General features: G+C 38.3%; 89 protein-coding genes, 4 tRNA genes and 1 riboswitch (2 of these 94 cut by a window edge). Of the genes, 35 read left to right on the top strand and 58 right to left on the bottom strand.

The window, feature by feature from the left end:
• The 3 genes in view from WC623_RS19405 to WC623_RS19395 are tightly spaced (at most 34 nt apart) and all read right to left on the bottom strand, a layout consistent with a single transcriptional unit that may run on beyond the window.
• Positions 1 to 518 carry the 5' end (the start) of an OmpA family protein gene (locus WC623_RS19405; RefSeq protein ID WP_372854185.1) on the bottom strand. Its footprint begins 1492 nt before the window's first position, so 518 of the gene's 2010 nt are visible here — the first part of the coding sequence; its start codon is at positions 516 to 518; its stop codon lies beyond the left edge, outside the window.
• Between the two features lie 34 nt (positions 519 to 552).
• The gene (locus tag WC623_RS19400; protein ID WP_372854183.1) at positions 553 to 1548 is read right to left on the bottom strand and encodes a PorP/SprF family type IX secretion system membrane protein; all 996 of its coding nucleotides are present in this window, start codon (positions 1546 to 1548) and stop codon (positions 553 to 555) included.
• 34 nt (positions 1549 to 1582) lie between these two features.
• On the bottom strand, positions 1583 to 12061 hold the full coding sequence (locus tag WC623_RS19395) for a putative Ig domain-containing protein (protein ID WP_372854181.1): 10479 nt from the start codon (positions 12059 to 12061) through the stop codon (positions 1583 to 1585).
• 300 nt (positions 12062 to 12361) lie between these two features.
• On the opposite strand from WC623_RS19395, the gene WC623_RS19390 reads away from it, so the two are divergent.
• On the top strand, positions 12362 to 14896 hold the full coding sequence (locus WC623_RS19390) for an NACHT domain-containing protein (protein WP_372854179.1): 2535 nt from the start codon (positions 12362 to 12364) through the stop codon (positions 14894 to 14896).
• Between the two features lie 43 nt (positions 14897 to 14939).
• Here the strand turns inward: WC623_RS19390 and WC623_RS19385 are convergent, their stop codons facing one another.
• Together WC623_RS19385 and WC623_RS19380 are read right to left on the bottom strand one after the other, a co-directional pair.
• Positions 14940 to 16535: a S8 family peptidase gene (locus WC623_RS19385; protein WP_372854177.1), complete on the bottom strand. Its 1596-nt coding sequence runs from the start codon at positions 16533 to 16535 to the stop codon at positions 14940 to 14942.
• A 179-nt stretch (positions 16536 to 16714) separates the two neighbouring features.
• Positions 16715 to 17152: an Rrf2 family transcriptional regulator gene (locus WC623_RS19380; RefSeq protein WP_372854175.1), complete on the bottom strand. Its 438-nt coding sequence runs from the start codon at positions 17150 to 17152 to the stop codon at positions 16715 to 16717.
• 254 nt (positions 17153 to 17406) lie between these two features.
• Between WC623_RS19380 and WC623_RS19375 the strand changes: the two genes are divergently transcribed.
• Both WC623_RS19375 and WC623_RS19370 read left to right on the top strand, forming a co-directional pair.
• Positions 17407 to 17718: a hypothetical protein gene (locus WC623_RS19375; protein ID WP_372854173.1), complete on the top strand. Its 312-nt coding sequence runs from the start codon at positions 17407 to 17409 to the stop codon at positions 17716 to 17718.
• Positions 17719 to 17811: 93 nt separating this feature from the next.
• A complete protein-coding gene (locus WC623_RS19370; RefSeq protein ID WP_372854171.1) occupies positions 17812 to 19140 on the top strand; it encodes a sigma-54-dependent transcriptional regulator in 1329 nt (442 codons plus the stop codon).
• Positions 19141 to 19151: 11 nt separating this feature from the next.
• On the opposite strand, the gene WC623_RS19365 is transcribed toward WC623_RS19370, so the two are convergent.
• From WC623_RS19365 to WC623_RS19330, 8 genes are all read right to left on the bottom strand, one after another.
• Entirely contained in the window at positions 19152 to 21635 is a 2484-nt protein-coding gene (locus WC623_RS19365) for a hybrid sensor histidine kinase/response regulator (RefSeq protein WP_372854169.1), read from the bottom strand.
• 81 nt (positions 21636 to 21716) lie between these two features.
• Positions 21717 to 22787 (bottom strand): patatin-like phospholipase family protein, encoded by a 1071-nt coding sequence (locus WC623_RS19360; RefSeq protein ID WP_372854167.1) that lies wholly within the window; start codon positions 22785 to 22787, stop codon positions 21717 to 21719.
• 151 nt (positions 22788 to 22938) lie between these two features.
• Positions 22939 to 23403: a hypothetical protein gene (locus WC623_RS19355; RefSeq protein WP_372854165.1), complete on the bottom strand. Its 465-nt coding sequence runs from the start codon at positions 23401 to 23403 to the stop codon at positions 22939 to 22941.
• Positions 23404 to 23478: 75 nt separating this feature from the next.
• On the bottom strand, positions 23479 to 23658 hold the full coding sequence (locus tag WC623_RS19350) for a hypothetical protein (protein WP_372854163.1): 180 nt from the start codon (positions 23656 to 23658) through the stop codon (positions 23479 to 23481).
• A 238-nt stretch (positions 23659 to 23896) separates the two neighbouring features.
• A tRNA-Glu gene (locus WC623_RS19345) sits at positions 23897 to 23968 on the bottom strand.
• A gap of 40 nt (positions 23969 to 24008) precedes the next feature.
• Positions 24009 to 24084 (bottom strand) — tRNA-Met (locus tag WC623_RS19340).
• An 80-nt stretch (positions 24085 to 24164) separates the two neighbouring features.
• Positions 24165 to 24236, bottom strand: a tRNA-Glu gene (locus WC623_RS19335).
• Between the two features lie 40 nt (positions 24237 to 24276).
• Positions 24277 to 24352 (bottom strand) — tRNA-Met (locus WC623_RS19330).
• A gap of 111 nt (positions 24353 to 24463) precedes the next feature.
• On the opposite strand from WC623_RS19330, the gene era reads away from it, so the two are divergent.
• The gene (gene era, locus WC623_RS19325; RefSeq protein ID WP_372854161.1) at positions 24464 to 25339 is read left to right on the top strand and encodes a GTPase Era; all 876 of its coding nucleotides are present in this window, start codon (positions 24464 to 24466) and stop codon (positions 25337 to 25339) included.
• Between the two features lie 89 nt (positions 25340 to 25428).
• Positions 25429 to 26730: a ribosome biogenesis GTPase Der gene (gene der / locus WC623_RS19320; RefSeq protein ID WP_372854159.1), complete on the top strand. Its 1302-nt coding sequence runs from the start codon at positions 25429 to 25431 to the stop codon at positions 26728 to 26730.
• Positions 26731 to 26745: 15 nt separating this feature from the next.
• On the opposite strand, the gene WC623_RS19315 is transcribed toward der, so the two are convergent.
• Positions 26746 to 28320 carry a S41 family peptidase gene (locus tag WC623_RS19315; RefSeq protein WP_372854157.1) on the bottom strand — a complete coding sequence of 525 codons (1575 nt, stop codon included), beginning with the start codon at positions 28318 to 28320 and terminating at the stop codon, positions 26746 to 26748.
• Positions 28321 to 28582: 262 nt separating this feature from the next.
• On the opposite strand from WC623_RS19315, the gene murQ reads away from it, so the two are divergent.
• From murQ to WC623_RS19280, 7 genes are all read left to right on the top strand, one after another.
• Complete coding sequence (gene murQ, locus WC623_RS19310) at positions 28583 to 29386, top strand: N-acetylmuramic acid 6-phosphate etherase (RefSeq protein WP_372854155.1); 804 nt, start codon at positions 28583 to 28585, stop codon at positions 29384 to 29386.
• 8 nt (positions 29387 to 29394) lie between these two features.
• Positions 29395 to 29967, top strand: coding sequence for a hypothetical protein (locus tag WC623_RS19305; RefSeq protein WP_372854153.1), 573 nt, complete (start codon positions 29395 to 29397; stop codon positions 29965 to 29967).
• Positions 29968 to 30017: 50 nt separating this feature from the next.
• A complete protein-coding gene (locus WC623_RS19300) occupies positions 30018 to 30767 on the top strand; it encodes a Bax inhibitor-1 family protein (protein ID WP_372854151.1) in 750 nt (249 codons plus the stop codon).
• 157 nt (positions 30768 to 30924) lie between these two features.
• The gene (locus WC623_RS19295; RefSeq protein ID WP_372854149.1) at positions 30925 to 31578 is read left to right on the top strand and encodes a hypothetical protein; all 654 of its coding nucleotides are present in this window, start codon (positions 30925 to 30927) and stop codon (positions 31576 to 31578) included.
• A 283-nt stretch (positions 31579 to 31861) separates the two neighbouring features.
• Positions 31862 to 31971, top strand: a riboswitch (SAM riboswitch).
• A 116-nt stretch (positions 31972 to 32087) separates the two neighbouring features.
• Complete coding sequence (gene metH, locus WC623_RS19290; protein WP_372854147.1) at positions 32088 to 35747, top strand: methionine synthase; 3660 nt, start codon at positions 32088 to 32090, stop codon at positions 35745 to 35747.
• A gap of 33 nt (positions 35748 to 35780) precedes the next feature.
• The gene (gene metF / locus WC623_RS19285; protein WP_372854145.1) at positions 35781 to 36734 is read left to right on the top strand and encodes a methylenetetrahydrofolate reductase [NAD(P)H]; all 954 of its coding nucleotides are present in this window, start codon (positions 35781 to 35783) and stop codon (positions 36732 to 36734) included.
• Positions 36735 to 36938: 204 nt separating this feature from the next.
• Positions 36939 to 37370 carry an META domain-containing protein gene (locus tag WC623_RS19280; protein WP_372854143.1) on the top strand — a complete coding sequence of 144 codons (432 nt, stop codon included), beginning with the start codon at positions 36939 to 36941 and terminating at the stop codon, positions 37368 to 37370.
• Here WC623_RS19280 and thrC read toward each other — a convergent pair.
• The 3 genes from thrC to thrA are packed head-to-tail and all read right to left on the bottom strand — an operon-like array spanning position 37357 to position 42056.
• Positions 37357 to 38661 carry a threonine synthase gene (thrC, locus tag WC623_RS19275; RefSeq protein ID WP_372854141.1) on the bottom strand — a complete coding sequence of 435 codons (1305 nt, stop codon included), beginning with the start codon at positions 38659 to 38661 and terminating at the stop codon, positions 37357 to 37359. The genes WC623_RS19280 and thrC overlap by 14 nt on opposite strands.
• A 4-nt stretch (positions 38662 to 38665) precedes the next feature.
• A complete protein-coding gene (locus WC623_RS19270; protein WP_372854139.1) occupies positions 38666 to 39601 on the bottom strand; it encodes a homoserine kinase in 936 nt (311 codons plus the stop codon).
• 7 nt (positions 39602 to 39608) lie between these two features.
• The gene (gene thrA, locus WC623_RS19265) at positions 39609 to 42056 is read right to left on the bottom strand and encodes a bifunctional aspartate kinase/homoserine dehydrogenase I (protein WP_372854137.1); all 2448 of its coding nucleotides are present in this window, start codon (positions 42054 to 42056) and stop codon (positions 39609 to 39611) included.
• Between the two features lie 288 nt (positions 42057 to 42344).
• Between thrA and rsgA the strand changes: the two genes are divergently transcribed.
• The 3 genes from rsgA to WC623_RS19250 are packed head-to-tail and all read left to right on the top strand — an operon-like array spanning position 42345 to position 44113.
• Positions 42345 to 43265, top strand: a complete 921-nt coding sequence (rsgA, locus tag WC623_RS19260; protein ID WP_372854135.1) for a ribosome small subunit-dependent GTPase A — start codon at positions 42345 to 42347, stop codon at positions 43263 to 43265.
• A gap of 26 nt (positions 43266 to 43291) precedes the next feature.
• A complete protein-coding gene (gene dtd, locus WC623_RS19255) occupies positions 43292 to 43744 on the top strand; it encodes a D-aminoacyl-tRNA deacylase (protein WP_372854133.1) in 453 nt (150 codons plus the stop codon).
• Positions 43745 to 43786: 42 nt separating this feature from the next.
• Positions 43787 to 44113 carry a nucleotide pyrophosphohydrolase gene (locus WC623_RS19250; RefSeq protein ID WP_372854131.1) on the top strand — a complete coding sequence of 109 codons (327 nt, stop codon included), beginning with the start codon at positions 43787 to 43789 and terminating at the stop codon, positions 44111 to 44113.
• 170 nt (positions 44114 to 44283) lie between these two features.
• On the opposite strand, the gene WC623_RS19245 is transcribed toward WC623_RS19250, so the two are convergent.
• The 4 genes from WC623_RS19245 to rsmA all read right to left on the bottom strand — a co-directional run bounded on the left by WC623_RS19245 (position 44284) and on the right by rsmA (position 47098).
• Positions 44284 to 44685, bottom strand: a complete 402-nt coding sequence (locus WC623_RS19245; RefSeq protein WP_372854129.1) for an HIT family protein — start codon at positions 44683 to 44685, stop codon at positions 44284 to 44286.
• A 9-nt stretch (positions 44686 to 44694) separates the two neighbouring features.
• A complete protein-coding gene (gene greA, locus WC623_RS19240; protein ID WP_349786594.1) occupies positions 44695 to 45168 on the bottom strand; it encodes a transcription elongation factor GreA in 474 nt (157 codons plus the stop codon).
• Between the two features lie 161 nt (positions 45169 to 45329).
• Entirely contained in the window at positions 45330 to 46265 is a 936-nt protein-coding gene (locus WC623_RS19235; protein ID WP_372854126.1) for a 2-hydroxyacid dehydrogenase, read from the bottom strand.
• A gap of 50 nt (positions 46266 to 46315) precedes the next feature.
• Positions 46316 to 47098, bottom strand: coding sequence for a 16S rRNA (adenine(1518)-N(6)/adenine(1519)-N(6))-dimethyltransferase RsmA (gene rsmA, locus WC623_RS19230; RefSeq protein WP_372854124.1), 783 nt, complete (start codon positions 47096 to 47098; stop codon positions 46316 to 46318).
• Between the two features lie 98 nt (positions 47099 to 47196).
• Between rsmA and pdxA the strand changes: the two genes are divergently transcribed.
• From pdxA to WC623_RS19175, 11 genes are all read left to right on the top strand, one after another.
• Positions 47197 to 48276, top strand: a complete 1080-nt coding sequence (gene pdxA, locus WC623_RS19225; RefSeq protein ID WP_372854122.1) for a 4-hydroxythreonine-4-phosphate dehydrogenase PdxA — start codon at positions 47197 to 47199, stop codon at positions 48274 to 48276.
• Positions 48277 to 48335: 59 nt separating this feature from the next.
• Complete coding sequence (locus WC623_RS19220; protein ID WP_372854120.1) at positions 48336 to 48869, top strand: DUF177 domain-containing protein; 534 nt, start codon at positions 48336 to 48338, stop codon at positions 48867 to 48869.
• 18 nt (positions 48870 to 48887) lie between these two features.
• Positions 48888 to 49079: a 50S ribosomal protein L32 gene (gene rpmF, locus WC623_RS19215; protein ID WP_108555155.1), complete on the top strand. Its 192-nt coding sequence runs from the start codon at positions 48888 to 48890 to the stop codon at positions 49077 to 49079.
• A 97-nt stretch (positions 49080 to 49176) separates the two neighbouring features.
• The gene (plsX, locus tag WC623_RS19210; RefSeq protein WP_372854118.1) at positions 49177 to 50115 is read left to right on the top strand and encodes a phosphate acyltransferase PlsX; all 939 of its coding nucleotides are present in this window, start codon (positions 49177 to 49179) and stop codon (positions 50113 to 50115) included.
• 11 nt (positions 50116 to 50126) lie between these two features.
• On the top strand, positions 50127 to 51116 hold the full coding sequence (locus WC623_RS19205) for a beta-ketoacyl-ACP synthase III (RefSeq protein WP_372854116.1): 990 nt from the start codon (positions 50127 to 50129) through the stop codon (positions 51114 to 51116).
• A gap of 73 nt (positions 51117 to 51189) precedes the next feature.
• Positions 51190 to 51663 (top strand): acetyl-CoA carboxylase biotin carboxyl carrier protein, encoded by a 474-nt coding sequence (gene accB, locus WC623_RS19200; RefSeq protein ID WP_372854114.1) that lies wholly within the window; start codon positions 51190 to 51192, stop codon positions 51661 to 51663.
• Positions 51664 to 51684: 21 nt separating this feature from the next.
• A complete protein-coding gene (gene accC / locus WC623_RS19195) occupies positions 51685 to 53025 on the top strand; it encodes an acetyl-CoA carboxylase biotin carboxylase subunit (protein WP_372854112.1) in 1341 nt (446 codons plus the stop codon).
• 102 nt (positions 53026 to 53127) lie between these two features.
• Positions 53128 to 54021: a twin-arginine translocase subunit TatC gene (tatC, locus tag WC623_RS19190; RefSeq protein WP_372854110.1), complete on the top strand. Its 894-nt coding sequence runs from the start codon at positions 53128 to 53130 to the stop codon at positions 54019 to 54021.
• Between the two features lie 23 nt (positions 54022 to 54044).
• Positions 54045 to 54482: a ribose 5-phosphate isomerase B gene (rpiB, locus tag WC623_RS19185; protein WP_372854108.1), complete on the top strand. Its 438-nt coding sequence runs from the start codon at positions 54045 to 54047 to the stop codon at positions 54480 to 54482.
• Between the two features lie 11 nt (positions 54483 to 54493).
• Positions 54494 to 56068, top strand: a complete 1575-nt coding sequence (locus WC623_RS19180) for a M28 family peptidase (protein ID WP_372854106.1) — start codon at positions 54494 to 54496, stop codon at positions 56066 to 56068.
• A gap of 27 nt (positions 56069 to 56095) precedes the next feature.
• On the top strand, positions 56096 to 57487 hold the full coding sequence (locus tag WC623_RS19175; RefSeq protein WP_372854104.1) for a LutB/LldF family L-lactate oxidation iron-sulfur protein: 1392 nt from the start codon (positions 56096 to 56098) through the stop codon (positions 57485 to 57487).
• 19 nt (positions 57488 to 57506) lie between these two features.
• Here WC623_RS19175 and WC623_RS19170 read toward each other — a convergent pair whose 3' ends face one another.
• From WC623_RS19170 to WC623_RS19075, 20 genes are all read right to left on the bottom strand, one after another.
• On the bottom strand, positions 57507 to 58124 hold the full coding sequence (locus WC623_RS19170; RefSeq protein ID WP_372854102.1) for a SprT-like domain-containing protein: 618 nt from the start codon (positions 58122 to 58124) through the stop codon (positions 57507 to 57509).
• An 18-nt stretch (positions 58125 to 58142) separates the two neighbouring features.
• Positions 58143 to 60260, bottom strand: a complete 2118-nt coding sequence (gene feoB / locus WC623_RS19165; protein WP_372854100.1) for a ferrous iron transport protein B — start codon at positions 60258 to 60260, stop codon at positions 58143 to 58145.
• Positions 60261 to 60264: 4 nt separating this feature from the next.
• The gene (locus WC623_RS19160) at positions 60265 to 60480 is read right to left on the bottom strand and encodes a FeoA family protein (RefSeq protein ID WP_349786609.1); all 216 of its coding nucleotides are present in this window, start codon (positions 60478 to 60480) and stop codon (positions 60265 to 60267) included.
• 275 nt (positions 60481 to 60755) lie between these two features.
• Positions 60756 to 61163 (bottom strand): VanZ family protein, encoded by a 408-nt coding sequence (locus WC623_RS19155; protein ID WP_372854097.1) that lies wholly within the window; start codon positions 61161 to 61163, stop codon positions 60756 to 60758.
• A 3-nt stretch (positions 61164 to 61166) separates the two neighbouring features.
• Positions 61167 to 61547: a glycine cleavage system protein GcvH gene (gene gcvH / locus WC623_RS19150; protein WP_372854095.1), complete on the bottom strand. Its 381-nt coding sequence runs from the start codon at positions 61545 to 61547 to the stop codon at positions 61167 to 61169.
• A 100-nt stretch (positions 61548 to 61647) separates the two neighbouring features.
• On the bottom strand, positions 61648 to 68835 hold the full coding sequence (gene sprA / locus WC623_RS19145; RefSeq protein ID WP_372854093.1) for a cell surface protein SprA: 7188 nt from the start codon (positions 68833 to 68835) through the stop codon (positions 61648 to 61650).
• 9 nt (positions 68836 to 68844) lie between these two features.
• Complete coding sequence (gene ruvA, locus WC623_RS19140) at positions 68845 to 69429, bottom strand: Holliday junction branch migration protein RuvA (RefSeq protein WP_372854091.1); 585 nt, start codon at positions 69427 to 69429, stop codon at positions 68845 to 68847.
• A gap of 5 nt (positions 69430 to 69434) precedes the next feature.
• Positions 69435 to 71750: an NADP-dependent malic enzyme gene (locus tag WC623_RS19135; RefSeq protein WP_372854089.1), complete on the bottom strand. Its 2316-nt coding sequence runs from the start codon at positions 71748 to 71750 to the stop codon at positions 69435 to 69437.
• 79 nt (positions 71751 to 71829) lie between these two features.
• Positions 71830 to 73056, bottom strand: a complete 1227-nt coding sequence (locus WC623_RS19130; protein WP_372854087.1) for a transglycosylase SLT domain-containing protein — start codon at positions 73054 to 73056, stop codon at positions 71830 to 71832.
• A gap of 97 nt (positions 73057 to 73153) precedes the next feature.
• Positions 73154 to 74578 (bottom strand): Asp-tRNA(Asn)/Glu-tRNA(Gln) amidotransferase subunit GatA, encoded by a 1425-nt coding sequence (gene gatA, locus WC623_RS19125; RefSeq protein WP_372854085.1) that lies wholly within the window; start codon positions 74576 to 74578, stop codon positions 73154 to 73156.
• Between the two features lie 40 nt (positions 74579 to 74618).
• Complete coding sequence (locus WC623_RS19120; protein WP_349786617.1) at positions 74619 to 74825, bottom strand: twin-arginine translocase TatA/TatE family subunit; 207 nt, start codon at positions 74823 to 74825, stop codon at positions 74619 to 74621.
• Between the two features lie 10 nt (positions 74826 to 74835).
• Positions 74836 to 75354 carry a twin-arginine translocase TatA/TatE family subunit gene (locus WC623_RS19115; RefSeq protein ID WP_372854082.1) on the bottom strand — a complete coding sequence of 173 codons (519 nt, stop codon included), beginning with the start codon at positions 75352 to 75354 and terminating at the stop codon, positions 74836 to 74838.
• 55 nt (positions 75355 to 75409) lie between these two features.
• On the bottom strand, positions 75410 to 76714 hold the full coding sequence (locus WC623_RS19110) for a murein hydrolase activator EnvC (protein WP_372854080.1): 1305 nt from the start codon (positions 76712 to 76714) through the stop codon (positions 75410 to 75412).
• Positions 76715 to 76736: 22 nt separating this feature from the next.
• Complete coding sequence (locus WC623_RS19105; protein WP_372854078.1) at positions 76737 to 77531, bottom strand: DUF4292 domain-containing protein; 795 nt, start codon at positions 77529 to 77531, stop codon at positions 76737 to 76739.
• Complete coding sequence (locus WC623_RS19100; protein ID WP_372854076.1) at positions 77509 to 78543, bottom strand: tetratricopeptide repeat protein; 1035 nt, start codon at positions 78541 to 78543, stop codon at positions 77509 to 77511. The genes WC623_RS19105 and WC623_RS19100 overlap by 23 nt, the downstream gene beginning before the upstream one ends.
• Before the next feature lie 12 nt (positions 78544 to 78555).
• On the bottom strand, positions 78556 to 78987 hold the full coding sequence (gene dut / locus WC623_RS19095) for a dUTP diphosphatase (protein ID WP_372854074.1): 432 nt from the start codon (positions 78985 to 78987) through the stop codon (positions 78556 to 78558).
• A 75-nt stretch (positions 78988 to 79062) separates the two neighbouring features.
• Complete coding sequence (locus WC623_RS19090; RefSeq protein ID WP_372854072.1) at positions 79063 to 80544, bottom strand: lipopolysaccharide biosynthesis protein; 1482 nt, start codon at positions 80542 to 80544, stop codon at positions 79063 to 79065.
• Positions 80545 to 80823, bottom strand: a complete 279-nt coding sequence (locus WC623_RS19085; RefSeq protein ID WP_372854070.1) for an acylphosphatase — start codon at positions 80821 to 80823, stop codon at positions 80545 to 80547.
• A 3-nt stretch (positions 80824 to 80826) separates the two neighbouring features.
• Positions 80827 to 81780: an NAD(P)H-dependent flavin oxidoreductase gene (locus WC623_RS19080; protein ID WP_372854068.1), complete on the bottom strand. Its 954-nt coding sequence runs from the start codon at positions 81778 to 81780 to the stop codon at positions 80827 to 80829.
• Positions 81781 to 81801: 21 nt separating this feature from the next.
• On the bottom strand, positions 81802 to 83064 hold the full coding sequence (locus tag WC623_RS19075) for an amidohydrolase family protein (protein ID WP_372854066.1): 1263 nt from the start codon (positions 83062 to 83064) through the stop codon (positions 81802 to 81804).
• Positions 83065 to 83187: 123 nt separating this feature from the next.
• Here WC623_RS19075 and WC623_RS19070 point away from each other — a divergent pair, with 123 nt between their 5' ends.
• From WC623_RS19070 to WC623_RS19045, 6 genes are all read left to right on the top strand, one after another.
• On the top strand, positions 83188 to 83880 hold the full coding sequence (locus WC623_RS19070; RefSeq protein ID WP_372854064.1) for a helix-turn-helix transcriptional regulator: 693 nt from the start codon (positions 83188 to 83190) through the stop codon (positions 83878 to 83880).
• 84 nt (positions 83881 to 83964) lie between these two features.
• Positions 83965 to 84456, top strand: a complete 492-nt coding sequence (locus WC623_RS19065) for a DinB family protein (protein ID WP_372854062.1) — start codon at positions 83965 to 83967, stop codon at positions 84454 to 84456.
• 97 nt (positions 84457 to 84553) lie between these two features.
• Positions 84554 to 84820 (top strand): zf-TFIIB domain-containing protein, encoded by a 267-nt coding sequence (locus WC623_RS19060; protein WP_372854060.1) that lies wholly within the window; start codon positions 84554 to 84556, stop codon positions 84818 to 84820.
• A 199-nt stretch (positions 84821 to 85019) separates the two neighbouring features.
• Positions 85020 to 86108 (top strand): 23S rRNA pseudouridine(2604) synthase RluF, encoded by a 1089-nt coding sequence (rluF, locus tag WC623_RS19055; RefSeq protein WP_372854058.1) that lies wholly within the window; start codon positions 85020 to 85022, stop codon positions 86106 to 86108.
• A gap of 61 nt (positions 86109 to 86169) precedes the next feature.
• Positions 86170 to 87219 carry a 23S rRNA (adenine(2503)-C(2))-methyltransferase RlmN gene (gene rlmN, locus WC623_RS19050; protein ID WP_372854056.1) on the top strand — a complete coding sequence of 350 codons (1050 nt, stop codon included), beginning with the start codon at positions 86170 to 86172 and terminating at the stop codon, positions 87217 to 87219.
• A 44-nt stretch (positions 87220 to 87263) separates the two neighbouring features.
• Positions 87264 to 87962 carry a ComF family protein gene (locus WC623_RS19045; RefSeq protein WP_372854054.1) on the top strand — a complete coding sequence of 233 codons (699 nt, stop codon included), beginning with the start codon at positions 87264 to 87266 and terminating at the stop codon, positions 87960 to 87962.
• Between the two features lie 338 nt (positions 87963 to 88300).
• Here WC623_RS19045 and glyA read toward each other — a convergent pair whose 3' ends face one another.
• The gene (gene glyA, locus WC623_RS19040; protein WP_372854052.1) at positions 88301 to 89572 is read right to left on the bottom strand and encodes a serine hydroxymethyltransferase; all 1272 of its coding nucleotides are present in this window, start codon (positions 89570 to 89572) and stop codon (positions 88301 to 88303) included.
• A gap of 93 nt (positions 89573 to 89665) precedes the next feature.
• On the opposite strand from glyA, the gene dxs reads away from it, so the two are divergent.
• Positions 89666 to 91594 (top strand): 1-deoxy-D-xylulose-5-phosphate synthase, encoded by a 1929-nt coding sequence (gene dxs / locus WC623_RS19035; RefSeq protein ID WP_372854050.1) that lies wholly within the window; start codon positions 89666 to 89668, stop codon positions 91592 to 91594.
• A gap of 143 nt (positions 91595 to 91737) precedes the next feature.
• Positions 91738 to 92433 carry a hypothetical protein gene (locus WC623_RS19030; RefSeq protein ID WP_372854048.1) on the top strand — a complete coding sequence of 232 codons (696 nt, stop codon included), beginning with the start codon at positions 91738 to 91740 and terminating at the stop codon, positions 92431 to 92433.
• 90 nt (positions 92434 to 92523) lie between these two features.
• On the opposite strand, the gene WC623_RS19025 is transcribed toward WC623_RS19030, so the two are convergent.
• A complete protein-coding gene (locus WC623_RS19025; protein WP_372854046.1) occupies positions 92524 to 93273 on the bottom strand; it encodes a DeoR/GlpR family DNA-binding transcription regulator in 750 nt (249 codons plus the stop codon).
• 152 nt (positions 93274 to 93425) lie between these two features.
• Here WC623_RS19025 and WC623_RS19020 point away from each other — a divergent pair, with 152 nt between their 5' ends.
• Positions 93426 to 93983 carry a 5'(3')-deoxyribonucleotidase gene (locus tag WC623_RS19020; RefSeq protein WP_372854044.1) on the top strand — a complete coding sequence of 186 codons (558 nt, stop codon included), beginning with the start codon at positions 93426 to 93428 and terminating at the stop codon, positions 93981 to 93983.
• Positions 93984 to 94009: 26 nt separating this feature from the next.
• Here WC623_RS19020 and WC623_RS19015 read toward each other — a convergent pair whose 3' ends face one another.
• From WC623_RS19015 to WC623_RS18945, 15 genes are all read right to left on the bottom strand, one after another.
• On the bottom strand, positions 94010 to 95041 hold the full coding sequence (locus tag WC623_RS19015; RefSeq protein WP_372854042.1) for a GntR family transcriptional regulator: 1032 nt from the start codon (positions 95039 to 95041) through the stop codon (positions 94010 to 94012).
• 18 nt (positions 95042 to 95059) lie between these two features.
• On the bottom strand, positions 95060 to 96415 hold the full coding sequence (locus tag WC623_RS19010) for an FGGY-family carbohydrate kinase (protein WP_372854040.1): 1356 nt from the start codon (positions 96413 to 96415) through the stop codon (positions 95060 to 95062).
• Between the two features lie 12 nt (positions 96416 to 96427).
• Positions 96428 to 97702, bottom strand: coding sequence for a TIM barrel protein (locus WC623_RS19005; protein WP_372854038.1), 1275 nt, complete (start codon positions 97700 to 97702; stop codon positions 96428 to 96430).
• Positions 97703 to 97722: 20 nt separating this feature from the next.
• On the bottom strand, positions 97723 to 99843 hold the full coding sequence (locus tag WC623_RS19000) for a bifunctional aldolase/short-chain dehydrogenase (protein WP_372854036.1): 2121 nt from the start codon (positions 99841 to 99843) through the stop codon (positions 97723 to 97725).
• 45 nt (positions 99844 to 99888) lie between these two features.
• The gene (gene rhaT, locus WC623_RS18995; protein ID WP_372854034.1) at positions 99889 to 100968 is read right to left on the bottom strand and encodes an L-rhamnose/proton symporter RhaT; all 1080 of its coding nucleotides are present in this window, start codon (positions 100966 to 100968) and stop codon (positions 99889 to 99891) included.
• Between the two features lie 211 nt (positions 100969 to 101179).
• Complete coding sequence (locus WC623_RS18990) at positions 101180 to 102412, bottom strand: MFS transporter (protein ID WP_372854032.1); 1233 nt, start codon at positions 102410 to 102412, stop codon at positions 101180 to 101182.
• 5 nt (positions 102413 to 102417) lie between these two features.
• Positions 102418 to 103491, bottom strand: a complete 1074-nt coding sequence (locus WC623_RS18985; RefSeq protein WP_372854030.1) for a galactose oxidase — start codon at positions 103489 to 103491, stop codon at positions 102418 to 102420.
• Positions 103491 to 105002, bottom strand: coding sequence for a PKD domain-containing protein (locus WC623_RS18980; protein WP_372854028.1), 1512 nt, complete (start codon positions 105000 to 105002; stop codon positions 103491 to 103493). The genes WC623_RS18985 and WC623_RS18980 overlap by 1 nt, the downstream gene beginning before the upstream one ends.
• A 42-nt stretch (positions 105003 to 105044) precedes the next feature.
• Positions 105045 to 105977 carry a dihydrodipicolinate synthase family protein gene (locus tag WC623_RS18975; protein ID WP_372854026.1) on the bottom strand — a complete coding sequence of 311 codons (933 nt, stop codon included), beginning with the start codon at positions 105975 to 105977 and terminating at the stop codon, positions 105045 to 105047.
• A 19-nt stretch (positions 105978 to 105996) separates the two neighbouring features.
• Positions 105997 to 107649: an exo-alpha-sialidase gene (locus WC623_RS18970; protein WP_372854024.1), complete on the bottom strand. Its 1653-nt coding sequence runs from the start codon at positions 107647 to 107649 to the stop codon at positions 105997 to 105999.
• A 2-nt stretch (positions 107650 to 107651) separates the two neighbouring features.
• Positions 107652 to 108815 carry an exo-alpha-sialidase gene (locus tag WC623_RS18965; RefSeq protein WP_372854022.1) on the bottom strand — a complete coding sequence of 388 codons (1164 nt, stop codon included), beginning with the start codon at positions 108813 to 108815 and terminating at the stop codon, positions 107652 to 107654.
• A 2-nt stretch (positions 108816 to 108817) separates the two neighbouring features.
• Positions 108818 to 110281: a RagB/SusD family nutrient uptake outer membrane protein gene (locus tag WC623_RS18960; RefSeq protein WP_372854020.1), complete on the bottom strand. Its 1464-nt coding sequence runs from the start codon at positions 110279 to 110281 to the stop codon at positions 108818 to 108820.
• 17 nt (positions 110282 to 110298) lie between these two features.
• Positions 110299 to 113529 carry a SusC/RagA family TonB-linked outer membrane protein gene (locus WC623_RS18955; RefSeq protein ID WP_372854018.1) on the bottom strand — a complete coding sequence of 1077 codons (3231 nt, stop codon included), beginning with the start codon at positions 113527 to 113529 and terminating at the stop codon, positions 110299 to 110301.
• 149 nt (positions 113530 to 113678) lie between these two features.
• A complete protein-coding gene (locus WC623_RS18950; protein ID WP_372854016.1) occupies positions 113679 to 114383 on the bottom strand; it encodes a FadR/GntR family transcriptional regulator in 705 nt (234 codons plus the stop codon).
• Positions 114384 to 115028: 645 nt separating this feature from the next.
• A protein-coding gene (locus WC623_RS18945; protein WP_372854014.1) for a beta-galactosidase crosses the window boundary here: on the bottom strand, positions 115029 to 115343 show its 3' end. The gene runs 948 nt beyond the window's last position; the window shows 315 of its 1263 coding nt (coding positions 949-1263); the start codon falls outside the window, past its right edge; its stop codon occupies positions 115029 to 115031.

Below are 115343 nucleotides of genomic sequence, written 5' to 3'. Positions count from 1 at the left end.
CGTAGTTCCTGCAATGCAAACCGACAAGAAGCAATTTCCTCTAGTGCTTTTTCCCTGTAATTATCTTTAACCTTATATTTATTCAGAAACTTATTAAATTCATCAATCGCCTCGCTATATTTTTGAGTGGCACGTAATGATTCTGCATACCAAAAATTACTTAGAATGTACTTAGGATTTGTATAGTCCTTGGTTATAAAGTAAATCTTCACGGCCTCTTCAAAGTTATTATATAGTCTTAGGGATTCTGCGAGCTGGAAGTTTAAATACTCTTGTTCCTCAACCTTTTTAGGACTTTCTTCTTTGGTTTTATTTGCGAAACCATAAGGTACTACAACAAAAGCTCCTGTACTATCCTTTTTAAGATTCAAGGCCTTTTTATAATATTCCGCTGCAGCAAAATATTCCTTATTTTGAAAATACACATCCGCTACTCTTTTGTTATTGGCTACGAATTGTGCCTGCACTGAAGCGGAAAAAAATACACAGAGGATCAGAAGTATCTTTGTTTTCATCATTATATCATTAATGGGACATTTCATATTAGTTCAACTATAATCGTGGACAAAAGAAGTTCGGCCCAAGTATTCCTTTTCTACCGGTAAATGACACAGACAGTTCCAATCCTCCTCTGCTACCAGTAGCACGATTTAAATTAGAAGTATTGAAATCATAACTCAATCCGAACACCATATTTTTGAGGTGTAAGCCAAAGAAAGCAATAGCTGAATCATCTACCCTATAATTTGATCCGAACAAAAGATCCGTTTCTGCATTAAGCATATACTCGGCATAAGCTCCCGCCGAAATCTCACGCGCATTCCCCTGTTTCATATACAAGCCATTTGGCGTAATACTAAGCACTTCAGATGCTTTAATCCGAGCACCACCGTGACCAGCATAACGGATTGGCATGCGAACATCATTACCTAAAAATTTATCTATTGGTCTTGTAATATGTCCGGCCATAGCACCAGCAAACACATTTACTTGCTGATCGGGATTTCCATCAAAATACATGATACCCACATTTACATCAGGAACAAGTGTATTCGAAGAGGCAAATGACTCACTGATTCCAAAGTTTGGATCGTATCCGGTAACTGGATTATACTGGCTACCTAGTGTAATCTTTGATGGATTAAAACTTTTGTTGAGTATTCCGGCCTGTACACCAAAGTTGATCATATTTAAACCTGCACTTCCAAAGTGAATCCTATAAGCTGCAGAAACCATTGCATTTAAATGGTTATAACTGATATCACCGGCATTTTGGTTCAATACCATTGCTCCAAAAGCCAGATTTTTAACTGGGGCCATATCAAATGAGGCTCCACCTGTTAAAAATGAATTGGAGATCGATCCCCATTGCTGCTTAGCATTTAAAGAAACCCTGTACTCACCATCTGTAACACCGGTCAATGCCGGGTTTAACCATAGTGGATGCGCATAATATTGAGAGAAATGGGGATCAATCTGTGCGATCCCCTTAAATGTCCCCAGTGTTAAAAATGCGCCTATGGCTATTGTTTTTATTAGTTTCTTCATGATAGATTTGTTTTTCATTATTACCTGGTACATCTTATCTTAAAAGTGTTATGGTGCCTTTTTTAGTGGCTTTAGTGCCATCGTTAAACTCAACCTCCAGGTAATACACGTATACCCCATTTGGCTGCATCTGCCCTTTAAAAGTTCCGTCCCAACCATTCTCTATTTTTAGGGATTCGTAAATGAACTGACCCCACTGACTATATACACGTAACTGCATTTTTGCGATGGTATTTCCATATACGTACAATACATCGTTTTTACCATCATTATTTGGGGTAAATGTGTTTGGAACAAATATGTTGTTACCTAATGGATTATCACTACTACCTGTAAAGGTCGTTGCATCGCTCAGCTGACAAGCCAGTTGTCCTACTGCTCTTACCCTGATGGTTACCCTCTGATTCGGTTGTAAGCCTGAAACCGTATGTGTAGTTCCCGCAGCGCCAGAACTTGGAGCAGTCCAGTTTAACCCATTGTCAACAGAGACTTCGTATCCAACAGCATTTGTTACAACTGGCCATGCGAAGGTGATACTTGTTGCACTTACTGATGATGTTGAAACTACTGGAGCATCCAGTTTACCCAGCACTGTAATAGTAACTGCAGTCCTTGTAGTACTTGCACAACCACTAGCTATATTGCTGCTACCTACATAATAAACCGTCGTTGTATTTAATGCAGGAACATTAAATGTTGTTCCGTCTATACCTGTTTCACCAGTTGCACTGGTATACCAGGTATATTTAAGTGACGGATTCGGATTGTTTACTGTTAATATGGTTGTACTACCTGGACAAAGTGGACTTTCTGCACCTGATACTGATGGTGGAGGTAATGGTAATGCACCAGCGCTAACAACTACAGGTGTACGTGAAGTACTTTTACAAGTTCCCGATAAAGCTTCTACATAATATGTAGTCATAGCCATCGTGGTTGCAGGTGTTGTGAAATTCGTTCCAGATCCAAGTATTGTGGTACTAACTGCAGTTGCATACCAGTTATAAGTAACACCTGTTACTGGAGCAGACACTGATAAAGTGGCCGTACTACCGAGACAAGTGCTTACAGTACCAGATATAACAGAAGGACTCTGAGGTGTAGTTGTAACTACAACCGTTACTTTAACCCTACCTGCAATGCTACCACAATTAGTCGTATTTGTAGCCTGTACAAAATAATCCACATTCGCATTCAGTGTCCCAGTAGGAAATGATATTCCTGTGTTTACTAAAGTCCCACCAGTAGCGGCAGTATACCATTCATATATAACACCTGTTTGAGGGTTTTGTATGGTCAGCACGGTTGTATTACCAGAACATATTGTGGTTCCTGTCGTATTAATGATCGGTACGTTTGGTAATGGATTAACAGTAACTGTTACCACTTTTGCCGATCCTGGAAGATTGGCACAAACACCATCTCCTTTTACAGTCACATAGAATCTTGTAGTAGCTGTTAACCCTGAAACAGGCATCTTATCACCAACAAAACCTACATCAGTTAATGCCGCATCACGGTACCAGGTAAACACTGGATTTCCAGCCACAGTGGCACTACTTGCAGTAAGCTGCGTATTCGTACCAGAACAGATGTTTTGATCTGCCGCAATAATGTCAGTAACACCTGCATTTCTATTTACAGTAACTGTAACCACTTTTGCAGAGACAACATCATTTGCACAAATATTAGTTCCACTCACCGTTACATAGTATTTAGTAGTAATGGTTAATGCAGGGGTAGTAAATGTAGGCCCCTGGAAAGCAAAGTCTGTTAAAGAAGCATCGCGATACCATCTGAATACCGGATTATCTACAGTTGTGCTACTTGCACTAAGCATTGCAGTGGTTCCTGCACAGATAGTTTGATCTGCAAGATTAATATCAGAAGCTGTAGCATTTCTATTTACTGTTACTGTTATAACTTTAGCTGAAAGTACATCATTAGCACATACATCACTTCCACTTACAGTTACATAATACTTAGTAGTTACAGTTAAGGCAGGCGTTGTAAATGAAGCTGCTCTTACAGCAAGGTCAGTTAAATTAGCGTCGCGGTACCAGCTAAATACTGGATTTGTTACCGTAGTGCTACCCGCAGTTAATGTTACTGCTGTACCAATACACGTGCTTCTATCTGCTGCGTCAATATCTGCTGCTGTTGCATTTCTGTTTACTGTTACAGTTACAACTTTAGCTGAAGCTGCATCGTTTGCACAAGCATCGCTTCCACTTACAGTTACATAATATTTAGTAGTTGCAGTAAGTGCATCTGTCGTAAAGCTTGCTCCTACAAATGGCACATCGGATAAGTCGGCGTTTTTATACCAACTAAATACTGGTGTCGTAACCTTGGTAGTTGAAGCCGTTAGAATCGCTGTACTTCCTGAACAGATTGTTTTATCTGCCGCAACGATATCTGAAGCAACAGCATTTCTATTTACAGTTACTGTTACAACTTTTGCTGATGAAGCATCATTAGCACAGATCTCTGCTCCGGTTATAATCACATAGTATTTAGTAGTTGCTGTTAAAGCTGGAGTAGTAAAGCTAGCCCCTTCAAAAGGAGTATCAGTTAAGCCAGGAGTAGTATACCACTTGAATATTGCAGATGGAAATGCTGTAGCAGTAGCTGTTAAAGTTGCTGTTGTACCCGAGCAGACCGTCTTGTCGGCAGCAGTAATATCAGAAGCAACTGCATTTGTTTTAACAATTAATGTAATTTTTGTTCTTGTTGCGTTTATACAGCTGTTTGCATTTACAGCTTCCACATAATAATCATAAGTACCAGCAGCAAGATTAGCAGAAGTACCATAGCTAATGTTGTTAGCTACCAGTTGGTTTCCACCTACTGCGGCATCATACCAATTAAACACTACACCAGCTACTTGAGTTACTTTTAAAGTTACTGCTGAACCGATACAAGTTGACGCTGGGTTACCTGCATCTGGTACAGGAACCACTGGCACCGGCAATACAGTAACAAGCACTTTTACCCTTACACTTGGACAGCCTTTTCTTTCTGCGAGAACAAAGAAATCATGATCTCCTACTGTCAAATCAGTTGCTGTGTTGAATGTTGTACCATCTGCCTGGAAGGTTGTTCCCTTATACCACTTGTAAGTAACATATGATAATGGGTTATTGATTGATAAAGTTGCTGCTGAACCTGCACAGACAGTTGCTGTTTTTGCGGCTACCGTTGGTGCTACCAATACGCGTTGTGCATAATTAATATCTATAGAAGAAAAAGCTCCAACAAGTCCAGAGTTTAATTTCACCTGAACTGCATCAAATGTACTTGTTGGTACAAAAGTTAATAAAGCTTGTGTACCTCCACTCAATAATTCAAGATTGATCAATGGGTTGTTAATGACAGTTGCGTCGTTATTACTTACTCCATTTTTAAGTGTACTGATTTCTAAAGATGGCAACACCGATAGTGTAAGTATTTTTCCTGGTGAAGTCAGCATTATACGAACTGTATCACCTAGATTAGATATCCCATCAAAACCTAATTGTTGATAAACTGCCCCACCCAATAGACCTACAGGAATAACAAGTGATGATGCAGTTGAAGCATTATTATCAACAGCTAACAATGGGTTATATACATCCGCAAGGACAGCTATGCCTTCCACTCCATGATTCTCTGTAATTGCAGGCTCACAAGGTACATCTGTAGCACCATCATTAGGGATAGTTGTTACCGTAACAGTGGCTCTTGTATTTGTAGTACATCCTCCTGCAACTGAACCTTCAACATAATAGGTAACAACACCTGGAGTTGTTCTGGGAACAGTTATATAAGTCGGACCGGTATGTAATAAAGTACCACCAATAGGTGCATCGTACCAGGTAATGATTACACTGGCGGTGCTCGACGTTGCTGTTAAGACTGCTGGTGAATTAACTTTTACGGTTATGCTTGGTGGTGTAATAATCGGAACATCCAGACTACCAACTTTGATAGTTGCTGTTGCAGCAGCAGAAGTTATACCGCAAGTATTATCAAATGCTTTTACAGTATAAGTCTCGTCAGTTAAGCCTAGAGTAACCTGTAATGTCGACCCATCTTTACCTGCTAAATAAGTATTTGTTCCATCAAACCATTGATAAGTGATTCCTGCAACTGGATTTTTAACACGTAATACCACATCATTGTTAGCACAAGTAGTTACAATGGGCGATTCCAATTCTGGTGTTACTGGAGCTGCACTTACTTTTACTTCAATTAAAGATTTATAGCTAGTACAAACGGCATTACTAGATGCAACATAATATTTAGTATTGGCGCTTAAAGCATCCGTAACAAATGTAGTTCCATCTTTCCCGGCAATATAAGCACCAGTATTGTCATACCATTTATAAATTAAACCCGGTGTAGCATTTGCTACTGATAAAGTAGCTGCTTGTGTAGCACAAATATTAACAACAGTTGCAGTTACTGTCGGCGCTACCATTACACGCTGTGCGTAGTTTAGGTCAACCGTAGTCAGCACTCCTGCAATACCTGCATTTAAACGTACTTCAACCTGATCAAAAGTTTTAGTTGGAACAAATGAAAGTAAAGCTTCAGTATTTCCGCTTAATAATTCAAGATTGATTAATGCGTTGTTTAAGAGTAATTCATCATTGTTACTTGTCGCACCATTATATGTGGTTAATGTAATTCCTCCCAAAACCCCTAATGAAAGTATTTTACCCGGAGCGGTTAGCTTAATCCTTACGGTATCACCAACTGTTGACAAGCCATTAAAGCCTACTTTTTGATAAACTGAACCACCCAATAAACCTACTGGTAATACCAATGAAGATCCTGTTTTAGTATCATCATCAATTGCTAGTCCAGGGTTAAATACATCAGCAAGCAATGCAATTCCGTCAACACCTTTCGTTTGAGTGGATGCAGCTTCACAAGGTACAGGATTAGGAGCGCCATTACCATCAACATTAATGGTGATTTGTACACGACTTGAAGCTGCACAGCCAGTAATAGGTGATACTGCTTCAAGGAAATAGGTAGTAGTAACCATTAAAGGAGTGGTTACATAAGTAGGGCCCGTATATATTGGCGTAGTTGCATTTGCAGTATTATACCAGTTAAATAATACATTACTTTCTGAAGATGTAGCATTCAGGATAGCTGTTTGTCCAGGACTAACAGTATTTGAAGATACCTGAACTTGCGGCAACACTGGAAGCTGATTAACCTTAACTGCAACAGCAGCACGGCTAGCACTCACACAGTTTCCATTAGAGGCCTCTACATAATAAGTAATGTCTGCATTAAGCGCCGGAGTAGTAAATACTGCTCCTTCAAAGATTGCAGTGCTTCCAGTAGATGATGTGTACCATTTATAGCTTGTTCCTGTAACAGGATTGTTTACAGGCAATATTGCAGGTGAACCCGCACATACTTCCGCAGCTGTGACCAATGTCGGAACCCCTGGAGCAGTAGTTACCATTACGGTAACAGGTATACGTTGTGCGTTTGCACAACCATCTTTACTCACTTCAATATAATAAATAGTCGTGTTTGTTAGAGGAGCAGCTACTGTAAATGTTTCGCCGGTTGCCAAAACAGTAGTACTTGTCGCAGTAGCATACCATTTTAAAGTAGTACCACCGTTTGCCGTAGCCGTCAGCGTTGTTCCACTACCAGCACAGATTAACTGGCCGCCAGCTGCAACAGTTGGGTTAGGATAAATAACTTCCGCACCATAAATACTCAGGTTACTTAAAGCAGCGACCACTGCTCCAAAGCGAATTTCAACACGGTCATAAACACCGCCAGCGGGCAAAGTTGCTTTAAAACGATTTCCACCCAATAGCTTAAGATCAATAAGTGAATTATTTAAGGTGTAAGTTATTACAGGTGTATTACCGTTCATTACTGTAATGGTAACTCCACCAAGCACATTTACATCAGCTAAACCAACTGGTGTCGCTAAATCTAAACGTATACTGTCAGTCGCAGCACCAGTACGAGCAAAAATCAAACGCTGATATCCAGTTGAACCAACACCTACTACAAGATTAATTTTAGTAAAATTATTTGGATTATCATCGGTAGAATTCCCTGCATTTTCAACATTACATAATAGACAAATCCCATCAATTCCCGTTTCCTGACGAACGGCTGCATTACAATTAGGATTAGCTGGGCCACTACTTACTGTAACTGTAACAGGTGCTCTTGCTGCACTTACACAACCTGATGCATTTTCTGTTTCAACATAATAAATAGTCGTAGCATTTAATGCAGGTGTAGTATATTTTGACCCTGTAAAGAATGAAGAACCACCAGTTGGTGTAGTGTACCATTTAACGGTATTTCCAGCAGTTGCGCTAACTTCCAGAGTTGCTGTTTGTCCGGCGCTGATGCTTTCATTAGCCGAAATTACAGTAGCCACTTCAGGTGTAGGATTAGTTGTTACGTTAACCTGAGTCCTGGTGCTTAAAGCTGTTCCTGAAACTGCCTGCACATAATATGTAGTATTAGCATTAAGCGTTAAAGTATTATAGGTTGTTCCAGTAAATATAACTGTATTTCCAGTACCAGCATACCAGTTGTAAGTAACTCCTGGCTGAGGATTAGATACAGACAGTGTTGCTGTGCTTCCACTACATATAGTAACTGCAGCTACAGTTGGAGCTCCTACATTTACGATTAGCGTATAATCAGTAGAAGTTGTAATTCCATTTTTGTCAGTCGCCGTCATGGTTAAGGTATAGGTTCCACCTGTTAAAGGAGTACCTTTTATTTCACGGGTTGCTTCATCAAATGTCAATGCAGGTGGCAAACCTTGTAAGTCATAAGTATAAGGTGAAGTACCACCACTTACTGCTGGTAAAATTTGTGTAGGATAAACCGCTCCTACCAGTCCGCTCGGTAAAGTAGCAGAAGGAAGATTTAATTCTCCATTTACTTTAATCACATAAACCTGAGTCACTGTTGCTCCAGCACCATCGGTAACATTTACTGAAACATTGTATGAACCAGATTTTGTCGGCGTCCCTGAAATTTCTCTTGTTGCGGCATCAAAACTTAACCCCAAAGGAAGGTTTGATGCAGTATAAGTGTAATTACTATCTCCACCAGTTGCTGCGGGAATAGTTTCAGTAACATATACTACACCTACTGTCCCATCAGCCAATGGTTTAGTCGCTAACAAAAGAGGGTTTCCCACTACAATTGTGTAATTGGTCGTTACTGTATTTCCTTCCGTATCGGTTACTTTAACAGGAATCACAAAAGTACCAGCTACTGTTGGTGTGCCTGTAATGTCCCTTGTTATCGGGTCAAAATCTAATCCTGCAGGAAGGTTTGATGCTGTATAAGTATAAGATCCACTTCCACCTGTAGCAGCTGGAATGGTTTGTGTTGGATATAGCGTATTCACAGTACCATTAGCCAAAGTTGTCTGCGCTAATACCAGTGGATCTCTCACTACAATAAAATAATCTTTTGTAATGCTATTCCCATTGTTATCAGTAGCGGTTACATGAACTGGGAATAATCCTTTTTCTGTTGGTGTACCAGTAATTTCCCTTGTTATCGGATCAAAACCTAATCCTGGAGGAAGGTTCGTCGCTGTATATGTATAAGGGGTAGTACCACCAATAGCTCCAGGAATTACCTGAGTAGGATACAATGTATTTACGGTTCCGTTAGGCAAAAGCTTATCAGAAAGACTCATTCCTTCCGTAACTTTTAAATTATATATAGCGTCAACCGAACAGCCTTTACTATCTGTTGCAGTAATTGTAAAGCTATAGTCACCTGGTGCAGCAGTTGGGGCACCAGCTATTGTACCATTGGCAGATAATGTTAAACCTGCAGGTAGATTAGATCCTGTTGCCACCTTATAAGTAAAGACTGGTGTTCCACCTGTGGCCAGTGTAATTTGTTTTGAATAAGATGAACCCAGTGTTGCATTCGTTAAAGTACTAGTTGCAAAAACGATTGCAGGGTTTACATTCACCGTAACCGGTAAACGTTCTGTATTTACACAGATGCCATTACTTACTTCTATATAATAGGTTGTTGTTTCTGTTAATCCAGATGGAGAATAGCTATTTCCTGTAGCCAATGCGACACCACCTGTTGAATTAGCAAACCATTTAAGGCTTGTACCGCCAACTGGTGATGCAGTGAAAGTATTTGTGCTACCTGAACAAGCATTGAAACCTCCTTCAGGAATGGTTGGGTTAGGATAAATTACCTGTGCACCATAAACATCAACAGTAGTTAAAGCAGTCGCAACTGCACCCAAACGAATTTCGACAGCATCGTATGCTGCGCCGGCAGGAAGGGTTGCTTTAAAACGATTACCCCTTAATAGACTTAAATTTAAAAGACCTGAATTCAGAGGATAGACTTTAACTACAGCGCCATTGCTCATCACATTTACAATAACACCACCCAGTAAACTAAGATCAGCTAAGCCACCAGGTATTGCTAAATCTAAACGGATACTATCTGTGGCAGCACCAGCACCTGGGAAGAACAAACGTTGATAAACCTGACCACCCACGCCTAAAGTAAGGCGAAGGCTAGAAAATTTAGTAGGATCTGAACTTATTGCATTTGCACCATTTTCAACACCGCATAACACACAAAGTAAACCTTCAACACCACTTCCTTGAGCGTTTGGAACATTACATGCTGATCCCGGATTAATATCAGCTACTGTAACAGTAACCGGTATACGGGCAGCACTAACGCAACCTCCTGCATTTTGTATCTCTGCATAATATATGGTAGTTATATTTAAAGCCGGAGTTTTAAATACAGCTCCAGTAAATACAGCGATACCACCCGCTGAAGCAGTATACCATTTTACAGTATTACCTGTGCTTCCTGCAGCAGGTGAAGCTGTAAGCGTTGCCGTTTGTCCTTTTGTAATTTCAACGTTAGGTAAAGCAACTATTGCATTAGCTGGTATTGGATTGACCGTTACATCAACTTTAGTACGCGTACTTACACAAGATCCAATAACAGCCTCTACATAATATGATTTGCTGGCACCTAAAGCCAGAGTTTCATAGCTATTGCCGGTAAAAAGAACGTCACCATCTACTTCCTGATCAAACCATCTATAGGTTTGTCCAGTAACTGGCGCAGGTATAGTTAAAGTTATTTTACCACCACTACAAATTGGAAGTGGAGTGGTGACCACTGGCGGTATTGGATTGTTTACAATAACCCTTACCAATTTACGTGGGGTTTCATTTGAACATCCTAGTCTTTTTCCAGTTACATAAAAATCATGGATCCCGGCAGATAAACCTGTAGGTGAAAAACTTAGCCCAGCAGTCCCAGTACCTCCATTAGCTTGGCCATACCAGGTATACACAGCGCCTGCTTCAGGGCTTGTAATATTTAAAATGACCCCATCACCCAAACAAGCAGTTCCTGATGGAGAAGCAACATTGTTTATTTTTATAGATGTTGGCAATGCTATAGACCTGGAAACCTCATGTAGATTTATTGAATTTAACACGGTAGCCAAACCACCTAATCGCAACTGAACTCTATCAAACTGTTTACCTGGGGCAAAAGTAATTACTGATCTGTTACCAGGGCCACTCAATAATCTGATATTGATTAATGAAGCAGTACCAGAAATTACATCATTAGATACATTTCCATTAAAAGTCTCAATTTGAAGGGTACTCAATAAATCCAATGAGAGCAGTGCCCCATTATTTGAAACTACCAACCTTACCGAATCCGTTAATGCGGATAACCCTGGGAATATAACGGTTTGTTGTACATGGCCAGCTAGTCCTGCCACGGTACTCAACCTTGAATAAGAAGTAGCTCCCTCATCACCATCTATAGCTAAACCCGCATCTGCGACGCTACCTAAAGCAGCAACACTTCCAGATATCCCATGTAATTCATCTATTGCCTTATCACAATTTATAGTTCCTGCGTCCTTTAAATAATAAGCATGATAAACGTTAATACTACCAAGAAGCACTACTACTCCGCCCCCCATAGTAACCCTTACACGGTCATACTCTTCACCTGGAGCGGGGATAAAAACCTCCGATTGGTTACCAGCAGCGAGTAACTTTAATAGACCAGACCCGGCATCCACCGGGTTCCCTACTGCCTTGTTACCATTATATGCCTGTATTTTAACACTTCCTAAAAGATCAAGAGTAACCACTGAAGTTGCCGAGACCTTAACAACAGCACCGTTGGCTCCACCTACTTTACCAGGAAATATAAGCTCCTGATAAATTGCTCCTCCTAATGCAGCAGTAGTAATATTTATTGTAGAATAGGAATTAACGTTTCCATTAACAGCATTGCCTGCATTGGTGACATCACAAATGGTACAAGTCAAAAAGCTCTTTTCAACATTAGTTGTATTCGCATAAACACGTTCCTTTGCTTGTCCATACAATTTTCCACTAAAAAGCGTTATAGTTGTAAAGCAAGATAGAAGAAGTAACGATTTTTTTAATATTTCGAACAGAGTAGATGTTCTTTTCATAGGAAATTGATTGAGGGTTACTATAATTATCCTACAATTTTAGGTATAGATTGTATCCTATGCTCTGTTCGAATTGTTCATTTCTTGTTCAGTACCCCATGATTCTTGTTCATTCTGTTCATTATTGAATTCGAAGCCAAAAGTTATTCACAAAAATCGCCCTCTAAACACCTGTAGGCGAGGTTTTTGACAAAAACCCATCCTTTTCGTTCATTTTTCAGCCGGAAAACCTCTGTTCATTATTCCTATTAAAGCTATATATTCGTTTTGGTTGTTATTTAACGCTCACTTATAAAGTGTATGGATGAAATATCTATCTTAAATGAACTCAAGGGATTAATCCTAATCAAGACTGGAATTAGGACGGTGACCCCGGCTGATTGTAAACGGATATCTATTGAAATCAGCAGAACATTGAATAAGAATGTTAGTGAAACAACAATTAAGAGATTGTTTGGCTTTGCTGAGGTGAAACACAATTTCTCAAAATTCACTATTACAACACTGTCAGAATATGTAAGTGGGGAAAACATTGAGTCTGGAGGAGCAGGTACCAACATCATTCCTGCATCTTGGATAGATGTCAAGAGAAAGGTATTTAAAATCACAGACCTCGCTTTAAAAGGAATCAAGAACAGATCAGGCATGCCTTATGATATGACAATAGGCAGAAAGTTCGCAGAATATGATTTTGATGAGTTTTTTCAGAGTGACCATAGTTTTACCGCATTCATTGCACAACCAGGTTACGGCAAAACTATTCTATTAAGTCATCTTGCCGAGAGTTTTGCCAGAAATAGTACTTCGACTTATAGAGATTCCGCTATTCTGTTTTTACAGGCTTATAGTTTTTTTAATCTTGAAAATCCAACCTTTAATTTTGAAGATCTGCTAAAAGCAGTACTTAATATCCCAAAAAGGGATAGTCTGATGACCTACATTGAAGACAATTATAAAAAAAGCAAGGGAAAACTTGTTATCATATTAGACAGTTTCTCGGAACTTCCCTTAAAAAAGGAATCCATGAAACAGCTTTTCGAAAGTATAATAAATTTCATTTGTGCAATTGAACATATGAATTCTATTAAGCTAGTTATCAGTATGCGGTCTGCTACATGGTCATGTTTCTATGATTTATTCAGACATTCCGCTTATTTAAAAGCAAAATGGTTTCCAGGCAACTATTTTAACATCAATGAGCCTTCGAATGTGCCTCCTCTTACGGAGAAAGAAATAGATCTGATAATATCTAAAATTGATGGGTTGAACACCAAAGAAATTAACCCGAATCTTAAAGCACAACTTAAGTTTCCTTTTCATATTCAACTATATCATCAATTAAAAGAAGAAGATCCTACTTTTAATTATTCAACAAATATTACTTTCCACGAATTAGCATCCAGGTTTATCCAGGAGAATATCTATAGTTCCAATTATTATACAGAAAAGATCCTCTTTCTAAAAAAAATAATCCAGCTTACAGATTATGGAAAAAATGGCATCTCTATTCAAAAAGACAGCCTGATTGGGGAGCTATCGACATTCAAAAATGCTTATACGGAATTGCTTTCCGATGGCATAATAATGGAAGAGAAACGATATGAAGATTTTCATCCCAGGGAGTTTGTTCTGTTTATACATCCGCATATATTTGAATACTTCTTATTTGTTGAACTCCTGGAAAAATTCAATCTACAAGTAGACGAAAAATTCTTTTCCTACATACAAACTGAATACGAAAACGTTGGTCTTCGTTTTCAATTACTACAGTGGGCTGTGCGATTTGTGATTAGAATTGGAGATTTTAAAGTTCTGGACTGTATTTTTGATTTCCCATTATGTCATTCTGAACATAATTATTTAACGCTCTTCATTGCCGAAAATTTAAAATATAGATCTAAATATAGCGGCGACACCATATCATTGTTAAAGACCCACAAAATTCATGAAAGGATTATTGAGGACATGAAGCACTTTGACTTTGTTAACTCATCCTATAAAGAAACTATTGAAGTTGCCATAGACATTTCTGACTCCAGTGAACATACTTTGCTTTATCAGTCGCTCCTTACTTTAATGGATGTGGTAAGTCTGAACCAGAAGAAAATTCATAAGCGAATGATGATTTTAAATCGAATGAATTGTTCAACCTGGGAATTAAGTCCTCACGAAATCTTGCAATTGATTTATCTGAAAATCACTAATAACCCTTCAGATTTAAATGACCTGCTGGAAGATGTAGAAAGTTTACAATATCCATTTGGGGAACACAAAAAGCCACTTACAACCAAACAAGGAGTTACATATTTCTTGAATATCCTACTTAATATGTTCTATGGGGCTGACGAAAGAAATATTGAGCTTTTAGAGAAAATCATTAATGCACATCCTGAAGAGTTTTCCAGGCGTTCAGTCTTTAGTATCCTGATGATGAATTTTCTCACCTTACAACTTTCAAGGTTCAGACCGGGGCAAAAAACAGATAAACTGGAGAGAATTCTCATTCGTATTCATGAGAATAAAGAAAGATTTAGAATTTCACAGCAATCGGAGGCAATCTTTAAAATGACTCAAGCTTTTCAACTTAGAAATAAAGGTAAAAATGTTTTGGCAGCTGAAAAGTGCCAGGAATGTATAGGTTTTTTCAAAGAAAACAATCTGAATTTAAATTGTATACTCATTTACGACCTGATGATTAACATCTATACAGATCTTGAAAACGTTGCTAAGCTGAATGAGTATAAATATGAACGTCTTTGTTTTATGGAAGAACATAACATTTCAAAAAATATATTTTCTATATCAAAAGAGCCAATCGGCATTAAACATTCATAAAAAAGGACTTTTATTAAGCCCTTTTTTATGAATATGTTTATGGTTACTTCTTGTATTCAGCAGCTAATTTTAATGCATTGTAAGCATTTACAATTCCACCTGTAACACATAAATCAGAAAAAGGAACAGTTTTAACATCCGTTTCAGTTCTTATTTCTACAGACTGATTAACCTTAACAACAGATTTAAGAATGATATCTTTTACTTCTACTGCCTTTAACTTTGGATAGTATGAACGAATAAGAGCAGCTAGTCCAGCTACAACAGGTGCAGCCATACTTGTACCGCTTAATTTCTCGTATTTTGATCCCGGAACTGTCGAGTTAATATCTACTCCAGGGGCAAAAACATCGACTTTAGTTTTCCCATAGTTAGAAAAGTTAGCCTTTATCTGCCCATCATTTGTCCATGCAGAAGCTCCAACAGTTATCCATGAGGCAGCTTTACCACCACCTAAATATTCAGGATCAGGGAAGTTAGATTCAACTTCAAGATTATTATTGTCGTTACCAGCAGCATGTACTAATAATACGTCTTTAGAAACTGCATATTTAACAGCCTCATCTACGATTGCCTTATCCCATGAATATGATTTTCCAAAACTCATATTGATTACTTTAGCACCATTATCAACCGCATAACGAATAGAATTGGCAACATCTTTATCGCGCTCATCACCATTTGGCGTATTTCTTACACCCATAATGATCACGTTATTCGCTACACCTTTAATACCAAGATCATTAGTACGTACAGCACCTATAATTCCGGCAACATGCGAGCCATGTTTTGCATCAGGACCAGTAACATCATTATTACCATAAAAACGCTCTTTACTATTATTTGGATCATCGCCAACAATACCACGAGGATCATAGTCAAGATTCAAATTATATTCAACTTGTTGTTTAAAATGGTCATAGCCAGGTTCAATCTGTTTTTTATAAAAGTCTTCGAAGCTTGTATTTTTTAGCTGATTAACCATAATTCTCTGGATATTGGTCTCCATATCATCAGTAGGCTTAAATGCCTCAAAATCTGCACGAGTCGGTTGCGTTTTTCCAATTTTTTTAACTACTGCATCTATTGCATTTTTGATACCTGAGAACCGCTCCAACCCGATTTTAGCTTCTTCAAGTTTTTTTTCCAGTTCAGCTTTATTCTTTTGATAAGCTTCGAACGCAGGTAACTCACTTGCTTTTACAGATGTAGCATCAGCATTTGCAAATTTTGCATTATCTCTTCTCACCAAACGAGTCAATTCCAATGTTTCATGGTTAATAGAACCTTTCGATGAACCCAAAAAGTTCCAGCCATGTACATCATCTATATAACCATTCTTATCATCGTCTTTACCGTTACCCGCTTTTTCTTTTTTATTTAGCCAGATAACCGCTTTTAAATCTTCATGATCAATCTCAACGCCACCGTCAAGTACTGCCACAATAACAGGTACAGATTTCTTACCCTTCAAAAGTTCATTATATGCTTTTTCTGTACTTATACCAAACGTAGAATCTGCTTGCAAATCCAGGTTCTGCCAGTTAGGCTTCTGGGCAAATGAAGCAAATGGCATAGCTGCTAATAATGCTATGCACCATCCCTTACCGCCTAAAAATGTCATGACATTCTTTTTCATAGTTTTTCAATTTTTTGACAAAGTTAATTAAATTCTAGCCATACGTTACAGGAGAAATAATTCAACCTCACCATAAATACAACTCAAATGCCTTAAAAAAACGATCGCCGCAAGAATTTATTTCTGTGCGGCGATCGTGTATTAAGATTGTTATAAATGTCCTGTCTTTCAGGAGCACATTAACTTACCAGTGTATCATCAGTTTCTCTCGCAATTACATCGGCAATTGAAGTTTGTGCTAAAACTTTTAAAGTCGCATTTCTTACGTCTATAAATGTCTTTCTGATACCACAGGTTACCTCATCGTGGCATTCATCACATTTACGGTAAAACTTTAAACTGGCACAAGGAACCATTGCGATAGGACCATCCGTAATACGAAGTATATCAGCCAGATAAATATCATGTGGATCTTTATTCAGACTATATCCTCCACCTGCACCTTTCTTACTATATAAATAGCCTGCATTACGCATATCCAACAGAATCTGTTCCAGGAATTTCCTGGGTATCATTTCCTGTTCCGCCAACCTCACTATTTGCATTGGAGGGTTTTCCATATTTTTGCCAAGAGCAACCAGTGCCTTTATTGCATATTTCGTTTTCTTAGACAGCATACTAGCAAAGCTAAGAAAAGATTTACGTATTTGTATAAATTTTGAGTCGCCCGCATTCATTTGCAACATTTCAATATATTATAGATTAAATGCTTCATCCTTCAACACATTGTAGAATAATTCCACACTCCACATATTCAAAAAAAACACAAAACAAGCTGACTATCAATAAATTAAAACAAAATAACACTTATGGCATCATTCTGTATTATACCTAATCGTAATTAATTAGATAAGAATTTAAAATTATAAGTATGAAAAAGATCATTTTATCAGCAGCGATTCTTGCATTTGCAGGATTAACCACAGTAAAAGCAAGCGAAATCAAAACTCCAATTGTTATTAGCACATTACAAGACAGCGTAACAAAAACGCCTGTTGAATTGAAAGACTTACCTGATCCTGTTAAAGCTACTCTTTCATCAGAAAAATATAAAGAATGGATTCCAACTGCAGCATTCCTTGTAACAAACGCAGATAAATCTGAACATTATCAGGTTGATGTTAAAAAACAAGAAGAAACTGCATCTTTAAAAATAGGAAAAGATGGAGTAGTTATTGAATAATCCCTATATTCCTTAATAAATAACAATTAAACACCTTATAAAAGCCGGATTTCGTCCGGCTTTTGTATTTTTGCTGTATCTAAGCGAAATCCTATGGCAAAAATACTCATCATTGAAGACGATTCTACTTTCTCTCAGGTACTGGAAGGCTTTCTTACAAAGCATGGTCATGAAGCTCATGTTGTAAATGATGTAAAAAAAGCTTTCAAGATAACCGACGAGCAAAGTTTTGAGTTGTTACTTATAGATTATCGTCTGCCAGATGGCACTGGTTTAGACATTCTATCTCACATCCTTGAAAAAGGTCAGATACAACCTGTAATTATCATGACCAGTTTTAATGATGTCCGAACAGCAGTAAAGTCCATTCAATTAGGAGCATTTGATTACATTACCAAACCAGTTAATCCTGATGAACTGTTAATGATCATAAAAAATGCCTTAGGTAAAAAAGAAAAAGGAAAATCTGACAAATCTGTAGAGCATACGGATGCGATAAAAGGTAAAAGTGCGATTGCTGACAAGCTTTATGAGCACATTAATCTGGTAGCTCCAACCGATATGTCGGTAATCATCCAAGGTGAAAGTGGAACAGGGAAAGAATATGCTGCGCGTGCTTTACACAGTCAAAGTAAGCGAAATGATAAACCTTTTATTGCAATTGATTGTGGAGCACTGTCGAAAGAGCTTGCGGCAAGTGAATTATTTGGCCATGCAAAAGGAGCCTTCACTGGTGCTTTAACTGATAAAAAAGGACAATTTGAAGCTGCAAATGGAGGTACTCTATTTTTAGATGAAGTTGGCAATTTAAGTTATGAAGTTCAGGTAAAAATGCTTCGGGCCCTTCAAGAAAGAATTATACAACCACTTGGCAGCACTAAGTCCATTAAAGTTGATGTAAGAATCATTACGGCTACAAATGATGATCTTAAAAATAGTGTTGCCAATGGATCATTCAGAGAAGATTTATATCACCGCCTCAATGAATTCAAAATACAGTTACCTGCATTGAGGGAACGTGGTAAAGATATTGAGCTATTTATTAACCATTTCATAAAACTATCGAACCAGGAATTAGACAGAAATGTACAACACATCTCGACAGCTGCAAAAGAACTTTTGTTACAATACGACTGGCCTGGCAATCTGCGCGAGCTAAAAAATGTGATAAAGCGAATGGTTTTACTAACTCCAGGTGATACAGCAGATGTTGATTCACTTCCTGATGAGATGATCGTATCGATAAATCAAGCGCCTAGACCAAATACTTCAGACCTTAAAGCTATCAATGAAAGTAATGAAAAAGCAATGATTATTGAAACCCTAGTAAAGGTTAAATACAATAAGTCCAAAGCTGCCAAACTACTCAACATTGACAGAAAAACATTGTATAGTAAGATGGAACGTTACGACATTGAATAATGAATTTCTAATTATTGCTTCAATTGTTTTAGCAGTAAGTCCAGCTGTTGTAAAAGCTGCCTAATTCCATTCTTTTTAGCCTCATCCAGTCCCTCTGCAGCAACATCTATCTCCATCTGCCTAAATGATGCCGCAAGACTTTTCGAGCCAACCTGAGCTATTCTTCCAGCCATTCTATGTACAAGCAACCTTACCTGATCTTGTTTATTACTCATCAATGCTTCCTGAATCTCGCTGGTGTCGTTCATGCTATCTTCTGTAAATCTTAAAAGCACACGCTGCAGTTGTTCTTCATCACCGAAAGTCATCTTTTTCAAATTACTCAAATCAAGATCAATAAACTTCTTATCTTCATCTTGATCTTCTATTAAATCCTGTATTTCTGTAAATACAGACAAGAGTTCTTTTTCTTTAAATGGCTTCATTAAAAGACCATCAAAGCCACTGGTTAGAAGCAATTCTCGTTCATCTGGCAAAACCTGAGCTGTAATAGCAAATATCATTACATCTGCCCCTACCCTTTTTCTCAACAAGCCGCATAATGCGATGCCATTCATTTCCGGCATACGCATATCCATAAGCACATATTTTACCTTATTATTCCATTCTGCTGCCAAGAGTTGTGATGGAGAACTGAACAACCTGCAGTCAATTCCATTCTTTTTAAAAATGATTTCACACAAATCAAGAATTAACTGATCATCATCCACAACCCAAACCTGTCCATTATATGCACGCAATGCCTCTGTAGTATTTTCATCTTGAGGTGCAGCAGCAACCTTAAAAGTCAGATAAACCGTAAAAACACTGCCTTCATCTTTCTTACTCTTAACATAAACCCTCCCCCCTTGCTGTTCAATAAGCGATTTGATAATGGTTAACCCCAATCCTGCTCCAGCCTTATTCAACTCTTCATTTTCCAAGGAATTCACCTGCTCAAACTCATTAAATATCTGTTGGCTTTCAACTTCAGTAAGCCCTATACCAGTATCCTTGACCATAAAAGTAAAGTGAAGAAGTTCACCTTGTCTTTTGTAAAAAGCAGATAACTTAACGCCCCCTTTATTGGTGAATTTTATTGCATTTCCTAAAAGGTTATATAAGATTTGTTTTAGCCTGAATGGATCACCTTCAACATAATTCAAGCTTGGTAGATCAAATTCTGTATTTAGTTCAAGGGACTTTTTTTCAGCCTGTTGCCTCATTACCGAAACTACTTCATTCAGCAGTTTTATAATATCGAAGGCCTTATCTGTAAAAGTAAATTTACCTGAAATAATCCGATTGTAATCCAGCACTTCATTTACAATTTGCAATAAGTGTGTGGATGAATTATAGATTGCATCTATATCTTTTTTTTGAGGAGACACTTCATTTTTAATGATCTCAGAATAGCCAATAATAGACTGCAAAGGTGTCCTGATTTCATGGCTCATATTTGAGAGAAACCTTTGTTTTGCCATACCATGATATTCCGCTTCATCTTTTGCAGCTTCCAGCTCTACCCTGTATTTATTACTTTGGGTAATATCTGTTAAAATGAAATACAATAGCAAAACCGTCAAAAAGAAAAACACCAGCATAATAATACTAATCGTGTTGATACCTGTATTAACAACATTTTTAGCTTGGATTCCATTGAGTTCAATCTGCGCCACCACTTCGCTTTCTACCTTTCTTAAAACATCCAACATCTGACTTACCAGAAGGTTATTTGCATTGGTTAAAATAGCTTCTCTGGTTAGGAAACTTTCATTTTTAAGTCGCTGCTCCTTTTCAATTTCCTTTAATGATTGTTCCAGGTTTCTGGTCATCCGGTCTTCGGCCGACAAAGCAATAGTGTCCCTTTTAACCCTTTCTTCGTTTATAATTTTTAATGAATTATCTTCATTATTTTTCTTCCTGCCAAATAACCTGCTGAAAAAGCCTTTCTGCCGTTCCTGCTCTTCTGTTGGATAAACAGTTGTTGTAGAGGTTTTCAGTTCTGTTGCAACAATAGTGCTATCACCTTGTTCTGAACCTTTAGCCACCATTGCACTCAGGCTCTTAACCTGGGAAGAAAACGACTTATTATTTATCAGGCGCTCTCTTACTTTGAGATAGTTTATAAATTGCTTGTCTCTTTCTCGCAAGAGTTTTTTAATAGTCAGAATACGTTCGAGCTGTAAAGAATCAGTAGCATATAAGCCCGCCAAAGTATCCAGCACCAATCTCAATTGTCCAGACTCTTTAAACAGTTTACTATAATTCCCTGGGTCATTAAAAGCCTGTTTTTTTTGCAATTGATCAAGACTGCTTATTTTCCTTGAAATTGCATTTACCACTCTCAATCTTTCACTTGGAGCATTAATATTCTCCACCGTGGTCAACATTTCTTTAAAAGCGACCTTGCTTACTCCCCAAGCCATAAACAAGGCACAGCAAGCCAATAGCAAAGCAATAATAATCTTTCCTTTTACAGCCTTAAAAAAACTTTTCTGGGGTTCAATACTCATGTTTATTAATTAAAAACGGTAATAATTACAGTTTAATACCGCATTACTATAAAAACAAAAAATATGCTAAAATATAATAGGTTATAAGGAACCTAAAGACCTTACAGCTTTTAAGAAGTCCCATGTTTTTTTAGTTGAACCATGTTTCTTTTCTTCAACCAGCAATCTTGCAAGCTCTGTAATACGCGAATCATTCTCACTAACTGTTCTATCTCCCAACGCCATTAATTTTTCGATGTTCGATGCGCTGGCCGCATCAAGACCTTCCTTAATACTTTCCAGACTATTAGGCTCTACCCGGATATAATTTTCTATCCTTCCAGCAGACCGAAACAGCTGTTGCAGAAAAAAATCACTGGTTTCAGCAACACCACTCATCATAATATCCAGGATTGCAGGTACAATAGCCATAGCGCTACTTTTTTTAAAGTGCTCATAATCATATGATCTTCTAGATCTTCCGGTACCTAAAGACACTAAAAATATATCGTTAATACGGGTTTGGTTAAAAGCCCGGGTAACTTCTATCAAACCACTAAGTGCAGGATTAGTTGCAAAGACACCTCCATCAAGTAAAGGATAACGTACATTGGCAATAGAATGGATTTCTGCAACACTAAAATAGGTAGGTGCAGCAGATGTAGCCCGACAAACATCTCTTAAATAAAAATCCCTTGCATCGCCTCTGGCAATAGCCGATTGTTGTCTAAAAAAATGTGTTTTCCTAAGCTCAATATTATATGCACTGATGATGCAAGGCTTAATAAGCTCACTAAGTTTGGTATCACCGAAATAATTGTTCAGAACGCCTTCAAAAATTGCACTGTTATAACGCTCACCTGCAAGTCCGAATTTTGCCCTGATTCTTTTAAAGAAACTCATTTTAAAAATCTCGTTTCCATGTTGCAGATATAGATCTAAAGCAGCTTTTGCAGAGAAACGTGGTCGGGTCGGATCAGATTCTGAAGGACATAATAATAAACAGGTAAGAATACCTCCCGTACTGGTACCAGCAAAAAAATCAAAATAATCAACAATCGCTGCATCTGGATCTTTACTCACCCGCTTTAACTTCTCTTCAAGAGCAACTAAAATCATTCCGGGAATAATTCCTCTTATTCCACCACCGTCTATTGATAGGATTTTCTTCATAACACCAATGGGCTTGGCGGTAAATATAGGTTTTCTTCAGATATAATAATACCGTTGATCTCCCTGTTTTTTCCCTTTGAGGCAAATCGCCGGCAGTGTGATCAACGGCATTAATGATTAACCGTATATTATTAGATGTTCTGTAGCTTTTTTATTCTTTACAAACAGTTGAGTCAAATGTGAATCTTCCTTTCTCGAAATCAATGGGTTTTCCCTTTACAAAATAGGATTTTCCCATGCTTGTTTCAATTTGTCCGACACCAAGAATGAGCTTACCATCTTTTTTTAAAAAAGCCAATGGGTTTTTATACATAGTCTTATTTTCTGTACCAATTTTAAAAGTAAAGTCTACAAATAGGGTGTCCCCTTTATAGGCTCCCGCAACTACACCTTCATTTTTACCTTTATCTATATAATTGATCAATAAATTGCCAGTAATTTTACCTCCTTCAAATGTTTCGAGCTCTAAATTTGCTGTATCTTTTCCATCAATAGATATAAAGCACTCTTTATGAATTGCGCTATCTTTTAGTTCAGCACTTTTTTGCTCTGTCTGATTGCAACTAAACAATAAAGGTAATGCTAGGAATGATAAATAAAGACCTGGATTTTTCATCTGTTTAAGTAAATTAAAGGGTAAAAATAATGGATTAATAAAGTTCAATATACTAATTTATGAAAACAATCATCTTTATCTATGAACCCCAACAGGAACAATCTGCTTGTGTTGTGCAGGTGCTGCCTTTGTATCTTGATTGCACTTCCCTAATAGCGTATAGATCACAATAAAAATAATGATTGTGGATAAACAACCTCCTCCTAGTTTCTTAGCACCCCAGCCAGCAATGATAGCTCTAAAGAATTTATTCATAACACAATTTTAAGGTTTAACAGCTTATCTCTTAAATTGTTTTACTGGAAAGCTTTTTTGTAAAGACAAGAATTGACCCTAGGAAAACCAGAAAGAATAAAGTTGATATTGGAACAGGTAAAACTGCTTCAATTGGAGCACTTGTAATTTTATATATCCAATCCAACAAATTGGTTAACCGCATCATGATGATTACTTTATAAAAAATCCCGCTCTACTTATCGTAAAGCGGGATTTGTAGCCCGTAGGGGAATCGAACCCCTGTTTCCAGAATGAAAATCTGGCGTCCTCACCCCTAGACGAACGGGCCATTTTGTAAAGCGACTCACATTACTGCTTATGCCTTACTTTGGTAGCGGGGACCAGACTCGAACTGATGACCTTCGGGTTATGAGCCCGACGAGCTACCAACTGCTCCACCCCGCACTATATTGTTTTCGGAAATCCATCCGACAAATGCTTTATCAGCATAAAAAAACCGCTCAACTTTTTATAAAGCGGTTATGTAGCCCGTAGGGGAATCGAACCCCTGTTTCCAGAATGAAAATCTGGCGTCCTCACCCCTAGACGAACGGGCCATTTTGTAAAGCGACTCACATTACTGCTTATGCATTACTTTGGTAGCGGGGACCAGACTCGAACTGATGACCTTCGGGTTATGAGCCCGACGAGCTACCAACTGCTCCACCCCGCACTATATACAATTTCGTTAGTGTTTGTTAAATCCTTAACTCTTCTTCCGAATTGGAATGCAAAGATATAATTCGTTTCTTTGTAGTCCAAATTTATTTCAAAATATATTTTAATGTCACATAAAGCAGGATTTGTAAGTATCATCGGTAAGCCCAATGTGGGCAAATCTACCCTAATGAACGCTCTGGTGGGCGAAAAGCTTTCTATTATAACTCCAAAAGCGCAGACTACACGTCACCGCATTTTAGGAATTGTGAACGAAGAAAGCTATCAAATTGTTTTTTCGGACACGCCCGGCATCATAAAACCTCGTTATGGATTGCAAGATTCAATGATGAGTTCAGTAAAAGGAGCACTTACTGATGCTGACCTGATCTTGTTTGTTACAGACATTAATGAACAACATGATGAGAATGATGTACTCGAAAAAATAATCAACACAACCATTCCGATGATTGTGCTTATTAATAAGATCGATAATGCAACTCAGGAGCAAGTAGACGAAAAAATCGCTTACTGGCAGGAAAAGTTAAACCCTAAACATATCTATGCCATCTCGGCACTTCACCAGTATAACCTGGATGGGATTATGAATACTGTTTTGGATTTTTTACCTGAACACGCCCCATTTTATGATAAAGAAGATCTTACAGATCGTAATCAAAGGTTTTTTGTATCTGAAATCATCCGTGAGAAAATCTTCAATAACTATCAGAAAGAAATCCCATATAGTACTGAGGTGATCATTACTTCTTATAAAGAAGAAGAAACTATCACCCGTATCAGTGCTGAAATTATCGTAGAACGTGACTCTCAAAAAAACATTCTGATCGGTAAAGCCGGTGCAAGTTTGAAAAAAGTAGGTACTGAAGCACGTAAAGACATTGAGAAATTCCTTGATCAAAAAGTCTTCCTGGAAACTTTTGTAAAAGTTATTCCTGACTGGCGTAGTAAAAAGAATTACTTAAAAAGCTTCGGCTACGAGTAACGTTCCTACACAAAAAACAAAGTAAAACCCATCATTTCCACAGGGATTATGTATCTTTGTGGCCTTTAAATTATTCGTATAAAACACCCATGGCAAATATTATTGCAATTGTTGGAAGACCTAACGTAGGCAAGTCTACCCTTTTTAACCGCTTAACCGAGAGTCGTAAAGCTATTGTTGATGATTTCAGCGGGGTAACGCGCGACCGTCATTATGGCTTAGCGGAGTGGACTGACAAACAGTTTACTGTTATTGACACTGGTGGTTATGTAGCAAATTCAGAAGATGTTTTTGAAGCAGCTATCCGTGAGCAAGTTGTTATTGCCATTGAAGAAGCTACAGTTCTTCTTTTTATGGTTGACGTAACTACGGGCATTACCGATCTGGATGATGAAATTGCTCAATTACTTAGACGTAGTAAAAAACCGGTATTCATTGTAGTTAACAAAGTAGATAATACTCAGTTACAAAATGATGCTGCAGTATTTTACAGTTTTGGTCTTGGAGAGATTCACCCGATTTCTTCTATGACAGGCTCTGGAACAGGCGACTTGCTAGATGAGGTAATCAAACATTTTGAAGATGTTCCTGAAGAAGAAAACACTTTACCTAAGTTAACTATAGTAGGTAGACCAAATGTTGGAAAATCTTCACTGATCAATGCCCTAATGGGTAAAGAAAGAAATATCGTAACGCCTATTGCCGGCACCACAAGAGACTCAATACATATACATTACAATCAATTCGGTCACGAATTTATGTTTATTGATACTGCTGGTTTACGTAAAAAAACCAAGGTAAAAGAAAACATTGAATTTTACTCTGTAATGCGTACTATTAAGGCGCTGGAAGAAGCCGATGTTGTGATCTTAATGGTTGATGCGATGGAAGGTTTGGAATCACAAGATGTAAACATCTTCCACCTTGCTGAGAAAAACAAAAAAGGTATTGTTGTATTGGTAAACAAATGGGATTTAGTAGAGAAAAACAGTAAGACTTCAAATGTTTTTGAAGATCAGATCCGTCACAAACTCCAGCCTTTCACAGATATCCCAATCATATTCACTTCTGCATTGAATAAGCAACGTATCTTCCAGGCCGTTGAGACAGCATTAGATGTATATAAAAACAGAGGTAAGAAAATCCCTACATCAAAATTAAATGATGTAATGTTACCGATTATTGAAAAATACCCACCTCCTGCGACAAAAGGAAAGTATATCAAAATCAAATACATCACTCAAATCAATGGCACATCACCAATGTTCGCATTTTTCTGTAACCTCCCTCAATATATAAAAGAACCTTACAAGCGTTTTATTGAGAATAAACTACGTGAGAACTTCGATTTTAGCGGAGTACCAATTCAAATCTATTTCAGACAGAAGTAGTAGTAAGAAAAGCTTTTATTGCAAACTGGCAACAGCCTGCTTCACCACATTATCACTTAGGTTTAATGCCCTATAATAACCGGCATCACCTAGGTGATATTTGTACAAGAGCAGTTTTACATCATTATAAATCAATGCTTTGGAAGCCATAAGCTGTCTTTGATCAATTACTATATTCCTATTCTGAATATACCGCAATAAATCTTTATAGTCATTATCACTGATCGAAAATGTAGCGACATTCTGATCTAGGTCTTCTGCTTCATATCTGCGACCCAGTACATCATAAACAAAATCAAACAAAACCTTTTTAGTGATTAGTTTATTATAAAACCTATTATAACCAATGGTGTCAATCCTAACATAGATATCTGGACGTATTCCGCCTTGGGCTACACTTTTATTTTTCAAACTATCTTTTAAAGTCTTATCAGCAGTTAACTCCCCATCATTAAACCGATCATCAATCTCATTTTTATAAGCTGTATATCCGTTTTTATATGATTTCTGAATACTTCTACCTTTAGGCGTGTAATACCTTGCTATGGTTAAATTCAAAGCGGAACCATCTCCAAAAGGAAACTGTTCCTGTACTAAGCCCTTTCCAAAAGAACGACGGCCAATAATTACCCCTCTGCCCCAATCCTGCACTGCACCTGCCAGAATCTCACTGGCGGAAGCTGAATTTTCATTGATTAAAACGGCGAGTTTCCCCTGCTCAAACTCTCCCCCGCCCGATGACATATAATCTGTTCGAGGTTCGTGCTTACCTTCCGTATATACAATTAGCTTATTTTCCTGCAAAATCTGATTGGCAAGCCCTGTAGCAGCGCTCAGATACCCCCCTCCATTGTCTCTCAAATCCAGTATCATCTTCTTCATACCCTTAGATTTAAGAGCACGTATAGCCTCTATAAAGTCCTTGTCCGTATCTGCACCAAACTTACTAATCCTGATATAGGCAGTTTCCGGATTCAGCAAATAAGCGGCATCTATACTACTTACCTTTACCCGGTTACGATTTACCAGGAAGATAACTTGTTGAGCGTCTTTAGCATGAAGGATAGTTAACTTTACTGCAGTACCCTTTTTACCTCTTATCCGGCCAATCATCTGTTCTCTGGGTAATGATTTACCACTTACTGTAACAGTATCAATCTTTAATATTTTATCGCCTCTACGAATTCCCGCCATAAATGCCGGACCATCCTTTACCACATTTGTAACTAACAAAGTATCATTCAAGATATAATATTCGATGCCAATACCCTCAAAATTCCCTTCAAGATTCTCAGACATTTGATTCGCTTCGGTTGGAGGCAAATACACGCTGTGTGGATCAAGCTTATGTAACAGACTATCTATGGGTAAATGTTGAAGGGAATCTGCATTAACATCGTCAACATACTTTTTATTGATGATATGAATGATTTCATCCACTTTTTCTGTGTGGTTATTCGCTAGCTGAACAGGTTTACTGAGTTGAAAACCCTGATCCTTTAAAAACTTATAGCCAAAAAACATCCCACCTATTAATGTAACCGAATAAGTGAGGGCAATTAAAAGATTGGTACGGGTGTTCTTCTTCATGGCTAAATGCACTGTAAAGTTATGAAATAACCTAGTTAATTAATAAAAGAAACCACATTCATTTTTAAAAGTTTATCATTTTTTATCTTTTATTCCAAAAAGCAGTAAATCGGAAAAGTATTGCAGTGTTTTTTCGCTTATATTTCTTCTTTATCAATAAAATGCCGATTTTTATAGATTCATTTTTCAACCAATATTTTTTATTCGGGTAGTAAATAATACTGAATGCCTCCCGACAGCCTTACACGTAGAAAGAAAGAATATGATTAGAGTAACCGAGCAAGAATCTAAACATCATGACATTGACCAAATGTCGGTGATGGAGATTCTGAAAGGCATAAATCAGGAGGATAAACTTGTTCCTCTTGCAGTAGAAAAAGTACTTCCGCAAATTGAAAAATTGGCCGATGCTGTGGCAGAGCGAATGAAAAAAGGCGGAAGGCTATTTTATATCGGTGCGGGCACAAGCGGCCGGCTTGGTGTTGTAGACGCATCTGAATGTCCTCCAACCTTTGGTGTTCCATTTGATCAGGTAGTGGGTATTATTGCTGGTGGGGATACGGCGATCAGAAAAGCTGTTGAAAATGCAGAAGATGATTCCGAGCAAGCCTGGATTGATTTACAGGAATATGACATCAATGAAAAAGACTGTGTTGTTGGTCTTGCTGCATCAGGCACAACTCCTTATGTAGTTGGGGGATTAAACACAGCTAACAAACATGGTGTGCTTACAGGTTGTATTGTTTGTAATGAAGGCGGTCCGATTGCCGCTGAAAGTACCTACCCAGTAGAAGTGGTTGTTGGCCCTGAGTTTTTAACGGGATCAACTCGTATGAAATCAGGGACAGCACAAAAACTAGTTTTAAATATGCTGAGCACGACTGTAATGATCAGATTGGGCAAAGTAAAAGGCAATAGAATGGTTGACATGCAGCTGACCAATCATAAGCTTGTTGACCGCGGAACTCAAATGGTTATGGCTGAATTAAATATTGACCATGATCAGGCTGCCGACCTGTTGCTTCGTTATGGCAGTGTACGTAAAGCTGTAGAAGCTGGTAAATAATAAAAGATATGCATGAAATAGAACCTTTCTATCTTTGGCGCGATGATTACATTGCAGCTGAAGATGAACGTTCCCCTTTTTACAATACAGAATACTCAGAGTTTTATTTCGATAAACAGATGTACAACTACCTTATTCATCCCCAATGGGATGACTTTGGATCTGGAACCCTGTATTTAAAAGTATTGTATGTTGATTACGATAGAAATTATGCTATAATTGAATTTATGGGTGAATGGAATGATGCCATTGGCAATGACATTATGCTGTTAAAACGCGAAATTCTGGAAATGATGATGGATGAAGGCATCAATAAATTTATATTGATTGGCGAAAACGTATTGAATTTCCACTCATCTGAAGAGGATAGTTATTATGAGGAATGGTTTCAAGAGGTTGAAGACGGCTGGATTACGGGCATTAACTTTCAGGAACATGTAATCAGAGAATTTAAACACAACAACATTGATTACTATATCAATTTTGGTGGACAACTTGACGATTTGGCATGGCGTACCTTAAAACCACTTCAATTCTTTAAAAAAATTGAAGAAATCCTGACAAAACGCCTGGGGGCATAGCTTTTGTATAAATAAAACAATTAGTACATTTAAAATAAAAATTAAAACAAATGGATAACAACAATCAAAACTGGTCGCAGCAGTCTGTTTTTGTAGAAGATATTACAGGTAAAGTAGCCAAAAAATTCTTTGCTAACGTGTTCTTATGGATGTTCGTAGCATTAACATTATCAAGTCTGGCAGCTTACTATATGGCTAGCACTCCCGAAATGATGAGCTATCTGATTAATCAGGAAACAGGTAAAATGGGATTATTAGGCTGGGTAGCGATGCTTGCTCCTCTTGGTTTGGTTTTACTAATGAGTGCAGGCATGAACCGTCTTTCTTTCGGGGCATTGCTTGGAGTATTTATTTTATATTCAGTATTAACCGGAGTTAGTTTAAGCTTTATTCTACTTGCTTATACTTCAAGCTCTATCATGAGCTGTTTTATTGGCGCAGCCGGTATCTTTGGTATCATGGCTGTTATGGGTTATACGACTAACATTGATCTAAGCAAATTTGGCCCAATCCTGATGATTGGCGTAGTAGGTTTAGTTATTGCAAGTGTAGTAAACATGTTCATTCAAAGTGAAAACTTTAGCTTGTTCATGGCTTTTATCGGTATTGCTATTTTTACCGCTTTAACTGCATATGATGTTCAGAAATTAAAAAGAATAGGAGCTGGCTTAGAAGAAAGTGGTGCTACAATGCAAGATACTGATTCTAAAAAATTAGCGATCATGGGTGCTTTGTCACTATATCTTGACTTCTTAAACATCTTCCTTTACTTATTAAGAATATTTGGAGACAGAAGATAATTCTTCAAAACTTATAAAAGATAAGCCCCTTGATTTAAACATCAAGGGGCTTATTTCATTCTATCCAAATCATTACACAAGTATTGTATTCACAAGCTAAAAAACGGTTAAATTAGTCAAGGCAGGAATAGGTCCCTGCCATTAAAACACATACCAAATGAATCATAAAAAACTGCTTGTTGCAACCTTAATGCTTTGCATTGGCTTCTCTACTGTCAAAGCACAGGAATTTGTCAGCGCTAAATTTACTATTGAAGATTATAAAAACGAGATTCAGGAAATTGAACTGACTTTTAACACATTTTATATCGGTATAAGCCCAGAGGGACAAATCTCATTCATTCAGCCGCTAAAGCGAAGCAGGTCAAACCAGTGGGATGACTTCGATGACAATCCTGTTCATGGATCAAAGAATCTGGGCAATTTAAACGTCACTTACTTTGATAATTTCGACAAAGATAAAGCGGGAAAAATAAAATCAATTGATGGGATTGAATTCGACTATTATAGCTCTTTTGACATTCATGACAAAAAAGGCAGATTAAAGTCTATTGGAAAAATGGACGTCAAATACAATAACAGTTTTGACATATATGACGTTAAAGGCACGCTAAAATCTATTGGTAATATTGATATCAAGTACAACAATAGTTTTGATGTTCATGAAACTAAAGGAACATTAAAATCTGTTGGGCCAATAAAGATAAGCTGGTACAACTCTTTTGATAATGCATCTTTACGAGGCAAAATAAAATCCATTAAAGGAAACACCCGGAATTTATATGTAACCAGAGTTTACAATCGGTTCTAGTCTAAATCAACCGAGTAAAATTGACATTCTTACTTGGGTTTTCTTTTGCTATTCTTTTGCTATCCTTTTGCTATTGTTTTGCTATCCTTTTGCTCAGACCAATAAAAAAGCAATATTTGACTAAACTGGAATCAATTAAAAACCACAGTCTTATAAGCCTAGTAAATCATTGACTCACAGAATATAATTCTATTTTTAGATAAAAAAGAAGGGTTTCATACAATTTTATATGCTTTAGCCTCTGTTTTTTTGGAAATGATTGTTCTTTGTTGCACCTTTGTAATGCTTATAGAGAAAGACGGAGGGATTAGACCCTACGAAGTCTTGGCAACCTGTGCTTACAAGGTGCTAAATTCTACTGGAATTGGACAACCAATTCCCGAAAGATAAGTTGAATTCGTCACAACCCAGAATTCCGAATAAGCTTTGTATGTAATGAGTTCGGCACTTGTTTAGGCCTTCGCCTCTATCAAAAATAGCTTATTACCTGCTCATATGATTTTTTTTAAATGAACATTAGAGAAGAATTAGAAAAACGTATCCTAATTATCGACGGTGCAATGGGCACTATGATTCAGCGTTATGTTTTAACTGAAGAAGATTTTAGAGGCGAACGCTTCAAAAATCACCCATGTGATGTAAAAGGGAACAATGACTTATTAAATTTAACACGTCCCGACATCATCAAAGAGATACATACCGAATACTTAAAAGCCGGTACTGATATCATTGAGACCAACACTTTTAGTACCCAACGTATTTCTCTGGCCGATTACCAGATGGAAGAGTTGGACTATGAGATGAGTTTTGAAGGGGCAAAAATTGCCAAAGAAGCTGTAAATGAATTTATGGCGGCAAGCCCAGACCGGAAATGCTTTGTTGCCGGTGCCGTAGGGCCCACCAACAGAACTTTGTCGATCTCTCCAGATGTAAATGACCCTGGCTTCAGAGCCATTACATTTGATGAACTCGTTGATGCCTATGATCAACAGGTCCGCGGACTAGTTGATGGTGGCGCTGATCTACTGTTAATTGAAACTATTTTCGACACATTAAATGCCAAAGCTGCCATATTCTCTATTAAGAAGTATGAAGCAGAAATTGGCAGAAAAATAGAGATTATGATCTCTGGTACGATTACCGATGCTTCGGGAAGAACTTTAAGCGGACAAACTGCTGAAGCTTTCCTTAACTCTGTAATTCATGCCGACCCCATCAGCATAGGTTTTAACTGTGCATTGGGAGCGAAAGACATGAGGCCCCATATTGAGGAACTTTCTGCTAAAGCACCTTGCTATGTTTCGGCTTACCCAAATGCCGGCTTACCAAATGAGTTTGGTGCTTATGATGAAATGCCTCATGAAACCGCCCATCTGGTAGGGGATTTTATTCAGCATGGCTTTGTAAATATCGTTGGTGGTTGCTGTGGCACTACCCCTGAACATATAGGCTGTATTGCTGCAAAAGCAAAAAATGTAACGCCTCGTAAAATACCACAACTTGAGCCATACATGCGCTTAAGTGGTTTAGAACCCGTTACCCTTACACCTGAAAGTATTTTTGTAAATATTGGTGAGCGTACAAACATTACCGGATCACCAAAATTCTCTAAGCTGATTTTAGGTGGGGATTTTGAAGCAGCACTAGCCGTTGCCCGTCAGCAGGTTGAAGGTGGTGCACAAGTCATCGATGTAAACATGGATGAGGGAATGATTGACTCTGAGGCTTCAATGACGAAGTTCCTGAACCTGATTGCTTCTGAACCTGATATTTCTAAGCTGCCTATTATGGTCGATTCTTCAAAATGGACTGTTATTGAGGCTGGATTAAAATGTATGCAGGGAAAAGGGATTGTGAACTCAATCTCTTTAAAAGAGGGTGAAGAAAAGTTTAAAGAAAGTGCCAGTAAAATTATGACTTATGGCGCTGCCGCAGTTGTAATGGCTTTTGATGAAAAAGGACAGGCAGACAATTATGAAAGAAGAATAGAGATCTGTAAAAGATCTTACAACATATTAGTCAATGAAATCGGCTTTCCTCCTCAGGATATTATTTTTGACCCTAATATCCTTACTGTTGCAACCGGTCTAGAGGAACATAATAATTATGCGGTTGATTTTATAAACGCGACCCGTTGGATTAAAGAAAATCTTCCTCATGCTAAAGTGAGTGGTGGTGTATCGAATATTTCTTTCTCTTTTAGAGGGAACAATACAGTTAGAGAAGCCATGCACTCGGCCTTCTTATATCATGCCATCCAGGCCGGACTGGATATGGGAATTGTGAATGCGGGGATGCTTGAAGTTTATCAGGAAATTCCACCTGAGCTGCTGATACTTGTTGAGGATGTTCTGCTTAACCGCAGAGATGATGCAACAGAACGTTTGGTGGAATATGCTGATACCATCAAATCTAAGGGAAAAGAAATTGTAAGAGATGAGGAATGGCGTAAAGGTAGCGTTGAGGAGCGTTTATCACATGCCCTAGTAAAAGGAATTATTGAGTACCTGGACAATGATGTAGAAGAAGCTCGTCAGAAATATCCACGACCAATTCAGGTTATTGAAGGCCCTTTGATGGACGGGATGAATATTGTCGGTGACCTATTTGGTGCCGGAAAGATGTTTCTACCACAGGTAGTAAAGTCGGCCCGTGTAATGAAAAAGGCAGTTGCTTATTTACTTCCTTTTATTGAACAGGAAAAACTAGACAATCCTGATCAAGATCAGAATTCATCTGCAGGCAGAATATTGATGGCTACCGTAAAAGGTGATGTACATGACATTGGAAAAAACATCGTTGGTGTTGTTCTGGCTTGTAATAATTTCGAAATTGTAGATATGGGTGTGATGGTGCCTGCGCAGGATATCATCAAAAAAGCCAAAGAAATTAATGCAGACATTATTGGTTTAAGTGGCCTTATTACTCCTTCACTGGATGAAATGGTACACTTTGCAAAAGAAATGGAACGTGAAGGCTTTACCATTCCTTTAATGATCGGTGGCGCTACAACATCTCGTATTCATGCGGCCGTAAAAGTTGCACCAAATTATTCTGGCCCGGCAATTCATGTATTGGATGCTTCCAGAAGTGTAACCGTAGCCAGTACATTAATGAATAAGGATACCAGAGATGAGTATATTGCCGGTATCAGAGCAGAATATGATAAAGCTCGCGAAGCGCATTTAAATAAACGTTCTGATAAACGTTTTAAGACAATTGAAGAAGCTCGTAAGGATAACTTTAAAATAGACACGACTCAGGTAGCTCCTGCTCCTAAATTTACTGGAACAAAGGTTTTTGAAAATTATCCTTTAGAAGAACTTGTACCCTATATTGACTGGACTCCATTTTTCCAAACCTGGGAACTTCGTGGAAGTTATCCAAGAATTCTGGAAGATAAGGTTGTTGGTGATGAAGCCAAAAAGCTATTTGCAGATGCTAAAGCTTTGTTAAAAAGGATTGTTGATGAGAAACTATTAACTGCTAAAGCTGTAATTGGTTTCTGGCCGGCAAATGCAGTTGGTGATGACATAATATTGAATGTAGAAGACAAAGAAGTTGCGATCCATACTTTACGCCAGCAAGCAGAAAAAACGGCTGACCAACCATATTATGCACTTTCGGATTTTGTAGCACAGAAAGAAACTGGTATTCCTGATTATTTTGGAGGTTTCGCTCTAACTGCTGGTATTGGGTGTGATGAACTGGTGGCGCAATTTGAAGCTGTTTACGATGATTATAACAGCATTATGGCTAAGGCATTGGCTGATAGACTAGCAGAGGCTTTTGCTGAAAAGATGCACGAATTGGTACGTAAAGATTACTGGGGTTATGCAAAAGACGAGGCACTTGATAATGAAGCTTTAATTAAAGAAGAATATTCAGGTATACGCCCTGCACCAGGCTATCCTGCTTGTCCGGAACATACTGAAAAAGGCACTTTATTCGAAATTTTGGATGCTGAGGCTAAGATTGGTTTAAGCCTGACAGAAAGTTATGCCATGTACCCTACCGCAGCGGTAAGTGGATTTTATTTCGCTCACCCTCAATCCAGGTATTTTGGATTGGGTAAAATCACTAAAGATCAGGTTGAAGATTATGCAGTAAGGAAAAATATGCCACTTGAAGAAGTAGAAAGATGGCTGAGTCCTAACCTTGCCTATTAAGCTTCATAACCTTTAAAAATCAAATATAGACTAATGAAAATTATAGATCATATAAATAACGCAAAGGGTAAAACCTTATTCTCATTTGAATTATTACCTCCTGTTAAAGGGAAAAGCATTGATGAAATTTATAAAGCCATTGACCCTTTAATGGAGTTTAATCCTCCTTTTATTGATGTTACTTATCATAGGGAAGATTATATTTATAAGCAGCATGACAATGGCTTATTGGAAAAAGTATCTTATCGTAAAAGACCTGGTACAGTAGCAATTTGTGCTGCAATTATGAATAGGTACAAAGTAGATGCTGTACCTCATTTAATTTGTGGTGGTTTTACGAAAGAAGAAACCGAAAATGCATTGATAGATCTACAGTTTTTGGGAATAGACAATGTGTTGGTACTTAGAGGTGATGCGCGCCATGCAGATTCATCTTTTATCCCTACTCCTGGTGGCCATGCTTATGCTACTGAGCTATTGAAACAGGTTACTGATATGAATAGTGGCAAGTACCTGCATGAGGATCATTCTGCTTTTAAAACTGACTTCTGTATTGGTGTAGCTGGTTATCCTGAAAAGCATTTTGAAGCACCGAACTTAAAAACAGATTTTAAATACTTAAAGCAAAAGGTTGAAATGGGTGCCGAGTTTATTGTAACCCAAATGTTTTTTGACAACAGCAAATATGTGGATTTTGTAGCACAATGCAGGGCTAATGGTATCAATGTACCTATCATCCCGGGATTAAAGCCTATCACTTCATCGAAGCAGTTGATTAGTTTGCCAAAGGTATTTCATATAGATTTGCCTGAAGATCTTACTGAAGCCGTACAGAGCTGCGGTGATGAAAAGCAGGTGAAAGAAGTTGGAATAGAATTGATGATTAAACAATGTAAAGAGCTGATAGAAATTGGCGCTCCGGTATTACATTTTTATACAATGAGTAACCCTGAGCCTACTAAAAGAATCGCACAGGCAGTATTTTAGTCTTTAATAAGACCCGAAATACTCCTTTCGACAATACATTTTACAAAAACGTATCGCCCCCGTGATACGTTTTTTGCTTTATACCGCTTTGCATATGATAAGATTTGAAAGATCAAATTATAAGTGGATCATACAAAACGACAGCTTTGTTACTTTAATTTTGGGTACTCTTTTTGTACCTTCACATGAATTAAGCTTATTATTATGAAAAGGTTGGTGCTATTTACGGTTATTATTAGTTCTTTAACAGCTTGTACTACGATGAAGCCTGGATCTATTGGCAATGGTGGGTTATCTCAATTGGGTGGAACCTGGGAGCTGAATTACATCTCTGGACCAAGAATAGCATTTAATGGTCTGTATCCAGGTAAAAAACCAACCATCAAGTTTGATATCGCTGAAAAAAGATTTAGTGGCAATACCAGCTGTAATTCATTTTCGGGTCAGTTGATCGCTGATGATACTGGTATTAATTTCACAAAACCCTTTATGATGACAAAAATGGCCTGTCCTGGTGAAGGAGAGACCACTTTTGTTGAAATGCTAAAAAAAGCAAGTACTTATTCTATTTCAAATGATAGTACCCTAAATTTTATGATGGGTGATATCGCTATTATGCGCTTTAATAAGAAGTAAGCAGGTAGTTTTTAAATGATTCGAAACTAGTATTCATTGCTGTAGCCTTCTTTTCCTTTACTTCAAGGGCTTTTACCTGTGCTGGAATTTCAATTTTAGCTTTCATATCTTCAGGGAAAATATCTGGAAACTTACAAGCATGTGCAGTTGAAAGGAATACACCTACAGTTCCATTATGATCTTGTTGATATGCTTTTAATGCTAACCATGCAATTGCAGTATGCGGACAAGCGATGTAATTGTATTGTGCGTTAATATCTTTTATAGCTTGTAATGTCTGCTCATCGGTATAACTTGCACTTTGTACCACTTGCTTTAATGCTGCAGTATCATTCTTAAACAAATCCATAATCCTCACCCAGTTGCTCGGCGCACCGACATCCATAGCATTGGCATAGGTTTGCACAGATGGGCGTGTCTCATAAATACCACTTTGCAGGAAGCGCGGAACAGTATCGTTTACATTAGTTGCTGCAATAAATTGTTTTACAGGTAGTCCAAGTTTATACGCTAACAAACCTGCTCCGATATTACCGAAATTACCACTTGGCACAGAGAATACAATATCGGTTTTACCTTGCCTTTTTAACTGTGCATAAGCATTAAAATAATAGAACGTTTGCGGAATCAGTCTGGCAATGTTAATTGAATTAGCTGATGTAAGCCGAAGTTTGTTGTTAAGTTCTTCATCCGCAAAAGCCTGTTTTACCAATGCCTGGCAATCATCAAAAGTACCGTCAACCTCAATAGCATGAATATTTTGACCGTTTGTACAAAGTTGTAATTCCTGAATTTCACTGACTTTTCCTTTTGGATAAAGAATAGTTACACGAGTATTATCTACACCTAAAAAGCCAAGCGCTACTGCACCTCCCGTATCACCTGAAGTGGCAACCAGAACATCAAGCGTTTTTTCATTTTCCTTGAGGAAATAAGCCATGATACGGCTCATAAACCTTGCTCCAAAATCTTTGAAAGCTAGTGAAGGGCCATGGAAAAGTTCAAGCACATAAGTTTCCGAATCAAGCTCAACTACTGGTGCTTCAAAATTGATGGCATCGTCAATAATCTTTCTAAGATCTTCAAGAGGGATGGTATCTTTCATCAATGTAGAGGCTACATTAAATGCAATCTCAGATAAACTGTATTGATCGATATGGTCAATAAAATCCTGATCTAATTGCGGAATATGAACGGGCATATATAAACCTTTATCTAAAGGCATACTGTTAAATACCGCTGTAGGGAAGTCTACACTTAAATTATGATTATTAGTACTGTATAGTTTCATTTGGTTAATCTAAAATAATTGGTCCTTTTTTATTTACTTCAGAGACAAAGGCTAGGCTGTTAATAGCAATACCTTTTAAATGTTGTTGGAGTTTTCCTGTAATCTGTCTGGCGGTTTCAGCATCCTTTGTCAATGCAAATACTGAAGGTCCAGAGCCAGAGATACCGAAACCTATTGCTCCTGATTCCATTGCCAGTTCTCTTAATCTATCAAAATCAGGGATTAAGATAGAACGAGTAGGTTCAACTAACACATCCGTCATACTTCTTCCAATCAATTCATAATCGCCCATAAACAAGCCACTAACAAGCCCCGCAACATTTCCCCATTGTGTTACTGCATCTTTTAATAATACTTTTGAACGGATCATCTGACGTGCATCTTTAGTTGGCACATCAACCTCCGGGTAGACGATGGCAGCATGCAAATCTTGTGGAAAAGGCAAACTAACAATATCCAAAGGGCTATAACTTCTAACCAAAACAAAACCACCTAACAATGCCGGGGCTACGTTATCAGCATGACCATATCCACAAGCCAATTCCTCACCTTTCATAGCAAAGGGTACCAATTCCATATTGGTAAGAGGACTATCAAACAGTGCATTAATTGCAAACAAGCCTGCAACGGTACTTGCTGAGCTAGAACCCAATCCACTACCTATAGGCATCTTTTTATGCAATTCGATTTCAACACCAACCTCTGTCCGGCCGATATGTGCAAGGTATTGTTTAGCGATTGCGCTTACTGTATTTTTATCTGGATTTAAAGGCAATTTGCCTTCATCACCGGTTATTTTTAAAAGAGACACTCCTGGTTTATCGGTTAGTCGCATAATTACTTCATCACCTGGCTCATTTACCGCAAAACCAAGGACATCAAACCCGCATACTACGTTGGCTACTGTAGCCGGGGCAAAAACTTTTACTGACTTCTTCATATTTAAATTATCTCTTACCCACGTTTATGATATCGGCAAATACACCTGCGGCAGTTACCTCTGCTCCTGCACCAGGCCCTTTAACTACCAAAGGACGTTCTTTATACCTGTCAGTTGTGAAAGATATGATGTTATCACTTCCTGATAGCATATAAAAAGGATGACTATCATCAACCATTTCCAGTGTAATGGAAACCTTGCCATCTTCCAGCTTACCTATATACCTCAATACTTTATTATCCTTGGCTGCCTGTTGCTTTAAGTTTTCGAAATGTGCGGCATTGTTTTCCATTTCTTTATAGAAATCTGGCACACTTGCTGCCGCCAGACATGCTGCTGGCAACATACTTTCAATAGAAACGTCCTTTTCTTCCAATGCATAACCTGCATCACGAGCAAGGATTAACATTTTACGCATAAAATCTTTTCCGTTCAGGTCGTCCCTTGGATCTGGCTCAGTATATCCTAGATCCTGGGCTTCTTTCACGACTTCATGGAACAATCTATCACCTTTAAAATTGTTAAAGATGTAAGATATTGTACCCGACAAAATGGCTTCTATGCGATTGATTCTATCTCCACTAAGCATCAGGTCTTTTAATGTGCGGATAATTGGTAGTCCAGCCCCAACATTAGTTTCATAAAAGAAATCAACACCATGTTTCCTTGCTGCATCCTTAAAGGCTGCATATTGCTCGTATTCTGCTGAATTTCCAATTTTGTTACAGGTTACTACGGATATGCTTGATTGCAGCACATCTAAATAATACTGAATAGGATTATGACTGGCAGTGTTATCTACAAATACACAATTAGCCAGGTTCATGTCTTTCATTTTTTTAATGAATCCGGCCAGTTCTGCCTTCTCCCCATTAGCTTCCAGTTCAGGCTCCCAGGTATTTAGGTCAATCCCATTTGGATTCAAGTACATTTTACGTGTATTACAAATACCCATTACTTTTACCTGCAAATCATTATTCTTTGCCAGGAATGGCATTTGATTTTGTAATTGTTGAAACAAAGTTTTACCAATATTCCCTGTACCCAGACAAAATACATTCAATGTTTTCTTTAAATCTGAATAGAAGGCATCATGTACCGCATTTACGGCTTTAGAAAGATCGGCACGTGAGATGATTACAGAAATATTATATTCAGATGAACCTTGAGCAATTGCTCTGATATTTACTCCATTGCGACCAAGGGCATTAAACAACCTTCCTGAAATCCCAGGTGTACGCTTCATGTTTTCTCCTACAATAGCCAATACAGAAAGTCCGCTTTCTACTTCTGGATACTCCAGTTTTCTTGCCTGAAGTTCCAGTTCAAATTCCTTATTGATTAATGACAATGCCTTAAGTGCATCTGCAGGTTTTACAGCGAAAGTAATGCTATGTTCAGAAGATGATTGAGTGATGAGTACTACATTTACCTGCTCTCGGGATAAAAGAGAGAATAGACGGCCGCTGAAACCTGCTTTACCTACCATTCCACTACCAGAAAGGTTTAAGATACTGATTTCATCTATAGAAGAAATCCCTTTTATGGGTAAACTTGAAGCTTGTACTCCATGCTTAATATAAGTACCAGCAAAATCAACATTGAAGGTATTCTTAATAACTATTGGTATCTTCTTTAAAAAAGCAGGAGTCATAGTTGGCGGGTAAATCACCTTAGCCCCAAAATAAGACAACTCCATTGCTTCAATATAACTTAGTTCCGGAAGTGAGAAAGCCTTTTTTACAATCCTTGGGTCTGCAGTAAGCATTCCATCAACATCAGTCCAGATTTGAATCTCTCCTGCATTTAAAACTGCCCCCCAAATAGCTGCAGTGTAATCGCTTCCTCCCCTTCCCAAAGTAGTAATACGTCCTTCATCATTGCTGGCAATAAAGCCAGTTACGAACATTAATTTATCACTATTTGCTTCGTAAAACTCTTTAATAAGTATTTCTGTCAGCTGGTTATTCACTTTTGCCTGACCAAAATTGCTATCAGTTTTTATCAATTCAGATCCGTCAACATACACAGCATTAGGAAATTGCTGACGGGCAATATGACTAACCATTACATTTGAACAGCGTTCACCATAACTCAGAATAAGATCTTTAGTTTGTAAACTCAGCTCACGGAGGTTATATACAGATTGCAGGATATCCTCCAGCTCATTAAAATAGATTTTTAATTTGGTAAGTACTGGGTTCTGTGCAATTGCCGGTAACAGCGTACGAATTACTTCGAAATGTTTTGTTTCAATCGTTTTTAACTGATCTGCATAATCTTGTGAATTGCGCGCATTCTCTGCCATTTCTAGCAGTGTATTGGTTACACCGCCCATTGCCGAAAGTACAACAATAGGATTTTCATCACCCTTTTCTTTCTTTAAGATATCTATTAGTGCACTTATGCTTTGTGCTGAACCGACAGACGTACCTCCAAATTTTAAAATATTCATAGTTGCTGGTTAATCAAAAAAGCGCCTTCCCCTATAGAGGAAGGCGCTTTTCGTGGTTGTTATATTTTATTTTTTTTCAGCCCACTAGCTTACCTTCCTCCGAACTAATCCGGTGGTTGTGGTTGTGGTAGTAATGGTTGAATTGTTATACATTGTATTTTTTACACTTACTGGCCGTAAAGTAAAGTTATATTTTTCTAATTAGCAAATCTTTATAAAAATAATTTATTAACCGATCGATTTAGTAGGAATTATAAATTTGAACATTTTCTTACCTTTACCCATTATATGCAAGGATTAGTAATAAAATCAACAGGAAGCTGGTATCAGGTACATGCAGAAAATGGGCTTGACTATCATTGCCGGATAAAAGGCAAATTCAGGATACAGGGTATCCAAACTACTAATCCTATTGCTGTGGGCGACCGGGTAGAATTTGAGTTGGAACCAAATTCAGAAAATGGAGTAATTTATAAGCTCTATGAACGCAGGAACTATATTATCCGTAAGTCTATTAATTTATCTAAACAGGCACAGATTATTGCAGCCAATATGGATCAGGCCTTCCTGGTTGTAACTCTGGCATCACCACGTACATCTTTAGGTTTTATAGATCGCTTTCTGGCTACTGCAGAAGCCTATGATATTCCAGCGATGCTGATATTTAATAAACTCGACCTATTCCATGAGGATGGACTCGAAATTCTGGCTGCATATCAGGATATCTATGAAAACATTGGATACCCATGCTACTCTGTCTCTGCACTGGAAGGCACCAATATAGACTTGATTGAATCATTGTTAAAAGATAAAACGACATTATTTTCAGGACATTCAGGTGTAGGAAAATCGAGTCTGATTAATGCTTTACTCCCAGGATATAGTATTAAAACCGGCGAGATATCAGAATCTACTGATAAAGGTCAGCATACCACTACTTTTGCGGAGATGCATGCTTTACCATTCGGAGGTTATTTAATTGATACTCCAGGTATCCGTGAATTGGGCATATTTGACATCAGGCCAGAAGAACTTGGACATTACTTTAGGGAAATGAGAGACCTGATGCATGCTTGCAAGTTTAACAACTGCAGACATGTCAACGAACCAGGCTGTGCGGTTATTAAAGCCGTAGAAAATGGGGAAATAGAATTGAGCAGGTATGAAAGTTATCTGAGTATTTATCATGGTAACGAAACCAGGTCCTAAAACTTTTTGAATTCAGGTATGAATATATGAGAGCGGTTATACAAAGGGTTACTGAAGCAAACTGTAAGGTAGCAGGTGAGGTTACAGGCAGTATCAACATCGGTTTCCTGGTATTATTAGGCATTGAAGATGCAGATACTCAAGAAGATTTAGAATGGCTGGCTGGCAAAATCGTAAACATGCGTGTTTTTGGTGATGAAAACGGCCTGATGAATAAAACACTTGCTGACGTGAGTGGCAACATTCTACTGATTAGCCAGTTTACCTTATTCGCCACGACTAAAAAAGGCAACAGGCCAGGCTTTACCAGAGCTGCCAGGCCGGATAAAGCAATCCCTCTTTACGAAAGTATGATCCAGCAACTCTCCCAGCAACTGGATAAGGAAATACAAACCGGAATATTCGGTGCAGATATGAAAATCAGCCTGATCAATGATGGCCCGGTTACCATAACTATAGATTCAAAAAACAAAGAATAGTCTTTTAATGACTATCAAATACATTTCAATAAATTAGCACACATGACTATAGCTGAAGCACAAGAAACGGTAGATCAATGGATAAAAACAACTGGCATAAGGTACTTTAACGAACTAACCAATACAGCCATTTTAATGGAAGAAGTTGGTGAAGTTGCCAGAATCATGTCGCGTAAATACGGTGAACAATCCTTTAAAAAAAGTGATGAAGCGGTAAACCTTGCAGATGAAATGGCGGACGTTATGTTTGTACTGATCTGCTTAGCTAACCAAACAGGTATTGATTTGACTGTAGCCTTGCAAAAGAATCTGGAAAAGAAAACCATCCGGGATGCCGAACGTCATAAAAACAATCAGAAATTAAAGTAATCACATAAACTAAACGTATTAAAAAAAGCAGGACCATATGATCCTGCTTTTTTTATACATTTTACTTATGCGTCATGCTTAAAGAAAAAACTGGTGTCTCTGAGCAGACTTAGGAACTTTTCCGATTCTTCATTGGGAAAGATTCCCGGCTGCGAGGAGATTCCAGTTTTTTATTCTTTAGAAAGCGCCGCCTTAATCTTGGCTGCTGCTTCTGCCAGTTCTTCCTGAGTAGGCTGTAACTTGGCTTTAGCGAAATTCATATCACTAACATTGTTCATCGGAATCAAATGAATGTGCACATGCGGAACCTCTAATCCAATAACCGCCACTCCTACTTTTGTACAAGGAAATGCTTGTTTTAATCCTGTTGCCACTATTTTAGCAAATAAGGTTAATCCGAAATAACTTTCCTCATCCATGTCAAAAATGTAATCGATTTCCTTCTTAGGAATAACCAACACATGTCCCATTACCAATGGACTCACATCAAGGAAAGCCAGGAACTCGGTAGTTTCAGCAACAACGTGTGCCGGAATTTCACCTGCTACAATTTTTGAAAAAATACTAGCCATAGTTTGATTTTATCTACTGATCTCTAAGATTTCAAATTGCATTTTTCCTGCTGGCACATCAATTTCTGTAGTGTCACCTACGGATTTACCAAGCAAACCTTTTGCAATTGGAGATTTTACAGAGATTTTTCCACTCTTAAGATCTGCTTCAGATTCTGCAACCAACTGGTACGACATTGTAGCACCGTTTTTAACATTCTTTATTTTCACGATAGAAAGCGCAAGCACTTTTGAGGTATCTAATTTAGACTCATCAATTAAACGGGCTGTAGAAAGTGTACCCTCCATTTTTGAGATCTTAGCTTCATGTAAACCCTGCGCCTCTTTTGCTGCATCATACTCTGCATTCTCAGATAGATCACCTTTATCTCTGGCTTCAGCAATCGCCTTTGAAATCTGTTGTCTGCCAGTAGTTTTTAAATACTGTAGTTCTTCCTTCAGTTTATCCAGCCCCTCTTGGGTATAATATGTTACTTCTGTCATAGCTCAATTATTTTGTCAATCCTATAAAAAGCAAACAAGACTACATCGGCTTTATCGCCTACATAGTCTTGCTTCAATTAAAACGAAGATAATGGGGTGTTCCGACAAAAGCAAATATTTTGAATATTTTAACTTTCCCCTTACAAGAAGTCCCGAATTAATTAATCTAAAGGATGCAAACTTCTCAACTTCTCGATAAGCACTTCAGATATCTTTCTATAAGAATCGAATGTCCATCCACCAACATGGGGGGTTAATATAACCTTCTCAGATGATTTTAGGTCATTATACCAATCTTGTTCTATCAAAGCCGGCAGTTTTTCTACCTGCAAAACATCAAGTCCGGCACCCAATATCTTACCCTGATCAAGGGCTTTTAAAATAGCTGGTACACTGGCAACCTCACCCCTTGCTGTATTAATAAAAAATATAGGTTTACGGAAATGAAACAAGTATTCATCGTCCACCATTTGACGGGTTTCTTCAGTTAGAGGAATATGTAAACTCAGCACATCGCATTGTTTTACAATTTCCTCCATACTTACTTCCTTTGCATAATCATCACTAAACCCCGTTTTATATTTATCATAGGCAATTACATGAACTCCAAATCCGGCAAGCTTTTTAGCAAAACTTTGCCCCATGAAGCCATAACCAATTATACCTACAGTTTTTCCTTTCAATTCATATCCACGATTGCCTTCTCTATCCCATATTCCATTACGAACCTGAATATCTGCTTGCCTAAAATTGTTCATCAGCGACAACAACATCCCCGTTGCATGTTCTCCAACCGCATCCATATTTCCTTCAGGAGCATTGAGCAGCTCTATCCCTTGTTGTTTTGCAAAAGGCACGTCAATATTGTCCATACCGGCACCAGCTCTTGCCACAAACTTAAGATTCGACCCAGCCTGCATCAGTTCTTTGTCGATCTTGAATTTTGTACGAACAGCAATACCGTCATAATCTGCAATGATATCAAGTGTTTCAGCTCTGGTAATTAATGGTCGATCATGAACCTCAAAGCCCATTGCAGTGGCACTTTCTTTAAATATAGGGTGCAAATCGTCGACAATTAAGATCTTTCCTTTCATCTGTATACTTATGTGTTTATAATGGTTAGGTATTTAACCTGATTAAAATATTACTTAGTCAATTCTGTAAGGTGTGCTGTTAGCTCTATAAAGTTTGCCACACTTAACTGTTCTGCACGTTTATCAAAAAATGGATTAGTATCCATTTTATCTTTAGGTACTACTCCTGAAAGTGCATTTCTCAAAGTCTTTCTACGCTGATTAAAGCCCGCCTTTACCGTACGCCAGAATAATTTCTCATCGCAAGGCAAAGTTTCAACATTATTTCTACTTAACCTGATCACTCCTGAGTTTACTTTTGGTGGCGGATTAAATGTCCCTGGTTTTACTGTAAAGAGATATTCTATATCATAATAAGCCTGGATTAAGACACTCAATATCCCATAATCTTTAGTTCCTGATTTAGAAGCACAACGTTCTGCAACTTCTTTTTGGAACATCCCAACCATCTCCACAACGTTCTGTCTGTTCTCTAGTATCTTGAAAAGTATCTGAGAAGATATATTGTAAGGAAAATTACCAATTATAGCATATTTCTCTTTAAAGATTGCAGAAAGATCGAGTGCAAGAAAATCTCCATTAATCAGCCTTTCACCGAGTTGGGGATATTTTTGCTGTAAAAAATGATAAGATTCCACATCAATATCTATCAGGTAGGTTTCGATGTCTTTACGTTCCAGTAAAAGATCAGAAAGAATTCCCATTCCTGGCCCTACTTCAAGCACTTGTTTATATTTATCGGTATGGACAAGGCCGTTTACGATCTTAGCTGCAATGTTTTTATCAGTTAAAAAATGTTGCCCTAAATGTTTTTTTGCTTTAACCAAACTCATATATTCTCCCTTAAAAGCTGCAAAATAAGTAAAGTTTTACCAGCATCAAGCTAACATTAATTGAAAAACTGTAATTTGCGCCAAATTTCTATTCAGGCATGAGCAATAAAATTAAAATTGGAATCAGCATTGGCGACATAAATGGGATTGGATTAGAAGTAATCTTAAAAGCCTTATCACACAATAGCATACTTGACTACTGTACGCCAATAGTATACGGCCATACAAAAGTTGCTTCTTATCATAGAAAAGCTTTAGGCTTAACAGATTTTGCTTTTAATGTGATCAATGATCCATCAACAGCTAATACAAAAAAGGCTAACCTGATTAACTGCTGGGAAGAAGATGTAAAGATTGACCTTGGTGTTTCTAACGAAACCGGTGGAAAATATGCATTATTATCTCTTCAGAAAGCTACTGATGCATTGATAAAAGGTGAAATTGACGCATTGGTTACTGCACCGATTAACAAACATAACATACAATCAGAAACTTTTAAATTCCCGGGGCACACAGAGTACCTACAGGAACAAAGTAATAGTCCTGATGTTTTGATGTTTATGATCAGTGAAGATATCCGTGTTGGTGTTGTTACCGGACATATTCCAGTAAAAGACATTTCGCAAAACATCACTAAAGAAAAGATTGTAAAAAAACTACTCATGATGAATGAGAGTTTAAAAAAAGATTTTTGGATTGAAAAACCTAAGATTGCGGTATTAGGATTAAATCCTCATGCTGGCGATAATGGTCTTTTAGGTAATGAAGAACAAGAGGTCATCATGCCTGCCATTCAAGAAGCTTTTGATAAAGGAGTGATCTGTTTTGGACCATATCCTGCGGATGGTTTCTTCGGCAATGGTAGTCATAAGCAATTTGATGCTGTTCTGGCGATGTATCATGATCAGGGTTTAATTCCATTTAAGACCATCGCTTTTGGCACAGGAGTAAACTTCTCTGCTGGTCTAAAAATTGTACGCACTTCACCGGATCACGGCACTGGTTATGATATAGCCGGAAAGAACCTTGCAGACCCTTCTTCATTCATCGAAGCAATTTTTGCGGCCACACATATTGTTAGGAATAGAAGAGAGCAAGAAGCATTATTAAGCAACCAGCTACGAACTGGTGGAAAAGTTATTGAAACAGCTTCGGATATGAAAGATGATGCGAATTAAAAAAGATTTGCAACCATTAAAAATAATCTCTACATTTGCGGGCTAAAATTTTGTTACAATTGAAACCATTAAAACAATTTTCAATCCCATTTACCGGCTTAAAAATTGGCAAACATCAGTTTGATTTTGAGATTGATAACAGCTTTTTTGATGCTTTTGAATACTCTTTAGTAAAAAAGGGAGAATTAAAAGTAGCGGTTGAGCTAGACAAACAAGAAACAATGCTGATACTTCATTTCCACATAAAAGGAAACATAGTATTAGATTGCGACAAATGTTTAGCTGAATTTGAAGCACCAATAGAGGTAAAGGAAAGGCAGATTGTAAAATTTGCTGAGGATGAATTAGAAAGCGATGACCTTGAGATCATTGTATTGAGTAAAAAAGAAAGTGAGCTTGATGTCTCAGAACTGATTTACGAATTTATTACGGTATCTGTACCTTATATTAAGATCTGTGAAGAAAACGGTAGCGGACAGAAGTGTGATCAAGAAATGATTGCAAGACTTGAAAGCTTATCAGTTGGCTCACAACAAGAAGAAGAACAACAAAATGACGATCCAAGGTGGGCGGCATTAAAGAAATTAAAATAATAATTAAACAAATCAACAATGGCACATCCAAAACGTAAAGTTTCTAAGAGCAGAAGAGATAAGAGAAGAACTCACTACAAAGCAGAAGCTCCTTCTTTAGCTACTTGTCAAACAACAGGTGCAATCCACGTACCTCACCGCGCTTACAACGTTGATGGTAACTTATACTACAACGGTAAATTGGTTATTGAAAACACCTCAATAGGTTAATTTTCTTGAAAAATAGTTTGTGTTTTAACTGCGCTATAGTTTAACTTAGCGCCTTTAGAAATCGGCAATTTTGCCTGGTACACAAACTGATTTTACTATGAGAATAGGTCTCGATATAATGGGCGGAGACTATGCTCCTAAAGCTAATGTTTTAGGAGCAATAGCGGCTCATCCCTTGTTATCTTCGGATGAGCAAATAGTGCTTATTGGAGATACTCAGCAAATTAAGCCCATCCTGATTGAAAACGGATTTAATCCGGATCACTTTGACTATGTTCATACCGAAGAAGTAATTGGTATGGGCGAACATCCCACTAAGGCTATTGTTCAAAAGCCTAATTCCAGCATATCTGTTGGTTTCAGCCTACTGAAAGAGGGGAAACTAGATTCATTTGCAAGTGCAGGGAATTCAGGTGCCATGCTCGTCGGGGCTGTGTTTAGTGTAAAAACAATTCCTGGCATCATCAGGCCTTGTTTAACTACTTTCCTTCCTAAACTTTCTGGAGGCATAGGTCTAATGCTTGATGTTGGAGCAAATGCAGACTGTAAGCCTGATACCTTATTGCAATTTGGTGTATTAGGAAGTATGTATGCAGAAAATGTAATGGGGATTGAAAACCCGAAGGTTGCATTAATGAACATAGGTGAAGAAGATGAAAAAGGTGATATGCTTAGTTTGGCTACATTTCCTTTAATGAAAGACACAAACCTGTTTAATTTTGTAGGTAATGTGGAAGGTCGGGACTTGTTCAATGATAAAGCCGATGTAATTGTATGTGATGGTTTTACAGGAAATGTAATGCTTAAACTTGCAGAGTCCTTCTATGTACTGACTTTAAAAAGAGGTTTGAAGGATGAATTCTTTGACCGCTTTAATTATGAAAACTATGGTGGCAGTCCTGTTTTAGGAGTTAATGCACCTGTAGTTATTGGTCATGGTATTTCAACACCATTGGCTGTTAAAAACATGATTCTGCAATCCAGAGACATGATTACAACCGGCTTGGTTGAAAAAATACAAGCCGCATTTAAATAATTTTAAATAAAATGAGTAAAATTCACGCTGCGATTACAGCTGTTCATGGTTATGTACCTGATTACGTAATGACCAACAAAGAGCTTGAATCAATTGTAGACACTACCGACGAATGGATTACATCCAGGACAGGAATCAAAGAGCGAAGAATATTAAAGGGAGAAGGATTAGGTACATCAGACATGGCAGTTCATGCTGTGAATGGATTACTTAAAAAACGTGGAATAAGTGCTGAAGAAATTGAACTGATCATTTTCTGTACTACTACTCCCGATATGCCTTTCCCTGCATCTGCAAACATCTTAGCCGATAAAATCGGCGCCAAAAATGCATGGGGATATGACCTTCAGGCAGCCTGTTCGGGCTTCATTTATGGCTTATCAACTGCATCTCAATTTATTGAATCCGGCAAACACAAAAAGGTTTTGGTTGTAGGTGGTGATAAAATGTCATCTATTATAAACTATGAAGACCGTACCACCTGTATCATTTTTGGTGATGGTTGTGGGGCAGTTTTATTAGAACCAAATGAAGAAGGCCTGGGCGTTATGGATTCTATTCTAAAAAGTGATGGTGCAGGAAAACAATATCTGCATCAAAAAGCTGGCGGTTCTGCACGTCCTGCATCACACGAAACCATAGATAATAATGAACACGTTGTTTATCAGGAAGGGCAGGCAGTATTTAAATTTGCCGTTACAAATATGGCTGATGTTGCTGCAGAAATCATGGACCGTAACCAATTAACTTCTGATGATGTAACCTGGCTGGTACCACATCAAGCCAATAAACGAATTATTGATGCTACTGCATCCAGAATGGGTGTTGGTGCTGAAAAGGTGATGATCAATATTCAACGTTATGGGAATACGACAAATGGCACCATCCCCTTATGTTTATGGGAATGGGAAAGCCAGCTTAAAAAAGGCGACAATTTAATATTAGCTGCTTTTGGAGGTGGATTTACCTGGGGTTCAGTTTATTTAAAATGGGCCTACTAATTTTATAAAATAAATAATCTTAACTTAGATAGTTCTAAAGACGTACTATTTTTTCTAAAAAATACCTAAAAAAATGGATATTAAGCAAATTCAGGAACTTATTAAATTTGTTTCTCGTTCGGGCGTAAACGAAGTAGCTATTGAGCAGGAAGACTTCAAAATTACTATTAAAACCAATCAGACACCTACAATTGTTCAAGCAACTGTAGCTGCTCCGGTTCCTGCTGTTGCAGCAGCTGTTGCTGCCCCGCAAGCAATTGCCCCTACTGAAAACAAATCGTCAGCACCTGTTGAAGATACTTCAAAGTACATCACTGTTAAATCACCAATGATTGGTACTTTCTATCGTTCTGCAAGTCCTGATAAACCTTCTTTTGTAAATGTTGGTGATGAAATTTCTACAGGTAAAGTAATCTGTATTATTGAAGCTATGAAACTTTTCAATGAAATTGAAAGTGAAGTTTCTGGTAGAATCGTAAAAGTTCTGGTTGAGAATGCATCACCAGTTGAGTATGACCAACCTTTATTTTTAGTAGAGCCAATTTAATCCCTGAAAAGGAAAGAAAATATGTTTAAGAAAATATTAATTGCCAACAGGGGCGAGATTGCTTTACGCATTATTCGTACCTGTAAAGAAATGGGCATCAAAACCGTGGCTGTTTACTCTACTGCCGACAGAGAGAGTTTACATGTTAGGTTTGCTGATGAAGCCGTTTGTATAGGTCCGCCACCAAGTAAAGATTCTTATCTAAGCATTCCAAATATCATTTCTGCAGCTGAATTAACTAATGCAGATGCGATTCACCCTGGTTACGGATTCTTATCTGAAAATGCTAAGTTTTCTTCTGTTTGCCGTGACTATGGAATTAAATTCATAGGAGCAACTCCAGAGCAGATCAATTCAATGGGCGATAAAGCTTCGGCAAAAGAAACCATGAAAAAAGCGGGGGTACCTACGATTCCTGGTTCTGAGGGCTTGGTTGAAAATGTTAAAGACGGTATTGCAACTGCTAACGAAATTGGTTATCCGGTTATCCTTAAAGCTACTGCCGGTGGTGGTGGCCGTGGAATGCGTGTAGTTTGGAAAGATGAAGACTTTGAAAATGCATGGGATAGTGCCAGACAAGAATCTGGTGCAGCTTTCGGTAATGATGGTCTTTATTTAGAAAAATATATTGAAGATCCACGTCATATTGAAATCCAGATTATTGGAGATCAGTATGGTAAAGCTTGTCACTTATCTGAGCGTGACTGTTCTATTCAGCGCAGGCATCAAAAATTGGTTGAGGAAGCTCCTTCTCCGTTTATGACACCTGAATTACGTGAAAGAATGGGTGAAGCTGCGATTAAAGGTGCCATTGCTGTTCAATACGAAGGTGCAGGTACTATAGAGTTCTTAGTAGATAAGCACCGTAACTTTTATTTCATGGAAATGAATACCCGTATCCAGGTTGAACACCCGGTTACAGAAGAGGTAATCAATTATGACTTAATTAAAGAACAGATCAAAGTTGCTTCTGGAGTTCCAATTTCCGGTAAAAATTATTTACCTGATATGCATGCAATAGAATGCAGAATCAATGCGGAAGATCCTTTTAATAACTTCAGACCATCACCGGGTAAAATAACGAATTTCCATTCGCCGGGTGGACATGGAGTAAGGGTTGATACGCATGTTTATGCAGGATATCAGATTCCATCAAACTATGACTCGATGATTGCCAAATTAATTTGTGTTGCACAAACACGTGAAGAGGCCATCAGTACAATGGAACGTGCATTAAGTGAATTTGTGATTGAAGGCATAAAAACTACCATTCCCTTCCACTTAAAATTGATGAAAGATCCTAACTTTAGAGCTGGTAATTTTACGACTAAGTTTATGGAAACCTTCGAGTTTTCTGAATAAAGGAGATAATCAATACATTCAGTTGAAAACTATTTTATAGATTTAAAACGTAAATACCATTCTAAATAAAAGAATGGTATTTTTGTTTTACAAATAACGTACATGAGTGAGCATAAAAAACGTGACCTGATTGGGGCCATAAAAGAAAAAGGAAAAACTTTAGAGGCAGAAATGTCCTTTTTTGACCATATAGACGTACTTCGAAAACATTTATTACGATCACTATTGGTAATTGTACTGATTACAATTGGAGCATTCTGGTTTTCTGACTTCATTTTTAACACACTGATAATGGGGCCTAAAAACCCTGATTTCTGGACCTATAGAATGATGTGCAAAATGGTAGCGGCCTGGCCAAATTTATTTGGTTCAGATTTCTGTATTACCCATATAGATGCAAAAATCATCAATACAGAGATGGCTGGACAATTTACCCTTCAAATTAATGCCTGTGTAATGGTGGGTATTATGTTAGGTATTCCTTATATATTATTTGAGCTTTGGTTATTTATTAAACCGGCACTACACGAAAACGAACGTAAATCAGCAAGCAGTTTTGTTGTCTTCGCCTCTACCCTTTTCTTTATAGGGATTTTATTTGGTTATTACATTGTATGTCCCCTATCTGTAAACTTCCTGACCAATTTCACAGTAAGTCCTGACATTCAGAATACGTTTACCATAACATCTTATCTTTCTTCTGTTGCTACATTAACTATAGGTTCTGGTGTCATCTTCCAGTTGCCAGTTGTGATCTATATCTTATCAAAATTTGGAATCATGACTCCTGCATTCATGCGTTCTACCAGAAGATATGCAGCTGTAATTATTCTAATTGTTGCAGCTGTAATTACACCAACTGCAGATGTATTAACGATGGTAGTAGTTGCTTTCCCACTATTTATCTTGTACGAAGTGAGTATCTTTATATCAGCAAGTATAGAGCGTAAGCGGAACAAAGAACTATACGGCGTTGCCAGAGTAAAAAATCCATAATTCTAACCATTCATTTAAAAAAAATGTCAACAACCAAATTTAAAATTGCTATTGGCTCAGATCATGCCGGATTTAAATACAAAGAGTTACTAAAATCATTTTTAAGTGACCATGAAGTAAAAGACTTTGGTACTTTCAGTCCTGACTCTGTCGACTATCCGGATTTTGCACACCCTGTTGCCAATGCTGTCGAAAGTGGAGTGTTTAATTTTGGGGTACTGGTTTGTGGGAGTGCGAATGGTGTTGCCATAACAGCAAACAAGCATCAAGGAATCCGCGCGGCAATTTGCTGGCAGAAAGAAATTGCGGAATTGGCAAGATTGCATAACAATGCGAATATCATTTGTATCCCTGAAAGATTTGTATCTGAAGATCTGGCTAAAGAAATGGTTACGACCTTTCTAAATACTGCTTTTGAAGGAGGTAGACATGCTGGAAGAGTAGGTAAAATGTCTTGCTAAAAACTCAGGTTATGAAAAGATCTTTCCTATACACCAGCCTGGTATTACTCCTAGGCTGTACTGCAGTGGCACAAAATAAAGATGCCATTAAATTTAGTCAAACCATCACTAAAGAAAACGCTTACAAACACTTATCTGTACTCGCTTCTGATGAGTATGAAGGCAGGGGTACAGGTGTAAAAGGTGGTTGGATGGCTGCAGATTATATTAAGAACTTTTTTAAAGAAATCGGCCTAAAAGGCCCTGTCAATGGAGATTATTTTCAACCTGTTGATATTATAAATATTGGCAATAGTCAAATCCTTACAATTGATGGGCAGCCTGCTGAAGCAATTAAAGATTTCTATAACAATAGAACTTCAATAACTAAAGGTTATACTTTTAATGCAAATAATGTGCTATTTGCGGGATATGGGGTAAAGACTGAAACCTATAGTGACTTTAATGGATTCAATGTAGCAGGTAAGGTCGTGATGATACTTGGCGATGATGTCCCGAAGGTTATTTCTAACTATAACACAGTTTCTTTTAGGATTATGCAGGTCTCCAAAGAAAACCCCAAAGCTATATTAGTTGTAGACCCTAAGATGGGGGCTATGGATAGTGAAACGAAAAGATCACTGGAATATCAACCAATGGTATTAAATAATCAGGAGCACAAAGAACGTAAAATAAAAGATCAAGGAATCCCTGTTATTTACATTAGTAAACAGATTGCAAATCAATTGCTAAAACCTGCAAATAGCAATATTGATGAGGTTAAAAGTAAAATTGATACAAATCGTAAGCCTGCATCTGTAGAAGTTGCTGTTACAGTTAGTGCGAGTGCTATGCCAACTGAAACAAAGGTTAAGGCTGATAATGTTTTAGGATTTCTGGAAGGTTCAGATCCAAAGCTTAAAAATGAAATATTGGTAATCACGGCTCATTATGATCACATTGGCCTGACTGGTGCTCAGACGGGAGATAAAGTGAACAATGGAGCTGACGATGACGGCTCTGGTACTACAGGAGTAATGATGATTGCTGAAGCTTTTATGAAAGCCAAAAAAGCAGGCAAAGGCCCTAAGAGAAGTATCTTGTTTATGACGGTTACCGGAGAAGAAAAAGGGCTATGGGGATCTGACTGGTATTCGGAACATCCTGTCTTTCCTTTAAAAAATACCATTACAAATTTAAATATCGATATGATAGGTCGTGGTGATGAAGCCCATGCCTCAGACAATAATTTCGTATATATTATTGGTTCTAATATGCTAAGTACTGACCTGCACCGCATCAGCAAAAAGGCAAATCAGGACTATGTAAAGATGAATCTGGATGAAAAGTACAATAACCGTACTGATCCTAATCGCTTTTATTACCGTTCTGATCATTACAATTTCGCGAAACATGGCATTCCAGTAATCTTTTACTTTAATGGCGTACATGAAGACTATCATCAACCAGGTGATGAAATCAGTAAAATAGATTTCCCTATGCTTGCTAAAAGATCAAAACTTGTTTATTATACCGCCTGGGAACTGGCAAATGGAGCTAAACGACCAATGGTAGATAAAAATGAGGACGGTACTATAAAAAAATAAAGACTTTTTTATTTTTATATTTGGAGGATGATGAAGGTATCTGAGGAATTTTTGGTGAAGGCTGATGAAAAAGCCTTTGATTTAGGGCATCGCAAAACTATTAACTACAATATTGGCAAGTACAATACTGCTGTTGAGCGTGGTTTGTCTAAATTTGAAAACCTGGAGAATTCTAAAAAGAAGGCCCATGTAATCAAATGGAGGGTTATGGAAAACCTGGACAAATTCCTCCCTGAGTTTGAATCGAACTTTCAACGCCGTGGCGGAAAGGTGATCTGGGCAAATAATACCGCCGAGGCTCAGAAAGAAATCCTTAACATTATCAATAAAAACGGGGGCAAAACGGTTATCAAGTCAAAATCTATGACTACCGAAGAGATCCACCTCAATGAATTTCTGGAAAAACAGGGGATAGAATCACTAGAAAGCGACCTGGGTGAATACATTGTTCAGCTATTGGGGCAGCCTCCCTATCATATTGTGACTCCGGCGATGCACTTAAATAAAGAGGATATCGCCAAACTTTTCCATGAAAAATTCGGCACACCTTTAGATTATACTCCTGAACAACTCACCCAAAAAGCCCGGGAGCTTTTAAGAGATAAATACCTGAAAGCAGATATTGGCATTAGTGGTGGTAATTTCCTGATCGCAGATACCGGAAGTATAGCATTAACAGAAAACGAAGGCAATGCGAGGCTTTGTACGACCTTCCCTAAAATTCATATCGCAATAGTGGGTATTGAAAAGATCATTCCATCTATGGCAGATTTGGATCTTTTCTGGCCACTTCTTGCCAGCCATGGTACCGGGCAAAACTTAACCGTATACAATACCATTTTAAGTGGCCCAAGACGGGGAGAAGAAACGGATGGTCCTGAAGAAATGTATGTTATTCTGTTAGACAATGGCCGAACCAATCTATTGGCTCAGAAAGATCAGCGTCAAGGACTTTATTGCATAAGATGTGGTGCCTGTTTAAATGCTTGTCCGGTTTATAAGAATATTGGCGGGCATACCTATAACACGACTTATAGCGGACCTATTGGTTCTATCATTACGCCACATTTAAATGGCATGAAAGAGTTTAAGCATTTAAGCTATGCCTCTAGTCTATGCGGTAAATGTTCGGAAGTCTGTCCTGTTAAAATAGACATTCACAAAATGTTACTGTTAAACAGAAGAGATGCAGCATCAACTCATCAAAATACAAAGACTGAAGGAATTGGCTGGAAGATCTGGAAAACAGGTATGCTGAAAAGATCCAGAATGGATTCCTTTGGTGGAAAAGCAAAAAATTTCTTCCTTAAATTCTTCTTTAAAAAGATGTGGGGTAAATACCGTGAGATGCCAGAAGTTGCACCTAAATCATTTGCAAAACTATACGAGGAAAAGAACAAGGAATCAAAAGATATTTAAAGTCTTTTCTGAAAGGTTATCAGGTACCTGTAGCTTCAACAATAACTTCTGCAAGAGGATTAAAAAGATAAATGTGTCCATTATTTAAACAGGTGCAGCGATACCTTTTTCTTAATTTTTCTCCCTTTTTAAACTTTCGGCCATCCTTAATTGTAAATACAGCATGTAAAGGCAATTCCTCAAGTCTTGGAGTATCTTCCTTAACTTCATCATACTTTTTTAATGCTCTGGAAAGTTTTAAGTCTGTACAGCTTGCAGCTGTAGGATTGCTTAAATAACTGACAATGGCTTTTTTAACATCTTCAGGAAAAACACTTTGCTCCAGAAAAGGAACCATCATTCTTTTGAAATTGTATTTCCACTCTTCACCATGCGGTTTCACCTTATTCTTATGATCGTTCCAGGTCAAAAGATGTGCAAACTCATGAACAGTAGTCACCAAAAATGCATAACAATTGAGATTGTTATTCACAGAAATCTTATGCCCTGCACCTTTATAAGGATGTCTGTAATCACCCAATTTTGTGGTTCTGCCTTTGCTTATTTTAAATTCACACTGAAAATAGTCGATCCATTTAGCTATAATCGGCGCAGCCGATACAGGCATATATTGTGACAAAATGCTTTCCTTTTCCACAACCACAATATAGCTAATTTACTTTAAAAGCTGATAAGCGATTAAACTTGCAACATAAGCAAGGGCTGTCATATAAACCAACTGAATACCTGGCCAGCGCCACGATTTTGTTTCTCTGTAAACCACTGCAACAGTACTCATACATTGCATAGCAAATGCATAAAACAACATGAGTGAGAATGAAGTGGCAAAAGTAAATACCGGCAATCCAGTATCTCCAAATTTAGCTGCCCTCATTTTATCTCTTATACTGGTTACATTCTCATCTCCCCCCTCTACACTATAAATGGTAGCCATGGTTCCAACAAATGCCTCACGCGCAGCAAATGACGTAATTAGCGCTATTCCAATCTTCCAGTCAAAGCCTAATGGCTTAATAGCAGGTTCAATTGCATGGCCCAATATACCAGCATAAGAATTTTCAAGTTTCTCAGCAGACTTATCTCTTTCAAGTGTGCTGATCTGTACACTATCTTTTTGTGCTTCAATTGCCGCGTACTTCTTATCAATCTGTTCAAAACGATCAGAAGGACCATAACTAGCCATTACCCAAAGAATAATAGAAATAGCAATAATCACCTTACCAGCTTCCACAACAAAAGTTTTTGACTTCTCGTACATGGTAAACAATACGTTGTTCCATCTTGGCATTTGATATACGGGCATCTCCATAATAAAGTAAGATTTCTCTTTAGCTTTAATTAAGAAGCTCATCACTAAAGCAACAAGTATAGCAGCTACGATACTAACCACATACATGCCCATTAGTGTTAAACCTTGCAGATTAATAAAACCCCATACCATCTTTTCAGGCACAACTAGTCCAATCAATAAGGTATATACAGGTAATCTGGCCGAACAACTTACCAAAGGTGCCACCATTATCGTAATGATCCTGTCTTTCCAGCTTTCGATGTTTCTCGCACTCATGATGGAAGGCACAGCACAAGCCAGACTACTGATCATTGGCACTACAGATTTTCCACTTAAACCAAATTTCCTCATGATTTTATCCATCATGAAAGTCACCCTTGCCATATAGCCGGTATCTTCAAGAATGGATATAAAAGCAAAAAGAATGGCAATCTGAGGTATAAATATGACTACCCCCCCAAGTCCGGCAACCACCCCATCTAATAACAGATTGGTTAAAATACCCTCAGGCAGATGTGCATGTCCATATTCTGTAAGCCAGGTAAATGAATTTTCAATCAACTCCATCGGGTATGCAGACCAGGAGAAAATAGCATTGAAAATAAAGAATAATATAGCTAAGAAAATAACAAATCCCCATACACGATTCGTTAAAACCTTATCAATTTTATCACTAAAATTAAACTTTCTGGCAGCCCCGGTATCTTGTACAATCCCACTTAATATGCCACCCAAAAAGCGGTAACGAGCAACTGTTTCAGCAGCCTGAAGTTTTGAGGAATCAAAATCATGCTCCTTTCTAATTTGAGCTAATGATAGTTTTTCAGCATTAGAAAAGCAATCAAGTGTTTCATATTGATGCAACACCTGCAATGCGAAGTAATTATTATCAGTTTTAATAACTGTTTTAGCTTTTTCAATAGCTTCGGTTGCCAAAATATATACATCTGTACCCTCAGCTTGCGTAGCTATTTTGGTCGTATTATTAATCGCTGCCTTTAACTGGTCCAGGCCAGAGTTACTCCTTGCAGAGATAGATACAATCTGAACCCCTAATCTTTCAGAAAGCTTGTCAACATCAACCTCAACTCCTTGTTTTTTGGCCATATCGGCCATATTTAAAGCTAAAACAATAGGAATTTTTAAATCAGCTACTTGTGAGTAAAGCAGTAAGTTCCTACGCAGATTCGTAACATCTGCAACCAAAACCACTATATCAGGATGACTTGAATTATTTTTGTCTGCCAGTACCTGAAAAACGATACTTTCATCACGACTTTTGGGATATAAACTATAGGTACCTGGTAAATCTACAACCTCTGCATGTTTGCCGTCTGGCAGTTTACAATAACCAACTTTTTTATCTACTGTAATACCCGGAAAGTTTCCTATTTTTTGATTTAACCCAGTAAGAAGATTAAAAAGTGTAGATTTTCCGGTATTAGGATTACCAACTAAGGCAATTTTAATATCTTTTTTCAAATCACTATTGAATTATAATAACAGACGCCTCGCTTTTACGTAAACAGAGTTGATATCCAGATACACGGATTGCGATAGGACAACCTAATGGTGCAAATCGCTCAACTTCTACAACCTCTCCGGGCAAGCAACCCATTTCCATTAACTTTACAGACATTTCCTGGTCTGTAAATGCTACGATAGTTCCTTTGTCTCCGGGATTAAGCTGCGAAAGTTTCATCTATATTAAAGGTTTGTATGTGCTGCATCGGGTATTTGCCCTTAGCAGATAGGGCGCAATTTAGACTTAATTTATAATAATTCCAAATAAGACAGTGCAGGATCCTCTCCATACACCGTCTTTATTTAGTCATTTTATTGTTAACCAGATATTGGGCAATCAAATCAGGCTATTAATGTTTTGGATACATGTTATAGCTTACTTTCGGGCATTTACAACCACCGTTAAAGACAGCACAACTCCCTAAAAGACAAACCACTAACAACAAGAACAATTTAACGATTAGTCTTTTCATTATAATTTGATTTGTGAAGTAATACATAGCTAAAAACACCCATAAATACACCGATCATATCACAGCCAAAGTCCCACCATTCGGCAGACCTGTAGCTAAAGAATTTCCATTGTAACAATTCTATTCCAGCTCCTAAAGCAGCTGTATAAACGATGATCTTGAAGATTGTTAATGAACTAAAGCTATAATTATGTTGATGATTGATCTTACCGTAAAATAAGAGGATAGTCAGGACATAAAAGAAGCCCATGTGGACAAACTTGTCAAAGCCTGGGAAAAAGAGTCCCCCACCACCACCTGAAGGCATCTTTACACAGCAAAGAATAACAACTACGATGGCCCATAACACGGCCCAGATCTGGTATTTTAATTGCCCAAAAACGCCCATTTACTAAGCTCCTACAAGTGCTTTATAAGCATCCGCAGTTAATAAGCCTTCTGCTTGTGAAGCATCTGCTAAAGTAACTTTAACCATCCATCCAGCACCATAAGGATCAGTATTTACCAACTCAGGATTATCGTTCAATGCTGCATTAACTTCAGTTACCGTACCTGTTAAAGGCATAAATAAATCTGAAACTGTTTTAACAGCCTCAACCGTGCCGAATACATCATCCTGACTAACCTCATCACCTACAGTATTGATGTCGATGTATACGATATCACCCAACTCACGTTGTGCAAAATCAGTAATACCAATATATGCCTCGTTACCTTCAATTCTAACCCACTCGTGGTCTTTAGTGTACTTTAATTCTGATGGAAAATTCATTTTTTTATTTGTTAGTTGCAATATTTTATAATTGAAAAGGAGCAAAGTCCCCTATTCCCTTCAAAGGTAATTAAATCCGCCCATTTAAAACAAATCTTCTCTAATTCAGTGTAATCCTTAAGCTAAAGCCAAAATTGCTGAACGAAGTATTAAAGGTTTGTGAAGTATAAGGTTTGGTAACATTAGAATCATAAAACACCCTTACATTAAAACGCTGATTTAAAATATAATCAACACTAGGTCGTAATGTAATATTTTTAGCACCAGAGGAAACTTCTGCTTCATCAACATCAGCCCTGTAAATAACCGTTTTATTATCTCGTATTGCTACATCCAATTTAAAGTCCATGTTATTATCCATTTTCAGTTCTTTAAATAATCCGAATGGAAATCTGAATTTAGCCGTGCGATATCCCAAACCGAAAACCATGTTATTTTCTGATAATTGAGCCAGCTGACTATTAGCTAAGCTAAGCCCCAGCATTCTTGTTCTACCAATTTCAAAATTAGCAGTCATATTGTTCTTCAAACGGGTATCAACACCAATAAGCGGCGAGAACTGCTCTGCAATGGTAACCTGAGCATATTGATATAGCGGCAAAAAGTTATCATTTTCATCGCGACTACTTACAGAACCATTCGTTTCCTGGTATCTGATTAATGAATTAAATCCGTTGATACTATATACTGAGCGGTAAGAATGCCTCAAATCGATAGAGCTAAAGCTTTCTTTCAGAAAGCCAATTTGCGACAATCCTCTATAATTCAATCTCCAGTTTGGCAATGGAATTTTAGGTAGAGAATTCAAACTACTAGATGATGCATTTTTCCCGGTATAAGCAGCTAGGAAGGCAGAGACAATAACATCCTGCGAATTCTTGTCATAACCATCGGCATAGCCCCCAGAGCTGAAACCCCTGGAATTGTTATTTTGTGAACCAAGACGCTGAGAAATCACTTGCCTGTTCAACATAAACTGATTAAACAACTTAGAAAAACTACTACCATGCTTTTCAGAAAATGCTGTTCCAATTGAAATGAAGGAAACACTGTAATCTCCGGTAGTAAAAGGGCTTAAATTTTCAAAACTCTGAGTTGATCTATCGAATCTAAAATTACTAGAATAGTTCAATGTTCTGTTTTTATTTGCAGTAAGTGTAATACTCAAATCTTTAATCGGCTCAATTAAACCTGTTAAACTTAAATCTTCCCTAAGTGTATTAATGTAAAGCTGAGTTTGCAAAGTATCTCTTGTAATCCAGCCATTATTAAGCGCCATCTCCCTGATGTCACGTTGACTACCAAAGACGAACCCAAGTCCAGGAGCCCCTGTAACTTCATCTAAACCAAAATAACTCACCCTTGGCATATATCCTGGTAGAAATGTTCCTTTTGTTTGTGTAAATGCAGCATTTATATTTTTAATACCGGTTAAGAGACCAACAAAGAATGACCCCTTGGCAGCATTATCTCCACCTGCATTTGCCCGTCTTACAAAGCCGAATTTATTGTATAAACCTGCCAGGTTCAGCGTAGGATTTACCTGTATAGTCTTCGAGTTTTGAATAGTATTACCTAGATCTATTAATGGATCTCTAAGCGTCGATAATGGCTCAGTCTGCCAGTTAAAGTTAGTTCCATATCTTGTTGCAACAGTTACCCAGTCCATACCCGGAATTTTATTAAAAGGTAAAGAATAGGTGATGTTCATATTGTGGTTGTAGTCGGTTGTCCTACCCAGACGTTTTAAATTCTGCCACAAAGTATCCCTTTTCATGCCTTCAATTTTACCATCAGGCTCGTCAATAATTGAATAATTTGTTGCATCAAAATCAAGTGTTAGCGATTTTGTTAAACTCCATGATATACCGTAAACACGTGTAACAAGGAAATTCTTATTAAACGTAGTATTGATCGGGATAGAATTATTCGGGTCATTATTTCTCAATCTATTTTCCGAATAATACCGATCTACATCAATTCTGAAATTTAAAGCATTAGGTACAAGATTTATATTAAAATCACGTAAAAGCGCTAAGGTATTCGATTTGATAATTTTAGCAAAGGGCTCTACAGTTTTAGATTGTCCGGAATAATTGTATGCCAAAGATCCTCTATACGTCTCTTGTGTATTTCTCTCGTTGATAAAATCACGATGTGCAAGTTTGGTATATGCATAGCTTACATTGAAGTTTTCAACGTCCCATACCTGTGGTTTCTTCTCAGGATTTGTACGTTCCTTACGAACATTGGTAAAGTTGATACTGTTTCTTGTAGTATAATCCTGGGCATATTCCAGAATTGCTTTTTTCTCCGATTTCGAAGCATTATCCAATGCATTTTTAAGTTCAATATCAGGTGTCTTCGGATCATACTGAGGAGTACTTACCTGGCTTGAATAACTTACAAACATTGGAATCTTAATTCCCGTTTTCTGAGGAAAGAACTTACCCAATTCCATACTCGATGAAATATCAAAGAACACATTATCTGTACGGTTTCTCTCGCTCACCCTTTTCTCTAAAGATCCAAAACCTATGGTCGATTTACTACCAGATACATTTATATCCGCAAAATCTGCCAGCTGCGCATTCATCCTCGCCGTTGCTGCCCAACCTCCACGTTCGTCAAATTCAGTCAGTCGCATTTCATTGAACCAAACTTGTGCACTTTTATCAAGGCCATCATCTGATGAACCTGTTGCCGCATTTCTATAAGGGTTGATCACCCCTAACATATACACCCTCACCTTACTCATGTCGGGTTGTCCCTTAACAATAATCGTTTTCCCGTCTACCTCATACTTAAATGGTTTGCTAATGTTCCAGGGTAGCCCATCAACATCCAGAGCCTTATTCCTTGCCAGTTTAGCCTGTTGAAACAACTCCAGGGAAATATCCATTTTATTCTGATCTGGCCAAATAGAATAAGGATCGCTTGTACCTGGTCGTGTTACTTTTAAAGGTTGGGAATATTCATAATAGTTATCCTGGTTATCTGTACCAATTCTTAGAAAAGCATTTAGGTCATAATCATTAAGAACAGAATTTCCCAGTGCTTCCATATGGATAAACATTTCCAGATGCTTGTACGACCTGAAATCATTCAATGCTGTTTTAAATGTAGCCCTACCGTAGCCATCACGCAGGTTCTTTACCGTAACAGCAAGCGACTGCTCATTCTGCCTGGTATCACCACGATAATTACTAAAATCACGCTCTCTTTCAATACCCGGTGGAACTACATAAGGGATCGGTGTTCTTTTACCATTTTCCTCAATATTTACGGTCGATATTTCTATTGTCGAATTATCAGGTCCAAGATTTTGTAAAGTCGGGTCAAGAATAACTTGTGAAGCTTCGTTAGTCGAATTATATTGTCTCCATTCACCTCTTACCAATTGAATTTTTCCAAATCTCAATACCGTTGTATCGGCATAATTAGTTAAGAACATCCTTACAAACCGAATCGATTTAAAATCTTGTATATTCCCAACCTTTTGCTGATACTGTGCTAAAGGAATTCTGATCTGGTACCAGGTTACCGGCTGTGTCTGACCATTTGCCAGCTTAACCTGTGATGTTACTTTATCAGTTACAAAGTTCTGTCCAACCATTAAATCTCCCGGACGCATAGAAACCTTATACTGGAAATACTCATCACTTTGTGTCATGTTGTTATCCCTGTTGATGTCTTCCCCATCAGGCAATGAAGTAGAAGCTGAATTATCAACTCCAAAATCTTCCTGCGATTGCTGCGAAGTTTTAGAATTTCCTTCAGGACCGTTATAACGCTGGTAACGTTTCAATATACCCGCATTTGCCTGATCTTGTTGTCTCCCTCTAAAATACATGTAATCATCAGAAGAAGGATCATTATCAAGTTCTGCTGCCGCATCTGGATTAAGCTGAGCTTTAATCTGATCTATCAATTGACCAAATTTCACTTTCTCGTCGGCATTAGACAATCCATCTAAACCAACATCCTGGGCTTTTCTTGCTGCCGGGTCATTATCAAATGCTTGTATTACCGGTTGTAATTTTGGCACCCTACCCCATTTGGTTTCGTCATAAGCATTTGAATCGCCATTGGCCGGCAAACCATTTTCTAACGACTTACGGCCATCCTTTAAAATATCTTCTGAAATATTACCGAGATTAAAGTAAAGATCACCACCTGCAGAATTAGGTTTATAAATGTTCGGATCCATTACCCAAAGCTCAATATACTCAATATTCAATGCCTGGAAATCTGTAGTCTCAATTCTTCTGAACAAACCACCCCATCTCGATTTAGGGTTTGTAAGTGTTCCATTAGCATTAAACCCTGTAGTGGTATAGTTATATGGCCCACGAATCGTCGGATAAAAAGCGACATCCAAGGTCGGCAAAGTAATGGCTTGTCCGGTACTCGTCTCTTTAAAAGGGAATACTTCCTGCTCAATGATCTCACGTACATAGTGGTTAGAGCGCTCGGTAACATTGTTCCGCAAGCTGGAAGGTATATCTCCAGAATTCCTATTGTAAAAAATAGGATCTATATTATAAAAAGCAATCCTTGCACGGTTAAAACCATAACTCAGGTCATCAATTCTATCAGCTTCAGGAAAAAGCTGAGGCGTTCCAGATAACTGCCAGGCAATCGCACTCTTCAAATCAATCACAGATCTAGAGGCCTCAAAATCATCCAGGTAACTTACACCACCCTTTTTACCACCAAAATTTAATGCACTTGGGTGTCCGGGAATTAACTGGGCAAATTCTGCTGCGAATGTAATATTCGATGGCGCTTTTGTAGATATAAACGGTAGCTTATCAACCATCTTTGTTAGAAACCTTGATGGAGAACTATAGTTCATATCCAGCCCCCACATCGTGTTTGAAATAGGTTCTTCACCTATATTAACTTTCGGTGTAAGCGGCTTCTCGGTAAGGTTCATAAACGTACCCCCAAGGTTCAACTTGTTGTTCACTTTATAATCGAGACGCGTACCAAATAAGGAGCGCTGCTGCAATCCAAACAACTCATTATTTTCTGTAGATATTCTGATTGGCTGCCCGGATGTTAATAAAGCAGGATTAATAATCCGCACTCTGCCTCCTTGATAATCTACTGTAAAGTCTGCCCCTTCCTGTAAAGGAATCGTACCTGCAAACACTTTAACAGAACCCTCCGGCACATTAATAGAGTTCAAACTAAATTCCGATGAAATTTCAGATTGATATGCTCCTTTAATTACATAGCGATTCTGATTACTAAACAATTGCTGAGCAACAACCTTGGTCGAGTCATACAATGCCCTGAAAGAATATTTGTCAATCAACACTTGTTCTGATGGCAAAAACTGGTCTGCCAAGTCATCCCCAAAAGGTTCAATAAGTGGAAAAATCATCCTGCCATTTAATGGATCAATAGTGATATAACCGTTAATTGTATTGGTCGAAAAATTAATCTGGCTATTTGTCGTAGAGCTGTTGTTACTACTGTTATTAAACGACGAATTTTGTCCACTATTAGGACTAGATCCGAATGGTTTGTTCTCTACTTCAAAATCAAATACTCCATCAGGTTTCCGTTCTTTTTGTTGATTTAGCCTGTCCAGCCCTGTCACCTGAATCCATTGCTTACCATTAAGTGGCCTCCGCTCTGCATCCAGTTTTTCACCTTCCTGTATCAGCGGTTTTTCAACCCCCGTTTTTTCATCAATTCTTAAAATGTCGAGTTTAAAATTCTGCTGACTAATCTGATACCCCCCGATAGAATAAATATTCTTCATCATCAGGCCCCAGGTTGGCAAATTGGTTTTTATGGTTTCATTTTTAAGTAACTTGGTATACAATACCTTTGGCGTTCCCGGATCAAAAGGCACATCAGTTGCAAATTCACCCACCTGATATTCTACTCCATTAAATGTATATCTAAAAGCTACTGTAAGTACCTCGTCACTATTTAAACTATTATTTAATGAAATGTATCCTAATTGAGGGTGAAAGGAATACTCTCTATCTGCCAATTTCCTTGCATAAGTTAACTTGGCATAATTATCTGTTTTTCCTTTATCATCGAAATAATTAATAATGGAATTAGAATTTGTATTGCGTGAGTCTGCCGGAATTTTTTCCAGAAGGTCATTGGAACTTCTTGGGAATACCGGATTTGTAAAACCCGAAGGCAGCACCGAACGCCCGCCAACAAGCACTGGGTTATATGGTTTATTCTCACCTAAATCCATAAAACCTAATACATCCCTGGAATCCTGCGTACTACCTGCCTTATTTGTAATCCAGACTTCTATCCTTGTAATCAACACACCCGAGGTAATCGTAGGCGGATTACTTTGCGATTTGTTGTAATTATCTCTAAAATACTGAGCCAGGAAAAAGTGTTTATTCGCCTCGTAATTGTCTGCACTTAACCTAAATTCGTTTTGTTGTCCCCCATTATTAATCTGAATCTGGCGTGATTGAGATTTTTGCTGAGTAAAAACAGTTGCAACATTCAATCGACCAAATTTCAATTGTGTCTTAACCCCGAACAAGGCTTGCGTACCATTTATCAGCGTGGTATTTAAAGGTAAACTAACATTACCTGCTTCTATTTTTTGTATAATGTCATCCTCGCCCCCCGTATAGTCAAGTTTCACCTGATTCTCAAAATCAAACTGAGCTTCGGTGTTGTAATTCATATTGATTTTCAACTTGGACCCGATATTACCGATCACATCCATCTGAATACGTTGGTTAAAATCAAAGTTCCCCTGGACCCTTTGACGCTCGTTGAACATTGGGTTTTCATTTTTATTGATCCTACCTAGAAAAGTAAGTTCAGCTTCACCTCGGGGTTGAATATCTATTGTACTTCCTCCGAATATTCGTTCAAATGATTTGCTATTGATCTTTAAACTTGGAATGATACCTGTTCTTCTAACTTCAGTTACTTCCTGATCTGAAAAAGTACGCCAGTTTTCACGTTTAATTTCACTGTTTACCAAACGCAGGTATTCTTCAATTGTTAAATACTGTGGCGGCCCAAAAGGCTTATCCCCAATATATTCCTGGATGTTATATCTTTTATTTAATGCGTCATATTCTACCTTTCTCTGCACATTTTCTGGCAATGGATAAAAAGGGCTCGACATAGATCTTATGCCAAGTCTTTGCTTTTCTTTCAGGCCGAAAGAATTACGCGACGTATCCTGTACTACTTTTTTAGGGCTAACCTGCGAAAATGTCCGCTGTCCACCAAAACAAACTATCAGGAAGAGCAATAGCGTTAATAGAGTTTTCAATGGCTATTTTTATAAATTCTTCAATGCTATTTTAATCATTTGTTCAACAGACAATTCCTGGCCACCATCTTTCACTGCTTTGTCTATTGCCTTTTCAGAAGCAAGTTTCATAAAACCGAGCATCATTAATGCCGATAATGCTTCTTCTCGCACTGTATTATTTAAAGGTGCCGAGATTAGCGATCCCGATCCTTCTTTTTTCAATTTATCTTGTAATTCAAGAACCAATCGTTGTGCAGTCTTCGCCCCTATCCCTTTAATTCTCTGGATCAGCGGAAGATCAGCATTTACAATTGCTGTTTGAATTTCAACTGGAGTAATGGACGACAACATCATCCTTCCAGTATTTGGTCCTATCCCAGACACCGAAATTAAATGTAAAAAAAGCCTGCGCTCCCCTTCATCAGCAAAGCCATAAAGGGTATGCGCATCTTCTTTTACATGCAGCCAGGTATAAATCTTACACCTTTCCGTACTTGGCAGACTGCTATAAGTATTTAAAGATATATTCAGATGATAGCCGACACCGCCTGCCTCCACAACAATATAAGTAGGACATTTAAACGCTAGTCTACCATCAATATATTCAAACATAATATTTATTTTTTAGCTATTCTCTTTAATAAACCGCCTTTTTTAGCGCTTGCTTCCTGTTCTTTACCTTGAACATCTAAAACAGCTAAGGTAACCATATTTACAATCTCTCTTACTGAACTTCCAAGTTGAACAATATGAACAGGCTTATTTAAACCTAGCAAGATTGGTCCGATTGCTTCTGTCTCACCCAATTCCTGCAATAATTTATAAGCGATGTTACCAGACTCCAAATTAGGGAATATCAAAGTATTCGCAGGACCATCAACCAATTTACTGAAAGGGAAATTCCCTTTTAGCAGCTCGTTATTCATCGCAAAGTTACCTTGCATCTCTCCATCAACTATAATATCAGGATGCTGCTCATGTAATATCTTAACTGCTTTCCTTACTTTTTCAGGAACATCACCTTCGTTAGAGCCAAAGTTAGAATAAGACAACAAAGCAATACGAGGCTTAATGTTAAACTTACTAACGGCACGTTCCATTAACAATGTTAAATCAACCAGCTCCTCAGCTGTAGGATCAACATTAACAGTTGTATCACCAAAGAACACAGGCCCCTTCTTGGTCATCATCATGTACATTCCGGCAACACGATTTACATCAGGAGCAGTTCCAATTACATGTAAAGCTGGTTTAATGGTCGACACATAATTCCTGGTCAGTCCAGAAATCAATGCATCAGCTTCACCAAACTCCACCATAGCAGCTCCAAAATAATTTCTGTCACGCATTTGCTTAGTCGCCTCAAATAAAGTCAAACCTCTACGTTGTCTTTTTTCGTATAAATATTGACCATATTTCTGCATCTGCTCAGGTTCCTTAAACGGATCTATTATGGTTACACCCTCTAAATCCAATGCACTTTCAGCAATAATCCGTTCAATAGTTTCTTTATTTCCCAATAAAATAGGGATAGCAATATTCTCGTCCTTAACAATCTGAGCTGCTTTTAAGATCTTGTAATTATCTGCTTCAGCAAAAACAACACGCTTCGGATCAGATTTAGCCTTATTCGTAATCGCACGCATAATAGCATCATCCATGCCTAACCTAAGCTTTAATTCCTCTACATAAGCGTCCCAATCTGTAATCACCTTACGTGCAACACCAGATTCAATTGCAGCTTTTGCAACGGCGGTCGACACATTTGTCATCAACCTTATATCCATAGGTTTCGGAATAATATACTCCTTACCAAATTTGATATTTTTCTCATTATAGGCCATATTTACAGCCTCAGGAACTGATTTCTTTGCCAACTCAGCAATAGCCTTCACCGCAGCAATTTTCATTTCCTCATTAATCGCAGTAGCACGAACGTCAAGGGCTCCTCTAAAAATATAAGGGAAACCCAATACGTTATTTACCTGATTAGGATAATCAGAACGGCCAGTGGCCATAATAATATCTTTACGTGATTTAATCGCCAGTTCGTAAGCAATCTCAGGATTAGGATTCGCCATTGCAAATACAATAGGGTTTTTCGCCATTGAGTTTAACATAGCTTCGGTTACACAATCTGCCGACGACAAACCAATAAACACATCAGAATCTTTCATCGCCTCTTCCAATGTACTCAAGTTCCTTGAAGTAGCAAACTCAGCTTTTATTGCGTCAAGGTTTTCTCTGTTATCTCTGATTACGCCAGAGCGGTCGCACATTACAATATTCTCTTTCTTTGCACCTAAAGAAACGTAAAGGCGTGAGCAAGAGATTGCTGCGGCACCTGCACCATTAACAACAATCTTAATTTTATCCATTTTCTTTTTCTGCAATTCGCAGGCATTGATCAATGCTGCTGCAGAAATAATGGCTGTACCATGCTGATCATCGTGCATTACAGGAATCTTCATTTCTTCCTTTAAACGACGTTCAATTTCAAAACACTCAGGTGCTTTAATATCTTCTAAATTGACCCCACCAAAAGTAGGTTCTAATGCTTTTACAATTTTAACAAAGTCATCAACATTCGTAACATCCAGTTCAAGGTCAAAAACGTCAATATCCGCAAATATCTTAAACAGTAAGCCCTTCCCCTCCATAACTGGTTTCCCAGCCTCAGGTCCAATATTACCTAGCCCTAAAACAGCAGTACCATTGCTAATAACAGCAACAAGATTACCTTTAGCTGTATATTTATAAACGTCTTCTGTGTTTTCGGCTATTTTTAAACAAGGTTCAGCAACACCTGGTGAGTAGGCAAGTGCCAGATCTCTTTGAGAGTTTGTTGGTTTAGTTGGTATAACTTCAATTTTTCCGGGTCTTCCTTGCGAGTGGTAATCTAACGCGTCCTGCTTCCTATTAATCTTACTCATAAAATGATCTTATATGTAAACGGCCCAAAGTTACAATTCTTTTGATAAGCCATATACAAAAAGAAATACTTATAAAATATTAAGTTCTGTTAGATCGAGGGGTACTTTTTCCGGCCGTTTTACGATACACTTTCAATTTCTGACCAGGAACAATTCCACTTCCTTTCAAGCCATTCCACACTTTTAAATCTTGTACTTCAACATTGTATTTATCTGCGATAATGCTTAAATTTTGTCCAGGAGCAACTTTATGATATAAAACCGCAGCTTTACTGGCAAGAGAAACAGACTTAGACTTTACACTTCTGTCGTTAGAAGCAAGAACAACGTGCTTATTTACATCAATTTCCTCTTCTTCATTCAACAAGTGGTACACACTTGCGAAACTAGTCAGGCTTACCTTTGGTAAAATCACCCGCTTTGGCAATTCCTGAGTACCATTTATAATCTTCTTCTTATAAGAAGGATTTAAAGCCGACAACTCTTCCAAATCAATATTAAGCGCTTCAGCTAACGAGGCTAAAGACACAAAGCGATTGACCTGAATGATATCTGTATTTCTTATAAAAGATGATTTTTGTGATTTAATCTGATGATTGGACGGACAGTTCATAACATATACCGCAGCAATAAAAGCGGGGACATAATTGCGGGTTTCCATCGGCAGAAATCTTCTGATCTCCCAGAAATCCCTGGAACCGGCTTTGGCAATTGCACGGTTCACATTCCCTTTACCACAATTATAAGCAGCGATAGCTAGTAACCAGTCTCCCAATTCCTCATAGGCATCTCTAAAATAAGCAGCTGCAGCATAGCTTGCTTGAATAGGATCTTTACGCTCATCAACAAAGTTGTCCATATTCAAACCGTAATCTTTTGCTGTAGCAAACATGAACTGCCATAAACCTGTAGCACCAACCCTCGATACAGCATGAGGATTCATTGAAGACTCAATAATTGGAAGATATTTAATCTCTTCCGGAATATTATAACTCTTAAGTGCTTTTTCAAAAATAGGGAAATAGTAACTCGAAAGTCCAAGCATTTTACCCATCATATCTTTCCTACCAGCATAAATGTCTATGTAATTCTGTACATACTCATTATAATTAAGAGGCACCATTTTCTGAATAGAGTCGAGCCTTGCTTTATAAACATAATTATGGTTATAAAAAGTAGGTCCCTCATACACAATGGGAACGCTAGTAGTATCTGTTAATTCCAGTTGTGGCTTTTGTTGTGCTGCTGCAGTAAGACCTGTTACAGCTAAAAAGCAAGCGGACACTAAGCGTACTATGTTCTTCATAGGCGTATTATTCCTTTTTATCGGTTAATAAAATCTATTTCAGGCGGTATTCAAAAGAGGTGGTGGTTTAGTTGCCTGGTTTGTTAAACTGTCAAGATTATTTAGTTTTCAAAAAGGCCTGAGATAAGGACAAAAGGTCCTGTTCTCCAAAATGCCTGGCCATTAATTGTATACTTAACGGTAAACCCTCAGGATTATTGCCCAAAGGAATTGCAATTGCCGGTATTCCTGTCAACGACGCTAATACAGTATATATATCTGCAAGATACATCACCAAAGGATCGTCAATATTCTCACCTATATTAAATGCTGGAGTAGGTGTAACCGGGCTAATTAGAATATCGAAACTGCCAAGTAATTCTTCCATCTTTTCCCTGATCAACCGTCTTACCTGCTGAGCTTTCTGATAATAAGCATCATAATAACCCGCACTCAAAACAAAAGTACCTAATAAAATACGACGCTTCACTTCCTCACCAAAACCTTCTGCCCTGGACTGTTTGTAAAGATCGTTTAAACTTGCAGCTTCTAGGTTACGGTGACCATAATGAACTCCATCATAGCGCGATAAGTTAGAAGAAGCCTCTGCAGTAGTCAACACATAATAAGCAGGAACAAGATAATCTAACATATCAAAAGAAACATAAGTTACAGTATGCCCTTGTGCCTTAAATCCTTCAATAGCTGTTAATATAGCTTTCTTAATATCTGCATCAAGCGCATCACTTTCTAAAGTTTCTTTTAGAACAGCAATCTTTTTAGTCCCTATATCATTAAGTTTACTCAAATAATCAGGTACATTATGTTTAGAAACAGTACTGTCATGCTCATCAGCCCCCGCCAGAACTTCCAATAAAATTGCGGCATCCGTTACAGACGAAGTAATCGTACCAACCTGATCAAAAGAAGAAGCATAAGCAATCACACCATATCTGGAAATCCTGCCATAAGTAGGCTTCAAGCCGATACAGCCACAAAAAGCGGCTGGTTGTCTTACAGAACCACCAGTATCTGTTCCAAGTGCAGACAAACACAGATCGGCTTGTACTGCAACAGCAGAGCCACCGGACGATCCCCCAGCAACCTTGTCACTATCTGCTGCATTTTTTACTGGCCCGTAATATGAAGTCTCATTAGAGCCTCCCATGGCAAACTCATCACAGTTCAGCCTGCCAATAATGACAGCATCTTCACTGATTAAACGTTCAACAACAGTAGCAGAATAAGATGAAACAAAGCCTTCCAGCATTTTAGAGGAAGCAGTAACCTGATGATCCTTATAACAGATATTATCTTTTATTCCAATCACCATTCCCGCCAACCTACCTGCAGTTCCGGCATCTATTTTTTCCTGTACGCGTTTAGCCTGAAGATCTGCAGAATAAAAAAACACCTCATTAAACGCATTGAGGTGTTTATGTTTTTCTATTTGCTTGAAATAATGATCTAATAACTCTGGCAAACTGAGCTTTTTTTGCCCAATAAGGGTTTGTATCTCTTGTAAGGAGGTATACTTCTTCAAAATCAAGAATTCATTAAATTAAAAAATCGGATTCCTAAACCTACAATGGTTTATTGGTGTTACTTTGATTTTGCTCAACAGCATCATCAGCACCGTCTTTACCGTCTTTAAATTCCTTAATACCTTTACCTAGGCCACGCATCAATTCAGGGATTTTTTTACCTCCAAAAAGTAGCAAAACAATCACTACTATAACTGCGATCTCTCCGCCTCCTAGTCCAAAAGCTAATATTGTTGTGTCAAACATGATATTTTAATTAAAGTTTAGTTTTATCTGTTTCTGTTTTCGTGTGTTCACTATGTGCAGCATATTTCACATTATCAAGATCATCTGCAGGTTCAATGTTATCTGTATTATTTTCTACATTTTTATTTGTAGTACTTTCAGTATTCACAGAATGATCACTATCTAAAGTACTATTGTAATGAGCAGTTTCATCATTATATCCAGGGTTACTGTCATGACTGTCACTGCTGTACATATCCTCTCCAGGTTTATAATCATAATTATGTGGCCTGTTGTTACCTGTATCATCAGCACTGAAGGTAGACTTAAACTCATTGATCTCATCAGTAATACCAGCACTATTAATATTTCTATGGATTTCACGCTTCACACCGTCAGATGCATCTTTAAAATCTCTCAGTCCTTTTCCAAGTCCCCGTGCCAATTCTGGTAATTTTTTACCTCCAAATAACAAAAGTACTACGATCATGATGAGCATTATCTCGCCACCACCCATATTCAAGAACTCCACTAACGTGCCTGTATACATTTCAATCTTTATTTTAACTTCTATTAAACAAATATAAACAATTAATTGCAAAAGTTTATTTGGCTATCCACGCGGCAGGATTTTGCGCAACTGCCCCTCTGTAAATCTGGAACTGTAATTCCGGAATATCTCCCGAAGAAGCCACAGTACCAATATTTTGCTTGGTGCTTACATCATCACCAGCACTAACACTAACAGATCTCAGGTTTTGGTAAACTGTAAAGAATTGCCCATGTTTAATCAGCACATAATATCTACCCAATGCGTTACCTACTTTGCTCACCTTGCCGTTAAATACAGCCCTTACACTAGCCCCCTCAGCGGTCTGGATTGTAACACCCGCATTGTCGTAACTAGCTTGTCCTTCTTTATGCTTACCAAAGCTTTCAGTAATAGAACCTGTCGCAACAGGCCATGGCAATGAGCCGCGATTACTTTCAAAGGCGGCAGATAACCTTGCAGCCTCTGGCGTTGCAGCCAGATAACCACTGCTATTTGCTTTTGGTTTAGCAGCAGGTGCAGGTGTAGCAGGCGCGGGTCTGTTTTCAGCTTTTGCCTTTGCAGCAGCAGCAGCAGCGGCTGCGGCAGCTTTAGCAGCAGCGGCCTTAGCGGCAGCTTCAGCACGCCTCCGTTCTAACTCAATCTCACGAACAATGGCAGCCCTGATACTTCTATCTAGCTGAGCCTGTTGTTTCTTTCTACTGGCAATATCCTGACGGAATTTCTTTTCCTGTTTACTATATTTATTTAAAACCGCAGATTGCTGGTTTTTATTTTTACCAAGCTTATCTTTTTCATTTTCCTGTTCATGCAAAAGATTACTCTTTTCTTTCAGGTTTTTATCTAAAATAACAATCTTATAATTCAGTTCTTTTTGAGTTCCCTGAATATAACCAGCCTGCTTTTTACGATACTGACCAAATTGCTGCAGATATTTGATCCGTTTATAAGCCTGATTAAAATCTTTTGCTGCAAAAATGAACATCATCTTATCATATGCATTTTTATTGCGTTGAGCAAATCTGATCATCGCGCCATACTCTTTCTTCAGTTGGCCAAGCTGACCTTTCAGATTAATAACAGTATTGGTATTTTCGTGGATCTGATTATCAAGATTTTTAATTTCGGAGTTGATCACCGTAATCTTGTCCTGCATTAAACTGATCTTCTTGTTTAATGCGTTGATCTGACCTAGAGTCAACTTCTTACTATTTGCAGTTTTGTTAAGGTTTCGCTGCAACAGCTCGATCTCTCTTTGTATGGCCTCTTTTTTTCTTTTTAATTCGGTACTACTTTGAGCAAATGTGACAGACGCAGATAGTACAAATAACAGCAGGAAAAGAAATTTACTTAACTTCATTGGCTCAAAAGTATGAAAAAAATTAGTGTAAAACTTCATACCTCCCTGGAACAGTAAACGGAAATTCAAGATTAACATTGCGCTCAATACTAGAATACTCCAATTCAATATTTACATTTTTACCCCCAACTCTAGAACTAATTGTTGCTCCCTGGGGCAATAAGGCTCCGTTAATATCATGGTAGGTCCCGGTGTAAACAACCTTTAAAGCCTGGCCAGCTTTTATATCATTAATGTTATTTTCTCTCACCTTTAACAATGCATCAAAAAACACTTTAAACGCAATTGTCTCTTTCTCTCCATCTAGCATCCATAGTCCATCGTTCACATTAATCGTAGCTTTTTCATTTACAAAATCAGCAATGGTATTACCTGATAAAATGGACTCCAGCCAATCAAAACTTAATTGCTTATTTGCATAGCGATGCAAATAACTAAAGGGCTTTTTTAAATATACAGATTGGAAATTATTTCTCACTTTAACACTATCAGGCGTAATTAAAGCTCTTGCGATTTCGATACCCGCTAATGCAGTAATACTAACCCAAATCCTTTTACCTTTCTCCATTCTGATATTCATGGTTGCATTATTTTTACTTCCATCAATATCAATTTTAGCTTTAGTCTTTATCGCCAAAGTATTAAAAGTAAAATCCTTAGATTTTAAAAGATTGATGTTCTCTGCTTTTTTACTACTCAATTCAGTTACAGTAGCAGGAGGCTTTACTGTACCAGCCAACTTCCTTGTTTTACAAGCCAGCAAAGTAGTTGAAAGTAAAACTGCCAGCAATAAACTATTCCAAATATTTCCCTTCATTGATCTTTCTATTTAGTTTTTCTGAGCCATTACCCGATGTCTTTGCCTTTTTCCAATGCATTAATGCAGCGGCCTTATCCCCTGTTAAAAACAATAAATCGCCATATAATTCCAGATATATACCATTCTCGGGATCCAGTTGCAACGCAGATTTAACTGTTGTTAAAGCGGTCAAATCCTGATGATCCTTATGCTGGGCCAAAGCCATGAAATAATATAAAATAGCCTGGTTTGGATATATTGAAAGAGCTGCATCAGCAGTATTAATTACATCTTTATATTGCTTCAAAAGCAACTGTATATTTAAAGCTTGCTCCCAAGCCCTATAAGGTTGATCGTCCGATTCAAGAACTGCTTTAAACAATACCAGCGCACCTTGCAAATCTCCTTTTTTGTACAAGCTCTCTGCAAGCAAAATATTTTGATCGTCATCAGTCAGTTCTGCAGGTTTGTTCTCATCACCTGGCTTTACACCCGAAGTTACCCGCCTTCTGGCCCTCGACAGGTCTTCAGATTGTCCAAACTTCTTTTCTAGTTCATCATAGCCCTTCATTGCCTCAGCAACTTTACCAGCAAGTAAATAGGCATTAGACCGATCAAAATAATACTCAACTCTGTCTGGCGACAACCTGATTAACTGATCCAAAGCACCGGTCATCGCCTCCATGTCTCCTTTTCGCTTGTACAGCTCAGCCATCAACATCCAGTACCAGGTGTTACTAACATCCAGTGCGGTCGCCCTTTTGATCGCCAGCTCGGCCTCAACCAAATTATTCTGCCGGTAATTTACTACAGCAATCTCATAGTAAACAGCCGCATTTTTATCATCCAGTTGCAGTATTTTATTGAATACCTCATTCGCTTTACTATAATCTTCGTTCAATTTATCACGTAGACCAGCAAAATAAAGTGTTTTTATCAAGGTTGTATCTGCAACAGATCCCACAGGCCTCTGTGCAAACACAACTGGAGCATAGCCCAGCAATACCATTAAAAACACTTTATATTTCATATTCAAAACCTTTTATTTACCTGTATGGCCATAGCCACCAGCGCCACGAGCCGTAGCATTTAACTCTTCAACAGCATTCCACTCCACAGTTTCATGTTTTGAAATTACCATCTGAGCAATCCTATCACCATCGTTTATAACAAAATCAGTATCCGATAAATTAACCAAAAGCACTTTAAGCTCTCCGCGGTAATCTGCATCTATGGTACCAGGTGAATTTACAATACTGATGCCATGTTTATAAGCCAAACCACTGCGAGGTCTGATCTGTGCTTCAAACCCAATTGGAAGTTCTATATATAAACCTGTTGGAACCAGCGTCCGCTGTAAAGGTTTAATCGTAATCTCAGTTTCTATAAAAGCACGTAAATCCATTCCTGCAGCATGAGCAGTTTCATATTGAGGTAAAGCGTGTGTCGATTTATTGATAATGTTAATATTCATTTATGTATTATATAATTTTAATGTAACCCCTTACTCCATATTAAAACACAATATTCATTAAAAAGTTATTCCTTTTTACTTACTTCCTGTTTTTCCTAAAATAAGCTTCAATTGATCCTTTTCAAAATAAATCACTCCTGCCAAAAAGATCAGTAGCAGGGCGTTACCAATATAAATATTCCTATTAAATACCCAAAAAGAAAGCACGACTAAAACTGTCGAAACCAACAGATAACTAAGCATTCTTTTCAGATTATAAGGTATAGGGTAATGCTTTTGTCCCAAAACATACGAGATCAGCATCATCACAAAATAAGCAAGCATAGAAACCCATGCAGACCCCATATAGCCATATTTTGGCACAAGCAGAATGTTTAAAACAATCGTTGTAACAGCACCAATTACAGAAATATATAATCCGAACTTAGTTTGGTCCGACAACTTATACCAGATAGAGAGATTTACATAAATCCCCAGGAACACATAACCCAGCAGTAAGAATGGAACAGCATTTAATCCTACCCAATATTCACTATCAATAAAATGCTTAAGAATGTCAATATTTGCGATCAGCCCAACAAAAATAACAGCCAGCGCGATAACAAAGTAATTTAAAATAGTAGCATAAGTTTGCCTGGCATTGGCACTTTTAGCATGGCTAAAAAAGAAAGGCTCAGCACCTAATCTAAACGCTGTAATAAACAAACTCAAAAACACTGCAATCTTACAAACAGCACCATACACACCTAGATTATATTCTGACACACCCAATTGGTTGATGATCATTTTATCCAGGTTTTCATTGACCACAAAAGAAAGATTAGCCACTAAAACCGGCCATGAGTAGGAAACCATTTTACCAAAAAGCTCCTTATCAAACTTAAATTGAAGTTTTGCTATTTCAGGAATAAGCAAAATCAAAGTCAACACACTCGCTATCAGATTCGAAATAAATACATAACCTATCCACTCCGGCCTATACCATGAACCAAACCATATTCCAATTGCTCCTCCAAATTTAATAATGAAAGGAACAACAAATAAAAAGAACAAGTTAAAGCCTATAAAGCTTCCAATATTCAGGAACTTGATCAAACTATATCGCATCGGACGCTCATCAGCCCTAACCTTTGCAAATGGAATTACACAGATCGCATCTATAAAAAGCAGCCATATAAAATAATGTACATACTTTATATAGTCAGCCATTTCATCAGGCCCACTGGCAAAATAAGCAGCAATGGGCGACGAAAAAATAAGGCCTGATATTAGAAAGAGTGTGGCAATAAGGGCTACACAGAAAAACGTGTTGTTGTAAACTTCTTGTTTCTTATCCTCATGTTTATTCAGGTACCTGAAAAATGTGCTTTCCATACCAAAAGCAAGAATAGCATTGATCATAGATGCCGAGGCATACATCTTAGTAAAGATCGCATAAATCCCAGGCTGAAATACACCTGTAAACAAAGGTGTAAGAATAAAATTAAATAGCCTGGAAACTACAGTGGTAACACCATATATAGCCGTCTGTCCAAGGAATTTCTTTATCGCCGACATCTACTTCTTAATAATCTCAAAATCCTGGTAGTTTTTAACAACACCAGGTATAGAAGTTACATTCTCAATTTTAGACCTATCGGTACCTTCATTACACCATTCCATAAAAACTTCCAGCAGCGTATCATCTCCCTCCGCTTCTATGTAAACACTGCCATCTTTCTCATTTCTGATCATTCCTCTAATTCCCATCTGATCGGCAACCACTTTAGTAACAGCCCTGAAAGATACACCTTGTACTTTCCCTGTAATCTTAATATCTAAATGTTTTATCTCCATTATTTATATACTTATTGTGCTATTGCACAACCTGTCTTTCTCCCGCAAAAACTCTTCCCAAATCTTATTTAAAATCTGTGAAGCTGGTTTTATCTCATTTAACATGGCCGAAACCTGTCCTATTTCCAACTCCCCCTGCTCCATATTACCTTCAAACATACCTAATTTAGCACGGGCTCTACCTAATATTTTTGTTAACCGCTCTGTATCAGCCCCCTCCGATTCAGCCTCTGCAATCCTATCTGCAAACTCATTTCTAAGTAAACGTACAGGCACCAGTTTCTTCATACTGAGCTTAGTATCTCCCTCATTTGCATTTATTATCTTGTCCTTAAATTGCGGATGAGCTGAAGATTCTTCAGCAACAGCGAAAGCAGAACCAATCTGAACACCATCAGCTCCCAAAGCAAAAGCAGCCAACATTGCAGAACCACTACCGATACCCCCAGCAGCTATAACCGGTATTTTCACCACATTGCACACCATAGGAATCAAACACATTGTTGTTGTTTCCTCCCTTCCATTATGGCCACCAGCCTCAAAACCTTCTGCAACTATAGCATCAACTCCACAGCCCTCTGCTTTTGAAGCAAATTTTGTATTGGCAATGACATGTACAACAATAATCCCTCTATCTTTTAAAAAGCCTGTCCAGATAGCTGGATTTCCTGCAGAAGTAAATACAATTTGCACTCCCTCCTCTACTATAATCTGCATGATCTCATCAATATTGGGATAAAGTAACGGAACATTCACAGCAAAAGGATTGCTGGTCGCTACCTTACATTTACGTATATGCTCGCGCAAAACATCCGGATACATAGAGCCAGCACCAATAATCCCCAAACCACCAGCATTGGAAACTGCCGAAGCCAATCTCCAGCCGCTACACCATACCATCCCCGCTTGTACAATCGGATACTTTATTCCAAATAATTCTGTAATCTTATTTGCCATAAGGATATAAACACTATCAATTTAAAATAACCTTTTCACCAAGATCCCCAATATCACCTGACCATCAATCTCCTCAAAATTAATCAGATTTATACCTGGTTGCTTTCCTTCTTCCAAACTACCATAACGTTCTTCTATTCCTAAAAATTCTGCACCGTTAAGCGTTGCCCAAGTCAACAGTTCTTCTGTAGGTATAGCGAACTTCTCTTGCAATAAATTTATTTCCCACAAAATATTCAACCATTTATTACTCGCAAGGCTATCTGTTCCAATGGTAATCTTTAAATCAGCCGCACGTAACATATTAACATCAGGCAAATTATTCTCTATATATAAATTCGCATTCGGACAGAGACACCAATACAAATTGGGATGAATACTTTTTGCATAATCAACATCATCTGCTGATGTATAGGTATTATGAACAAGTAAGGTCTTCACTTTAGGTGATAAAAGTGGCAGATAACTTTGCAGTGATGTCTTACCCGATGGTTTATAAAAAGAAATGTCCTGCCCTAAAAATTCAAATAAACTCAGGAATTCACCCTCATTACGTTCAAAAAAAGCATTTTCATCTTTCGTTTCCTGATTATGAATGCAGATAGGGCTTCCATTCAATTCAGCATATTCACTAAGTTCAGTTAGTAAATCGGCCGACACAGAGTATGGTGCATGAGGTACAATAGATACAGGCAAAGGATCAAACTCATCCTTAAACTCTTTGGCTCTTTTCATAGCATCCTTAGCTGAAGCGGGATTAAAACCCATGACCTCTAAAAATGTTAAATAATGAACAGGAGACGTCAATTTTAAAGCCCTTGAAACCATTTGATTAGAAATATCGCCAACTGCTACTATCCCATTCTCGTACATTTCAATATCAGCTTTCAATAACTCCAGATTCAACTCATACTCGTCCGATGTACGGAGCTTAATTACAGACTTTACAAACTCTGGCAACCCGATTCCTTTTGGAATCATTCCTTTAAGATTTGACAATTCAAGATGGCAATGTGTATTCACAAAGCCTGGGGTAAGCACCCCCCTATAATGCTTTATGTCTGCTATTTTTTGATCTTTCGCTTCCTGTTCTGTATAAACGTGCTTAATAATACCCTTTGCATCAACTGCAAGAACTCCGTTTTTTAAAACCGGGCCAGATACAGTATATATATATGTTGCTGAAATATAAGAAACCATACGCAAATAAAGGAAAAAATAACCATTCTTTTCGGAGCCTGGCATCTTCTGCTGAAAAAGCAGAAGCGCCTGAGGTCTCCTCAAAGAAGGTGTTTTTTTTGTCAGGCGGGGAGCAGAGAATATAATTAATACAAACTGGGGTAAATAATTGAAAAAAGCTTGTAATGCACTAAATTTGTAAGGAGGTTTTACTCATATACAAATAAAATGAACCGAATAGACCGGCTTTTTGGCATACTCCTACTATTACAAACAAAGAAATATGTTTCTGCAGATAAAATAGCAGATCAATTCCAGATTAGCACAAGAACTGTTTATCGCGACATAAAGGCTTTGCTGGAGCAAGGTGTCCCAATCAGTTTTGAACAAAATAAAGGGTATTATATTGTTCAAGGGTATTTCTTGCCACCTGTTTCTTTTTCCTCAGACGAAGCTAATGCCTTGTTAATTATGGAACGCCTGGTTTCCCGCTTTGCGGATAAATCTATACTTACCAATTATACATCAGCGCTAAATAAGGTTAAAGCTGTTCTCAAACATTCACAAAAAGAAAAATTGGAGCTGCTCAATGAAAGTATCGGGTTTCAACTTAATCACGAGTGGCTTAGTGAAGAGTTTGATCACCTGTCTGATTTGCAAAATGCGATTTCTTGTAAAAACATTATTGAGATCGACTACCTCGATATGAACAATAAAAGCAGCAAACGCGAAGTTGAAGCAATCGGACTCGTATTTTATGCTTATAACTGGCATCTTATTGCATGGTGTCACCTACGCAACGAGTATCGTGATTTCAGGGTTTCCCGTATTGCAAAAGTTCGGAATCTGGAGGTTTCTTTCCGCAAATCTTCGCATATGGCTTTAAATGAATATATGAAGCTATTACCAGTGGATTATTAAAATAATTATAAACCCAAAAACAGACTGCCATAGGGTTGTCAGTACCCCTTTCGTTCTTTGTATTGTAAATTAAAATACAAACTCATGAACAGAATCAAAACATTCCTGAAAGAATTAGACGCTGAAGCAGTAATCACTCGCAAAATGTTGGAAAGAATACCAACCGATAAATTCGACTGGCAGCCACATTCTAAAAGTATGACCATAAAAACATTGGGAATTCATATTGCCGAACTGCCATCCTGGATCACAATGGCATTAACAACAAACGAACTAGACTTTTCAATAAGTCCGTATCAACCCGAAGATTTAAAAACAACCGAAGAGCTGCTTGCTCATTTCGAAAAATCATTAGCAGACGGACGTAGTTATCTTACTGAAGATTATGAAGAGGTCTTGGATCAAATCTGGACATTAAGAGACGGGGCACAAATTTTTACGGCGGAGCCAAAAGCCGATATTATCCGAATGACTTTAAATCAGATTGTGCATCACCGTGCCCAACTAGGCGTTTACCTAAGACTTTTAAATATTCCTATTCCTGCTAGCTATGGACCAAGCGCGGATGAGCACTAAATATTCCAACATATTATTTATGTTACGCATACATTATTACATACCATTTAACGTTATTTACAAGATTCAATTATTACTTAATATATAACGAGAAACTATGAAATGTCCTTCCTGTAATGAGACTTTACTAATGAGCGAAAAAAGCGGTGTAGAAATTGATTATTGTCCAAGTTGCCGCGGCATATGGTTAGATCGCGGAGAGCTAGACAAAATCATTGAGCAATCTGCAAATCATTACGCTAAAAAAGACAACTATGACAACGATTATAAGCGTTATGAATACAAGGAATATGATAATGACTACAACAAAAAGTATCCTCATAAAAAAAAGAAATCGTTTTTAAATGATTTCTTTGATTTCTAAATCGAGGAAAAATTGATTTAAACATTAAAAGACAAGGAGCTTGGGCCTACTCGATCAGGCCCAATTCTGCATCCTGTTTGATATTAAAATCACCTTCTTTGAAGAGACCTCAGGCGCTTTTCTTTTTCAGAAAAGATGCCCGGCTCTGAAAAGAATGGTTATTTTTATCTTTCTTTGTAAATCAATAAATACCCATATCATGTCTGATTCTACCACACGGTTAAATAAATACATAAGTGAAAGCGGTTTATGCTCTAGAAGAGCGGCCGACAGATATATAGAGCAAGGAAATGTGTTTATCAATGGCAAAAAAGCCAAAATAGGTGATAAGGTATTTTTCGGCGATATAGTTACAGTTAATGGTCAAACCATTGACCCAAAGGAAGTAGAGAATTCTATTTTAATCGCTTACAACAAACCAGTAGGTATTACCAGTACTACTGAAGCGGGTGTTAAAGGAAACATTGTAGATCATGTTAACCACAGCGAACGTGTATTTCCTATCGGCCGTTTAGACAAAGACTCACAAGGCCTAATCTTCCTAACCAATAACGGAGATCTGGTCAATAAAATCCTGCGCGCAGGTAATAACCACGAAAAAGAATATGTTGTTACTGTAAATAAACCCATTACAGAATCTTTCCTTACTGGCATGGCCAAAGGTGTTCCGGTATTGGGAGTAATGACTAAAAAATGCAAAGTTAAACAAGAAAGTACCTTTGTATTTAGAATTATACTTATACAAGGTTTAAACCGTCAGATCAGAAGAATGTGTGAGCATTTTGGTTTTGAAGTTACAAAACTAGAGCGTGTACGTATCATGAATGTAAATCTGAAAGGTATTCCTATGGGAGAATGGCGTGAACTTAGCCCTGAAGAATTAACCGAAATATACAATCTTATCGCGAAGTCAAGTGCCCTGGAAGCTTCTTCTGCACCAAAGCGTACTAATAAAAAGCCAAAAGCTCAAGTTGAAGATGACTTAATGGAAAATGTAACTCCAGGCAGATCTTCTGGACCAAAATCAGCTGGAAGAAGCGCTGGAAAAGCTGCACCAGGTAAGAGACCAGGAAAAAAAGCAGCTGCTTCAACTACAAGAGAAGAGCGCCCTGCCGGAGGAAAAGGAAAATCATTTGGTGCTAAAACCCCTGCCGCAAATAAATCACGTGGTGCCGCTTCTGGTACCAGCGACTGGTTTAAAGCAGGTGGTCCAAGTAAAAGACCGGTTAAACCTGGCAGAGGTAAGTCTGGCACTCCAGGAGCTAAAGTAAAGAGTCCGAAAAGATAATCGATTAGCTTTACCTCTCGATTATAATCGGTATAACTTTTTTTGGTAACTTTGCATTTAAATGTCTGCAACACATAAAATCGATATTCGTTCATTAGACCTTAGCCAACTTCAACAGCACTTTACTGACATGAAGGAACCTGCCTATAGGGCAAAACAGGTTTACCAGTGGTTATGGGAAAAGTCTGCACGCTCTTTTGCAGAAATGAGCAACCTTTCTAAAGACCTTAGAAATAAACTCGATGAAAATTACGCAATCAATGTTGTAGAAGTAAACAGTTCTCAATTTAGTAACGACCATACCATCAAAAATGCTTTCAGGTTATATGATGGTAATATAGTAGAAGGTGTACTGATTCCCATGGACGACCGTATGACGGCCTGTGTGAGTTCGCAAGTTGGCTGTAGCTTAACCTGCAAGTTCTGTGCAACGGGCTACATGGACCGTAAACGGAATCTAAATGCCGATGAGATTTATGATCAGGTAGTCTTAATTGACCAACAGGCAAAGAAAAACTACAATGCCCCACTTACCAATATCGTATATATGGGTATGGGAGAGCCTCTCCTCAATTATGCCAATGTAATGAAATCAATTGAGCGGATTACTGCTCCTGATGGATTAAACATGTCGTACAAGCGTATTACGGTATCAACAGCAGGTATTTCTAAGATGATTAAAAAGCTGGCTGATGACGGTGCAAAATTTAACCTGGCCTTGTCATTACACGCAGCGAATGATAAAAAGCGTAATGAGATTATGCCTATTAATGAGCATAATACTTTAAAGGTTCTTGCCGAGTCATTGAAATACTATTTTTCAAAAACCAAGAACCCGGTGACTTACGAGTATATTGTGTTTAACAATTTCAATGATGAGATTGAGGACGCAATGGAACTTGCAAAGTTTTGCAAACATATCCCATGTAAAGTAAACCTAATCGAATACAACCCTATTCAATTTGCAGACTTCATTAATGCCGAAGGGGATAAAATCGACGCTTTCTCTAATTACCTAAAGAGCCAGGGAATCAATACAAATATCAGACGTAGTCGCGGTAAAGATATTGATGCTGCCTGCGGACAATTAGCAGTTAAAGAACAAAACTAATTTCTTTTTACCAACGTATTACTAAAACACTATAGATTGACAGCATGATGCTGTTAAAACGTTTGTTAAAAGATTTGGTTGGCTTGTTATTTCCCGACCTTTGTTGTGGATGCGGAACTCATTTATACTTGAATGAGTCACAACTGTGCACCATATGTTTATATCGTCTGCCCTACACTGATCATCACCTGCATGCAGAAAATAGAGCAGCCCGACAACTCTGGGGTCGTTTGCCCTGCAATGCAGTCATGTCGTTACTTTACTTTAATAAAGGCAGTCGTGTACAAAACATTGTCCATCACCTAAAATATAAGGGAAGAAAAGACCTAGGTGTCAAACTAGGAAAGATGATTGCAGAAAAAATACAGATGAATACTTCGTTCCTGGATGTAGACCTTATCATCCCTGTCCCACTTCACCAGAGTAGATTAATTACAAGAGGCTACAATCAAAGTATGTGTATAGCAGAAGGCATTGCTTCAGTGTTAAAAGTTCCGATTAATTCAAATAGTCTATTACGCACAAAAAGATCCGCTACACAAACCAAAAAGAGAAGATATAGTCGCTTCGAAAATATGCAGCAAATATTTTCAATTGTAAATCATAGCGAAATTAAAGGGAAACATATTTTATTGGTAGACGATGTGATGACTACAGGTGCAACTTTAGAAACATGCGGGCATACTTTATTATCCGCGAATATTTCAAAGTTAAGCATAGCAACAATTGCCTTTACTAAATAAGCCGCTCTATTCGGCTAAAGACGTCTTTACCCGGGAAGCTTTAATGCTGTTTTTTCAAAAAAACAATAATATGACAAAAATATTTACCCCCATATTTGGTAATTCAAAAATAATTTGCACCTTTGTCCTGAGAGCGTTAATTTAAGGGTCGATAAACTCATCTCTGAGTTATCGGCCCTTTATCTTTTAATAAGATTTTGTGCCTCCAAAACATCATAAACAGCTTTCCTCCTCATCAACATTTCCTTTCAATAGCAACCATTATATAAAAAGAGCACATAAAAAACACCCCTTCCTTTAAGAAAGAGGTGTTCAAAATATATTTAACTTCTTGAAGCTTATTTATATAAAGGGAAGCGGCTTACTAAAGCAATCACTTTCTCTTTTACAGCAGCTAAATTAGCTTCGTCTTCTGCATTAGTCAAAACCTGATCAATCAAATCAACAATTTCTTCCATCTCAGTTTCTTTGAAACCTCTTGAAGTAATTGCGGCAGTACCTACTCTGAATCCAGAAGTTACAAATGGTGATTTATCATCAAAAGGAACCATATTTTTATTAACAGTGATATCTGCTTTCTCTAATGCATTTTCAGCAAGTTTACCAGTGATGTTCTTGTTACGAAGATCAATCAGCATCAAGTGATTATCAGTACCACCAGAAATAATACCATAGCCTCTTGCAACAAAAGCCTTAGCCATTGCCTGAGCATTCACCTGAACTTGTTTGATATAAGTCAAATACTCGTCACTTAAAGCTTCGCCAAAAGCAATTGCTTTAGCTGCGATAATATGCTCCAATGGACCACCCTGTGTACCTGGGAAAACTGCCATATCTAAAACAGATGACATCATCCTGGTTTCGCCTTTAGGAGTTTTTAATCCGAATGGGTTTTCAAAATCTTTACCCATCATAATCATACCACCACGAGGACCACGTAAAGTTTTATGCGTAGTAGTCGTTACAATATGGCAATGAGGAAGTGGGTTTTGTAATAAACCACGAGCAATTAAACCTGCAGGGTGAGAAATATCGGCCATTACCAATGCACCAATCTTATCCGCAACACTACGTACAAATGCATAATCCCATTCTCTCGAATAAGCGGAAGCACCTACAATGATCAATTTTGGTTTTTCTGCTAAAGCTACTTCCTCTAACTTAGCATAATCGATTCTTCCATCTTCTTTGGTCACCCCATAAAACAATGGGTGATATAATTTCCCTGAAAAATTAACTGGAGAACCATGAGTTAAGTGTCCACCATGTGAAAGGTCAAACCCAAGAATTTTATCTCCTGGCTGGATCACAGCAAGCATTACTGCAGCGTTAGCTTGTGCACCTGAATGCGGTTGTACGTTTACCCATTCTGCTCCAAAAAGCTTTTTAGCACGTTCAATAGCTATGCTCTCAATCTCATCAACCACCTGGCATCCGCCGTAGTATCTCTTACCCGGCAATCCTTCAGCATATTTATTAGTTAAACATGAGCCTGCCGCTTCCATCACCTGTTTGCTGACAAAGTTTTCCGATGCAATCAGTTCAAGACCATGCTCCTGACGGTCCAATTCTTTGTCAATCAAATCAAAAATTAAAGTATCTCTAGTCATTTATCAAAGTATATTTTTGTAAAATTAGCGATTTTCCTTCTTAGTTTAATAACAAAATGGCTTACTTTGTACTTTCTATTTGATAAAGCCTGCATGGAAGATATTAACGGTCCGTTTTTACCCAACATAAATTATCCTGCTGATTTAAAGCAGTATAAAGAACAAGACTTAGAGCAGATAGCCCAGGAACTTCGCCAGTATATCATTGATGTGGTGAGTGTTAATGGCGGCCACTTCTCTTCCAGCCTTGGGGTTGTGGAGTTAACGGTTGCTTTACATTACGTATTAAACACACCTTACGACAAGCTCGTATGGGATGTGGGTCATCAAGCCTACGGTCATAAAATATTAACAGGAAGGAAGTCTGTTTTTCATACAAACCGCATTATTAACGGAATCAGCGGATTCCCTAAAATAAGTGAAAGTGAGTACGACACCTTTGGCGTTGGTCACTCTTCCACCTCTATTTCTGCGGCATTAGGTATGGCCGTTGCTTCTCATTATAAAGGAGAAACCGATCGTCAGCATGTTGCAGTAATTGGAGATGGTGCCATGACAGCAGGTCTCGCTTTTGAAGGATTAAATCATGCCGGAATCGAGAATTCAAACTTGCTGGTGATTCTGAATGATAACTGCATGTCTATCGACCCTAATGTAGGGGCATTAAAAGAATATTTAACAAACATCACTACTTCCAAATCTTATAACCGATTCAGGGAAGACATATCGCAAATGTTGATTAAGCTTTCTGAGCTTGGTCCGAATGCGCATAAGTTTGTTAAGAAAATTGAAAAAAGCATTAAAGGCACCTTACTTAAACAAAGTAATTTGTTTGAAGCCCTTAATTTCAGATATTTTGGCCCAGTTGATGGGCACGATGTACAACGTCTTGCTCAAGTTATCAGAGACCTGAAAGATATTCCAGGTCCTAAACTTTTACACTGTGTAACTTTAAAAGGCAAAGGCTTTGCCCTGGCCGAAAAAGACCAGACCAAATGGCATGCACCAGGTTTGTTCGATAAAATTACCGGAGAAATTAAGAGATCGGTATCCGATAAACCACAGCCGCCAAAATACCAGGATGTTTTTGGACATACCCTGGTTGAGCTTGCTGAGGCCAATTCAAAAATTGTGGGGATCACCCCTGCCATGCCTTCTGGTTCATCAATGAACATCATGATGAAGGCTATGCCAACTCGTGCGTTCGACGTAGGTATTGCAGAACAACATGCAGTTACTTTCTCGGCCGGACTAGCAACTCAAGGGCTTGTTCCTTTCTGTAACATCTATTCCAGTTTCATGCAAAGGGCCTATGATCAGGTTATTCATGATGTAGCAATACAGAACCTGAACGTAGTATTCTGCTTAGATCGTGCCGGAGTTGCGGGTTCAGATGGCGCTACTCACCATGGTGCGTACGATCTTGCTTATATGCGTTGCATTCCAAATATGACGGTTGCTGCGCCTATGAATGAAGAAGAACTGCGGAACCTGATGTATACAGCCCAACTGGAAAATGCTGGTCCATTCTCTATACGTTACCCAAGAGGTAATGGAGTTATGGCCGACTGGAAGCGTCCTTTCAAAGCAATCGAAAAAGGTAAAGGCAGAAAAATATCTGACGGTGAAGATGTAGCTATACTCACCATTGGCCATGTTGGTAATTTTGCTGTAGAAGCCTGCAAAGAACTCAACAGCGAAGGCATACATCCTGCACATTTCGATATGCGTTTCGTTAAGCCTATTGATGAAGCCATGCTTCATGATGTATTTAAACGTTATAAATACGTAGTCACTGTAGAAGATGGTTGTCTGCAAGGCGGAATGGGTAGCGCGGTAATTGAATTCATGGCAGATCATAACTACAACAGTCAGGTAATCAGATTAGGTATACCTGATGAATTTATTGAACATGGCGAACAATCAGAGCTGTGGGCACTTTGTGGGTATGACACCAATGCAATTATTAAAACAATCAAAAAAATTACTGTAGGTAGAAAAACAGCTACTATAGCTTCATAAAAGTTTTTCATTGTTCAGCATATCAACGTGTTAGAAATTAAAACTCGTGTAATGACATTAATTTGACATTATTAATTGTTTTAAGGGTAAATTTGCCCCCTTTAAAACAATTAATTAACACTTTTTTAACAATTAACACAATTATGAAAAAATTATTACTATCATTAAGCATTGCTTGTTTAGGTTTAGCAGCACAAGCTCAGGATTTTAAACCAGCAAAAGGTGATGTAACTACAGAATTCGGTTTAGCAGGTGGTTTAAACAATGCTGAATTCGATTTAAACGAAGGTTTATTACGTTTCCGTTACTTCGTGAAAAGTGATTTAGCTATCCGTGCAGGTTTCAACGTTAGCAATTTCAGCAATACAGATAACATTTATGGTGTTGTTGGTTCTCCTAATGAAAACAAAGTAGGATATAACAAAGACAGCGAGACTACATTAATGATCAACTTAGGTGTTGAGAAGCACTTTGCTGGTACTGACCGTTTATCTCCTTATGTTGGTGCAGATTTCCTTATCGGAAGCACTTCTAAAAAAGAATCTCGTGAAAACACATTAGGTGGAAATTATGTTGAAAATGAGCACTTCGAAAGAAAAGGTCCAGGTTCTTTTGGTTTCGGACTACGTGGTGTAATCGGTGCTGATTACTATATCGCTAAGCGCTTATATTTAGGAGCTGAAGCTGGTTTTGGTTTCATGTCTTCAAAAGACGGTGAAGTGACTACAACTACTACAACTGGTGGTACTACAACTACAGTTACCAACAAATCAGCTGGTAAAAACTTTGGTATTGACTCAAGCATTATCACTGCTGTACGTGTTGGTTTTGTATTCTAAGAATAAAACTAAACAGAATCCTGATTTAATCAGGTGACAGTTAAAAAAATCCTGCTTCATGATGATGGAGCAGGATTTTTTTATGACTTTCTATATAATTTTTATTCCAATCTCGGTAAAAGGAACCAGCTCTTCATGATTTGGATCTGTATCCGTTATAATTGTATCAATCGAATCAATACTGCAAATATGATAATGCTCTGCTGTACCAATTTTCTCCAGCGTAGATAGTGCAATCACTTGTCTCGCATTCTCTACCATCTTTCTTTTCACCTGCGCATCTTCATAATCCTTACCCGTAACTCCAAGGTTGATATCAATACTACAAATCCCTAAAAAACAAATATCTGGCCTAATCGTACTTAAAGTCTGAATTACTTCATGACCAGATGTAGAAAAGGCCGTTTTATTTAAACGTCCACCGATAAAAAGCACTTCAGCATTCGGATGATCTTCCAACACGGTAGCAATAGGAAAACTGTTCGTTACAACCGTAATTCTACGCTCTCTTGGAATATGACTGGCCACAGCAAGTGCAGAGGTTCCCGCATCAAAAAGAATGACCTGCCCATCCTTAATATAGTTCAAGGCCTTTTCGGCAATGATCTTCTTATGACTCACATCATAATGTTCACGATCACGAAAATGAAGAGGAACGGGTGAATTTAAAATAGCACCACCTCTGACAGCTTTAAGCAAACCCTGATCTGATAGCTCCTTTATGTCTCTTCTTACCGTATCCTCAGATACATTCAACAAAACACTTAAGTCCCCTAATAATACTTTATGATCTTTGTTTATATGAGCAATAATCTGTTGTTGTCTTTCTGCTTTAATCATAACTTAACTGCAATATAATGCAAATATAACAAAAATATATTGCAGTATTATGCAAATAAATAGTATATTTGTTGCAAATAAATACAATAAACACTGCGTTAACTGCAATAATTCGCAAATTAAAGCAGCAATAAATGAACAAAAATTATAATATGATAAAGAAAAAAACAATAGGAATAGATATGGACGGCGTATTGGCCGATATAGAAAGCCATTGGTTAAATCTGTACGAAAAAGATTATGGTGTTAGATTAGGACCTGAAATATTTCTAAATGTAAAAGAGTCCGATGCCTTTCCAGACAAAACCGCAGTACATAAATATGTATTTACACCAGGCTTTTTCAGAACACTACCAGTGATGGAAGGTGCAATAGAAGCAGTAAAAAAATTAGCTGAAGATTACGAGATTTATATCGTTTCCGCAGCAATGGAATTCCCACTGTCACTATTTGAAAAAAGAGAATGGCTTGCAGAACACTTCCCGTTTATCGACTGGAAAAACATCATCTTCTGTGGAGATAAAAGCGTTATTGCGACTGACTACCTGATAGATGACCATTGCAAAAATCTGGATTATTGTAAAGGAACACCAATTATGTTTACCGCCGGTCACAATGCTAGCTTTGATCATCATGTTCGTGTTAACAGCTGGTCGGAAGTACTTTCCCTGATGGAAAAAGAGCAGGAAAAACAATGCGCACTCTCTTAAGAAAGCGTTTAGTATAAAGTTGAAGATTACAGAGAGGCCCGCAAGGTTAAATGAAAAGGCACCTCCTGGTGCGCTTTCGAGTTTTCCAGAATAAGATTTGCGGCCATCTCTCCCATCTTTCTAAAGTCAGTAGAAATTGTGGTAATCCCATTCAAAATGATCTTCTTTAAAGGAGTTTCATTATAAGAGATCACACCTACATCCTTACCTAGCCTAAGGTTCAGATTAATCAGTCTTTCAGCAAGTATAACGAGGTCATCTTCCATCAGGTTAATGTACACCTCGCCTGCTGCAATCTCTTCAGTAAGGATATGATTTACCACTTTAGGAGTAAATGCATATTGCAAGCAAAAACGATTAAATCCTTTTAAAATCTCTACCGGATAATAACTACGCTTCGGCATAATGATCTTAATGGTATGATATTTACTTAAGTACTCTCTGGCCTGTTCAAGAGCATTGTAAATATCACGTTCGAAGTTTTCATATACAGCGGCGTACTCACCTACAACACCTGGCACCAGTTTATCTAGTATCACAAGTTTCTCTTTAGGAATTTTATTGATCACCTCATGTATCATGTCATGCCCCTCCATAAAATGAGGGATAATCACATAATGAGAATAATCTTCACTTGCATTTGAAATTAGCTTTTTAAAGAGATTAAAGTCATTGTTATAGATGTAAAAATCTACGGCTACATGATCACCCAATGACTTGATAAACGCATCGTAAATGATCTTCTTATGAGCACTAAGCTTATTAAAAAGTAAAAATATTTTAAGTGTGCGTCTGAAATCTGTGCTGATGATATAATAACCTTTACCTGGGACAGACCCCACTACTCCAATTTTCTTAAGGTATTTGTAGCCTTTTTCTGCCGTGTCTCTGGAAATATCCAGCTCATAGCTCAACTCATTAATAGAAGGCAGCAAATCATCTTTAAGAATCTTACCAGATTCAATAGCACTAAGAATAGAATTAGTTAACTGTAAATATTTAGGTGTCGATGAATACTCATCAACATGGATGTAGTCAAAAAAATTCACCGGCTTCATTGGGTTAATATAGCAAATTTACTTCAAGACAGCGCTGGCAGCATAATATTTTAGTTCTATAATATCATTAGGAAGCGGTTTGGTATTCCATGATTTATGAATGGCCAATGCCGCACCAACAGCTGTAGCTTGTGCCATATAAGCGGCAAAAACTTCCAGGTCAGGAAAAGCAGCCGCCAGCAAATTCATAAATATTACATTTTTACTAAAACCTCCATCTACAAATATCCGCTTCACCTGCGTACCTTTAAGTACTCTGTTTGTCGACACATATTGCTGGTTTACCAGGTCAAATATCAATTGATGATAAGCCATAATATCCGTTGGATAATCATTCAGATCACGATCTGCAAACACTTTGTTTTTATCCATCTGCTGTATCTGCTCAATCAACTGAGCATCAAATGGCACAGTACGATAAGCAATAGTATCCGTACCAAAGTGTGCAGCGATACGCTTCACTTGTTGTTCATGCTCATATCCCGAAAAAAGACGGGATGCTTTAACAGGCTTACCCTCATATTGCAAGTACGACAAACAGTCGTTCTCCAGCTCTTCAGCTGTAAGCGGAGTAGCGTTAAAAGGATTCAGACTGATACACCAGGTACCAGTAGAAAGCAGGATAAAAGGTTCGTGAAAATTAACCAGGTAAGGAACTAATGCGGCCGAACTATCATGAAAACCCGGTCCAACGGCATAATTATTACCAGGAAAGGCAGCAGGAATCACCTTATCACAAGCAACTATAGGTGCAAGCTTTTCTATAATCCCCTCCTTCTTAACCCATTCATGATATTCATTTTTAGTAAAATCCCATAAATTAGTATGGCAACCTATACTGGTAATATCCGAATAAGCTTCTCCAGAAATTAAATAGCTTAAATACTGTGGCAAATGCAAGGCATATTTAATCTGCGCATATAATTCCGGTTTTTCATACTTTATGCGATACAACTGCATCCCCGAATTCAGGCTTCCCAAAACAGGAGATGCAGTGCGGTTAGAAAATTCTTCCGTTCCACCGTAGGTATTGTAAAACTGATCTTTAAGTGACTGCGGATACGCCTTCAGGTAATTGTACAAGGGTGCTAAAGGCTTTCCATCCTCATCAATGTATACAAAGCTTGCCCCATAGGTAGCAAAGTTTATGGCTTTGATTTCAAAATCCTGATTTTTAAAAACTTCTCTGAGTGAATCAAAAATAGATAACCTTAAGCTTTCCAGGTTTTCACAGGGATCACCATCCTCATCCACAGTTTCCAAAAACCTCGCTGATCTTTCAAAAACAATCTTATACTGCTCGTCAAAAAGGAACAGTTTCTTATTTGTTTTCCCAACATCAAACACGGCGATTACAGGAATCGGTTTCTTCATTAATACCATTAATTATAATCCAGTTGCTACAGTTTTTAAACCACGGCTTTTTATCAATTCTTGTCTAACATTCAGTTGTCTGAATAAATCTATTGGCGACAAAGCTGCACCAGCACGTAAACGCGCTTCTGCAACAAGCGGACGCAGGTCAGTGCGGAATGCATTTTGCAGGATTTCCTGAGCAAGAGCCACATCACTTTCGGCCTGTGCTTTTTGTAAAGCAACTCGATCTACCGATAAAGCTTGTGCATAAGCCAGCATGATCCCCTCTACCGACTGCAATAGATCTTCCAATGGATCTTTCACATTATGTGAAGCATCAATCATCCAGGCCAGATCCTGACGGTGGTTCATACCACGTGCATCCATTCCCTCTACCAATTCATTAAAAATAAGGAACAATTGATAAGGCTTAATGCTTCCCGCTGTCAAATCATCATCGCCATATTTCGAATCGTTAAAATGGAAACCACCTAACTTACCTTCCATTAGCAATAAAGAAACAATCTGTTCAATATTTGCATTTGGCAAATGATGACCCAGATCTACCAGCGTATAAGCTTTAGGTCCTAATTTATTAGCGAATAATAAAGATTGTCCCCAATCCCCTACCGTTGTAGAGTAGAAGTTTGGTTCAAAAGCTTTGTACTCCACAAACACTTTCCAATCCTCCGGTAAAGCAGCATAAATTTCCTGCAAACTTTCCAATGTATTCTGAAATGCCTTTCTAAAGTTCAGCTGCCCAGGGAAGCAAGAACCATCCGCCAACCATATTGTAAGTGCTTTAGAACCTAACTCTACGCCCTGACGAATCACTTCAATGTTATGTTCAATAGCTTGTTTTCTTACTGCTTTATCAACATTTTGCAGGGAACCGAATTTATAACTATATGCTGAATTTGCCTGATCCTGAAAAGTATTCGAGTTCATCGCATCAAAAGATAAACCATGCTGTGCAACCAAGGCTTTAATGGCCGGCACATTGTCGGCCGTATCCCAAGGGATATGTAGTGAAATTGTACCACTTGCTGCATTCAGTTTATGCAATAAGCCAATGTCTTCAATTTTTTCTTCAATGTTGCGGGGTTCACCGCCAGACGAGAAGCGCCCAAAACGTGTCCCACCAGTACCTAAAGCCCAGCTTGGAATCCCAATCTGGAAATCAACCAGCTTCTGAATGATCTCCTGTGCATTTGCAACCTCATCAGCAACAACCGCCAGCTTACGCTGATGCTTAGGCAAAAGGTCGCTATTATGTGATTCTATATGATAGTTCTCTAATTTCATCTCTTTAATTCTCTAATTTATTAACGAACAAATGCATTTGCAACACCACCATCTACATTCAATACATTACCGGTCGATTTATTCAGTAATCCACCAACAAAAGCAAAACAAGCATTGGCAATATCGTCTGGTAATATAATTTGATTTAGCAAGGTACGCTTTGCATAATAAGCTGGCAACTCGGCAACTGTAATTCCATAAGCTTTAGCGCGACCTTCAGCCCATCCACCAGCCCAGATATTGCTATCGCTGATCACTGCATCGGGGTTCACCACGTTCACACGAATACCATCAGCACCCAATTCAGCTGCATTTAATCTGCTCAAGTGTAATTGCGCGGCTTTTGCACTACCATAACCAGCATTATTCGGACCGCTAACCAATGCATTTTTACTCACAATGTTTAAGATATCTCCACCAATATCCTGCTTTTGCATTAAGCTCGCAGCAGCCTGTGTAATAAAGAACTGACCTTTCACCAATACATCATACAACAGATCCCAATCCTTTTCAGTATGGTCAGCAATTGTTTTCGAGATCGACAAACCGGCGTTGTTCACCACAATATCAATACCACCAAATGCAAGAGCAGCAATATCAAATGCCGCAGCAATATCTTCTCCGCTTGTTACATTCAGCACAGCAGTAGTATAACTATCCTTACCATATTTACTGGTAAACTCTGCAGCAGCTTCTTGCAAACGTTCTGCGTTCATGTCGTTAAGAACTACTACAGCACCCTCTTCAACAAACTTACGGGCAATAGCCTTTCCAATACCTCCAGCACTACCAGTAATCAGTGCAATTTTACCAGAAAGCGGCTTAGGCTTTGGCATCCTTTGCAACTTCGCTTCTTCTAATAACCAATATTCAATGTTAAACGCTTCCTGTCTCGGTAAAGAAGTGTATTCAGAAATGGCTTCAGCGCCTTTCATTACATTGATGGCATTGGTATAAAATTCAGCAGCTACCCTTGCGGTCTGTTTATCTTTCGCAAAAGAGAACATCCCAATTCCAGGATAAAGAATAATTACCGGGTTGGCATCACGTATTGCAGGGCTATTGCTGTGTTTGCATGAATCGTAATATTCAGCATACATTTTTCTGTAAGCTTCAAATTCAGGCGCTAATCTTTCTTTTAATGATTTAATATCGGTAAGATCCTCGTTGGCATCCAGTTTCAATACAAGCGGACTAATCTTAGTCCGTAAAAAGTGATCCGGACAACTTGTTCCCAATGGTGCAAGTCGATCTAAATCGTTCGAGTTAATGAACTCCAATACCCTTGCATCATCAGTAAAGTGCCCCACCATATGCCGCTCGCTCGAGCAGAAACCTCTCAATACCGGAGCAATTGTTGCAGCTTGTTTATTACGTTGCTCTTTTACAGCACTATCTATTTTTTGTCCTCCAAATACAGGCCCTTTTTTACCATAATTTTCTTCCAGGTATTCTGCACACCTTTCAATTACCTCCAGGGTATTCATATAGCTTTCGTAAGCCGTATTCCCCCAGGTAAATAAACCATGAGAACCTAACATGATGCCTCTGATCCCAGGATTTTCATCCAGGCATTTACGCAACATCAATCCCAGTTCAAAACCTGGTTTCTGCCATGGCACCCAACCTATTGTGCCATTAAACAACTCTTTCGTAATGCGCTCACCATCTTTAGCAGCGGCGATAGCAATTGCCGCATCCGGATGCAAGTGATCAATATGAGCGAAAGGTAAGAATCCATGTAAAGGCGTATCAATAGATGGTGCTTTAGATTGCAGGTCATAGATGCAATGGTTAAACAATTCCACCATTTCATCCTCATGGTCCAATCCTCTATAAATATTTTTAAGGTCACGCAAACGATCCACATACAAAGCTGCCAGGCCACTGCTTTTCAAAGTCCCTAAGTCACCACCTGAGCCTTTAACCCACATAATTTCTGTATCCTGTCCAGTTAATGGATCTTTAGCAATGGCCTTGCAAGAAGTATTTCCACCACCGTAATTGGTTAAGCGCAAATCAGCACCTAATAAGTTTGAACGGTAGATCAACAGTGCAACTTCATCTCCGGCCATTTCAGCAGCCTTTGCATCATCCCACAAATAGCTTACATGTTTAAAATCGGTTGTTCGAGTACTCATAAAAATTATTATTAATTGTTTTTTATCTTTTTATCGGGTTATTTTCTATTTAATTGAGTTTCCATATCCCACTATGAATATGGAAAGAATCAGGATTACAATCCCTGCTACTACAGTTCCAAATGTTTTCTTTTTTACGCCAGACCACTCCTTAAAAACTAGTCCCCAGCCATTGGCCACAAGGATGATACAAGCCATATGCAAAATCCAGCCACTCGCACCATTCCCCATTTTACTTTCGCCCATACCATAAAAGAAAAACTGTAAAAACCAGGTCGTACCAGCCAATGCCGAGAAGATGTAGTTTTTAAGCAATGGAGCTTTTTTGTCAGTATAGTCACTAAAGGTTTTATTCCGTGCATTTAATAGCATACACCAAAATAAATTGGTTGTTAAACCGCCCCATAAAATCACCACATAAGTCACATTATTTTGGAAAAGAAACTCTCCCTGCTCTGGGTTAAGTGCTTTCCAGGCATCGTTGGCATGATGGGCCATATCTTTACCGGCATCAATACCAAAAGCAAAACAGGCACTTAAAATACCTGATACAATAGATACAATTAAGCCGACACCTAGTTTATATTCTTTATTTGAGGGATCTGCTTTTCCAGATTCAACAAGATCCTTTTCTTTCATGCTTCCCGCAAGTCCGCATACCACAATACCTATTACACAAACCAACAGGCCCAACAATACCAATTGGCCCCATTGCGTAGCAGCCATATCGCTCAGGCTATCTTTGCCCGCAGTCGGATAAAAGTCGTAGTATAAAGAAGGTATTAAAGCCCCAAAAACCGAGCAAAGGCCCAGAATAATGGTACTCCCCAGGGAAATACCGAGGTAGCGAACACCCAAACCGTAGGTTAAACCCCCAATACCCCATAATAATCCAAAGAAATAAGTTAACAGCAGTATTTTACCGTCAGTCTGGACAATGATATCCATGAAACCCGGAATGGTTAACCAGGCAGCTAAAGGTGGTACAATCAACCAGGAGAATAATCCTCCAACAATCCAATAGGTTTCCCAGGACCATTTTTGTACCTTTTTAAAGGGGATGTAAAAACTACCGGAAGCGAAACCACCGATGAAATGAAAAATGACGCCTAAAAGAATTTGCATGTCTAAGATTTAAATTTGGTTTGTCTAAAGTAGTGCAATAACAGTATACATCTGTCATGCACTGTCATGCATCAAACCTTAATCAAATCCAAAAACTCTTAGAAAAATTGTAAGTATACTTACAACTTTCATTAAAAACAGAAGAAATTAAAAGTATACTTACAATTTTCAGTGATAAGACCGAAAGTTATAATTATACTTTTAATGTCCACTACTGCCGCTTTAATTTCAACGCAAACAAAGTAAAAGTTGCCAGTATCATAATCACAGCACACACCTGGTAAACAATAGCCAATCCTATATCCGCATCTTTCAAAGCACCACCAACATATACCATAATACCACCAACAATGGTGCTTAAAAAATTCAGGAACCCATAAGCTGTAGCCGCGTAACGACCATCAACAATTTGCCGCATAATGGGCATCAGGTTCGCATCGTTAAAGCCCCTTGCCAATCCAAAAACCATCATGGCCAGAATCGCAATACCAAAAACACTGGTGGCCGACATTAGAAATAAGACAGGCGCACCTACCGAGAAGCCAATAATCACCACATAAACCCGGCCTTTCACATTGGATCTCGCCCATCGATCAGCCCAGATTCCCCCGAGTACTACCCCAATAAAAGAACCGATCTGAATATAACCAGTGGCCGACATTCCTGCCTCTCCTAAATTCAGGTTGAAATGCTCCTTAAGGAAAGTAGGCAACCAGCCATTCACCAACCAGTTAACCATCCCCAGCACACAGAAATAAATCAGCAATATAATATATGCAGTTTTACTAAAAAGCATTTTAAAGGTTTGCGACAAACTCAAACCAGGCTCAACCCCCTGGGCTTCATTTACGGCATCCTCTTCTGGTGTATTCTTATAGTCTTTCAATACATACAAGAGCAAGAAAGAATACAAAACACCAAAGGCCCCAAAAATCTGAAAACCATATCTCCAACCCCAAAGCTCAGCAATATAGCCCCCAATCCCACCTAAAGCCAGACCAGCATAAAGTCCGCTCATGTGTAAGCCCGTTGCCAACGACCGTGTACGACCTTTATGATAATCCGTAATCAGCGCCAATGCTGCTGGAATATAACAAGCTTCACTAACTCCCATAAAAATCCGTGCCACAATCATCTCCTCAAAAGAACCGACAAAACCAGTCCACAGGGTTACGGCCGACCAGATAAACACACTAAAGACAATTACTTTTTTGCGGCTATACCGATCTGCCAGGTATCCTCCTAAAGGACTTAAAAAGCCGTAGGACCACAAAAACACAGAGGTTAGCAAACCAAATTGAGCATCGGTCAGTTCAAATTCGTTTACAATTGGATCCCTCATAGAGGTAATCAGAATCCTGTCTAAATAATTAAGAAAGGCAACAACCCAAAGTACAGCAACAATAACCCATGGGAAGGATATTAGGGATGATTTTTTATTCATAAAAATTATTCAGTTTTGGCTTCATTAATACTAACGATCAGCACATTTGGAGTTCTGGTAGCAGGTCTTACTTCGCCTCCAGGTAAAACAATTTTATCATTCCACACCACCAAAGGTGTAGTCACAGGAGCCGAAGCTACCACCTGTCCGGCAACAGTCCAGTTATTAGCAACAACATCATAATTCAAAATATCTCTGGAAAACCCAGGATGCTTTTCTTTCAGATCAGCAGCCTGAGCAGCAAGCTTCCCATCATCTCCTCCAAAAATCAACAGATCATTATCATTCAGGTTGTAAGCCGGAGAAGGAGCGGCAACCACTGGTGCAGGCAAGTCTTTTATCACTTGCCAGCCCCCATCAGGTGTAAATCTAAAAGCATCGTTAAGGTATTCCCTTTTCCCCTCTTTCAGTGCTACACCACTAAATAAGTAAAAAGAACCTTCCGCGGTACCGGCGACAGACAACATTCTAGGTGAACCAGGCCAGGTCGATAATATTTGCCAGCCCTTTTCAGGTGCCGACAAATCCAATGACCAGAAATTGTCTGAAGCGACCAGGTCACTTGCACTCTTTTGTCCGCCAGCAATGTACACGACATCACCAATCAATACCCCACAAGAATTAGCTAATGTAGTTGGCAGATCGGGTAGCTTTTCAATCAAAATGCCCTTATCCTTATAACGTAATATAAAAGCATCGGCATGGTGTCCTGCAACATTGCTGCCGCCAATACATACCAAAGCATCCTTCCAGCTTATTGAAACGCCATAGCCCAATTGGGCGGGCAGTTTACCTGCCCGCAACCATTGTCCACCTTCTTTTTCAAGCACAAAAATATCATCATGCCAAACCTTAGTCGAGCCAGTCCACGGAGCACCACCATCCGGGAAATTAGCTCCTCCAGCAACAATCAATGCACCATTACTTAGCCCCGAGAACGATCCGGCAAAACCAATTGGATCAGGGATTGCGGGAAGCTGATTCCAATCGTATTTTGAAGATATTTCTTCTTTACATCCTGCCGTAATTGTACTAAACAGGATGATCAGTGATATTTTTGTCAATGCGTTCTTATCCATTATAGGTTATATAAAGCAGTAATCTCTGCCTGTGTTAATGCTTTCTTATAAATGATCATGTCATCCAGCTGCCCATTAAAGAAGTTAGAGAAACTGCTCGTACCTTCCTGTGCACCAATTTTAAAGTTGCCAGCATTTGAAACTTCCTTAATTCCATTACCAGCGGTCACCTCTTTGGCCTTAACGCCATCTACATAGACCCTGGTCACTAAACCTTGTCTTACACATACCACATGATGCCACACATCATCGTACATTTTGCCCTTTTCAGCTTCACTCATTCCCAGGAACGAGCCACCGCCAGAATCTTCAGTCGCAAAACCTAATAATTGTGTAGTTGTGTTGGCGCCCAAACGAAGCCAGGTCTGGTTGTCACCACTTCCTTTACCTCCACTTTCAGCCCAGATCATCATCCGGTTTGTGCGATTTGTTTTAACCCAGGTGGAAACAGAGTAATCCCCCTTTCCAAAGTTATATGCCGCATGGTCTGGCACAACAATGTAACTTGAACCATTAAATCCAGCCACATTATTGGCAACTGACTTTCTGTCTGCAACAGAAAAAGTAATCGCTCCTGTAATTGTAGATACAGTGGCACTAGGTCCAACATCTTGTACACTACCATTAAAAGGGAAAAATGCTGTTAAACCACTAGAGGGAACCACAAGAATATAGCTCTCTTTTTCTATTGTAGACGATTTAACCGGATTAGAAGCTACTAATTTCACTTTAAATCGGCCTGCAGTAGGATAAGTCACCTTAGGGTTCTGCTCAGTAGAACTAACTGTAGCGGCCCCTTCAAATGTCCAGGTCCATGCTGTTGCGTTTCCAATAGATTTATCATTAAACTGAATTTGTCCGCCGGCATAAGTCGCCGTATTAACCGCATCAAATTCTGCAATTACAGAGAATTTATCTATGATAGTCAGGTAATCTGTTTTCACAATCTCTTTAGTAGATTTAGGGTTCTTCGCCACTAATTTAACAGTATATATACCTGGAACCATAAACTTCAGCTCAGGATTTTGTTCTGTAGAAGTCAATATGGTTGCGCCGTCCTTCGATTTAAATTCCCAGTTCCATGTATCTGGAAGCCCTGTTGATTTATCTGTAAACTTAATCGTTTCCCCTTCTAATGCCGAAACAACATTCGCTTCAAAATCAGGATTTACGTCATTATACCCAACGGTGATGAACTTCTCCTTTTTACCAATAGCTTCCTGCTTGCCATTTTTCAGCACCAATGTTACTGCATAAGTACCCGGTTTATCATATTTAACCGTCGGACTAGATAAATTAGAGGTTGCAGGAATTCCACCTTCAAATTCCCAGTTCCAGTTAGCAGGCTGCCCTTCAGAAAGATCTGTAAAAACAACCTCTCCTCCAGCCAGAACTTCTTGTGCAGAAGCACTGAATTCAGCTTTCAGGGTTGGCAATTCATCTTTTTTGCAAGACATCCAGCAAACAGATGTCAGCAACAGGCAAATCATTAAAAGTCTATTCGTTATCATATTAGTTTATATTTGGTCATGTTTATTGAAATCTGTTGCAGGCTATTTGGCCTCCTGCAACAGACTTACTTCTTTCAGAATACTAAAAAACCCGTTCTCTACTAATGAATCGTGTAAAGCTTTTTCCTGAGCTGTATCTAAAGCAGTCAAAGGCAATCTACATACCCCCAACTCCAGTCCTTCTGATTTCATAATTGCTCTTTGTGCCGGGATTGGAGGAAATTTAACCAGGCAACGCACCATATTCACGGCATGCATTTGCATAGCTCTTGCGGCTTCGTGTTCATTATTCTCGTACAGCGCCATCACTTTCAAGTATAATGGAGCTGCATAAGTATAAGTACTACCTATCGCACCTTTAGCTCCGACAGAAAGTGCACTTAACAACATTTCATCGTAACCAAACAAAATATCAAATTTGCCATCCTTATAATTCAGACAAGCCTGATATTCATGTAAAGTCGAGGCCGTATACTTAATACCCGCAAGATTTGGGATCCTGGTTTCAGCAATTTCCAAAAACTCTACCATGTCCATCGCCACCCCCGTTAAAGTCGGAATATGGTAATAGTAAAAAGGCAAATTCGGAGCAGCAGAAGCAATTTCAGCCATACTATCTACCAAATTCTTTACCCCCGAAGGTTTAAAATAAAATGCCGCAACAGAAGAAATGGCATCAGCACCAATTTCCTGTGCATGAGCAGCAAGTTTGCGCGACTCAGCAATAGAAGTATGCCCCACATGGATCAATACTTTTATTCTTTTATTTGCAGCTTTCACATAAGCATCAGCAATAGCCATTCTTTCTTCTATGGTCATATTTGGCCCTTCGCCATTTGTACCACAGATAAACACACCCGACAAACCATCGGTAATCATTTTCTCTACCAATTGCGGTATAATCGCTGTATTTATTTTCCCATCTGCATGATAAGCAGCAAAAACTGCTGCAACCAATCCCTTAATTTTATCCATTTCGTTTTTCTTAGTTCTATTATTTTAATAATTCTGACAGCTTAATCGTCTGAAACACCAGGTCTGCCTGGCTACTTTCATACACAATCCCTATCGTATTTTCATCTATACTGGTTAAGCAAGAATACCCTCTGCTTTTCATCTCATCCAACAGGATCTTCTTGTCTTTAGACCAGGTCATCCCATCATCCTCGCTAATCTTTATCGTCATTCTATGGCGCAACACTTTCGAATCGGGATTAGAAAACAGCAATACTGATTTCTTCTTACCATTCTGCGAAAAATCATGTCTGATGATACTGGCCATACAAGTCGGTTCAATCAAACCACCATGATTAGTGGGATGAATTTTCCAGTGCTTACCCAGATCTTTTGTTACTGAAATCGCACGACCATTAGTACTGCTGGTATCTTTCGTGTTCGCATTCGAGCGCATGTTCAACATCACCGTACCATCCGATAATTCAACCGCCATATTTTCAGTAGTAGACTCTTCAGTAGCAGGATTAGAACACTCCCAGGTCTTTCCGCCATCCTTGCTGTAAGTCAGGTTCGAGAAAGCTTTACCCGTAGCATCTCTACCCTGAGTAGGAAAAACCAGCGTTCCATCCTTTAGCGTGATACCTTGTCCAGGAGCAGGTGCCCAAAGCCACCATTCCTCCTTTTTACACATTTTGGTCAGGTTAATCGGCTCCGACCAGGTTTTACCATTGTCTTCACTTTTAACAATCAAAAACTGCGAAGTCTGCTTCACATCAAAACCAGGTTGAGATCCCTTAGTTTTCCATTGATGGTTCCAGTCTTTACTTCCCTCATTCAAACCTTCCAGCCATTTACCTTCTGTGTTTATCACACCATACATCCAAAGGCCAGCAATAAATATAGTTCCGGTCTTTTTGTCTACCAATATCCCAGCATCAGAAACACCGTTAAATTTCTCCGGCAAACCACCCCATGTTCCCATATCCATAGCAATCTCCATTGGCAACCATGTTTTCCCCTTATCTAAACTGCGGGAAACACCAATATCTATATTGCCCTGCAAATCCCTGCCAGTATCCTTACGTGCATCGTAAACAGCTAATAAACTACCATCCTTTGCCGTTGCCAGGCCGGGAATTCTATGGGTATGCACTCCATCTTGCTTATGAGACCTCAATGCAATCCCAATCCTATTGGTAGCCATTTTTTTCAAAGGCAAATTGACCTGTGTTTTATCGAACGCAACAGAAGTCACATTTAAAGCAATCCTATCAGACAAATCTGCACTTTCATTCAGCTCAACAGCAAGCCATAAAAACTGATGACCTGGTCCGAGCGACTGATTAATTTCAATCACATGATTGCTACCAGATGGGTTGGACAATTCACCAACAAGCATGGCATTATTCAGGTTACCGAAATGGCCAAAAGTTGAATCTTTAACCGCATGGTATACATAAATCCGCTTGATGTCGGTCACCTGTGTTGTACCCACAGTACTTAGCGCAATCTTTTTTATAAATACCTTTTCATCAGCAGCTGCAGGAATAACCTTGAGCCGTAACATTGGATTAACAGCTTTACCTTTCAATACAGGTACCTGAAGCCTATCCTGTAAAACCTGTTGCTTTTGAGCATAAACACCCAAATACAATAGCATGAACAGCGCAGTTAAAAATCCTCTCATCATCCTTATTTAAAGTCAGCAATTTTAATAATCTCAAAAGAAATCCCTTCATAAGGCCTGCCTATCCCACCTTCATACACAATGGCAATCTCCTGATCAGAGATTTTCACCAGGTCAGAATAAGCAGAAGGGCCAGTATGAACCGTAAATACTTTAGCCCAGGTACTACCTTCATTTAAGCTCTGTTTCACAGTCATATTTACACGCTCAGCACTAGCCGCATTAGCGAAGAACAAGCTTAAATCATTATTGGTTTTGTAAGACAATAAGCTTCCCTGACATTGCGGATCAACTAATGAAAAGTCAGTGCTTAAATTTGCCCAGGTATTTCCACCATCGATACTGGTTGTCACCAATCTGTTTGGTGCATTCGTTCTGATGTTCAACATTAATTTAGCGTCTTTTAATTCAGTTACCGCACATTCACCACCCTGATCCTGCGGTGTAGTACCTGCTATCTTCCAGGTCAGCCCATGATCATCAGAAACAACCGTATTAGAATAAGTTTTGCCATTCGTACCATCATAATAGTAACAAGGCACCACTAACCTACCTTTAAATGTACCCTCAGAAATCTGGATCCCGTGACAAGGGCCTGTACCATGCCATCTCCAATTGCTATTTTTAACAGAAGAAGTAATCTGAAGAGGAGTTTTCCAGGTCAGCCCATCATCATCAGATTTGGTATAAAACACTCTCCTGGTATCAATTGCAGTCAGATTGTTAATTTCACCATAAGTATCCTCACCATTGTTCCAGTTCATCATCAGGTGAATTTCACCAGTTATTTCATCCACAATAGGCACCGGATTACCACAGGTATTCGCTCCATCATTCCAAACCATAATTATCGGGCCCCAGGTTTTACCATTATCGGTAGAGCGTCTCAAAACCAAATCAATATCACCACTATCCCCTGCCGAAGCTAACTTACGAGCTTCAGCAAAGGCCAATAAAGTCCCGTCCTTAGTTTTCACAATAGCAGGAATTCTGAATACTGCATAGCCTTCAGTTTTTTCCTTAAAGATATAATTGAACTGTTTACCTGTAGAACCACCAGGAGCATTAGGTGAAGTTGGCGTACCGCCGCCACCCAGTTCCAGCTTACCGCAGGATATGCCAGCACAACTTAAAAATATGATCAGTGTAAGGTTTAATATATGTTTCATAATTAATAGCCTAGTGTTTGAGTTAAATTAGGATTCAGATCTATTTGTGTCCTCGGAATTGGGAAAAACAGAGGCATATTCCCTTTAGCACCTAAATTAGGTACTTCATTATAAATGTTTATCGTACCTGCTTTATGAAAACGAATCAAATCAGGCCATCTTTTCAATTCCAGATAAAGCTCGCGGAAACGCTCATCCAGAATCTCAGTTTCCACGGCAAGCTTTGTTTCCACACCAGGATAGTTGCCAATCTTAGCACGGTTTCTAACTTTGTTCAATTCCGTAATGGCTTCCGAAACCCGGTTCAATGCGGCTAAAGCTTCCGCTTTAAACAATATGATCTCCGCTAACCTATATACAATAATGTCATTTTCCCAATATCGGTCATCACTAGGGTAAACAGTGCCTCTAAACTTATTATCAAAAATCCCTATGGTACTTCCGTTAGTTGCAGTAGCTACAATAAAAGAAGCCGCTTTACGCACATCTGTATTTACAAATAAATCTCTAAATTTCTGACTAGGCGCATAAGCACTTCGGGCACCACCCCTGGAGAAAGCAATATCATTCACATTCGTAGCATCCGAGACAAATATATCGCGCGGTTTAAGCGTACTGCCATACTGGTCAGACTTTTCAATCTTCTTACCCGTCTGATCAAACATCTCTTCTCTTTTAAAGTACAGGGAAAAGATCACCTCCTGACCATTCTTTGCAGAAAATATATTTGCAAAATTAGGATCCAATGAAACTCCTGCCATCGCTAAATCCGCTGAAACCAAAGCTTCACTCAATGAAGCATCACCTCCAGCCAAAACTTTAGCCTTCCATAACAATGCATCCGTTTTTAAAGCATAAGCGGCAGGTTTTGAAGCACGGCTTTTATTCACAAAACCAGATTCCGGGAATAAAGTTATGGCCAGGTTCACATCATTCAGGATCTGATCCATCACTTGGCTTTGCGGAGCTCTGGACGGCAGAACAATCTGATCACTTTCTGTAGGCTCCAGGACTATCGGCACATCACCCCATGAGCGCAACAACCAGAAATAGGTAAATGCTCTGATAAAATGCGCTTCGGCCAACGCTCTGTTTTTATTATTTCCATTCGTAAATGAAATGATATTACCATACTTAATCACCAAATTACAATGGTGAATCAGGTTATAATAACCGATCCAATTAGGTGCATTAGAAGAAGTCAGATTTTGCTGCCATGCGCTGGATAAGCCAGATTCCAGGCCCGGACTAAATGTATCGCCTCTATCTTCCAGATAAAAAGTGGTATTGACAGAAGATCTCAAATCGTAATATATCCCGGTTAAATACCCTGTAACATCATTTTCCGTATTCCAATAATTCTCACTGGTAATGGTTGAAACAGGTTTCACATCCAATATCTTACTACAGCTACTTGTAAAAAATACAATTACAATCAGCGAAATGGTTTTTATATATGTATTCATGTTTTTACGCTTTTAAATTATAATGACAGATTTAAGCTGAAGCTATATTGTCTTGGTCTTGGATATTTTCCTTCATCCCTACCCGTAAAAATCTCCGGGCTCAGACCGTCATACTTGGTTAAGTAACCCAGATTGTAAACTCCTGCTGTAAGCTCTATTCCTTTGATAAAAGTTTTACCTAAAAATTTAGGCTTTAGCAAATAAGCGAATGATACCTCTCTAAATGCCAGGTAGTCCCCTTTCGAATAGTATAGGGAGTTATTACTTCCGTCAGAATCATTACCAATTGCATTCGAGAAGCGCAAGTGATTCCTGAAATTATAATCTACATCACTCTGTACCGTATATCTTGGAATGGTAGCGATGTCACCTTGTTCTTTCCAGACGTTAGATCCAAGCGCGTCTTTCAACATCATGTTATTATTTCTGGCACTACCATTCGTTTTAGCTCTGAAATTATTGTCGATCACATGGCCTATACCATAATCAAGTACCAAACGCATACTCAACCCCTTATAGTTAAAAGTATTTACCATACCTCCGGTTTTGTCAGGCCTGATCAATCCCATAAAAATCATGTCGTTGTTGTCAATGCGACCATTATTATCCAGATCGGCCCATATGGCATCACCACCAAATTTTTGTCGCCCAGCAGTTTCCACATCATAAGGCGCATTAGCCGCATCAGCGTCAGTTGCATAAACACCTAGTGATTTATAAGCCCAGCGCTGTCCATAAGGTTCCCCCTCGGCCAAACCACCTACCTTCATATAAGTATTAGATGCAGGATCATACACATAATTCCCCCCACTTCTATTCTTATACTCTCCATTCTCAGGTAATTTAACGGCTAAACCCCTGTTATATGAAAAATTAAATGCAGTGTTCCAGGAGAAGTTGGAATTTTTGATAGGATTAAATGCCAATTCCAGTTCAAAACCTTCATTGCGGATCGAGCCATAGTTACTAGTGATAGAAGTAAAACCTGTTGTAGAAGTTAGTGGCTTGGCAAACAATCTATCAGAGGTTAATTTGTTGTAATAATCCAACACTAAAGTCAATTTATTATTAAACAAACCTATATCAGCCCCCACATCAAACGATGTTGTCGTTTCCCATTTCAAATTACCATTAGCCAGTACAGTATTCATTATCCCAACTTGCCCCATATAACTAAAACCAGTTGCATAAGCCCCCTGCGAATCACCAATAGTTAAATTATCGTTCCCTGTCTTTCCCCAGCTCGATCTCAGTTTAAAAGAAGATAAATAAGCTTGTAGGGGCTGCCAGAAGTCTTCCATGTGCATGTTCCATCCAGCCGATACGCCTGGAAAAAGACCTCTTTTATGCTCTTTTGCGAAACTCGAAGAACCATCGTACCTTAAACTTGCAGAAAAAAGATATTTCTTTTTAAAGTCATAGGTAAACCTCGAAAAATAACTATCTATTACTTTAGTTTCTTTGAAGGTTGATATCCTTTGTGAAGTTATTGCCGTTGCATTTAAGGTTGGAATATAATCAGTAGGAGCAGAATTCCCGCTACCATTCATAGTATAGGTATAATCATTGATATAACTTGTTCCCAGAATCGCATTGATATGATGATCCGAGGTTAGGTTTTTATCATACGTCAGTACTCCATCCAATTGTACCTTTTTGAAAAAATTATGATTGGCACTAACGGGTCTGGTTCCTACGATCTCATTAAATGCCTCAAAACGATTCTCCATCCCCTCACTAGTATTCAGATAAGCCGCAGGCGCAAAGCTCAAACCAGGCAAAATATCCCATTTAGCACCCAAGCCTAAAGTAACCCGATGCACTTTGATGTCGTTATTCTTTTCCTTGTAATACACTTCGTGATTACGGTTTCTGAAAGAAGCAATCCCCTCACCAGGTGCAGGTAAACCATTTTCATAATTTAGTCTGTAGGTAAAAGGCATGAGCACAGATCTACTTAATGAATTGAAATAACTGGTAGGCGAATCGTTGTCGCTAATGGAATAAGCCACATTTGCATTCAGGCTCCACTTTTCACTTAACTTATATGTCCCATTAAATAAAGCATTGTAATTCTTGTATCCTGTACCCAATACAATTCCTTTCTGATCAGAATAACCAGCTCCAAAATAATAAGTAGCCTTATCATTACCGCCTGATAAGTTAAAGTCGTATTGCATTTTTAAAGCATTCTGAAAAAACACATCCTGGTAATTCGTTTCCTTAAAAATCAGTTTCTTATTTGTAACAGGGTCAGTCATAGTTTGCCAACCCTCATTTGCAATTAATGAAGAAACATACTCCTGACCATAATTCTGAATATAGGTATCCAGGAATTCCAATGTATTTTTAGAGTTTCTTGGATTGCCGGTCGACATACCATAACGACCACCAGTCAGGAAAAAATCAGGATTAGTCTTATTGTAATTCATGATGTTCTTCCGTGAAGTATAGATGTATTCCTCTGCACTTGCAAAATCATACTTGTTTGCCTGAACATCCACCCCAGAAGAAACCTTAAAATTAATTTGCGTTGCACCAGATTTACCAGACTTGGTCTTTACGATGATCACCCCATTTGCAGCTCTGGCACCATAAATTGCGGTCGAAGCCGCATCTTTTAGTACCTGCATTGATTCTATATCATCAGGATTAAGGTCAACGATATTTCTGGACGTACCTACAATCCCATCCACAATAATTAATGGGGTATCCCCTTCAGGAGAAGTTGAACTGCCTCCGCGAATAAAAATCTGTGGCGTTGCTCCAGGTTGTCCGTTCGACATCTGTAGCGAAAGCCCCGCAACCTTACCCTGCAACTGCATCAGAGGGTTTGTTCCAGGAGCATTCTTAAACTCTTCAGCACTAACTTTTGATATCGATGTGGTCAGTGTAGTTCTGGACTGCACACCATATCCAATAACCACCAATTCGTCCAATGCATTCACATTAGCTAATAGATCTACATTCCATTGTGTTTTACCATTAATGGTAATCTCTTTGGTATCATAGCCGATGTACGAGAAAATCAGGACACCTTTTCCATCCGGAACCTGAATTGCATATTTTCCATTAATGTCTGTGGTAGAAGCGATGTTGCTGCCCTTTAATTTCACTCCTACACCAGGTAGTGTTTCCGAACCGTTGCCAGTTACCGTACCAGTAATTGTAGCTGGTTTTTGGGCATAACTACTATAGGAGAAAAGTAAAAATATACCTATCAGCCAAAGCACGTTTTTATTGTTCATAATGCAAATTTGATATTTGGTTTAGTATTTATGTACTACATAACAAATGTGTGAACTATTTTATCAAATTGCAAGTTAAATTTACGTGAAGAAAATGTTACAAAATAAAAAAAGCCCTTAAAAGGACTTTAAACAAAGAAAAATGATTCTTATTTGTTTGTTTTTATTTTACTTAGCCTATCGAAATGTGGTTGCAAATGGGCTTGCATTCCAATTTTAAAATCTTCTTTAGTACCAGTTTTAAGAATTTGCACCAAATCCATATGGTTAACTTTTCCTCTGATTGGCTTCTGCTCTTGTGTCAATACGTACTCAAAAGTTGGCATCAACATAATCTGAAATCTTTTCAAAGTATCATTGCCTGTCATGTCATACAGTTTCCCATGAAATGCGATTTCACTTTTAATGCGAAAAGAGTCGTCCAGCTTTACTTCTTTTTTAGCAATGCTCTCCAATTCTTCAATATCCTTATCTGTTTTCTTGATGTAGAGTAGATCTGCCAGGCCCATTTCCAGGACAAGGCGAAGTTCAAATATATCTTGTAAAGTATTGTTATCAATAATCAGGGGATCCAGTACACGTTCAAAAGCACCCAGAATATCAGGACGCGCGAGGATCATACCTCGTTTTTTCTTGGTTTCAATCATGCCCAGCATCCTTAACCTGCTCAGCGCTTCACGCAATACATTTCTGCTGATGCCCAATGCCTCGGCCAGTTCCAGTTCTTTAGGTAATGCATCTCCCGGACGGAAGGACTTCTTTTTCAAATACTCTCTTAGCCTTACCTCAACAATATCAGCCATGGTATTGGAAGATATTGGAGCCAGGTCTTTACTTAAATCGTTTAATGCCATAGTGATAAAACAAAAGTGAGATATTTTTTTGTTATTATGTACTACAATATGAAAATATATTAAAATGAGTTTTTATTTACTAGCACTAAAGAAAGGAATTACACAAGAATTTTGAAGTAAATAATTTTTTAAAACAAAAGCTTAAAACCCCTACCCCGCTTAGGGGTATCTATTTCTTCAAATTTCTTGATTTCCTCTTTTTAAGACTGTCATGTAAAGCTTTGTTAGCAGGTAAAAGTCCTTCCTCTAATAAAACCCGTGTTTCCAGTTCGGTTAAAGTTGACCCCTCAATTCTTGTAGAGTGATATACAATCGAAATAAGGGTAAGTCTTTCATGATCTACAACCTCCCCTATACCTAACGTCTTGTATCTATCAATAAGCTTTAAATCCATTAATTCTATTTCTTTAAACTGACAAATACAAAAATACATTAAATACCACTCTTAATTATACCGAATCGATACATTTAAAATTAAGGCACCTTGAGTAACACTCTTCTAAAAATCCTGATACAGGTTTCTAAAGGTACTGCGCAGGCCGAAAGTAAATAACGCCGTATTTGTATTTTTAACCCCATTCACTTCTCTCCTCAATACACCACCAAGTTCCAGACGTAAATTGTATTTTGAATTGAGTAACTCGCTTAGTTCATCGAATAAGGCCAACTGTAAATAACTATGTCACCAGGCCCTACTATCACTTTATTAGTGGACAAATTTTGTTTAATGGATGATCCATGCTTTTGAACTCTGCTTACTCCTTGTATACACCTTATCCACATGTTCATCGGAGTTGTAAAATCGCGATTAACAATAACAAGGTATGATTTTCCATTGTTTTTCATAACTGAAACAACGGCTCCCAATCCGTCAGTTTTGAGTGAGACTATAGGTTTGGGAAGCTTACTTAAGGCATGTGTACCCATTGGTTTAACATTACCTGTATGGTTTACTGAAAC

The organism is Pedobacter sp. (assembly GCF_041645105.1).
Classification (GTDB): domain Bacteria; phylum Bacteroidota; class Bacteroidia; order Sphingobacteriales; family Sphingobacteriaceae; genus Pedobacter.
The sequence above is the reverse complement of the archived record's forward strand: the minus strand, read 5'-3'. Positions and strand labels throughout refer to the sequence as shown.

Excerpts from the sequence above, each read along its gene's own strand:
- greA (WP_349786594.1), bottom strand. The coding sequence starts at position 45,168 with ATGACAGAAGTAACATATTATACCCAAGAGGGGCTGGATAAACTGAAG.
- WC623_RS19015 (WP_372854042.1), bottom strand. The coding sequence starts at position 95,041 with ATGAAGCCGGTGAATTTTTTTGACTACATCCATGTTGATGAGTATTCA.
- WC623_RS19305 (WP_372854153.1), top strand. The coding sequence starts at position 29,395 with ATGCATGAAATAGAACCTTTCTATCTTTGGCGCGATGATTACATTGCA.
- WC623_RS19030 (WP_372854048.1), top strand. The coding sequence starts at position 91,738 with ATGAAAAAATTATTACTATCATTAAGCATTGCTTGTTTAGGTTTAGCA.
- WC623_RS19375 (WP_372854173.1), top strand. The coding sequence starts at position 17,407 with ATGAAAAAGATCATTTTATCAGCAGCGATTCTTGCATTTGCAGGATTA.
- WC623_RS19100 (WP_372854076.1), bottom strand. The coding sequence starts at position 78,543 with ATGAAATATAAAGTGTTTTTAATGGTATTGCTGGGCTATGCTCCAGTT.
- rhaT (WP_372854034.1), bottom strand. The coding sequence starts at position 100,968 with ATGCAAATTCTTTTAGGCGTCATTTTTCATTTCATCGGTGGTTTCGCT.
- dtd (WP_372854133.1), top strand. The coding sequence starts at position 43,292 with ATGAGAGCGGTTATACAAAGGGTTACTGAAGCAAACTGTAAGGTAGCA.
- WC623_RS18980 (WP_372854028.1), bottom strand. The coding sequence starts at position 105,002 with ATGATAACGAATAGACTTTTAATGATTTGCCTGTTGCTGACATCTGTT.
- rluF (WP_372854058.1), top strand. The coding sequence starts at position 85,020 with ATGTCTGATTCTACCACACGGTTAAATAAATACATAAGTGAAAGCGGT.
- WC623_RS18960 (WP_372854020.1), bottom strand. The coding sequence starts at position 110,281 with ATGAATACATATATAAAAACCATTTCGCTGATTGTAATTGTATTTTTT.
- WC623_RS19085 (WP_372854070.1), bottom strand. The coding sequence starts at position 80,823 with ATGGAGATAAAACATTTAGATATTAAGATTACAGGGAAAGTACAAGGT.
- WC623_RS19365 (WP_372854169.1), bottom strand. The coding sequence starts at position 21,635 with ATGAGTATTGAACCCCAGAAAAGTTTTTTTAAGGCTGTAAAAGGAAAG.
- WC623_RS19010 (WP_372854040.1), bottom strand. The coding sequence starts at position 96,415 with ATGAAGAAACCGATTCCTGTAATCGCCGTGTTTGATGTTGGGAAAACA.
- WC623_RS19130 (WP_372854087.1), bottom strand. The coding sequence starts at position 73,056 with ATGAAGAACATAGTACGCTTAGTGTCCGCTTGCTTTTTAGCTGTAACA.
- accC (WP_372854112.1), top strand. The coding sequence starts at position 51,685 with ATGTTTAAGAAAATATTAATTGCCAACAGGGGCGAGATTGCTTTACGC.
- WC623_RS19300 (WP_372854151.1), top strand. The coding sequence starts at position 30,018 with ATGGATAACAACAATCAAAACTGGTCGCAGCAGTCTGTTTTTGTAGAA.
- WC623_RS19385 (WP_372854177.1), bottom strand. The coding sequence starts at position 16,535 with ATGAAAAAGAATGTCATGACATTTTTAGGCGGTAAGGGATGGTGCATA.
- rlmN (WP_372854056.1), top strand. The coding sequence starts at position 86,170 with ATGTCTGCAACACATAAAATCGATATTCGTTCATTAGACCTTAGCCAA.
- dxs (WP_372854050.1), top strand. The coding sequence starts at position 89,666 with ATGGAAGATATTAACGGTCCGTTTTTACCCAACATAAATTATCCTGCT.
- WC623_RS19270 (WP_372854139.1), bottom strand. The coding sequence starts at position 39,601 with ATGAAGAAGTCAGTAAAAGTTTTTGCCCCGGCTACAGTAGCCAACGTA.
- era (WP_372854161.1), top strand. The coding sequence starts at position 24,464 with ATGTCACATAAAGCAGGATTTGTAAGTATCATCGGTAAGCCCAATGTG.
- WC623_RS19090 (WP_372854072.1), bottom strand. The coding sequence starts at position 80,544 with ATGTCGGCGATAAAGAAATTCCTTGGACAGACGGCTATATATGGTGTT.
- plsX (WP_372854118.1), top strand. The coding sequence starts at position 49,177 with ATGAGAATAGGTCTCGATATAATGGGCGGAGACTATGCTCCTAAAGCT.
- WC623_RS19045 (WP_372854054.1), top strand. The coding sequence starts at position 87,264 with ATGATGCTGTTAAAACGTTTGTTAAAAGATTTGGTTGGCTTGTTATTT.
- WC623_RS19000 (WP_372854036.1), bottom strand. The coding sequence starts at position 99,843 with ATGAGTACTCGAACAACCGATTTTAAACATGTAAGCTATTTGTGGGAT.
- WC623_RS19120 (WP_349786617.1), bottom strand. The coding sequence starts at position 74,825 with ATGTTTGACACAACAATATTAGCTTTTGGACTAGGAGGCGGAGAGATC.
- WC623_RS19020 (WP_372854044.1), top strand. The coding sequence starts at position 93,426 with ATGATAAAGAAAAAAACAATAGGAATAGATATGGACGGCGTATTGGCC.
- WC623_RS19390 (WP_372854179.1), top strand. The coding sequence starts at position 12,362 with ATGGATGAAATATCTATCTTAAATGAACTCAAGGGATTAATCCTAATC.
- WC623_RS19175 (WP_372854104.1), top strand. The coding sequence starts at position 56,096 with ATGATGAAGGTATCTGAGGAATTTTTGGTGAAGGCTGATGAAAAAGCC.
- WC623_RS19105 (WP_372854078.1), bottom strand. The coding sequence starts at position 77,531 with ATGAAGGGAAATATTTGGAATAGTTTATTGCTGGCAGTTTTACTTTCA.
- WC623_RS19245 (WP_372854129.1), bottom strand. The coding sequence starts at position 44,685 with ATGGCTAGTATTTTTTCAAAAATTGTAGCAGGTGAAATTCCGGCACAC.
- thrC (WP_372854141.1), bottom strand. The coding sequence starts at position 38,661 with ATGAAACTATACAGTACTAATAATCATAATTTAAGTGTAGACTTCCCT.
- der (WP_372854159.1), top strand. The coding sequence starts at position 25,429 with ATGGCAAATATTATTGCAATTGTTGGAAGACCTAACGTAGGCAAGTCT.
- glyA (WP_372854052.1), bottom strand. The coding sequence starts at position 89,572 with ATGACTAGAGATACTTTAATTTTTGATTTGATTGACAAAGAATTGGAC.
- WC623_RS19205 (WP_372854116.1), top strand. The coding sequence starts at position 50,127 with ATGAGTAAAATTCACGCTGCGATTACAGCTGTTCATGGTTATGTACCT.
- WC623_RS19360 (WP_372854167.1), bottom strand. The coding sequence starts at position 22,787 with ATGAAGAAAATCCTATCAATAGACGGTGGTGGAATAAGAGGAATTATT.
- WC623_RS19295 (WP_372854149.1), top strand. The coding sequence starts at position 30,925 with ATGAATCATAAAAAACTGCTTGTTGCAACCTTAATGCTTTGCATTGGC.
- WC623_RS18975 (WP_372854026.1), bottom strand. The coding sequence starts at position 105,977 with ATGGATAAAATTAAGGGATTGGTTGCAGCAGTTTTTGCTGCTTATCAT.
- metF (WP_372854145.1), top strand. The coding sequence starts at position 35,781 with ATGAAAATTATAGATCATATAAATAACGCAAAGGGTAAAACCTTATTC.
- WC623_RS19315 (WP_372854157.1), bottom strand. The coding sequence starts at position 28,320 with ATGAAGAAGAACACCCGTACCAATCTTTTAATTGCCCTCACTTATTCG.
- WC623_RS18955 (WP_372854018.1), bottom strand. The coding sequence starts at position 113,529 with ATGAACAATAAAAACGTGCTTTGGCTGATAGGTATATTTTTACTTTTC.
- WC623_RS19235 (WP_372854126.1), bottom strand. The coding sequence starts at position 46,265 with ATGAAAGGAAAGATCTTAATTGTCGACGATTTGCACCCTATATTTAAA.
- dut (WP_372854074.1), bottom strand. The coding sequence starts at position 78,987 with ATGAATATTAACATTATCAATAAATCGACACACGCTTTACCTCAATAT.
- rsmA (WP_372854124.1), bottom strand. The coding sequence starts at position 47,098 with ATGAGTTTGGTTAAAGCAAAAAAACATTTAGGGCAACATTTTTTAACT.
- WC623_RS19370 (WP_372854171.1), top strand. The coding sequence starts at position 17,812 with ATGGCAAAAATACTCATCATTGAAGACGATTCTACTTTCTCTCAGGTA.
- WC623_RS19355 (WP_372854165.1), bottom strand. The coding sequence starts at position 23,403 with ATGAAAAATCCAGGTCTTTATTTATCATTCCTAGCATTACCTTTATTG.
- WC623_RS19380 (WP_372854175.1), bottom strand. The coding sequence starts at position 17,152 with ATGCTGTCTAAGAAAACGAAATATGCAATAAAGGCACTGGTTGCTCTT.
- WC623_RS19400 (WP_372854183.1), bottom strand. The coding sequence starts at position 1,548 with ATGAAGAAACTAATAAAAACAATAGCCATAGGCGCATTTTTAACACTG.
- WC623_RS19060 (WP_372854060.1), top strand. The coding sequence starts at position 84,554 with ATGAAATGTCCTTCCTGTAATGAGACTTTACTAATGAGCGAAAAAAGC.
- WC623_RS18990 (WP_372854032.1), bottom strand. The coding sequence starts at position 102,412 with ATGAATAAAAAATCATCCCTAATATCCTTCCCATGGGTTATTGTTGCT.
- WC623_RS19155 (WP_372854097.1), bottom strand. The coding sequence starts at position 61,163 with ATGGGCGTTTTTGGGCAATTAAAATACCAGATCTGGGCCGTGTTATGG.
- WC623_RS19005 (WP_372854038.1), bottom strand. The coding sequence starts at position 97,702 with ATGAAATTAGAGAACTATCATATAGAATCACATAATAGCGACCTTTTG.
- WC623_RS19135 (WP_372854089.1), bottom strand. The coding sequence starts at position 71,750 with ATGAGTAAGATTAATAGGAAGCAGGACGCGTTAGATTACCACTCGCAA.
- WC623_RS19025 (WP_372854046.1), bottom strand. The coding sequence starts at position 93,273 with ATGATTAAAGCAGAAAGACAACAACAGATTATTGCTCATATAAACAAA.
- metH (WP_372854147.1), top strand. The coding sequence starts at position 32,088 with ATGAACATTAGAGAAGAATTAGAAAAACGTATCCTAATTATCGACGGT.
- pdxA (WP_372854122.1), top strand. The coding sequence starts at position 47,197 with ATGAGCAATAAAATTAAAATTGGAATCAGCATTGGCGACATAAATGGG.
- WC623_RS18985 (WP_372854030.1), bottom strand. The coding sequence starts at position 103,491 with ATGGATAAGAACGCATTGACAAAAATATCACTGATCATCCTGTTTAGT.
- WC623_RS19115 (WP_372854082.1), bottom strand. The coding sequence starts at position 75,354 with ATGTATACAGGCACGTTAGTGGAGTTCTTGAATATGGGTGGTGGCGAG.
- WC623_RS19080 (WP_372854068.1), bottom strand. The coding sequence starts at position 81,780 with ATGGCAAATAAGATTACAGAATTATTTGGAATAAAGTATCCGATTGTA.
- WC623_RS19065 (WP_372854062.1), top strand. The coding sequence starts at position 83,965 with ATGAACAGAATCAAAACATTCCTGAAAGAATTAGACGCTGAAGCAGTA.
- rpiB (WP_372854108.1), top strand. The coding sequence starts at position 54,045 with ATGTCAACAACCAAATTTAAAATTGCTATTGGCTCAGATCATGCCGGA.
- rsgA (WP_372854135.1), top strand. The coding sequence starts at position 42,345 with ATGCAAGGATTAGTAATAAAATCAACAGGAAGCTGGTATCAGGTACAT.
- WC623_RS19250 (WP_372854131.1), top strand. The coding sequence starts at position 43,787 with ATGACTATAGCTGAAGCACAAGAAACGGTAGATCAATGGATAAAAACA.
- thrA (WP_372854137.1), bottom strand. The coding sequence starts at position 42,056 with ATGAATATTTTAAAATTTGGAGGTACGTCTGTCGGTTCAGCACAAAGC.
- WC623_RS19395 (WP_372854181.1), bottom strand. The coding sequence starts at position 12,061 with ATGAAAAGAACATCTACTCTGTTCGAAATATTAAAAAAATCGTTACTT.
- murQ (WP_372854155.1), top strand. The coding sequence starts at position 28,583 with ATGATTAGAGTAACCGAGCAAGAATCTAAACATCATGACATTGACCAA.
- gcvH (WP_372854095.1), bottom strand. The coding sequence starts at position 61,547 with ATGAATTTTCCATCAGAATTAAAGTACACTAAAGACCACGAGTGGGTT.
- accB (WP_372854114.1), top strand. The coding sequence starts at position 51,190 with ATGGATATTAAGCAAATTCAGGAACTTATTAAATTTGTTTCTCGTTCG.
- rpmF (WP_108555155.1), top strand. The coding sequence starts at position 48,888 with ATGGCACATCCAAAACGTAAAGTTTCTAAGAGCAGAAGAGATAAGAGA.
- WC623_RS19160 (WP_349786609.1), bottom strand. The coding sequence starts at position 60,480 with ATGAAACTTTCGCAGCTTAATCCCGGAGACAAAGGAACTATCGTAGCA.
- WC623_RS19280 (WP_372854143.1), top strand. The coding sequence starts at position 36,939 with ATGAAAAGGTTGGTGCTATTTACGGTTATTATTAGTTCTTTAACAGCT.
- WC623_RS19110 (WP_372854080.1), bottom strand. The coding sequence starts at position 76,714 with ATGAAGTTAAGTAAATTTCTTTTCCTGCTGTTATTTGTACTATCTGCG.
- WC623_RS19350 (WP_372854163.1), bottom strand. The coding sequence starts at position 23,658 with ATGAATAAATTCTTTAGAGCTATCATTGCTGGCTGGGGTGCTAAGAAA.
- WC623_RS19180 (WP_372854106.1), top strand. The coding sequence starts at position 54,494 with ATGAAAAGATCTTTCCTATACACCAGCCTGGTATTACTCCTAGGCTGT.
- WC623_RS18970 (WP_372854024.1), bottom strand. The coding sequence starts at position 107,649 with ATGATGAGAGGATTTTTAACTGCGCTGTTCATGCTATTGTATTTGGGT.
- WC623_RS18950 (WP_372854016.1), bottom strand. The coding sequence starts at position 114,383 with ATGGCATTAAACGATTTAAGTAAAGACCTGGCTCCAATATCTTCCAAT.
- ruvA (WP_372854091.1), bottom strand. The coding sequence starts at position 69,429 with ATGTTTGAATATATTGATGGTAGACTAGCGTTTAAATGTCCTACTTAT.
- WC623_RS18965 (WP_372854022.1), bottom strand. The coding sequence starts at position 108,815 with ATGAAACATATATTAAACCTTACACTGATCATATTTTTAAGTTGTGCT.
- WC623_RS19070 (WP_372854064.1), top strand. The coding sequence starts at position 83,188 with ATGAACCGAATAGACCGGCTTTTTGGCATACTCCTACTATTACAAACA.
- tatC (WP_372854110.1), top strand. The coding sequence starts at position 53,128 with ATGAGTGAGCATAAAAAACGTGACCTGATTGGGGCCATAAAAGAAAAA.